This window comes from Ruegeria sp. HKCCE3926 (assembly GCF_017872515.1).
GTDB lineage: Bacteria > Pseudomonadota > Alphaproteobacteria > Rhodobacterales > Rhodobacteraceae > Ruegeria.
The window spans coordinates 1065619-1177632 of the sequence record NZ_JAEDOU010000001.1; the positions used below are offsets into that span (position 1 = coordinate 1065619).

Annotated in this window: 113 protein-coding genes, 3 tRNA genes and 1 other RNA gene (2 of these 117 cut by a window edge); 49 read left to right on the forward strand and 68 right to left on the reverse strand. The window is 57.6% G+C overall.

Going from position 1 to position 112014, the window contains the following annotated elements:
• Positions 1–448, reverse strand: partial view of a response regulator transcription factor CtrA gene (locus I9184_RS05415; protein ID WP_152457936.1) — the 5' portion only. The gene continues 269 nt to the left of window position 1, outside the view; the window shows 448 of its 717 coding nt (coding positions 1–448); its start codon is at positions 446–448; its stop codon lies off the left edge, out of view.
• Positions 449–534: 86 nt separating this feature from the next.
• Positions 535–828 (reverse strand): DUF1153 domain-containing protein, encoded by a 294-nt coding sequence (locus I9184_RS05420; protein ID WP_170344350.1) that lies wholly within the window; start codon positions 826–828, stop codon positions 535–537.
• A gap of 128 nt (positions 829–956) precedes the next feature.
• Between I9184_RS05420 and mnmA the strand changes: the two genes are divergently transcribed.
• Complete coding sequence (mnmA, locus tag I9184_RS05425; protein ID WP_152457934.1) at positions 957–2102, forward strand: tRNA 2-thiouridine(34) synthase MnmA; 1146 nt, start codon at positions 957–959, stop codon at positions 2100–2102.
• Here the strand turns inward: mnmA and I9184_RS05430 are convergent.
• The 19 genes from I9184_RS05430 to I9184_RS05515 all read right to left on the reverse strand — a co-directional run bounded on the left by I9184_RS05430 (position 2099) and on the right by I9184_RS05515 (position 18870).
• A complete protein-coding gene (locus tag I9184_RS05430) occupies positions 2099–2644 on the reverse strand; it encodes a carboxymuconolactone decarboxylase family protein (protein WP_171639524.1) in 546 nt (181 codons plus the stop codon). The genes mnmA and I9184_RS05430 overlap by 4 nt on opposite strands.
• Before the next feature lie 99 nt (positions 2645–2743).
• Positions 2744–3319, reverse strand: coding sequence for a hypothetical protein (locus tag I9184_RS05435; RefSeq protein WP_209833185.1), 576 nt, complete (start codon positions 3317–3319; stop codon positions 2744–2746).
• Positions 3312–4478 (reverse strand): lipid-A-disaccharide synthase, encoded by a 1167-nt coding sequence (gene lpxB / locus I9184_RS05440; protein WP_209833187.1) that lies wholly within the window; start codon positions 4476–4478, stop codon positions 3312–3314. The genes I9184_RS05435 and lpxB overlap by 8 nt, the downstream gene beginning before the upstream one ends.
• Positions 4478–5272 carry a UDP-2,3-diacylglucosamine diphosphatase LpxI gene (gene lpxI / locus I9184_RS05445; protein ID WP_209833189.1) on the reverse strand — a complete coding sequence of 265 codons (795 nt, stop codon included), beginning with the start codon at positions 5270–5272 and terminating at the stop codon, positions 4478–4480. Before lpxI ends, lpxB begins: the two co-directional genes overlap by 1 nt.
• Positions 5273–5276: 4 nt before the next feature.
• Positions 5277–6062 carry an acyl-ACP--UDP-N-acetylglucosamine O-acyltransferase gene (gene lpxA / locus I9184_RS05450; RefSeq protein ID WP_171168239.1) on the reverse strand — a complete coding sequence of 262 codons (786 nt, stop codon included), beginning with the start codon at positions 6060–6062 and terminating at the stop codon, positions 5277–5279.
• A complete protein-coding gene (fabZ, locus tag I9184_RS05455) occupies positions 6059–6532 on the reverse strand; it encodes a 3-hydroxyacyl-ACP dehydratase FabZ (protein ID WP_152457928.1) in 474 nt (157 codons plus the stop codon). Before fabZ ends, lpxA begins: the two co-directional genes overlap by 4 nt.
• Positions 6533–6605: 73 nt before the next feature.
• On the reverse strand, positions 6606–7127 hold the full coding sequence (locus I9184_RS05460; protein WP_171632589.1) for an OmpH family outer membrane protein: 522 nt from the start codon (positions 7125–7127) through the stop codon (positions 6606–6608).
• 63 nt (positions 7128–7190) lie between these two features.
• Positions 7191–9443 (reverse strand): outer membrane protein assembly factor BamA, encoded by a 2253-nt coding sequence (gene bamA / locus I9184_RS05465; protein ID WP_245217977.1) that lies wholly within the window; start codon positions 9441–9443, stop codon positions 7191–7193.
• 235 nt (positions 9444–9678) lie between these two features.
• Positions 9679–9807, reverse strand: coding sequence for a hypothetical protein (locus tag I9184_RS21050; protein ID WP_256367495.1), 129 nt, complete (start codon positions 9805–9807; stop codon positions 9679–9681).
• A 78-nt stretch (positions 9808–9885) separates the two neighbouring features.
• Positions 9886–11238, reverse strand: a complete 1353-nt coding sequence (rseP, locus tag I9184_RS05470; RefSeq protein ID WP_209833192.1) for an RIP metalloprotease RseP — start codon at positions 11236–11238, stop codon at positions 9886–9888.
• A gap of 4 nt (positions 11239–11242) precedes the next feature.
• A complete protein-coding gene (dxr, locus tag I9184_RS05475; RefSeq protein WP_209833194.1) occupies positions 11243–12415 on the reverse strand; it encodes a 1-deoxy-D-xylulose-5-phosphate reductoisomerase in 1173 nt (390 codons plus the stop codon).
• On the reverse strand, positions 12415–13197 hold the full coding sequence (locus I9184_RS05480) for a phosphatidate cytidylyltransferase (RefSeq protein ID WP_209833196.1): 783 nt from the start codon (positions 13195–13197) through the stop codon (positions 12415–12417). The genes dxr and I9184_RS05480 overlap by 1 nt, the downstream gene beginning before the upstream one ends.
• On the reverse strand, positions 13194–13925 hold the full coding sequence (locus I9184_RS05485) for an isoprenyl transferase (protein ID WP_171116012.1): 732 nt from the start codon (positions 13923–13925) through the stop codon (positions 13194–13196). Before I9184_RS05485 ends, I9184_RS05480 begins: the two co-directional genes overlap by 4 nt.
• A 9-nt stretch (positions 13926–13934) precedes the next feature.
• Entirely contained in the window at positions 13935–14498 is a 564-nt protein-coding gene (gene frr / locus I9184_RS05490; protein WP_171632603.1) for a ribosome recycling factor, read from the reverse strand.
• A gap of 182 nt (positions 14499–14680) precedes the next feature.
• Entirely contained in the window at positions 14681–15676 is a 996-nt protein-coding gene (acuI, locus tag I9184_RS05495; protein ID WP_152457920.1) for an acryloyl-CoA reductase, read from the reverse strand.
• Positions 15677–15765: 89 nt separating this feature from the next.
• Entirely contained in the window at positions 15766–16869 is a 1104-nt protein-coding gene (locus I9184_RS05500; protein WP_209833198.1) for a dimethylsulfoniopropionate demethylase, read from the reverse strand.
• Positions 16870–17400, reverse strand: a complete 531-nt coding sequence (locus I9184_RS05505) for a DinB family protein (protein WP_348539503.1) — start codon at positions 17398–17400, stop codon at positions 16870–16872.
• Positions 17397–18101, reverse strand: coding sequence for a DUF1326 domain-containing protein (locus I9184_RS05510; protein WP_152457918.1), 705 nt, complete (start codon positions 18099–18101; stop codon positions 17397–17399). The genes I9184_RS05505 and I9184_RS05510 overlap by 4 nt, the downstream gene beginning before the upstream one ends.
• 4 nt (positions 18102–18105) lie before the next feature.
• The gene (locus I9184_RS05515; RefSeq protein ID WP_209833716.1) at positions 18106–18870 is read right to left on the reverse strand and encodes a DUF2182 domain-containing protein; all 765 of its coding nucleotides are present in this window, start codon (positions 18868–18870) and stop codon (positions 18106–18108) included.
• 115 nt (positions 18871–18985) lie between these two features.
• Between I9184_RS05515 and I9184_RS05520 the strand changes: the two genes are divergently transcribed.
• From I9184_RS05520 to I9184_RS05565, 10 genes are all read left to right on the forward strand, one after another.
• Positions 18986–19717, forward strand: coding sequence for a FadR/GntR family transcriptional regulator (locus I9184_RS05520; RefSeq protein WP_171723319.1), 732 nt, complete (start codon positions 18986–18988; stop codon positions 19715–19717).
• Between the two features lie 117 nt (positions 19718–19834).
• A complete protein-coding gene (locus I9184_RS05525; protein WP_152457916.1) occupies positions 19835–21235 on the forward strand; it encodes a selenium-binding protein SBP56-related protein in 1401 nt (466 codons plus the stop codon).
• 13 nt (positions 21236–21248) lie between these two features.
• A complete protein-coding gene (locus I9184_RS05530; protein ID WP_171231674.1) occupies positions 21249–21902 on the forward strand; it encodes a hypothetical protein in 654 nt (217 codons plus the stop codon).
• 59 nt (positions 21903–21961) lie between these two features.
• Complete coding sequence (locus I9184_RS05535) at positions 21962–22612, forward strand: TenA family protein (RefSeq protein WP_209833200.1); 651 nt, start codon at positions 21962–21964, stop codon at positions 22610–22612.
• Between the two features lie 17 nt (positions 22613–22629).
• Complete coding sequence (locus I9184_RS05540; protein ID WP_152457913.1) at positions 22630–22992, forward strand: DUF4345 family protein; 363 nt, start codon at positions 22630–22632, stop codon at positions 22990–22992.
• Between the two features lie 36 nt (positions 22993–23028).
• Positions 23029–23376: a transfer-messenger RNA gene (gene ssrA / locus I9184_RS05545) on the forward strand.
• 101 nt (positions 23377–23477) lie between these two features.
• Positions 23478–23909: an ester cyclase gene (locus tag I9184_RS05550; RefSeq protein WP_171632620.1), complete on the forward strand. Its 432-nt coding sequence runs from the start codon at positions 23478–23480 to the stop codon at positions 23907–23909.
• A 125-nt stretch (positions 23910–24034) separates the two neighbouring features.
• Positions 24035–24850, forward strand: a complete 816-nt coding sequence (locus tag I9184_RS05555; RefSeq protein ID WP_209833202.1) for a sulfurtransferase/chromate resistance protein — start codon at positions 24035–24037, stop codon at positions 24848–24850.
• Entirely contained in the window at positions 24847–26100 is a 1254-nt protein-coding gene (chrA, locus tag I9184_RS05560) for a chromate efflux transporter (RefSeq protein WP_171632627.1), read from the forward strand. Before I9184_RS05555 ends, chrA begins: the two co-directional genes overlap by 4 nt.
• Positions 26101–26176: 76 nt before the next feature.
• On the forward strand, positions 26177–26635 hold the full coding sequence (locus I9184_RS05565) for a ClpXP protease specificity-enhancing factor SspB (RefSeq protein ID WP_171632630.1): 459 nt from the start codon (positions 26177–26179) through the stop codon (positions 26633–26635).
• A gap of 27 nt (positions 26636–26662) precedes the next feature.
• Here the strand turns inward: I9184_RS05565 and I9184_RS05570 are convergent, their stop codons facing one another.
• Positions 26663–27226: a hypothetical protein gene (locus tag I9184_RS05570; RefSeq protein ID WP_171632634.1), complete on the reverse strand. Its 564-nt coding sequence runs from the start codon at positions 27224–27226 to the stop codon at positions 26663–26665.
• 205 nt (positions 27227–27431) lie between these two features.
• On the opposite strand from I9184_RS05570, the gene fumC reads away from it, so the two are divergent.
• Genes fumC through I9184_RS05590 form a run of 4 tightly spaced genes read left to right on the forward strand, consistent with a single transcriptional unit; the run spans position 27432 to position 29881 of the window.
• Positions 27432–28826, forward strand: a complete 1395-nt coding sequence (gene fumC / locus I9184_RS05575) for a class II fumarate hydratase (RefSeq protein ID WP_209833204.1) — start codon at positions 27432–27434, stop codon at positions 28824–28826.
• Positions 28826–29002, forward strand: coding sequence for a DUF4169 family protein (locus tag I9184_RS05580; RefSeq protein ID WP_171231680.1), 177 nt, complete (start codon positions 28826–28828; stop codon positions 29000–29002). Before fumC ends, I9184_RS05580 begins: the two co-directional genes overlap by 1 nt.
• Positions 28999–29220 (forward strand): ribbon-helix-helix domain-containing protein, encoded by a 222-nt coding sequence (locus I9184_RS05585; protein ID WP_152457905.1) that lies wholly within the window; start codon positions 28999–29001, stop codon positions 29218–29220. The genes I9184_RS05580 and I9184_RS05585 overlap by 4 nt, the downstream gene beginning before the upstream one ends.
• Before the next feature lie 58 nt (positions 29221–29278).
• Positions 29279–29881 carry a DNA-3-methyladenine glycosylase I gene (locus tag I9184_RS05590; RefSeq protein WP_209833206.1) on the forward strand — a complete coding sequence of 201 codons (603 nt, stop codon included), beginning with the start codon at positions 29279–29281 and terminating at the stop codon, positions 29879–29881.
• A 4-nt stretch (positions 29882–29885) separates the two neighbouring features.
• Here I9184_RS05590 and I9184_RS05595 read toward each other — a convergent pair whose 3' ends face one another.
• From I9184_RS05595 to I9184_RS05610, 4 genes are all read right to left on the reverse strand, one after another.
• Positions 29886–30767 carry a fructose bisphosphate aldolase gene (locus I9184_RS05595; RefSeq protein WP_209833208.1) on the reverse strand — a complete coding sequence of 294 codons (882 nt, stop codon included), beginning with the start codon at positions 30765–30767 and terminating at the stop codon, positions 29886–29888.
• A gap of 73 nt (positions 30768–30840) precedes the next feature.
• Positions 30841–32190, reverse strand: coding sequence for a cytochrome P450 (locus I9184_RS05600; protein ID WP_209833718.1), 1350 nt, complete (start codon positions 32188–32190; stop codon positions 30841–30843).
• Between the two features lie 2 nt (positions 32191–32192).
• On the reverse strand, positions 32193–33395 hold the full coding sequence (locus I9184_RS05605) for a hypothetical protein (protein ID WP_209833210.1): 1203 nt from the start codon (positions 33393–33395) through the stop codon (positions 32193–32195).
• Positions 33396–33457: 62 nt separating this feature from the next.
• A complete protein-coding gene (locus tag I9184_RS05610; RefSeq protein ID WP_171723327.1) occupies positions 33458–34210 on the reverse strand; it encodes a cytochrome c biogenesis protein CcdA in 753 nt (250 codons plus the stop codon).
• A gap of 106 nt (positions 34211–34316) precedes the next feature.
• Between I9184_RS05610 and I9184_RS05615 the strand changes: the two genes are divergently transcribed.
• A complete protein-coding gene (locus I9184_RS05615; protein ID WP_171632649.1) occupies positions 34317–34550 on the forward strand; it encodes a sulfurtransferase TusA family protein in 234 nt (77 codons plus the stop codon).
• Between the two features lie 48 nt (positions 34551–34598).
• On the opposite strand, the gene I9184_RS05620 is transcribed toward I9184_RS05615, so the two are convergent.
• From I9184_RS05620 to purC, 8 genes are all read right to left on the reverse strand, one after another.
• Entirely contained in the window at positions 34599–37469 is a 2871-nt protein-coding gene (locus tag I9184_RS05620) for a ribonuclease E/G (RefSeq protein ID WP_209833211.1), read from the reverse strand.
• A 508-nt stretch (positions 37470–37977) separates the two neighbouring features.
• On the reverse strand, positions 37978–39312 hold the full coding sequence (locus tag I9184_RS05625) for a sigma-54 dependent transcriptional regulator (protein WP_050603452.1): 1335 nt from the start codon (positions 39310–39312) through the stop codon (positions 37978–37980).
• A 12-nt stretch (positions 39313–39324) separates the two neighbouring features.
• The gene (locus I9184_RS05630) at positions 39325–41103 is read right to left on the reverse strand and encodes an ATP-binding protein (protein ID WP_171116057.1); all 1779 of its coding nucleotides are present in this window, start codon (positions 41101–41103) and stop codon (positions 39325–39327) included.
• A gap of 36 nt (positions 41104–41139) precedes the next feature.
• A complete protein-coding gene (gene purQ / locus I9184_RS05635) occupies positions 41140–41808 on the reverse strand; it encodes a phosphoribosylformylglycinamidine synthase subunit PurQ (protein WP_152457897.1) in 669 nt (222 codons plus the stop codon).
• An 11-nt stretch (positions 41809–41819) separates the two neighbouring features.
• On the reverse strand, positions 41820–42863 hold the full coding sequence (locus tag I9184_RS05640) for a zinc-dependent alcohol dehydrogenase family protein (protein WP_209833213.1): 1044 nt from the start codon (positions 42861–42863) through the stop codon (positions 41820–41822).
• A gap of 4 nt (positions 42864–42867) precedes the next feature.
• Positions 42868–43098, reverse strand: a complete 231-nt coding sequence (gene purS / locus I9184_RS05645; protein ID WP_117872765.1) for a phosphoribosylformylglycinamidine synthase subunit PurS — start codon at positions 43096–43098, stop codon at positions 42868–42870.
• Positions 43099–43213: 115 nt separating this feature from the next.
• The gene (locus I9184_RS05650; protein WP_209833215.1) at positions 43214–43879 is read right to left on the reverse strand and encodes a MarC family protein; all 666 of its coding nucleotides are present in this window, start codon (positions 43877–43879) and stop codon (positions 43214–43216) included.
• A 139-nt stretch (positions 43880–44018) separates the two neighbouring features.
• Positions 44019–44774, reverse strand: a complete 756-nt coding sequence (purC, locus tag I9184_RS05655; RefSeq protein ID WP_209833217.1) for a phosphoribosylaminoimidazolesuccinocarboxamide synthase — start codon at positions 44772–44774, stop codon at positions 44019–44021.
• A 187-nt stretch (positions 44775–44961) separates the two neighbouring features.
• Here purC and I9184_RS05660 point away from each other — a divergent pair, with 187 nt between their 5' ends.
• Together I9184_RS05660 and bmt are read left to right on the forward strand one after the other, a co-directional pair.
• The gene (locus tag I9184_RS05660; protein WP_152457893.1) at positions 44962–45279 is read left to right on the forward strand and encodes a DUF1476 domain-containing protein; all 318 of its coding nucleotides are present in this window, start codon (positions 44962–44964) and stop codon (positions 45277–45279) included.
• A 121-nt stretch (positions 45280–45400) separates the two neighbouring features.
• Positions 45401–46414: a betaine--homocysteine S-methyltransferase gene (gene bmt / locus I9184_RS05665; RefSeq protein WP_171632672.1), complete on the forward strand. Its 1014-nt coding sequence runs from the start codon at positions 45401–45403 to the stop codon at positions 46412–46414.
• Positions 46415–46425: 11 nt separating this feature from the next.
• On the opposite strand, the gene I9184_RS05670 is transcribed toward bmt, so the two are convergent.
• From I9184_RS05670 to I9184_RS05715, 10 genes are all read right to left on the reverse strand, one after another.
• Positions 46426–47202: an enoyl-CoA hydratase-related protein gene (locus tag I9184_RS05670; protein ID WP_171723332.1), complete on the reverse strand. Its 777-nt coding sequence runs from the start codon at positions 47200–47202 to the stop codon at positions 46426–46428.
• 75 nt (positions 47203–47277) lie between these two features.
• Positions 47278–47733: a cytochrome c-type biogenesis protein gene (locus I9184_RS05675; protein ID WP_171632679.1), complete on the reverse strand. Its 456-nt coding sequence runs from the start codon at positions 47731–47733 to the stop codon at positions 47278–47280.
• Positions 47730–49694 carry a heme lyase CcmF/NrfE family subunit gene (locus I9184_RS05680; protein WP_209833219.1) on the reverse strand — a complete coding sequence of 655 codons (1965 nt, stop codon included), beginning with the start codon at positions 49692–49694 and terminating at the stop codon, positions 47730–47732. Before I9184_RS05680 ends, I9184_RS05675 begins: the two co-directional genes overlap by 4 nt.
• Positions 49695–49769: 75 nt before the next feature.
• Positions 49770–50348 (reverse strand): holin family protein, encoded by a 579-nt coding sequence (locus I9184_RS05685; protein WP_209833221.1) that lies wholly within the window; start codon positions 50346–50348, stop codon positions 49770–49772.
• Positions 50339–50950 carry a holin-associated N-acetylmuramidase gene (locus tag I9184_RS05690; protein ID WP_209833223.1) on the reverse strand — a complete coding sequence of 204 codons (612 nt, stop codon included), beginning with the start codon at positions 50948–50950 and terminating at the stop codon, positions 50339–50341. The genes I9184_RS05685 and I9184_RS05690 overlap by 10 nt, the downstream gene beginning before the upstream one ends.
• 118 nt (positions 50951–51068) lie before the next feature.
• A complete protein-coding gene (gene ccmE / locus I9184_RS05695) occupies positions 51069–51515 on the reverse strand; it encodes a cytochrome c maturation protein CcmE (RefSeq protein WP_171116077.1) in 447 nt (148 codons plus the stop codon).
• A gap of 7 nt (positions 51516–51522) precedes the next feature.
• Positions 51523–52551, reverse strand: a complete 1029-nt coding sequence (gene argC / locus I9184_RS05700; RefSeq protein WP_209833225.1) for an N-acetyl-gamma-glutamyl-phosphate reductase — start codon at positions 52549–52551, stop codon at positions 51523–51525.
• Positions 52552–52645: 94 nt separating this feature from the next.
• Positions 52646–53455: an aspartate/glutamate racemase family protein gene (locus I9184_RS05705; RefSeq protein WP_209833227.1), complete on the reverse strand. Its 810-nt coding sequence runs from the start codon at positions 53453–53455 to the stop codon at positions 52646–52648.
• Positions 53456–53463: 8 nt separating this feature from the next.
• A complete protein-coding gene (locus tag I9184_RS05710; RefSeq protein ID WP_171632698.1) occupies positions 53464–54342 on the reverse strand; it encodes a lysophospholipid acyltransferase family protein in 879 nt (292 codons plus the stop codon).
• Between the two features lie 78 nt (positions 54343–54420).
• On the reverse strand, positions 54421–57840 hold the full coding sequence (locus tag I9184_RS05715; RefSeq protein ID WP_209833230.1) for an indolepyruvate ferredoxin oxidoreductase family protein: 3420 nt from the start codon (positions 57838–57840) through the stop codon (positions 54421–54423).
• Positions 57841–58009: 169 nt separating this feature from the next.
• On the opposite strand from I9184_RS05715, the gene I9184_RS05720 reads away from it, so the two are divergent.
• From I9184_RS05720 to grxD, 5 genes are all read left to right on the forward strand, one after another.
• A complete protein-coding gene (locus I9184_RS05720; protein WP_171116088.1) occupies positions 58010–58918 on the forward strand; it encodes a LysR family transcriptional regulator in 909 nt (302 codons plus the stop codon).
• Positions 58919–59187: 269 nt separating this feature from the next.
• Complete coding sequence (locus tag I9184_RS05725) at positions 59188–61434, forward strand: mechanosensitive ion channel domain-containing protein (RefSeq protein WP_209833232.1); 2247 nt, start codon at positions 59188–59190, stop codon at positions 61432–61434.
• Between the two features lie 180 nt (positions 61435–61614).
• Positions 61615–63774 carry a phosphoribosylformylglycinamidine synthase subunit PurL gene (gene purL / locus I9184_RS05730; protein ID WP_209833235.1) on the forward strand — a complete coding sequence of 720 codons (2160 nt, stop codon included), beginning with the start codon at positions 61615–61617 and terminating at the stop codon, positions 63772–63774.
• A gap of 135 nt (positions 63775–63909) precedes the next feature.
• Positions 63910–64146, forward strand: a complete 237-nt coding sequence (locus I9184_RS05735) for a BolA/IbaG family iron-sulfur metabolism protein (RefSeq protein ID WP_152457878.1) — start codon at positions 63910–63912, stop codon at positions 64144–64146.
• 66 nt (positions 64147–64212) lie between these two features.
• The gene (gene grxD, locus I9184_RS05740; protein ID WP_171632707.1) at positions 64213–64575 is read left to right on the forward strand and encodes a Grx4 family monothiol glutaredoxin; all 363 of its coding nucleotides are present in this window, start codon (positions 64213–64215) and stop codon (positions 64573–64575) included.
• A 6-nt stretch (positions 64576–64581) separates the two neighbouring features.
• Here grxD and I9184_RS05745 read toward each other — a convergent pair whose 3' ends face one another.
• The 3 genes from I9184_RS05745 to I9184_RS05755 are packed head-to-tail and all read right to left on the reverse strand — an operon-like array spanning position 64582 to position 66175.
• On the reverse strand, positions 64582–64929 hold the full coding sequence (locus I9184_RS05745) for an MliC family protein (RefSeq protein WP_171723341.1): 348 nt from the start codon (positions 64927–64929) through the stop codon (positions 64582–64584).
• Positions 64926–65321, reverse strand: a complete 396-nt coding sequence (locus tag I9184_RS05750; protein WP_171632712.1) for a cell division protein ZapA — start codon at positions 65319–65321, stop codon at positions 64926–64928. The genes I9184_RS05745 and I9184_RS05750 overlap by 4 nt, the downstream gene beginning before the upstream one ends.
• Complete coding sequence (locus I9184_RS05755; protein WP_171723342.1) at positions 65321–66175, reverse strand: hypothetical protein; 855 nt, start codon at positions 66173–66175, stop codon at positions 65321–65323. Before I9184_RS05755 ends, I9184_RS05750 begins: the two co-directional genes overlap by 1 nt.
• A 236-nt stretch (positions 66176–66411) precedes the next feature.
• On the opposite strand from I9184_RS05755, the gene tkt reads away from it, so the two are divergent.
• Complete coding sequence (gene tkt, locus I9184_RS05760) at positions 66412–68436, forward strand: transketolase (protein WP_171723343.1); 2025 nt, start codon at positions 66412–66414, stop codon at positions 68434–68436.
• 56 nt (positions 68437–68492) lie between these two features.
• Here the strand turns inward: tkt and I9184_RS05765 are convergent, their stop codons facing one another.
• Positions 68493–69452, reverse strand: a complete 960-nt coding sequence (locus tag I9184_RS05765) for a DUF808 domain-containing protein (protein ID WP_209833237.1) — start codon at positions 69450–69452, stop codon at positions 68493–68495.
• A gap of 181 nt (positions 69453–69633) precedes the next feature.
• Here I9184_RS05765 and gap (I9184_RS05770) point away from each other — a divergent pair, with 181 nt between their 5' ends.
• The 3 genes from gap (I9184_RS05770) (at position 69634) to gap (I9184_RS05780) (ending at position 71938) form a co-directional block, all read left to right on the forward strand.
• A complete protein-coding gene (gene gap / locus I9184_RS05770; RefSeq protein ID WP_152457871.1) occupies positions 69634–70635 on the forward strand; it encodes a type I glyceraldehyde-3-phosphate dehydrogenase in 1002 nt (333 codons plus the stop codon).
• Positions 70636–70707: 72 nt separating this feature from the next.
• Positions 70708–70851, forward strand: coding sequence for a hypothetical protein (locus I9184_RS05775; RefSeq protein WP_171632722.1), 144 nt, complete (start codon positions 70708–70710; stop codon positions 70849–70851).
• 82 nt (positions 70852–70933) lie between these two features.
• A complete protein-coding gene (gene gap / locus I9184_RS05780; protein ID WP_209833239.1) occupies positions 70934–71938 on the forward strand; it encodes a type I glyceraldehyde-3-phosphate dehydrogenase in 1005 nt (334 codons plus the stop codon).
• Here gap (I9184_RS05780) and coaD read toward each other — a convergent pair.
• The 3 genes from coaD to I9184_RS05795 all read right to left on the reverse strand — a co-directional run bounded on the left by coaD (position 71930) and on the right by I9184_RS05795 (position 73907).
• Positions 71930–72421, reverse strand: coding sequence for a pantetheine-phosphate adenylyltransferase (coaD, locus tag I9184_RS05785; protein WP_152457869.1), 492 nt, complete (start codon positions 72419–72421; stop codon positions 71930–71932). The two genes, gap (I9184_RS05780) and coaD, sit on opposite strands and share 9 nt — an antisense overlap.
• Before the next feature lie 85 nt (positions 72422–72506).
• Positions 72507–72944 (reverse strand): CBS domain-containing protein, encoded by a 438-nt coding sequence (locus tag I9184_RS05790; RefSeq protein WP_171632726.1) that lies wholly within the window; start codon positions 72942–72944, stop codon positions 72507–72509.
• Positions 72945–73004: 60 nt separating this feature from the next.
• Entirely contained in the window at positions 73005–73907 is a 903-nt protein-coding gene (locus I9184_RS05795; protein WP_152457867.1) for a LysR family transcriptional regulator, read from the reverse strand.
• A 104-nt stretch (positions 73908–74011) separates the two neighbouring features.
• Here I9184_RS05795 and I9184_RS05800 point away from each other — a divergent pair, with 104 nt between their 5' ends.
• A complete protein-coding gene (locus tag I9184_RS05800; RefSeq protein ID WP_171632733.1) occupies positions 74012–75511 on the forward strand; it encodes a CoA-acylating methylmalonate-semialdehyde dehydrogenase in 1500 nt (499 codons plus the stop codon).
• Positions 75512–75700: 189 nt separating this feature from the next.
• Positions 75701–76300 carry a L,D-transpeptidase gene (locus I9184_RS05805; RefSeq protein ID WP_171632735.1) on the forward strand — a complete coding sequence of 200 codons (600 nt, stop codon included), beginning with the start codon at positions 75701–75703 and terminating at the stop codon, positions 76298–76300.
• 68 nt (positions 76301–76368) lie between these two features.
• On the opposite strand, the gene I9184_RS05810 is transcribed toward I9184_RS05805, so the two are convergent.
• Together I9184_RS05810 and I9184_RS05815 are read right to left on the reverse strand one after the other, a co-directional pair.
• A complete protein-coding gene (locus I9184_RS05810; protein WP_152457864.1) occupies positions 76369–76845 on the reverse strand; it encodes a fasciclin domain-containing protein in 477 nt (158 codons plus the stop codon).
• 71 nt (positions 76846–76916) lie between these two features.
• Positions 76917–77768: a class I SAM-dependent methyltransferase gene (locus I9184_RS05815; protein ID WP_171723344.1), complete on the reverse strand. Its 852-nt coding sequence runs from the start codon at positions 77766–77768 to the stop codon at positions 76917–76919.
• Positions 77769–77905: 137 nt separating this feature from the next.
• On the opposite strand from I9184_RS05815, the gene I9184_RS05820 reads away from it, so the two are divergent.
• The 5 genes from I9184_RS05820 to I9184_RS05840 all read left to right on the forward strand — a co-directional run bounded on the left by I9184_RS05820 (position 77906) and on the right by I9184_RS05840 (position 82632).
• Positions 77906–79021, forward strand: coding sequence for a carboxylate-amine ligase (locus tag I9184_RS05820; RefSeq protein WP_171632742.1), 1116 nt, complete (start codon positions 77906–77908; stop codon positions 79019–79021).
• Between the two features lie 112 nt (positions 79022–79133).
• On the forward strand, positions 79134–80276 hold the full coding sequence (locus I9184_RS05825; protein ID WP_209833241.1) for an acyl-CoA dehydrogenase family protein: 1143 nt from the start codon (positions 79134–79136) through the stop codon (positions 80274–80276).
• Between the two features lie 7 nt (positions 80277–80283).
• The gene (locus I9184_RS05830; RefSeq protein ID WP_209833244.1) at positions 80284–81324 is read left to right on the forward strand and encodes an enoyl-CoA hydratase/isomerase family protein; all 1041 of its coding nucleotides are present in this window, start codon (positions 80284–80286) and stop codon (positions 81322–81324) included.
• Between the two features lie 3 nt (positions 81325–81327).
• Positions 81328–82200 carry a 3-hydroxyisobutyrate dehydrogenase gene (gene mmsB, locus I9184_RS05835; protein ID WP_171632751.1) on the forward strand — a complete coding sequence of 291 codons (873 nt, stop codon included), beginning with the start codon at positions 81328–81330 and terminating at the stop codon, positions 82198–82200.
• A 108-nt stretch (positions 82201–82308) separates the two neighbouring features.
• Positions 82309–82632, forward strand: a complete 324-nt coding sequence (locus I9184_RS05840; RefSeq protein ID WP_171632755.1) for a hypothetical protein — start codon at positions 82309–82311, stop codon at positions 82630–82632.
• A gap of 16 nt (positions 82633–82648) precedes the next feature.
• Here I9184_RS05840 and uvrA read toward each other — a convergent pair whose 3' ends face one another.
• The 3 genes from uvrA to I9184_RS05855 form a co-directional block, all read right to left on the reverse strand.
• On the reverse strand, positions 82649–85507 hold the full coding sequence (gene uvrA / locus I9184_RS05845; protein ID WP_171632757.1) for an excinuclease ABC subunit UvrA: 2859 nt from the start codon (positions 85505–85507) through the stop codon (positions 82649–82651).
• Positions 85508–85684: 177 nt separating this feature from the next.
• Positions 85685–85761, reverse strand: a tRNA-Asp gene (locus I9184_RS05850).
• Positions 85762–85805: 44 nt separating this feature from the next.
• Positions 85806–85882, reverse strand: a tRNA-Asp gene (locus I9184_RS05855).
• A gap of 180 nt (positions 85883–86062) precedes the next feature.
• Between I9184_RS05855 and I9184_RS05860 the strand changes: the two genes are divergently transcribed.
• Together I9184_RS05860 and I9184_RS05865 are read left to right on the forward strand one after the other, a co-directional pair.
• Positions 86063–86137 (forward strand) — tRNA-Val (locus I9184_RS05860).
• A gap of 112 nt (positions 86138–86249) precedes the next feature.
• Positions 86250–87836: an APC family permease gene (locus tag I9184_RS05865; RefSeq protein WP_209833245.1), complete on the forward strand. Its 1587-nt coding sequence runs from the start codon at positions 86250–86252 to the stop codon at positions 87834–87836.
• A gap of 45 nt (positions 87837–87881) precedes the next feature.
• Here I9184_RS05865 and lon read toward each other — a convergent pair whose 3' ends face one another.
• The 4 genes from lon to I9184_RS05885 form a co-directional block, all read right to left on the reverse strand.
• Positions 87882–90290 carry an endopeptidase La gene (lon, locus tag I9184_RS05870; protein WP_209833247.1) on the reverse strand — a complete coding sequence of 803 codons (2409 nt, stop codon included), beginning with the start codon at positions 90288–90290 and terminating at the stop codon, positions 87882–87884.
• A 223-nt stretch (positions 90291–90513) separates the two neighbouring features.
• A complete protein-coding gene (locus tag I9184_RS20865) occupies positions 90514–90708 on the reverse strand; it encodes a hypothetical protein (RefSeq protein WP_245217978.1) in 195 nt (64 codons plus the stop codon).
• Positions 90709–91015: 307 nt separating this feature from the next.
• Complete coding sequence (gene tgt, locus I9184_RS05880; protein ID WP_171632764.1) at positions 91016–92146, reverse strand: tRNA guanosine(34) transglycosylase Tgt; 1131 nt, start codon at positions 92144–92146, stop codon at positions 91016–91018.
• A 63-nt stretch (positions 92147–92209) separates the two neighbouring features.
• The gene (locus I9184_RS05885) at positions 92210–93121 is read right to left on the reverse strand and encodes a nucleoside hydrolase (protein ID WP_171632767.1); all 912 of its coding nucleotides are present in this window, start codon (positions 93119–93121) and stop codon (positions 92210–92212) included.
• Between the two features lie 174 nt (positions 93122–93295).
• Here I9184_RS05885 and I9184_RS05890 point away from each other — a divergent pair, with 174 nt between their 5' ends.
• From I9184_RS05890 to I9184_RS05900, 3 genes are all read left to right on the forward strand, one after another.
• Positions 93296–94186: an SPFH domain-containing protein gene (locus I9184_RS05890; RefSeq protein WP_171723352.1), complete on the forward strand. Its 891-nt coding sequence runs from the start codon at positions 93296–93298 to the stop codon at positions 94184–94186.
• The gene (locus I9184_RS05895; RefSeq protein ID WP_209833249.1) at positions 94186–94464 is read left to right on the forward strand and encodes a hypothetical protein; all 279 of its coding nucleotides are present in this window, start codon (positions 94186–94188) and stop codon (positions 94462–94464) included. Before I9184_RS05890 ends, I9184_RS05895 begins: the two co-directional genes overlap by 1 nt.
• Positions 94465–94558: 94 nt before the next feature.
• Complete coding sequence (locus I9184_RS05900) at positions 94559–94921, forward strand: SUF system Fe-S cluster assembly protein (protein WP_152457849.1); 363 nt, start codon at positions 94559–94561, stop codon at positions 94919–94921.
• Positions 94922–95139: 218 nt separating this feature from the next.
• Here I9184_RS05900 and I9184_RS05905 read toward each other — a convergent pair whose 3' ends face one another.
• Positions 95140–95409, reverse strand: a complete 270-nt coding sequence (locus I9184_RS05905) for a hypothetical protein (RefSeq protein WP_245217979.1) — start codon at positions 95407–95409, stop codon at positions 95140–95142.
• Positions 95410–95698: 289 nt separating this feature from the next.
• On the opposite strand from I9184_RS05905, the gene I9184_RS05910 reads away from it, so the two are divergent.
• Positions 95699–96064 carry an iron-sulfur cluster assembly accessory protein gene (locus I9184_RS05910; protein ID WP_171632773.1) on the forward strand — a complete coding sequence of 122 codons (366 nt, stop codon included), beginning with the start codon at positions 95699–95701 and terminating at the stop codon, positions 96062–96064.
• 148 nt (positions 96065–96212) lie between these two features.
• A complete protein-coding gene (tpiA, locus tag I9184_RS05915) occupies positions 96213–96962 on the forward strand; it encodes a triose-phosphate isomerase (protein ID WP_209833253.1) in 750 nt (249 codons plus the stop codon).
• A gap of 503 nt (positions 96963–97465) precedes the next feature.
• Here tpiA and I9184_RS05920 read toward each other — a convergent pair.
• The 6 genes from I9184_RS05920 to I9184_RS05945 all read right to left on the reverse strand — a co-directional run bounded on the left by I9184_RS05920 (position 97466) and on the right by I9184_RS05945 (position 104470).
• Positions 97466–97777 (reverse strand): multidrug efflux SMR transporter, encoded by a 312-nt coding sequence (locus I9184_RS05920; RefSeq protein ID WP_171116148.1) that lies wholly within the window; start codon positions 97775–97777, stop codon positions 97466–97468.
• A gap of 154 nt (positions 97778–97931) precedes the next feature.
• The gene (locus tag I9184_RS05925; RefSeq protein WP_171632781.1) at positions 97932–99308 is read right to left on the reverse strand and encodes a TRAP transporter large permease; all 1377 of its coding nucleotides are present in this window, start codon (positions 99306–99308) and stop codon (positions 97932–97934) included.
• On the reverse strand, positions 99308–99985 hold the full coding sequence (locus I9184_RS05930) for a TRAP transporter small permease (protein WP_209833255.1): 678 nt from the start codon (positions 99983–99985) through the stop codon (positions 99308–99310). The genes I9184_RS05925 and I9184_RS05930 overlap by 1 nt, the downstream gene beginning before the upstream one ends.
• Positions 99986–100098: 113 nt before the next feature.
• A complete protein-coding gene (locus tag I9184_RS05935; RefSeq protein ID WP_171632783.1) occupies positions 100099–101100 on the reverse strand; it encodes a DctP family TRAP transporter solute-binding subunit in 1002 nt (333 codons plus the stop codon).
• 362 nt (positions 101101–101462) lie between these two features.
• Entirely contained in the window at positions 101463–102692 is a 1230-nt protein-coding gene (locus tag I9184_RS05940) for a sigma-54 dependent transcriptional regulator (protein ID WP_171723357.1), read from the reverse strand.
• A complete protein-coding gene (locus tag I9184_RS05945) occupies positions 102689–104470 on the reverse strand; it encodes an ATP-binding protein (RefSeq protein ID WP_209833257.1) in 1782 nt (593 codons plus the stop codon). Before I9184_RS05945 ends, I9184_RS05940 begins: the two co-directional genes overlap by 4 nt.
• On the opposite strand from I9184_RS05945, the gene I9184_RS05950 reads away from it, so the two are divergent.
• The gene (locus I9184_RS05950; RefSeq protein WP_209833259.1) at positions 104469–105650 is read left to right on the forward strand and encodes a cytochrome P450; all 1182 of its coding nucleotides are present in this window, start codon (positions 104469–104471) and stop codon (positions 105648–105650) included. The two genes, I9184_RS05945 and I9184_RS05950, sit on opposite strands and share 2 nt — an antisense overlap.
• A 128-nt stretch (positions 105651–105778) precedes the next feature.
• On the opposite strand, the gene I9184_RS05955 is transcribed toward I9184_RS05950, so the two are convergent.
• Complete coding sequence (locus I9184_RS05955; RefSeq protein WP_117869097.1) at positions 105779–106261, reverse strand: Lrp/AsnC family transcriptional regulator; 483 nt, start codon at positions 106259–106261, stop codon at positions 105779–105781.
• A 144-nt stretch (positions 106262–106405) separates the two neighbouring features.
• Between I9184_RS05955 and cobA the strand changes: the two genes are divergently transcribed.
• The 7 genes from cobA to infC form a co-directional block, all read left to right on the forward strand.
• Positions 106406–107182, forward strand: coding sequence for a uroporphyrinogen-III C-methyltransferase (cobA, locus tag I9184_RS05960; RefSeq protein ID WP_209833260.1), 777 nt, complete (start codon positions 106406–106408; stop codon positions 107180–107182).
• Positions 107182–107496: a DUF2849 domain-containing protein gene (locus I9184_RS05965; protein ID WP_171328572.1), complete on the forward strand. Its 315-nt coding sequence runs from the start codon at positions 107182–107184 to the stop codon at positions 107494–107496. Before cobA ends, I9184_RS05965 begins: the two co-directional genes overlap by 1 nt.
• Before the next feature lie 65 nt (positions 107497–107561).
• Positions 107562–109226 (forward strand): nitrite/sulfite reductase, encoded by a 1665-nt coding sequence (locus I9184_RS05970; RefSeq protein WP_209833262.1) that lies wholly within the window; start codon positions 107562–107564, stop codon positions 109224–109226.
• Positions 109216–109977 carry a phosphoadenylyl-sulfate reductase gene (locus I9184_RS05975; protein WP_209833264.1) on the forward strand — a complete coding sequence of 254 codons (762 nt, stop codon included), beginning with the start codon at positions 109216–109218 and terminating at the stop codon, positions 109975–109977. The genes I9184_RS05970 and I9184_RS05975 overlap by 11 nt, the downstream gene beginning before the upstream one ends.
• A complete protein-coding gene (locus I9184_RS05980; protein ID WP_171116164.1) occupies positions 109974–110381 on the forward strand; it encodes a DUF934 domain-containing protein in 408 nt (135 codons plus the stop codon). The genes I9184_RS05975 and I9184_RS05980 overlap by 4 nt, the downstream gene beginning before the upstream one ends.
• 109 nt (positions 110382–110490) lie before the next feature.
• Positions 110491–111324: a ferredoxin--NADP reductase gene (locus I9184_RS05985; protein WP_152457833.1), complete on the forward strand. Its 834-nt coding sequence runs from the start codon at positions 110491–110493 to the stop codon at positions 111322–111324.
• Between the two features lie 158 nt (positions 111325–111482).
• Positions 111483–112014, forward strand: partial view of a translation initiation factor IF-3 gene (gene infC / locus I9184_RS05990; RefSeq protein WP_171633836.1) — the 5' portion only. It continues 17 nt past the right edge of the window; the window shows 532 of its 549 coding nt (coding positions 1–532); the start codon lies at positions 111483–111485; its stop codon lies beyond the right edge, outside the window.

Consider the following 112014-nt stretch of genomic DNA (forward strand, 5'->3'; position numbering starts at 1 on the left):
AATGAACCGTCTTGCCATCCACTTCCACGGTTTTTGCATCAAGGTTCACCGCAATTCGCCCTGTATGAATGATCGATTGCGAATGCCCTTTGGAACGGCGGATGATGGCATGGATGCGTGCCACCAGTTCTTCGCGATGGAAAGGCTTGGTCAGATAATCATCGGCGCCAAAGCCGAATCCCTTGATCTTGCTTTCGGTATCATCGGCACCGGACAAAATCAGAATCGGTGTTTCCACCCTGGCGATCCGCAACTGGCGCAGAACCTCATGCCCGTTCATGTCCGGCAGGTTCAAATCCAGCAAGATCAGGTCGTAATCATAGAGTTTTGCCAGATCGATTCCTTCTTCGCCAAGATCCGTCGCATAGACGTTCAGGTTCGCATGCGTCAGCATCAGTTCGATGCTTTTGGACGTGGTCGGATCATCCTCGACAAGAAGTATGCGCATTTTTCACTGCTCCAATTCGGGTCAATAATTCCAATTTAAATTAAACCTGACCAAGAATGGTTAATCTGACGTTACCGTTGAATCATTTATTCACGCTCTCCTTTAGGTTGTCGATACTTTTTTAGCGCCGTCGCCTTCAACGCCTCGACGCCGTGTTCCGCGACCAAAGAAACCCAACCGTTGAATTCTTCGTCGCTCAGGCCGTATTTCTTTTTTGCGTCAGACAGGCTGATCAGCCCGTAAAGCACGCCACGCACGACAAGAATCTTGCGTGACGCCACCCATCGCCTTGTGTTCGCGGGCGGTAAATCCGCATGCGTCAAAATGGATCCATCCGGCAGAGCAACAGACCTTGGCCCTTCAACTTTGTGCAAATACATCGCTTTACCCTTCTTGCTGCACCAAAGCTGCCCTCAGCCTACTTAAAGTCGCGTGAAACCGCCCCTTGAGAGTGTGTAGAATTTTCCTATATTCTGCCGGTCTTTCTTAACCCGGACTGGAATCTGCAATGGCCCTCGATACCGAGACCCCGCTGAACTCGCTTGGCTTTGCCAAACCACCCTCGGAAACGCGGGTCGTTGTGGCGATGTCGGGGGGCGTCGACAGTTCCGTTGTCGCGGCCTATCTGGCCGATCAGGGCTATGATGTGGTCGGTGTGACTTTGCAGCTATATGACCACGGCGCGGCATTGGCCAAGAAAGGTGCCTGTTGCGCTGGAATCGATATCCATGATGCGCGACGCGTGGCGGAAGAGCGGGGATTTCCACATTACGTTCTGGATTACGAGAACATCTTCAAGGATGCCGTGATCGACGAGTTTGCCGACAGCTATCTGGCAGGCGCGACGCCGGTTCCCTGCATCCGCTGCAACGAGCGCGTGAAATTCAAGGACCTTCTGGAAACCGCCAAGGATCTCGAGGCAGACTGCATGGCCACCGGCCATTACATTCAGCGCAAGATGGGCGCCAACGGACCGGAACTGCACAGCGCCGAAGACGCCAATCGCGATCAGTCCTATTTCCTGTTCTCGACCACGCCAGAGCAACTGAATTTTCTGCGCTTCCCGCTGGGCCACCTGCCGTCAAAAGACGCAACCCGTGAGATGGCGGCGCAGTATGGGCTGTCGGTGGCGGACAAGCCCGACAGTCAGGATATCTGCTTCGTGCCCGACGGCAACTATGCCAGCGTCATCGAAAAGCTGCGCCCCGGAGCCGCGGAACCCGGCGAGATCGTTCACGCCGATGGCCGCGTACTGGCGCAGCACAACGGCGTGATCCACTATACGATCGGGCAACGTCGCGGTCTTGGCATCGGCGGCCTTAGCGAGCCGCTTTACGTCGTCAAACTGGACGTCGACAAAAAGCAGGTCGTTGTCGGCCCGAAAGAGATGCTGGCAACGCGCGTCGTTCCGGTGCGCGAGATCAACTGGCTGGGCGATGAACCCTTTTCGTCACGCGATGAATGGCATCTTTCCGTCAAAGTCCGCTCGACCCGCCCGCCGCGCGAGGCAATCATTCGGCCGCTGTCGGACACCACGGCCGAGGTCGAACTGCTGACCCCCGAGGAAGGCATCTCGCCCGGGCAGGCCTGCGTATTTTACGCAAACGAAGGCAGCCGCGTGTTCGGCGGCGGCTGGATCTGGCGTGGGTATTAGGCTGAAACCGGCTCGACCTCGGGTTCGATCTGAATCTGCAATGCATCGTTGAACCGATTGAACGCACTGCACAAGGCGATGCGCCAGGTCAGCTCGACGATCTGGGCATCGGTGAACCATTCCCTCAGATCCGCCACTTCGGCATCCCTCATACGGCCCGACCGGATCGTCACGGCTTCGGCATAGCGCACGACCGCTTTGTCACAGGCATCCAGTTCCGGATGATCCTCGACGTCCGGCAGACGCGCCGCCCCTTCGGGGCTCAGCCCCGCCACGGTCAGCAGCGGTGTGTGATGCGAGACGCAATAATCGCAGGCATTCAGTTTTGAAACCGTCACCATCGCCAGCTCCAACGCACGGCGCGGCAGGTTCTCCTGCTCTCGCAGGGTCGTCAGCATTCCCGTGACGTGGTTCAGAACCGGAGGGCAATACGCTGCGACGCGGGCCCAGTTGTCAAATGGTCCATAGGCGCCCAATGCAGCGTGGGACGCGCGCGCGTCGGCCGTCATTTCCTGATCCGACAAAGGGGGGATGCGGGTCATGTCGAAAGCTCCTTTTCTGGGTCACGATACCTTGGACCTGCGCCCCAGCAACAGACCTTGCAGGTCACATATGCGAGACGAAGCGCTCTCTTCGCCGGGTCACAACATATCGGTTGGAGAATTGAAGAGAATATAAAGCCCGACGCAGACCATGATATAGGGCGCAATCCGATCTAGCCGGGCAACGCGTGGGCCAAGGCTTTTGGCGTGGGGTGCCCCCCATGCCGCAACAACAACCAGCAAGGCGGCCGCGCTGGCGGCACCGATCAACGCAACAACCCGATAGGACGGCGCCGAATCCGCAAGCAGAGGGGTCATTACCGCAAAACTGTCTATCGAGAGGCTCAGGAAAAGCGTCACCACCGAAGTCACCGCCCCTTTTGACACAGTACCTTCGGTGTCCGCCTCACGAAACTGATGCCAGATTCCGCGCAAGCCAAACACCAGTGGGACAAGGCCAAGATAGCCGATCCAAAACGGAAGGCCGCTCTGGTTCAGGCCCACGGCCACGGTCATGGCCAGGGAAAGTACGATCGTCTGAGCGACGGCAAAGCCCACGATCGCACGGCGCTGTTCCATCACCAGAATCAAGCCCAACAAAACAGCCAGATTGTCCAGATTGGTAGAGATCATCGCGATCCCCGCAGAGACTGCAAACAGCGCGTGATCAAGCATTGCTTGGCTGCATTCTGTTCAAAACCGCCCGCGCCGCGCGCAAGCCGGGTGCTTCGCCCCCACGCCCCAACCTGTCCATGGTTAGGTTCATGGCATGCTGTTGCGCATCGGGTGCGTCGGCGACCTTTCGCAAGGCTTCGGCGATTTTTTGAGGCTGACAGTCATCCAGCAGGCATTCCGGCACGGCGCGTGTTTCCGAAACCAGATTGACCAGTGTAACGGTGTCCAGCTTGACCATCCGTTCCGCCATTTTCTGCGTCAGCCAGTTGAGTTTGTATGCAATGACCATCGGCGTATTCTGCGCCGCAAGTTCCAGCGAAACCGTTCCCGAAGCAGCAAGCGCAAGATCTGCGGCGCCAAAAGCCGCTCGTTTGTCGGCCATGGCTTGCTCTGCCCCCACCTGGCGCGGGTCCAGCACCACGGGCGCGCCAGGCCATTCTGGCACCAGGTCGTTTATCAGATCGGTTGTCGCACCTACGGTCGGGATCACCACGCGGTAATTCGGGTGGTCATCGACAAACAACCGCAACGCGCCGCCGAAAGACTCTGCCAGACGTTCAATCTCACCCCGCCGCGACCCGGGCAAGGCCAGCAGGATCGGCGCATTACCCAGATCAAAGCGGTGGCGAAAGGCGGCGATCTCATCTGGTGTGGCAGTCGGTTCGCCAACCACAGGATGGCCGACAAAGTCGCATTCCATCCCTGCCCGCTCCATGTACGGAGGTTCAAAAGGAAGAAGAGCCAGCACATGGTCGATGACCTTTGCCATCTTGTCTGCACGCCCGGGGCGCCAAGCCCAGACACTGGGCGCAACATAATGCACGGTTCGGATTTTGCTGTTGGCTTTTACGATTTTGGCGACGCGCAAGCTGAAATCCGGGCTGTCTATGGTGATCAATACATCCGGTTTCGTGTCCAGCACCGCCTGTGCCGTCTCGGATATCCGCCGTTTCAGGTGAAAAAACTTCGGCAGCACTTCGACAAGCCCCATGACAGACAGCTCGGACATCGGGAACCGGCTGCGCAGGCCCTGCGCTTGCATCAGCTGGCCTCCCACACCGTCGAATTCAATCTCGGGCACCAGGGTTTTCAACCCCTCCATCAGCGCGCCGCCCAACCGGTCGCCCGAAGGTTCACCGGCGACCAGAAAGACACGCATCAGACTGCCCGCTCGCGGATATAGAGAAACAGACCCAGACGGTTGCATTCAGCGATGACGCGTTCCTTTTCCAGAACGAGCACACCGCCTTTTTCCAAAACGATCCCGGACAAACCTGCCGCAACCGTGTCGGTAACAGTTTCCGGCCCGATGGCGGGCAAATCGGCGCGCCGATCCTGATCGGGTTTGGGGCCTTTGAACAGAATGCCCCCGCCAGCGTCGGGGCGTTGGGTCAGGGATTGCAGCATCCACGCGGTGCCGTACACCCCCTCGATGGCCAGCGCCTGCCCTTTGGACACGGCACAGGCCTGCCCGGTATCCGCGGCCCCCATTGCCCGAAGAATCCCGGCGGCGCGGTCAGCGTCGGCCATGTCGGCATCCGAGGGCTGGGTTTCGGTCAGACACCCCACAGGCGGTAACAAACCGGGCGCGATCTCATGCGCGGCCCTGAGGGTGAGACCGGCACCCTCAAGAATTCCGATCACGGCGCGCAAAGCTCCGTCATCGCCGGACAGGATGGCCTTTTGGATGATCGGAACCAGCGGCAGCGTCGCGGCGTCGATGCGGGAAGGGTCGATTGGCGGGCGTCGAACAGCGCCGGCCAGACAGATATCGGTCACGCCCCGCGCCTTCAGGTCAGCGATGAAACTGCCCAATTGTTCCAGAGGAAACACGACATCTGCACTCAGGCTGTCAGGCAGAAACCCCTCCATCGCGCAGATCAGAGGACGTTCTGGCAACTGCGCAACAACTTCGGTCGGCAGAGCACCGGTTCCCGCAATCAACGCAAGCATGACCCTATTTCCTCGGGGTCAGGAAGGATCGGTCACTGTGGCCGGTGACGAAATCCACGATCTGCTGCACATAGTCGCTTTCGTTGCCTTCACCGATCCGGCTGGCGCGATCCATAAAGGTGCCTTCGCCGTCGGACAATTCCTTGAATGCCGCGCGCAGCGCCGAGATATCTTCTCGCGATACACCCTTGCGCTTGAGACCGACGAGGTTCAGGCCATCCAGCTCACCCCGCGACGCCTGTACCAGGCCGTAAGGAATAACATCTTTCGGCACCATGGTCAGCGCGCCAATAATGGCCCCGCGTCCAACGCGCACCCATTGATGCAGCCCTGAAATGCCACCGACGATCACGTCGTCTTCGACGATGCAATGCCCCGCCGCGCCGGCATGGTTCACCATGATCACACGGTTGCCGATCTGAACGTCATGGGCCACGTGAACACCCGCCATCAACAGGCAGTCGTCACCGATCCGCGTGACCCCTCCGCCACCTTCGGTCCCGGTATTGATTGTCACATGCTCGCGAATGCGGTTGCGTTTGCCAATCTCAAGCCGGGTGTTTTCGCCACTGAATTTCAGATCCTGAGGGATCTCACCAATCACCGAGAAATTGAACACAACTGTATCGTCGCCGATCGAGGTGTCGCCCGTCACGACCACATGCGATTTCAACTCGACCCGATCGCCCAGTTTCACCTGTGGGCCCACGTGGCAGAAGGGACCGATGATACAATCCTGTCCAATCTGCGCACCGTCTTCAATAATTGCGCTGGGATGGACTCCGTTCATGTTGTCTTTTCCATATCCCAGTCGACATAAGCCGAGAATTCCGCCTCGGCGGCAACTTCGCCTTCGACAGTTGCACGGCCGCTGAATTTGAACAGCTTTCCGCCTTTTTTCCCACGCACTGTTTCCACATGCATTTCCAGCACATCACCGGGCACCACCTTGCGGCGGAATTTGCACTTGTCGATGCTCATGAAGTAAATCAACAGCTCGGTGTCGATGACGTCCATTCCCACACCCAGCATCACACCGGCGGTCTGCGCCATTGCCTCGACAATGGTGACACCCGGCATGATCGGCGTACCGGGGAAATGCCCCTGAAAATGCGGTTCGTTCATGGTGACATTCTTGATTCCGCGCGCCGACTGATAGCCCGAGATATCTACCACCTTATCGACCAGCAAAAACGGATAGCGGTGCGGCAGGATCCTCTGGATCAGCTGAATGTCTGCGCTTTTGGTTTCTGTGCTCATGATGCAGATATCCCGTTTTGGATGTTTCTTTTTTTGCGTGGTTAGCAATACAGCACTGCAAGGGCAAGCGAACCTATTCGCCCTGACCCTGTTGCAAATCGCTTCCATCACCAATCGCGGCGTTTATTCGGATGATTGCGGCTTCGGTGATGTCGGACGTGCTGACGACGACATTAGATCGCTCGATCATCACGCTGGCCCCAATTTCGCGCAACAGATCGACAAGCACCGGGCGCACAATCTCGGAAAAGGTCTGCTGGGCTTCTTCGCTGCGACGGGCCAGTACGTCCAGCTTTGCCCTTTGCCCCTCGCGATGGGACTGAACCTTGAGATCAAACGCCTCGGCCAGGGGGCGGAACTCGTCGGCCGACATGGTGGCGCGCTGCTCGGTAAGTTCCTTTTCTTCGCGGCTCAGTTCCGCGACAATCCGTTGGTTTTCTTCGGACAGTAAGGCGCTTTCCTTTTCAATTTCACGCAAAACGCGCTGTCCGAAAGCGGACTTGGCAAACAGCTCTTCACTGGACAGGGTGACCACACTGGCTTGAGGCACACCAAGCTGCTGAGCATTTGCCAAAGACGCCAGGACCATCGCCATAAATGCACACAGGGCCCAAAGCGGGCCCCGTGTTCTGCCAAGCAATCTGTTCAGCATCGCGGATCAGAACCGGGCCTGGATCGTAAAGTCAAAGTTCTGCTCCTTGTCGAAAGATTCTTTCTTGAGAGGCTGCGAGAAGTTGAACTGCAACGGCCCGAACGGAGTTTCCCACAGCACCGAAATGCCGATCACGTGGCGGATCGATCCGTTAGCACCGACAATGGTTGCACCTGCCGTATTGACGTTGTCGATGTTGTAGAGGTTGCCGACATCATAGAACAGGCCGCCACGCAGACCCAGCTCCTCGGGCAGACCCAGCGGGAAATCGGTTTCGAAACGGGCAACCCAGTAGTAGTTGCCCCCGATCGCGTCATCCTGACCGTTGGACAGGTCACGCGGTCCGATACCCGCAGGTTCGAAACCCCGAAAGGTATTGGGCCCCAGCACAAACCGGTCAACAGTACGGCTGAAATCGTTTCCGCGCCAGTGCAGCGCGCCCAGCTCCATCGTGGCCCGAAGCACCACTTCTTCGTTCCATACCCGGGTTTGCGCGATACCACGCGCCGTGGTCTTGAAGTACTTGTTGTCCCCGCCAAGTCCAGCGGCATCAACGCCAACCTCGAACAGAACGCCGGTATTGGGGTCCAGACCGCCGATACGGCTGTCATAAATGTAGGACAGTCCCAAAGAACTGGACGTCCGTTTGCCCTGCGCAATTTCAGAAGCAATCACCGCGCCGTTAACTTCGTTGTCCTGCTGCGTCATCTCGCTGCGGTCCCAGCCATAGCGGAGCCGCAGAGCCGACAATTCACCGATCGCATAGGTCAGCTGCGGTGCAAAGAAAAGACTGCTTGTGTCGTAACTTGCAAACCCGGAATTGGTGGCAGACAGCCCCAGACCAAGGTCAAAGCGCAGCTTGCGACCCAGAAGGTAAGGCTCAGTAAAGCTGAGCGTATATTGTTCCGAGTCCTGCGCGGTCGAGATCGACACACCAAGGTTCTGGCCACGACCCAGGAAGTTGGATTCGTTCAGGGCAACGGCAATCCCGAAGCCGTCCGTAACCGAGTAGCTGCCTCCGAGGCTCAGCGAGCCGGTAGGTTGTTCTTCAACGTCTACATCCAGAATGACCTGGCTGGGCGACGATCCCTCGCGCGGCTCGACTTCCGCGACGGCGAAAAAGCCCAGGGCATTGATGCGCTCGGCGGCCTGACGGATTTCGCGGGGATTGAACGGGTCACCTTCGACGGTATCGAACTGACGGCGGATCACCCGGTCCAAGGTGGTTGTGTTACCTTCAATATCAATCCGCTCGACAAAGATCCGAGGACCTTTTGTCAGAACAAATTCGATATCCAAAGTCAGATCGCGGTCATTGCGTGTAACACGTGGTTCCACGCGAAGGAAATCCACACCTTGCTTCAGGCCCAGCCGTTCCTGTCGCGTAATCGAATTTTCAACCAGCGTCGGCGTATATGTCACGCCGGGCTTGATCTTCAGCGCGTCCTGATAAGGGGCCGGATCCACGCCCGGAATCTCACTGACGGTCGTGATCTTACCAAATGAGAATTTCTGGCCCTCGGTTACATTCATCACCAGGAAAAACGCATCCCGTTCGCTGGTAAACTCGACATTGGCGCTGTTCACGCGGAAGTCGACATAGCCTCGTGACAGGTAGAAATCCCGGATGACCTGCTTGTCGAACTCGATACGATCGCCGATGAAGGTGTCGTTCCTGAAGAACGTCCGCAGGAAAGTTGCCTGCTTGGTTTCCAGAACGCGGCGCAAACGACGGTCCGAAAAGGCACGGTTGCCGACAAAGCTGACACGTTCCACTTCGATGGTCGTGCCTTCGGCCACTTCGAAAACCAGATCAACCCGGTTGTCGCTGCGGCGGATAATCCGAGGGATCACGGTCGCGGCAACACGGCCTTGGGCTGAATACACTTCGGCAATCATATCAGCGTCAGACTCGGCCACCTGCGGGGTAAAGACGCGGCGCGGCTGCGATTCGATGACGTCCAGCAACACGTCGTCCTTGACGCGGGCGTTACCTTCGATGCTGATCTGATTGATCGTCGGATATTCCTGAACCGTGATGACCAGCGTAGACCCCCGCGGCGTCAGCTCGACTGTTTCAAATACACCACTGTCAAGCAAACGCTGATAGGCATCATTGAGCTGGCCCGCAGTTACAGTCTGGCCAGGTTCGATTCCCGTTCGGGCGATGATCGTACCGGTTTCAATCCGGCGATTGCCCTCAACATCAAACGAATTGATCGTATAGTTTTGCGCCTGTGCTGCATGCGGAAAAGTCATTAAGCTTGCAGCAACAAAAAGGAAAAGAACCGCTAGCGCCTGCCACAAAATCTTGTTTGTTGGCATTTGCTGCCCGCAGGATGTGCCCGCCCCTCGCCTGTCAGTCATTTTATGCTCTACCCAGAATTTAAGACTTTTATGCTGAGTAACGGGATTGAATGAGCTTGTCAAAAGGCGAAATAGAAGCAGCCGCGAAGACTGCCATTCAAATTGACGACGTTAATTTCAGTAAGAATCACATGGCCGCCAGATAGGCGGCACCTGCCATAGCCAACGCCGTAACTGCAAAGCTCAGCAGAACATCCCAATTCAGCACGAACAGGAAGCTAAAGCTCTGATACGATTTTTTCAGCGTTTTGGTCATGGTTTTTCCCTCAGACGCAAAAATCATAACGTCAGAATGAGGCAATTTTGCGGCCCAATCTTGCGCCACGCGCCACAATTAGCAGAACAAATCGTTGCTCACTGAAAACAGCATGAGGGTGAGAATTAAGGTGATCCCTACACCCATGAGCACCCGCAAGGCCCCATCACTGGGTGGTTTCCCTGCAATGGCTTCATAGGCGTAGAACACAAGGTGCCCGCCATCCAATGCCGGGATCGGAAACAGGTTCAGCAATCCGACCGCCGTCGACAGAACCGCGATGAAGAAAATGAAGTTCTGCGCCCCCTGGCTGGCCATTGCCCCCGAGGTTTCGGCAATCCCGATCGGCCCCGAGATGTTACAGGTGCTGATTGCCCCCGTCACCATGTGCCACATACCAGACAGCGACCCTTCGATAATGCGGCCCGTCTGTCTGACACCGCCGGTCAGTGAATCCAGAATACCGGCCGGTTCAGTTGCTGGCTCCAGCATCATGCCCCCGATGATCCCAATCCGCCAATGGGTGACGAAACCGCCATCCGGCTGAGGTTCATCCGTGCGTCGGGGGGCCAATGCGAATTCCAGCTCGGACCCATCCCGCCAGACGTCCAACAGCAGAACCCGGCCGTCGGACCCTTCGACAAAATCCTTCAGCTGCTCGAAGGCAAAGATCGGCTCTCCGTTCACCGCCGTGATGACATCGCCTTGTTTCAGTTGAATATCCATCGCCGCGCTGCGTGGGGCCACTTGGCGGATCAGGGGTGGAAACATCCATGGTGCTTGTACATCCAGCGTTTCACCGTCCCGGATCACCGTGTAATCCAGAACCGGTTCCACAGGCAGCGCATCGATAAAGTCCTGCCAGGCCCCCTCTTCATCATAGTCAGGTGTCGGTGTGCCGGCGATTGCGGTGATCACATCACCTTCTCTCAATTCCTGCACAGTGCCTGGCAAGGGTTGCAACGTTCCGACCGTCAGCGGCTCCTTCGATACGCCCTGTGACCAGAAAATCAGGCCAAACACCAGAATGGACATGACGAAGTTGAAGACAGGTCCGGCCGCGACCGTTGCGGCCCGTGCCCACAAAGGGGCACCATGCATGGTGCGGCGCAGCTCTTCCGGGCTTTGGGTAGCGATGCCTTCCATCGCCTTTTCATCCTTGCCCGATGCTGCATTGGCATCGCCCAGGAACTTTACGTACCCCCCAAACGGCAGCAACGCGATCTGCCATCTTGTCCCCCGTTTGTCGACACGGCTCCAGAGAACCGGGCCAAACCCGATCGAGAACACTTCGGCATGGATACCGGACCAACGCCCCACAATGTAGTGGCCGTATTCGTGCACCGCGACGATGACCGACAATGCGGTGACAAACGCGACAATCGTCCAGAGAAGATTGCCGAATTGCGGGATTAGGGAAAGTACGTCCAAAATTCTATCCTGCTCGTTCCACCACAGCGTCATCGACCCACTGACGTGCCAGATGGTCTGTTTGCTGTACGTTATCAAGGGTCATCGGGGCATCAATAAGGCTGCCTGACGCGTCGAACCTGTCGAGAACCGCCGCGACGGCATCAGCCATATCCAGAAATCCGGTCCGGCGCGCGATGAAATGATCCAGCGCACGTTCCTTCGCGGCGTTGAAAACAGCACCCGCCAGGCCGCCACGCGCCATCACGTCCCGGGCCAGTTTCAATGCGGGATAACGTGCCAGATCCGGAGCGTTGAAACGCAACTGCCCCAGCTTGGCCAAATCAAGGCGCTGTATCGGCAATTCCCGTCTTTCGGGCCAATGCAGCGCGTAACCGATGGCGTGGCGCATATCGGGTGCCCCCATATGGGCCATCACCGCACCATCACGATACCCGACCAGGGCGTGTACTATGGATTCCGGATGCACCAGCACTTCGATCTGATCCGGATTGACACCGAAATATTCTTTTGTTTCTATAACTTCCAGCGCCTTGTTGAACATGGATGCACTGTCGATTGTGATACGCTGCCCCATATCCCAATTCGGATGGCTTGAGGCCTGTTCAACAGTCGCGTTCACCAGTTCACTCAGGGGCCAATCACGGAACGCCCCGCCGCTGGCGGTGATGATCACACGCTCGACTGTTTCGATGTCTTCACCGACCAAAGCCTGAAACACCGCCGAATGTTCGCTGTCGACCGGCAGCAATCGCGCACCATGCCGTTTGGCCGTTTCCAGAACCAATGATCCCGCGCAGACCAATGTCTCTTTGTTGGCCAGCGCGAGGGTCGTGCCCTGTTTCAACGCCTCGATGCCCGGTGCCAACCCGGCCGAGCCGACAATGGCCGACATGATCCAATCCGCCGGACGTGCCGCAGCCTCGACGATGGCACGCGGGCCTGCAGCCGCCTCGACGCCACTGCCGGCCAAAGCGGAACGCAGGTCATCAAGCCGGTCTTCATGAGCGGTGACGGCAATATCGGCACCGAGCCGACGCGCGTCATCCGCAAGTCTTTGAATATTGGCGCCACCGGTCAAAGCCACGACGTCATACTCGGACGGTGCACGCGAAATCAGATCAATCGTATTCTGCCCGATCGACCCGGTGGCTCCAAAAACAGATACCTTTCGCATTACATTTCACCCGGCGAATAGATCAGCCCCGCGATCAAAACGAACAGCGCGGCCCCCATCATGCCATCAAACCGATCCAGAAAGCCGCCATGGCCCGGTATCAGGTTCGAACTGTCTTTGACACCGAACTTGCGTTTGACCGCACTTTCAGCAATATCGCCGGCCTGGCTTGCCATTGAAGCCAAAACGGAAACAACGACAAAAGCGAATCCAAAGCCGGCCAGGCTTGCAAAAACCGCGCCGACAAATGCCGCGGCGGCCCACCCTCCGGCGGTTCCCGACCACGTCTTCTTCGGGCTGACCTTGGGCCAGAATTTCGGGCCACCAACCGCCTTGCCCACGAAATAGCCCGCGACGTCCGTGGCGACCACGACAGCAATCAGCCAAACCATCCAGCCAAAACCGGAATTTTCGCGGATCGAAATGAAACCCAGCCCGGCCCCGACGATCCAGACCACGAACATCCCGAACAGAACCTTCGAACGACTGATCTGCCCCACTCCCACAAGCGCAGGCGCAAGCACGACCGGCAAAGTGTAAATCGTCGGAAGATGATAGCTGAGAACCACGGTGATGCTTGTCAGAATCCCCAATTGAACAGCCACGCCGCGGGCTTGCGGGTCGATCATCCGAACCAATTCCCACGTCATCAGACCACAGGCTGCGGCGATGAAGGTTTCGAACCACCACCCGCCAAGCCAGACTTCGATTGATCCGATCACGACCAGAACAGCAGCAGAAAGAACCCGTGTTGTCAGGTCAGACCATCGGCCGTCTCTCATGCCAGAACCGCTCCGAACCGCCGATCTCTGGTGCCGTAATTCTGGCACAGACGGGCCAGTTCAGCAGCAGTGAAGTCCGGCCAGAGGGTGTCGATGAATTCATATTCCGAGTAAGCCGATTGCCAAAGAAGAAAGTTTGAAATCCGCGCTTCACCGCTGGTTCGGATAACAAGGTCGGGATCAGGAAGAACACGCGTATCCAGATATTTAGGAAGAGTTTCTTCATCCACCTCTTCGGGTTTCAGCCGCCCTTCAGCCACATCCCGCGCCAGACGCTTTGTGGCGCGCGCGACCTCGTCGCGCCCACCGTAATTCAGCGCCACGGTCAAATGAACCAGATCGTTGTTCTTGGTTTCTTCTTCCAACGAGTCCATCAACTCGATCAACTTGGAATCCAGCCGGACCCGATCTCCGATGAACCGAACGCGGATGCCATTATCCGCAAGTGTCCGGGTTTCCTTGATGATGTAGCGGCGGAACAGGTTCATCAGGCCGGCCACCTCGACCTGGGTCCGCTTCCAGTTTTCGGTCGAAAAAGCGAACACCGTCAGGTACTTGATCCCCAAACCAGGGCAGGCCTCGACAACCTCGCGCACGCGCCGCGCGCCGGCATGGTGGCCGAACAGCCGGGGACGGCCGCGTGCCTGCGCCCAACGACCATTGCCATCCATGATGATGGCCACATGGCGCGGGCCGGACTCCAGCTCGGTTTGCGGGTCTTTTGGCATCAGTTCGGCTCAGACCTGCATGATTTCGGCTTGCTTGGTTTCAAGCGCAGCATCCACGGCCTTGATCATCTCATCCGTCATGTCCTGAACTTCGCTTTCCCAAAGCTTCTGGTCATCTTCCGACATGCCGTCCGCCTTGGCCTTCTTGATCTGATCCATGCCATCGCGACGCACGTTGCGGATCGCAATGCGCGCGTTTTCCGCGTACTGACCGGCGACCTTGCTCAGCTCGCGGCGGCGTTCTTCGTTCAACTCGGGAATCGGCAGCATTATGATGGTTCCGTTCAATTGCGGATTGATACCAAGGCCGCTTTCGCGGATGGCCTTTTCCACCTTACCCACCAGTGACTTGTCCCAGACGTTAACAGTGACCATACGCGGTTCGGGCACGTTCACGGTGCCCACCTGGTTGATCGGTGTCATCGAGCCGTAAGCGTCAACCATGACAGGTTCCAGCATCGAGGCCGAAGCACGCCCTGTTCGCAATGATGCAAATTCGGTTTTCAGATTGGCCATTGCGCCATCCATGCGGCGCTGCAGATCATTGGTGTCCAGTTCGAAGTCGTCAGACATTCTGCTCACTCCCCGTCTTCAGGTACTCTTTGGATGGGTCTTACGCCATCGCAATTGGGATGTATAGCAATCATGATCGGGAATTGTATCAATGGCCAGAGGTGTTGCGACCAATTTGGACAAACATCGTTTTCCGGAACCTGGCCGAGTTTCTTCGGCCAGGTTGCTTTCATGGGTCAGCCTCAGGCGTTCACATCCACCACGACGCGGCCCTTGACCTGACCTTTCAGAATGTCGGCGCCCAGTTGCGGCAGATCGGACAGACCGGCCGGTTGAACCATCGCCTCAAGCTTGTCCATCGGCAGATCCGTGGCGATCCGTTTCCATGCGCGCACCCTGTTGTCATAGGGCTGCATCACGCTGTCGATGCCCAAAAGATTCACGCCGCGCAGCAGGAACGGAATCACCGTCGCAGGCAAAGCAGCCCCCCCTGCCAAACCTACCGCAGCAACAGAGCATCCGTATTTCATCTGACCCAGAACGCGTGCCAGCATGGCGCCGCCCACAGCGTCAACGCAGCCCGCCCATGTTTCGCTTTCCAGAGGGCGTTTTGTTGTCTCGTTCAGGTCGTCGCGCGGCACGATGGTCGTCGCTCCAAGTGATTTCAGATAGTCACCGGTTTCGGGCCGTCCGGTGACCGCAGCGACCTCATAGCCCAAATTGCCAAGAATGGCCGTGGCCACCGACCCGACGCCACCCGCGGCCCCGGTTACCAATACCGGTCCACGATCCGGGGTCAGCCCATGATCCTCCAGCGCCATGACCGCCAGCATCGCAGTAAACCCGGCAGTGCCCACTGCCATTGCCTGACGCGTTGTCAGCCCATCGGGCAGCGGCACCAGCCAATCGGCCCGCGCGTTGGCTTTTTGCGAATAGCCGCCCCAATGTGCCTCACCAACGCGCCATCCGGTCAGAACAACCTTGTCTCCGGGTTTGTAGCGGTCATCCGATGAGGCCTCGACCGTGCCGGCGTAGTCAATGCCGGGGACATGCGGATAGGCCCGCACCAGCCCGCCCCCTTTCGGAGACAGGCACAGGCCGTCCTTGTAGTTCACCGTAGAATATTCGACCGCAACCGTGACATCACCATGCGGCAGGTCATCCACCGACAATTGTTTGATCGAGCCGGTGGCAAGTCCGCTCTCTTCATCCTTGTCCATCACAAGTGCATTGAACATCTGTCATTCCTTTCGTGTTCAGCGACCAGCCCATGTCGTCAACTGGTTCAAAATTTCCCGAGGTCGACGCGGCAGCGTCCTTGATTCTGCTAGATCCAGAAATGCGATTGCACGGTCGCGCGGCGCATCCCGGCCGGTGTTTCCACTTCCAGTTCCGTCCCGGCATCCCAATGGCTCAGGCGCACCATACCGATCGCCACATTGGTTTCAAAATCCGGAGACCACGCCGCTGATGTCACCTGCCCCACGCGCTTGCCGCTTGCAAACAGGTCCCAGGGACGATCGCAGCCCGGTACAGGCTCACCGGCGATGGCGATTGGCCGGATTTGCTGCACCGGCCCTTCCTTGGCGACACGCAACAGAGCATCCCGACCGATACAGCCAATCGCGGTATGCGTGTTGCAGAACTTTCCCAGACCGCATTCATGCGGGGTATTGTCGTCGGTCATGTCGTTCCCATAGGACAACAGCCCGCCCTCAATGCGTTCGATCAGGTTCGGGCAGCCCGCGCGCACGTTCAGGTCTTCGCCGGCGGCAAACAGGGCGTTCCACAAAGGCATGCCGATATCGCCACCTTCAACGTATATCTCGAAACCACCCTGTTTCGAATAACCGGATCGCGCGACGGCCAGATCGCGCCCCTCGAACTCGACCATGTCAAATTTAAAGAAACGGATGTCGCGCACTCGGTCCCCGAAGACACGCGCCATCAGCTCGTCCGCCCTTGGGCCCTGAACGGCAAGCGGCGACACGTCCGGTTCATCCACCAGCACATCCAGACGGTACCCAACGGCGATACCCTTGACCCACAGCAACAGATCACTGTCGGCAATCGAGATCCACCATCGGTCTTCGGACAACTTCACCGCCACCGGGTCGTTCAGCATGCCGCCGGTTTCGTCAACGATCGGCACATAGAAACATTGCCCCGGCAGCATACCGCGCAGATCGCGCGGGGTCAGCATCTGCATCAGACGCGCAGCATCAGGGCCACGCAATTCAACCTGCCGCTCGCACGACACATCCCAGACCTGCACATGGGTCTTAAGATGCCGGTAATCGGCTTCAACACTTTCAAAAACCGTCGGCAACAACATACGGTTGTAGACCGTATAGCCCTTGACCCCGGCAGCTTCGACTCCTTCAGAGAACGGAGTGCGCCGCAAGCGGCGTGAGGCGGAAATCTGCGGCATTCATACCTCCTGCGGCATAAAGACGATATCACTGACAGGCGCTTCCGAGCCCGTCTCGGTCAGCATTTTGTGCACTTGCCCCCTGTGATGGGTCTGATGATTGAAGAAATGGATCACGCACAGCGCGTAAGGCATTGTGACATCAGCCTCTTTTGCGGCGGAATACCACGTGAACGAGCCGGTCAACGGATCATCCCCCAGCCCTTCTGCCCAGTTCAGGATACGCGCATCGATCTTTTCGCGTAACGCCAACCAGCTTTGCAGGTCCCGGCACAGGTATACGCTTTCATGGATACCCCCGCCCGCCTTGTGAATATTGCCATCTGGCCCGTCGCGCTTTTCGAAACGCGACATCCACATCCAGTCACCCCACAGCAGATGGTTCACCGTGCCCATAATCGAGCCAAAGAATGCTCCGCGTTCAAGGGTCAGTTCCTTCGGTGTCAGAGATTGCAAAAACTCTGCCAACTGATTGTTCTGCCAGCGATTGTAACGCGCCATTTCCTGCGCATACCCGCCCGTGATCATCATTTGGGCCCGTGCCAGTCGATCGGGCAGATTTCAGCGGACTTGCCGCCAAAGTCCCAGACCCGGCCATAGTCTCGCACCTTCGATTTGGTGCCACGCGCCACGATGATGTCAGGTCCCATCCAGTATTTGGAATTTGAGACCATCACCGGATGCTCCGGGTCCTTGCCCGCAAGCATCTCGATCTCTCCCTGTATCTTGCGACCAATCGCGATCCGACGTTTGTTTCCGTCGCGCTCGATCTGGACCGGCGCCCGTTCCGCACCGATGATCTCGCTGACCAGCATGGTAAACAGACCGGTCGTGCCGCCCGCCTGACCGCTGAAGATTTGCAACAATCCGTTGTAAGCCTTGCCGCTTGCGCGCTCGTCGACATAAGCGGCGACTTTCCACTGGCCTTCCCCCATCCGGCCCGGAATATCGACCAGCAAGCCGACATTCAGACCCGACAGATCCTCGCCTTCATAGTGGCCTTCATCAACGATGATGCCCATCCAAGCATGGCAGTGACCTTCCGTAGGGGGATGTGCGCCCAGCGACACCACGCAGGGGCAAAACACGTCACATGAACAGTTCAGGATCAGTTCACCCTTGATGGCCCATTCCGTCGGACTCATCTCTCGCCGCTTGGGATTGGGCATGCGGCTGTCAATACGCTGACTGACGGGCAGCCGATCGGCATCTGGTTTTCTGTTTTTAGCCATTGGCTTATCCTCCGTAGCTAATTGGATACACGAGCAGGACGAGACCGCCCGCAATCAACACAAACCCCATTGGACGGGTCACGGCGTGCCCGATCTGAGGAAGTTTCTCCAAAACCATGAACAGGGTCGCGAGCCCCATCCACAACAGGCTCATGACACCGCCTACAAAGCCGAGTGCCATAAAGCCCCAGCAACAGCCGACGCAAAAGGCGCCAAGACCCAGGCCCATGCGCACGCCACCTGCAAAACCGGTTCTCCAATGTCCCAGGAAATAGGTCATCGGGGCATGGCAGACACCGTGGCACACCTCTTTGGCGCGGGAAAACTGAAAGGCGCCCACGGCAATCATCAAGCCGCCCGCGACCCAGCCGGATTTGGCAATTCCCAGCATATCGACAACACCGCCAAACAGCAGAACCAACTGAATTCCTGCGATCACGGCCGCAAACCCGACCCAGACGATGGAATACCCGGCCAGAACCCCCAGCCAGCCGGCGCGGCTGCCATTTGCGCTGCGGATCAGGTCATCGTAACTGCGCAGGGTCGGGATCAGGGTCGGCAGCATCATGGCCGCCATCATGATCGCCCACATTGAAAACAGCGGCCCGAACTCGGCCATGGGCATGTACATGTCCATGCGCGGATCCATCGCGGCCATCGCCTGCCCCATCGGCCCCGGACGGCCGAACAGATCAAGGCCCATGTCCCGGCTCATCGAGAACATGACCCACCACGCCCACAAGATCAGAACATAAAAGCCCAGCCACATTCCGCTGCGCAGCCACGTACGACTCACTTCGGCCTCCCGACTCAACTCCCTTGCTTTTCAAATGTCAGACTTTTAAATGTCAGACAAATAAAAATTTGCCCAAGGCCGTCTGAAGATGAAAACCGCGCCCCGGAAAACCGCAGACCTGTCTGCCCAGATCGCCCAGGCTATTCGGGATGCGATCGTATCGGGTGAACTGATCGTGGACGCGCGCCTGCCGTCCGAAGCCGAGCTGTCGGATCAGTTCCAGGTCTCTCGCCCGACCGTGCGTGAGGCATTGAAACGGCTGGCCGCGCAATCCTTGATCCGCACACAACGCGGCGCTTCCGGCGGGGCGTTCGTGAATCGCCTGAGCTTTGAGGATGCCTATTCTCAGCAAGTAACGACTTCGACATTGCTGCTGTCGATGAATGCGGTCAGCTTCGATACCGCATGCGAGGCGCGATATGCCCTGGAAAGGGCCTGTGCGCCTTTGTCAGCGCAGCGGCGCACGGCAGATCACCTGGCGACCATGCGGGCAGAAATATTCCGCCAGTCCCAACCGGGCCTGACGGACGAGGCATTTTGCGCCTCGGACGTGACTTTCCATCGCGCGCTGGTGGATGGGGCTGGCAACCCGGTCCTGTCCTATCAGCTGGCGGGCGCCGTGGAAGCGATGCAACCGCTGATGAACATGATCACATTCACGGCGCGATCCCGCGAAGAGATCATCGGACTGCACAGCAGAATAGTGGACGCGCTTGAGGCAAAAGACGCGGACACCGTAGACTCCGCACTTGTTGATCTGGAACATTACACACGACGGCTGGCCCATGACGTGGCCGAAAGCAAACGTAAACCGACCTGAGGGCCGCATTCGAAACAAGATCAGAACAAGGGGCAAAAAAGCGGGCAGATTTTCATCCGGCGCCAAGATCGGAACTTTCAATATGAGTTGAAGTTCAATGACTTACGGGAGGACGTTATGAACCAAAGACCGGACCCAAGTTTTTATCCATCCGCGAAACTGGCGATGGAGGGCCCCGCCGAGACGCTTGCATTCACGCTGATGCTCAGCCCTGACTTTTCTCAACCCGACGGGCTGGCGGTTGTGAATGTCGATCCAAGCTCGGACGATTTCGGAAAGATCGTGCATCAGGTGATCATGCCCGAAAAGGGCGACGAATTTCACCATTTTGGCTGGAACGCCTGTTCTTCTTCCCTGTCGCCGCTGAGCGGTCATGCGTTTCTGGAGCGGCGCTATCTGATCATCCCGGGCATCCGGTCCAGCCGGATTTATGTCATTGACGTGAAGAACCCGCTTGAGGCCAAGATTCACAAGATCATCGAACCCGAAGAAGTCTTTGCAAAGACAGGGTATTCCCGTCCGCACACGATCCATTGCGGGCCCGAGGGCATCTATGTCAGCACCCTTGGTGGCGGCGGCCCCGACGGCACAGATGGCCCTCCGGGCATATTCATCATGGATTGCGAGACCTTCGATATCATCGGGCGCTATGAGATCGAGCGCGGCGTGCAGGACAAGCATTATGATTTCTGGTGGAACCTGCCGCGTGACTACATGGTCAGTTCCGAATGGGGCCTGCCGCCGCAATTCGAAAACGGGCTGGTGGCCGAGGATCTGTTGTCCAACAAGTACGGCCACCGGATCCATTTCTGGAACCTTCGGAACCGGACGAATATTCAAACCATCGATCTGGGCGAAAACCATCAGATGGCCCTGGAAATCCGCCCCGCGCATGATCCCGTAAAACAATACGGGTTCTGCGGCGTTGTCGTCGATACGACCAACCTGCAAGGGGCGATCTTCACCTGGTGGCGCAATGATGACGGCACGTTCGAAGCCAAGAAGACCATAACAATCGATCCGCAACCCGCTGATCCTGATGATCTTCCTGACCTTCTGAAGGGCTTCTCTGCCGTTCCGCCGCTGGTCACTGATATCGACCTAAGCCTGGACGACAAGTACCTCTATGTCGCGTGCTGGGGAACCGGCGAGATGCATCAATACGATGTATCCGACCCGATGAACCCAACCCTGGCAGGCAAGGTCGAGATCGGCGGAATCGTCAAAAAGACAAAGCATCCAAATGGTCAAACCTTTGGCTATGGTCCACAGATGGTCGAAATCAGCCGCGACGGCAAACGCGTCTATTGGACCAATTCGCTTTATTCCACGTGGGACGATCAGTTCTACCCCGAGGAAGGTGGTGCGGCCATGGTCAAGGCTGATGTCGGCGAGAATGGTGGTCTGACATTGGATCCGAAGTTCTGGGTAGAGTTTCCCAAGGGCTATCGCAGCCACCAGATACGGTTGGAGGGCGGAGACTGTTCAACCGACAGCTTCTGCTATCCGTCGGTCTGAGTTGGAATTATTGATGTCATCAACGGCTGGCCTGTGGCTGGCCGTTGTTCTGAGCGGAGCCTATCACGGCCTGAACCCCGGCATGGGCTGGCCGCTGGCGGTGTCTTCGGCTCTTATGGAACAACGCCAATCCGCGCTTTGGGGTGCACTCGCGGCTTTGGCTGGCGGGCATTTCGTGGCCATGCTTGGCGTACTTCTTCCTTTTGCCCTGATGGCCGTACTGGTCGATTATCAGAATGAAATCCGCATCGGCGCGGCTCTGGTCGTGATTGGCATGGGCCTGTACATCGCGATAACCCGCCGTCATCCCCGCTTTCTTTCGCGGATCCCGCCAAGCAGGCTCGCGCTGTGGTCTTTTCTTGTGGCGCTTGCCCACGGGGCTGCCCTGATGCTGGTTCCAATCTATCTGGGCCTGTGTGCCGTGGATGAACTGGACGCGGGCCATCAAGCGATTTCTCAGATCATGACCACGAACACCCTTTTGGTTCTGGGCGTCGCCGCGCTGCATACGGCCGCCATGGTTCTGGGTGGCGGTTTTTTGGCCTTTGCGGTCTATCGTTGGCTTGGTCTGCAATTCCTGTCGCGCAGTTGGTTCAACCTGGAGCTCATCTGGGCCCTGAGCCTCATTCTGGTCGGTGGTCTGGGTCTTTGGTCCGCCCTTGGCTGACCTTGTACTTTGTTTTGAAACGCGCTTTGTCTGCATCGAAACAAAACTGGAGCTTCCGAATGCAGGACCAAACCCGCCCAACCGAAGTGCTGCGTCAGGGCAAAATCGACGACTGGACGGCCGCCACAACCCATGCTTTCACCCGCGAGTTGTCTGACGGCACCCTGCCCGAGAACAAGATGCGCTGGTATCTGCAACAGGATTATCAGTTCGTCGACGGTTTCGTGCGTCTTTTGGCCAGCGCCATCGCGCATGCGCCGACCCTTGCTGACAGCGTACCGGCCGCGCAGTTTCTGGCGGTGATCACAGGCCCCGAGAACACCTATTTCCTGCGCGCGATGGACGCTTTGGACACTGAGCCCAGCACCGAGCCCGCGCCTGCCACGCGGGCGTTTCAAGATCTGATGGCCGAAGCCGCAGCCTCTGGCCGTTATCAGAACATGCTGGCGGTACTCGTCGTGGCGGAATGGGTATACCTGAGCTGGGCCAGCCCAGAAAACCCGCCCAAAGACGGCTTGCCGTTCTGGTTTGCAGAATGGATCACGCTACATGCGGGCGAAGGGTTCGAAAGCGTCGTGGAGTATCTGCGCAGTCAGTTGGATAACGTCTGGCCGACGCTGGATGCGGCCGAACAGGCCGAGGTCACGCGACTGTTCCATCGCGCTGTCGAACTGGAACGTGATTTCTTTGACGCCGCCTACGCGGCCTGAACCATAAGGGGGCCGGAATGGTCGCAACTCTGAACGTCATCGCGGCATTGCTGACCATCGGGTTCGGCGCATTCGGGTTTCTGGCCCCGGCCCACACCGCGTCGGCCCTGGATCTGGCCCCAACCAACAGCACGATGGGGTTGTCCGAGATGCGCGCCTCGGTCGGTGGTTTGTTTGTTGTGACGGGGATCGCCGTTATCTGGCTGAACAACCCAATGGCCTATGTCATGCTGGGCATTGTCTATTCCGGTGCGGCGCTGGGCCGGTTTGTGTCAGTCGCGCTGGACAATCCCCCCTTGGCCAAGGCGTTGATCTTTGGGGGAATCGAACTGGTTCTGGCCGTCTGGCTCATCGCTGCAAACTTCAACAAAGCCACCTAACAGATTGGAAATGTTAAACACGGCTGAGTTCATTCTGAGTTTGCATCCACCCATCACCTCACCTATATAAGAATCGTCCTTCGGGACTATGGACATAAACGCGCTCGTAATAAGCGGATCGGACCCGGGGGCGGTACCCGGCGGCTCCACCAACCATCCTTCGTTTGGGGATTTTGGGGCCGAAACAGGATCGACGAACGTCTAAAGGGGTTAGCTTTGTCTCGGCTGTCTGCCACCGTTACCGGCGAAAACAGTACAATTGCAAACGACAATCGTGCTCCGGTTGCAGTTGCTGCGTAAGCAGTAGCAAGACCGAAACTTAAGCCCTTGCGCCTAGCCGCGTAAGGCGGGGTTCGCAGGTACCTGGCAACAGAAACCTGCATTAATCCCACACATGTCTGATTTTATTCACCCGTCCCTTGGCAGATTCAGAGTTTATTCATTCCTTTTTGCCATCTTGCCAGCACTTGGACAGGAGAACTGGGATGACGAATTCAGAGATACTCAGAAAGTGGTACTCCGAAGTTTGGGAAAATGGAAACACCGAAGCAATTGATCAGTTCTTTGCACCCGAAACGATGGCCGAGGGGCTGATTCCGGAAATGCAGGTCGGTGCGGACGATTTTCGGGATCTGGTCATGGCGTTCCGCCATATTCTGGGGGACATCAAGGTCGAATTGCCCAAGATCATCGAAAACGGCGACTGGGTGTCTGCCATTCTGCATGTTCGTACTTTTCGGGCTGACAATGGCGCGCCACTGGAAGTCACGGGCCAGGTCATGGCGCGGTTCAAGGCCGAAAAGATGGTTGAAGCCTACAACCATTTTGACTTCATCTCGTTTTTTGAAGAGCTGGGCCAGTTTCCATCGGACACCCTGCCCGTATGCATGACCGGGCAACGCCTGGACTGGGCGTGAACCCAAAGCAATCTTGACCCCCATGACCCTTGCGCGCTAGCAAGTGCCATGGGGTAAGATTGCGAACGCCCCGTGAGGCGACAGCCCAAGTTTCGCATGTATCCGCGGTCACAAGGAAACATGCCATGGCATCGCCCAACTCTATTTCTCCCAAACAACTCCTGCGTCTGATTGGTACTCCGAATGCGCCCGTTCTATTCGACGTCTGCCTGAATGACGATTTTGAAGAAGATCCCTATCTGATCCCCGCATCAATCCGGCACCCGGCCACGGATCTTCAGGGGCTTTTGTGCAAGATCTCGGGCCGTTCGGTCGTTATTATCTGTCAAAAAGGCAAAAAGCTGAGCCAGGGCGTTGTCTCCTGGTTGCGCGGCGAAGGGCATCAAGCCGAATATCTGGAAGGTGGAATGCATGCCTGGCGCGACATGGCCGATGCACCACGTGTGCCCGCAACACGCATTCCTGATCGAATTGGTGGCCATACGCTGTGGGTCACACGTCACCGACCCAAGATCGACAGAATCGCATGTCCCTGGCTGATACGCAGGTTTGTTGATCCCGACGCCAAGTTCCTGTTTGTGGCACCCGGCGAAGTCGAAAGCGTTGCGACTGTTTTCGGGGCGTCACCTTTTGATATCGAGAACACGTTCTGGAGCCACCGAGGCGACAACTGCACGTTTGACACAATGTTGGATGAATTCGAGCTTCACTCCCCTGCGCTGGACCGGTTGGCGACGGTCATCCGGGCAGCGGACACGAACCGGCACGCGCTTGCACCCGAAGCGGCGGGATTGTTGGCGGTGTCTGTCGGGCTTTCAAGGCAGTACCGCGATGACCATGAAAACCTGAAAGCCGGGATGAACCTTTACGACGCAATGTATCGCTGGGCGCGCGATGGGTTTGACGAAAGCCATGACTGGCCCACCGGGCGAACGTCATGACACCGACACTGGCCGAGATTTTCAAGGTCTTTGGCAGGATCGGTCTGCTGTCTTTCGGCGGTCCTGCGGCTCAGATTTCCTTGATGCATCAGGAATTGGTCGAACGCCGACCCTGGCTGGATGAACAGACTTACCTGCGCGCCCTGTCTCTGTGCATGTTGCTGCCGGGCCCCGAGGCGATGCAGCTGGCAACCTATGCGGGGTGGCGCCTGCGCGGCGTTGCCGGCGGGCTGATTGCCGGCAGCTTGTTCGTGTTGCCCGGCGCGTTGGTGATTGCGGTTCTGGTCGCGCTCTATTCAGTATTTGGCGATGTTCCCTTAGTGCAGTCGGCCTTCACGGGCATCAAGGCAACCGTCATCGTCATCGTTTTGCAGGCGCTCCGCAATCTTTCGCGCAAGGCATTGAATGATCGCGAGCATCGAACAATCGCAATCCTGTCCTTCCTGGCCATTTTTCTGCTGAACCTTCCTTTTCCGGCGATCATATTCGTTGCCGCAGCTTGGGGGTACGTGACCTTCAAAGGACCCGTAGAAACTCCCACGCGAGAAGGAACACCACATCTGGCGCGGTCTCTGCGAACGATTGCTGTCTGGTTGCCCCTTTGGTTGGGCCCGCTCGTTACTCTGAGCGTCACAGGCCATCAACTGCTGAGCGATCTGGGGTGGTTTTTTGCCCGACTCGCCGTTGTGACGTTTGGCGGCGCATATGCCGTATTGGCCTATATGACCCAAACGGTTGTCGACCAGTACCACTGGATCAGCACGGATCAGATGATTGATGGGCTGGGTCTGGCGGAAACGACTCCGGGGCCGCTCATACTTGTCACACAGTTTGTCGCCATGCTGACCGGGCAACTGACCGGCGGGTTCACGCTGGCGCTTGCAGCCGGTGCGGTTGCATTGTGGGCGACGTTCGTTCCGTGCTTTCTTTGGATTTTTCTTGCGGCCCCATATCTTGACCGTCTGGCTGCGCGTCCTCGCCTGTCCGCGGCCCTTCATGGAATCACCGCGGCCGTCGTCGGAGTGATTCTCAACCTTTCCGTGTGGTTCGCCCTGAATGTTCTTTTCGAATCGGTGTCTGAAAAATCATGGGGTCCTCTGGCAATCCCCATGCCGCAGATTTCCGCGTTGAATTTTACCGCATTCGGTCTAACTATCCTTGCTGGGGCCTTGATTTTTCGACTGAAATTAGGGATGGGAACCGTGCTTGCCCTGATGTCGATTGCCGGCCTGGCTGCACACAATATCTGATCAATCCGGTCGTACCCGCCCTTTCGTTTCCGAACAAAACCCCTATGCTGAGCATAACCACTTTTGAGGATCACACATGTCGCAAGGCATCGACTATGGAAACCTGATGCACACCGCCATGCGCGGCTTGATCAAAACAGTGCTGAAGGACGTTTCTGAAACCGGTTTACCCGGGGCGCATCACTTTTTCATCACGTTCGACACACGTGAAGATGGTGTGGAAATCGCCGACTGGCTGCGTGAACGCTATCCCGAAGAAATGACCATCGTCATGCAGCACTGGTTCGAGAACCTCGAAGTCGGTGACCTCGGCTTTGGCATCACTTTGAACTTTGGCGATGCCCCAGAACCGCTGTACGTCCCTTATTCCGCAATCAAGACTTTCGTGGACCCATCCGTGGAATTCGGCCTTCGCTTCGAAAGCCCGGAAGACGAAATCGAAGAAGATCAAATCATCGAAGACGACATCGAAGTCGAAGACGAAGAAATACATCACGATGCGGATATCGTGTCGCTGGACAGCTTTCGGAAGTGAACCTTCAAACCCCGCCCGGCGCGGGGTTTATCGTTTCATTAGGAAAGTCTCGACCGATCGTGATTTTTGACCATCTATGAATCGTGAAAACGCGAGGTTCAGCCCACCTTGTGCAAGCGTGCGGTCGAATTGCTGCAACTCATATCCTCCGTCCTCGTCAATGAACAAAGAAAACACGGTCAGTGTTTCGCCGACGATGCGGCCCCATACAAATGGCTCGCCCTTCATCGGGTCCAACGGGACTTCGTGACCAAAAACATTGCGTTTCATCGCCGCCGAAAACACATCCGGTCGATCCGACGGAACAAAATCAATCGAGAACTTCTGTTCCTTTACGCGTCCATCCAACTTGTATGTCGTCGTCCGCCAACTGACGTTGAAACCGTTCTTGGTCTCGAAGATGGAAACGCTCATGTCGCGGGGCGTTGTCGTGCCATCCGCGTCCACAACTTCGGCTGAACCGATATAATCTCCTGTGAACGGTGTAATGTCTGCCGCGCGGGCCGCTGCGCTCAGAACCGACAGCCACAAAGCGCAAACTGCAAGTATCGCGACTGCTTTTCCAAGCGTAAGGCGATGGAAATCTGGCATTTTGTCCTCCATGGCGTCTATTGCTCCATTGTAGCCCAGCGGTATCGGCAAACAATGCACATTCCCCGCCTATAACGATTAAAGTGACGCACCCCGCGCCTATACCTTTGACGCCCTTAAGTTTAAGGTGCGCGCAACTGGCCGATTGCGTCACGGCGTGGCTGCGGCTAAACGGCATACAACTGCATACCAGACGGAGTGACCGATGTCTCAAACCCGCACAGAATCCGACAGCTTTGGCCCGCTCGAGGTTCCTGCCGACAAGTATTGGGGCGCACAGACGCAGCGCTCGATCATGAATTTTCCCATCGGCTGGGAAAAACAGCCGGTCGCCATCGTGCGCGCGCTGGGCGTGATCAAGAAAGCCTGCGCCATGGAAAACAAGGCAACGGGCAAGCTGGACGCAAAGATAGCAGATGCGATCATTCAGGCCGCAGGCGAGGTGATCGAGGGCAAGTTCGACGACAACTTTCCGTTGGTCGTGTGGCAGACGGGTTCGGGCACCCAGTCGAACATGAATGCGAACGAGGTCATCGCCAACCGAGCCATCGAGATTCTGGGCGGCAAGATCGGTTCCAAAGACCCGGTACACCCGAATGACCACTGCAACATGGGGCAATCGTCGAACGATACTTTCCCAACCGCCATGCATATCGCAACAGCGATGAGCGTACGCGACGTCCTGCTTCCCGGCCTTGAAAAACTGGCGTCCGGGCTCGAGCAGAAGGCCGGGGAGTTCAAGGACATCATCAAGATCGGCCGAACCCATACGCAGGATGCGACACCGCTGACCTTGGGTCAGGAGTTCAGTGGCTATGCCCACCAGATTCGTCAGGGAATCGCACGCGTACATGCGGCGATGCCGGGGATTTATGAACTGGCCCAGGGCGGCACGGCCGTTGGCACCGGCCTGAACACCCAGCACGGCTGGGACAAAGCGGTCGCAGGGCATATGGCCCAGATCACTGACCTGCCCTTCGTGACGGCGCCGAACAAGTTCGAAGCGCTGGCCGCGCATGATGCCATGGTCTTTCTTTCGGGCGCTTTGGCGACGATTGCCGGCAGCTGCTACAAGATCGCAAACGACATTCGTTTCCTGGGCTCCGGGCCTCGTTCCGGCCTGGGTGAGCTGATTCTGCCGGAAAATGAGCCCGGCTCGTCGATCATGCCTGGCAAGGTAAACCCGACGCAGGCCGAAGCGCTGACACAGGTCGCCGCGCATGTGATGGGCAACAACGCGGCGATGAATTTTGCCGGGTCGCAAGGGCATTTCGAATTGAACGTCTACAATCCGATGATGTCCTACAACCTGCTGCAATCGATCCAGCTGTTGGGGGATGCCACCGACAGCTTTACCGAGCGGATGCTAATGGGCATCAAAGCGAACGAGCCGCGCATCGACAAGCTGATGAAGGAATCGCTGATGCTGGTCACGGCGCTTGCCCCTACCATCGGTTATGACAATGCGACCACCGTTGCGAAAACCGCCCACAAGAACGGTACCACGCTCAAGGAAGAAGCCATCGCGCTGGGCTTTGTGGACGAAGCGACCTTTGACGCTGTCGTCCGCCCCGAACAGATGATCGGCCCAAAAGACTGATGGGCAAGCCGGTCAATCTGAACCGGTATCGAAAGGAAAAAGCGCGGGCCGAAAGAAAGGCCCGCGCTGACCGGAACGCCGTCGCATTTGGGCGTACAAAAGCTGAAAAAGAAGTCGTGAAGCTTCAACAGAAAAAACAAAAGCGCGACCTCGACAATCATGAGCTGGACGAATGAGCGGCCGTCCTGTCAAACGCTCTCTGACCCTGAAAGGACACCGAACTTCGGTATCACTCGAGGATGAATTCTGGCGTGCTTTTCGCGAGATCGCTCAGGAACAAGGTAAGCCAATCAATGTCTTGGCGGCTGAAATTGATGTGGCCCGCGACCCGGAAACGGGTCTTGCATCGGCCATACGCGTCTTTGTGCTGAACTGGTTCCGCAACCCTGATTGAGACTTGTCACGCCCTCTACTCGACGTGTAACGTGAGTTGGAACAAAAAGGGTACAACCATGAGCGACACCATTACCGGGCCGGATGGGCAGCAAAGATGCGCATGGTGTCAGGCCGCGCCCGAATTCTTTGAATATCATGACAATGAATGGGGTTACCCTGTCGGCGACGACCAACGGCTGTTTGAAAAACTGTGCCTCGAAAGCTTTCAGTCAGGTCTCAGCTGGCGGACAATCCTGAACAAGCGCGAAAACTTCAGGAAAGCCTTCTGCGGATTTGATTTCAACAAGATGGCCGCGTTTTCTGATGCCGATGTGGAACGCCTGCTACAGGATTCCGGGATCATCCGTCATCGCGGCAAAATTGAAGCGGTGATCAACAATGCGCGTTGCGCGCAGGACCTTGTGGCCGCCGAAGGATCTCTGGCGGCTTATGTCTGGCGTTATGAGGCTGAAACACCCCCGCCCCCGCAAACAGCATCCACATCACCCGAATCCGTGGCCATGTCGAAGGATCTCAAGAAACGGGGGTGGAAGTTTGTCGGCCCAACAACCGTGTTTGCGTTCATGCAGGCCATGGGGCTGGTCAATGACCACGCCGAGGGCTGCATCGGCAGAAAAAAAGCGGCACAGATGCGCCGCTCTTTCATCAAACCTGCCTGACGGATCAGACCGAGGCTTTGTAAATCTTGTCGATGTTGCCACCCAGAGCCGCGTTGAATTCGGCATCTGACTGCTGCTTCGACAGACCTTCGGTCAAAGCCCGCGAGAAGGATGCGATCATCTTGCCGTTTCGGCTCAACAGGTCGCAGGCTTCTTCCGTCGAATAACCGCCGGACAGTGCCACAACGCGCAAGACCCGCGGGTGGTCAGCCAGCGCATCATACAGGTTTGCCTGTGTCGGGATCGTCAGCTTCAGCATCACTTCCTGGCCTTCGGCCAGTTGATTGAGGTTATTGAGAATTTCAGCCTTCAGAATGTCTTCCGCCTCGGCCTTGGTTTCCGAATGGATGTTCACTTCGGGTTCCACGATCGGAACCATACCGGCATCGGTGACTTCGCGGGCGACGTCGAACTGTTGCGCAACCACCGCCGCGATGCCGTCGGCATTCGCTTCGTGAATGACCGAGCGTTCCTTGGTGCCGAACACACCATCGGCCTTGGCCAGGGTCTCGGCCAGACCGGGGATCGGTTTCATCATCTGAACGCCATTTGCCTGTTCTTCCAAGCCTTTGTCGATCTTCAGGAAAGGCACGATACCTTTGACCGACCACAGGTAATCGGCAACCTTGCGGCCTTCGATCTCTTCGCCCAGGGTACGTTCGAACAGGATTGCACCAATCACTTTGTCCTTTGTGAAATCGTCGGCCAGAATGATGCGGGCACGCATCTTCTGGATTTCACCGAACATCTCTTCGTCTGAGCTGTAGTCGGATGCCTCGACACCATACAACGCAAGCGCTTTCGGGGTTGATCCGCCGCTTTGATCCAGTGCCGCGATAAAGCCCGTGCCGTTGATCATCTGCGCGCGCTGTTCTGCTTTGGACATATTGTTTTCCCGTTCAATGATGATTCCGATGTTCTTCCCCGCATACAACAGGGCGTGAACCGATGGTAGGTTGTTAGCGCTCAAACAGGCGTAACCATATACCATCTTTGGATCGAACCGTCAGGTGAGCGACCGGAACGGGTGTTTTTCCCGGGATTGTTTCGAACCGGTAGCGGCGCAAGAGCATTGACAGGATCAGCGGCCCTTCGACCATTGCAAACCCTGCCCCGGTGCACACTCGGGGGCCTGCTGAGAACGGGATGTAAGCGTCGCGCTGGCACCGCTTGCCGTTTTCCGTGCCCCAACGGCTGGGATCAAAACCGTCCGGATCGTCCCACAAACGCGCCTGACGGTGCAAATGCCACGGGCTGATCACGATCTGCGCGCCAACCGGAACATCCCGGTTACGGAACCGTTCGGGGCACGTGGTCTCGCGGACCATCATGGGCACCGGAGGATAAAGGCGCAGCGCTTCACGGAACACATCCCGGCTGATCCGAAGTTTTGAAACAGAGGCAAATGAAGGATCATCCAGAACGGCGGCCTCCTCTGCAACCTTCTGCTGCCATTCCGGGTAAAGGGCCATCAGGTACAGCGTCCAGGCCAAGGCTGACGCGCTGGTTTCATGCCCGGCAAGAAAAAAGATCGCCATCTGATCAACCATTTCCTCGGGGTCGAAGAATAGCCCGGTTTCGGGATCAGCCGTCGTCATGATCTTGGTCGCAAGATCATCAGGTGCCGTTCCGTCCTTGATGGCCTTTGCGCGTGTTCTGGTCAGTTCGGCAATCAGCGCCCTGATATCCCGCGCGTTTTGTTTGGTCGCCCCGGAATGAAACCGGGGCAGCCACTTTGGCAAGGGAACAAAAGCCGCCAGATTCAGCAAAGGTTGCGCGCGTTGATAGGTCCGGAACTTTTCGAACACCTGGCTGGCGATAGCGTTGCCGATTGGAACGGAAAACAGGGTGCGAAATATCACATCCGCTGCCGCATGGCTTGTCTGCTCTTCGAATTCGAGCTCCCCTCCGACATGAGGCCGCAGCCGTTTCACACACGCCTCGGCGGCGGCCAGCATGGCCGGGAATGTATCCTTCAGACGCCCGCCTTCGAACGCCGGATCGATAATCCGCCGCTGTCGTTTCCAGACCTCGCCATTGGTCAGAAACACCGAATTGCCAAGCAACGGGCGCAGGCCTTCGCTGATCCTGCCGGATTTGGGGAAATCGTCAGCCCGTTTCTTGAGGACGGTTTGAACCAGTTCCGGTTGATTGATCAGAAACGACCGGAAGAACGGGGTTTTGAATTCTGCCATCCACGCGCGATACAGCCGGGCTGGCTGGGCCGACAGCAGGTCATGTCTGAACAGTTTTACATAGCGCAGCAACGAAACTTTCTCGGGGCGCGGGTCTGGCTTGGGCGGGGTCATGGTCATGGGTGTACCGAGGTGAACTTGGAGACAGGCGTCTCGATGCGGCTGCGCGAAGCCTCACGATCCGCAAACCTTTGCCCCAACGTCAACGGGCCAGCCGTTATTCGGAAATAATCATAACTTTCCGGCTTGTCGAAGGCGCAAAGATACTGAAAATGAAGGCGAAAAAACCGCCATCGCAAAGCCTTCCAGCGTTCCGGAGACAAGGTTTGCGAAAAAGCCGCTGACAGGACCAGCGGCCAGCGTTTATCAGCATCGGCCACCCCCGTGACCGCAACCGGATCGCAAAGCGCAAAGGCGCAGCCATCACCGGGGGCCGAGACATCGATCCAGCTGAGCTCGGACCGTGTGGACAGGAAATGCAGATCGGACCGCAAATCGTGTGCCTGGGGCAGAAACGAGACCATGGGAACCACCTGTCCCAGGCTGAGAAACGACAGCACCGCGCGTTGCTCGTGCACTTTCGTTTTTCGGATCAGTTCGGCCAGAACAGACACCCCCAGATGCGCGCCCGAGCTGTGGCCAACGACCAGCACTTCATCCACATCGGAATTCAGCGCCTCTTGGATCGCTTCACGAAACGAAGACAACCTGTCCCGCAGCTCGACCGGCATTTGCCCGCTCAACTGCGCTGAATAGGCGTAATCATGCATAAGGTAATACACAAACAACCGGTTATCGACCTTGCGAAACCACAGCAGTAACGCGACGGCGATGGCCGCTCCGGGGAATATCCCCCACCAACCTGCCATGGCTATGCACGCCCATGCCAACGCAAGCGCGATCAGCAGCTGAGACACCAACATCGCCACTGGATACAACGCTGCGATCACCGGGCCCTTGCGCAATCGCATCAGACGCCACAACGTACCGGTTGACATGTAAATCCACGCCGTGCGGGCCAATTGCCAATAGGTCGCCGGGATCGAGGCCGACATGCTGTCGCGCACGATGTCGGACCAGACCAGAACCTCGAATTCCGTTTCAACAGTCAGGCCATCTTGTTCCGAGGTCACACGCCAACCAAAACGCCCGTCCGTTGTCTTTGGGGATATGGCGATCTCGTATCCCGAGATCCGGGCCTGATTCTGCGATTCACCGCGATACAGCTCGCGATATCGCCGGGGCGGCATCGGATCATAGCCGGGTATATAGAACACCCGACGTCTGCGCACCTGCGGCTGATTTGTGTGACTGCTCATGCCCTTACCTTCTGATGCGCAGGTTAACGCAGGCTTGCAGCCAAGGTAAGAGGGTCAGTTAATCATCCGAAATTTGCCAGCGCCGGAAAAGTCTCCAGCAACCACCAGCTGAAGCGGGTGAAAAGCCCGGTTATCAGCATGATGCCCACAAACAGCAACAGCCCGCCCATGATCTTTTCGATCGTGCCCATATACGGTTTGATCCGGTTCATCACGGTCATGGAGCGATTCAGGAACATGGCTGCCAACAAGAACGGAATACCCAAACCCGCAGCGTAGACCCCCAGCAGAAACGTGCCACGCGCGACCGACGCTTCGTTCGCCGCCAGTGACAGGATCGCACCCAGTTGAGGACCAATGCAGGGGGTCCAGCCAAATGCGAAAGCCAGGCCAAGGATGTAAGCGCCAAAGACCGACCCACCGGAATCACCGGTTTCAATCCGTGCTTCGCGATCCAGAAAAGGAATCCGGAAAACATTCAGAAAGTGAAGGCCAAAGACGATGACAACGGCACCGGATAGCTTGGCGAACAGAACCTGATTTTGCAGCACAAACGCGCCAAAGGCCGATGCGGTAAAGCCAAGCAGCAGAAACACGGTCGACAGGCCCATGACAAAGAACAGCGCCGACAGGGTCGCCTTGCGCCGCGCACGGGCCTCGTCCTGCATCTCATGTATGGTAACGCCGCTCATATACGCCAGATAAGGCGGTACGATTGGCAATACGCAAGGCGACAGAAAGCTGATCAGGCCACCCAGAAGCGCGACCAACATGGCGGGCAGCAGTCCCGCGTCTATGATTTCGATTCCGAACATGTTTCTGCACATATGTGATGAAGAGCAATCCGTCACGGGGCCAAACAGTCACATCCTCGTGCTCGGAATCTGGACAATATTACAACTTCGCCCTATCCCGAAAATCATGTCAGAGATTACAGATACCCTGGACGCTTTGGGCCTGTTGTGCCCCTTGCCCGTCCTGAAAGCCCGCAAACGATTGAAATCCATGCCCGAGGGTGCCGTTCTGCGGGTGCTGGCCGATGATCCTGCGGCCATCGTGGATGTTCCGCATTTTTGTGCTGAGGCCGGGCATACACTGCTTTCCCAGAACACTGACGGCGCACATCAGATCTATCTGATCAAAAAATCCGGCTGACCTTCGTTGCAGGTCAAAAAAGGCGGGCCGATCAGCCCGCCTTTTTCGTTAACTTCCCAGCGACCACCAACCGCGACGTTTTGGTTTGGCGGGTATAGGTTCAGGCTCTTCCGCCACGCTTTCAAGCACCGGCTCGGGCGTTGTTTCCGCTGGCCCGTCTTCGGCAGGATCGTCGGTTTCTGAAACGTCAGCGGCTTCTACAGCTTCCGCAGAAGGCTTTTCAACCTCATCCGCTTCTTCAACCGCTTGTGCCGCATCCATACCGTTTGCAGGTTGCTCTTCCGACGGCGGAGCGTCAGCCTGTGCTTCGGCTGGTTCAGCGGCCACCTCAACTTGTTCCGCCACGACCTCTGCGCTTTCGCCCTCGATGCTCTCGCCGGTTTCCTCGGCTGCCGGCTCTTCCGTCACGGCGTCCGCCGTCGTGGCGGATGGCTCTTCAGGCTGATCCGCAACTTCTTCGGCAACCGCATCTTTCTTGCGACGGCGCGGGGCGCGTTTGCGCTTGGGCTTTGCCGGTTTTTCTTCCTCCGAAGCCTCAGCTTCAGCCGGCTCAGCACTTTCGACGTCAGGCGTATCGCTCTCTGCGTCTTCTTGTGCTGGCGCGTCACCCTCTTCTGCGGTCTGCTCCGGCGTATCCCCATTGCCCGCGCCTTTCTTGCGACGACGACGACGGCGCTTGCGCTTGGGCTTTGCCTCTTCTTCGGTCTGAGCGATTTCCTCTTCGGTCTCTTCCGCGTCCGATGAATCGACAAGATCCATCAGCGACGCATCGACAGAAACAACAGGCGCCGTGGCCTCGGGAACAATCCGGCTGGCCGTCTTGAATTTCTCCATCGAGAAGTCCGGGCTGACCAAATGGATATCCCCTTCGATCCTCACCGAAAGCCCATACCGCGCCTCGATCTGGGCAATATGCTCGCGCTTCTGGTTCATCAGGAAGTTCGCGATACTGACCGGGCAGCGCACCAGAACCTCGCGCGAGCGGCGGCGGGTGCCTTCCTCTTCGATCTGACGCAGGATCGACAGCGCCATGTTGTCGTCCGAACGGATCAGGCCGGTGCCGTGGCATGCCGGGCATGGCTGTGTGGTCGCCTCGATCATACCGGGGCGCAGACGCTGACGGCTCATCTCCAGCAGACCAAAACCCGAAATACGACCAACCTGAATGCGGGCGCGGTCGGTTTTCAACTTGTCTTTCAGACGCTTTTCGACAGCAGCGTTGTTCTTGCGCTCGTCCATATCGATGAAATCGATGACAATCAGACCTGCGAGGTCGCGCAGGCGCAACTGACGTGCAACCTCTTCCGCAGCTTCAAGGTTGGTCTTGAGTGCGGTTTCCTCGATCGAGCCTTCCTTGGTTGCCCGGCCCGAGTTCACGTCGATCGCCACCAGCGCTTCCGTCACGCCGATCACGATATAGCCACCGGATTTCAGTTGTACGGTGGGATTGAACATCCCGGCCAGATAGCTTTCCACCTGATAGCGCGCGAACAGAGGCAGCGCATCTTCGTACCGTTTCACGTTCTTGGCGTGCGACGGCATGATCATCTTCATGAAGTCCTTGGCGATGCGGTACCCGCCCTCACCTTCGACCAAGACTTCGTCGATATCACGGTTGTAAAGATCTCGGATCGACCGTTTGATCAGATCACCTTCTTCATAGATCTTTGCCGGCGCGATGGATTCCAGTGTCAGCGCCCGGATCTGCTCCCACAAACGCTGGAGGTATTCATAGTCGCGCTTGATCTCAGATTTGGTTCGCTTGGCTCCGGCGGTTCGAATGATCAAACCCGCCCCGGTTGGCACATCGATATCCGTTGCGATCTCTTTCAGCTTTTTCCGGTCCGCCGCGTTGGTAATCTTGCGGCTGATGCCACCACCACGTGCGGTATTGGGCATCAGAACGCAATACCGTCCTGCCAGCGAAAGATAGGTCGTAAGCGCAGCACCCTTGTTTCCGCGCTCTTCCTTGACAACCTGCACCAGCAGAACCTGACGTACTTTGATGACTTCCTGTATTTTGTAACGACGCGGGCGCGGTTTGCGCGGCGGACGAATGTCTTCGCTGTCATCATCGTCAGCAACCGATTCAATCGATGCGTCTTTTGATGCAGCGTCTGTACCTTTGGTTTCGTCAACGTCCTCATCAGGGTCTTGTTCATCATCCGCAGCTTCGACAGGTTCTTCTGCTTGCTCGGGCTCGGATTGGGCTTCATCGCCTTCCGATAAAACGTCTTCAACGGCCTCCACCGCCTCTTCGGCCTGATCCTCCGCGTCGTCGTTCGAGACCTCGACAGCCTGTTCAGTTGCTTCCTCGGCAACGTCGTCCAGCGCAGCCACACCCGAAGCGGTTTCGGTTGCTCCTTCAGTGGCCGCCGCGTCATCGTCAACCGGCTCCTCTACCGGAGTTTCAGCGACGACTTCCATCGGCGACGTTCCTTCCGGAACATCAACATCTGCTTCTTCACCGTCGTCCAGATCGATGGTTTCCATGCCGGTTGGTTCGGTCGAAACCTCCATCGTTTCAACCGGATCATCCGATTTCACGTCAGCAGCCTTCGCACGAGACCGGGTCCGCCGCTTCTTGGATTTGGCCTCCTCAGCCTCATCGCGCGCCTTCATAGCCTCGGCATAGGCGCGCTCTTCCTCCATCAGCGCCTCACGGTCAGCGACAGGGATCTGGTAATAATCCGGGTGAATTTCAGAGAATGCCAGGAAACCATGCCGGTTCCCGCCATAATCCACAAAGGCCGCCTGAAGCGACGGCTCAACCCGCGTTACTTTTGCAAGATAGATGTTGCCGGCAAGCTGGCGTTTGTTTTCGGATTCAAAATCGAACTCCTCGACCTTGTTTCCGTCAACCACCACGACGCGGGTTTCCTCCGCGTGGGTGGCATCGATAAGCATTTTCTTAGCCATTTGTCCTTGGTGCACCGCGCCAAACGCGTTGTCCTGACCTGTCCAGGCGGACAGGCGCTTTTGGGGAGGTGTCTTGTCAGGGCGATATCAGACGGCGCGCGGCAGGGTCTGGCGCTGTGGCCCCCTGCCCGTTCTCTCAATCGTTGCGCGCGCGTCATCGCGGTTCTTCTCCGACAGGCGCGTCTGAACGCAGCCTGCCCATTTATTCCTTTCGCCCAGTGATCCCGGGCTCAGGTACTCCACTGCCCGTTGATGGGCATAATCGGTCTGCTGAACCGCGAGGTCTTGACCCTCACCAACGGATCAGCAGCGAAACTCAAAGATTCGGGACTTGCAGGCGTCAAATTCGCCCGGCCCGTTCCGACACAATAAAAGCAACCCTGTGGAAAAGACAATGGGCAAACTGCATTCTGCGCCCAAACCAGCGGTGACGCCCCCTTCATCTGGCCAAAAATATCCCGGGGGAGGCGCCACAGGCGACGGGGGCAGAGCCCCCAAATCGCATTGCTTACAGATAGTCCGAACGCTGAAGGCCGTATTTGGCCATCTTCTCGTTCAGCGTCCGGCGAGGAAGGCAAAGCTCGTCCATGACTGACGCGATAGAGCCTTTGTGCCTGCGCATCGTATTATCAATCAGCATTCGTTCGAACGCTTCGACATATTCCTTCAGCGGCTTGCCCTCGGTGGTCATCACCGGCTGCATCTCTTCGTGATCGGACATCAACAGAGACGCGATGGTGCCCGAGCCACGGCGCGATTGCAGCACCGCCCGTTCGGCAATGTTGATCAACTGGCGCACATTGCCGGGCCAAGGGGCCTGCAACAATTGCGCAGCCTCCTGCGCGCTCACCTGGGGTGCATCGCAACCGTATTCTTCGGCAAACTGCTCGCTGAGACGGGTAAACAGGGTCAGGATATCTTCGCCCCGCTGCCGCAACGGTGGCATGGTGATGCGCAGCGCCGCCAAGCGATAAAACAGGTCCGGGCGCAGCACGTCTTCCGACGTCTTGCCCGCCTCCTGCAAGTTCGAGATGGCAACGATCCGGGTCTCCGCAGGTGTGCCCTGCTCGTTCATCACGCTCAGCAGTTTGGCCTGCAACGTATCGCTCAACGCTTCCACGTCTTCCAGAACCAGCGTCCCGCCACGCGCCTCTTCGATGGCGGGCAGTTGCGCATCTTCGGGCATCATCGGGCCAAACAGGCGCTTAGCCAGTGCATCCTCTTCAAGCGCGGCGCAGGACACCAAAACAAACTTCTTACCGGCACGGCTGCCAACGGCATGAAGCGCGTGAGCCACAAGCGTTTTTCCGGTGCCGGTTTCACCGTCGATCAACACATGGCCGTCGGCCTGGCCGAGATCCAGAATATCCTCACGCAGCCGCTCCATGACCGGGCTGGCACCGATCAGCTTGTTCATGATCTGGGTGCCGCCGGACAGCTCGCGCCGCAAGGCGCGGTTGTCCAAGGTCAGACGGCGCGCATTGCTGGCGCGTTTGGCCAGTTCGGACATCCGATCGGGGTTGAACGGTTTTTCAAGGAAGTCGAACGCGCCAACGCGCATCGCTTCAACCGCCATCGGCACATCACCGTGGCCGGTGATCATGATCACCGGTAAGGTGCTGTCGGCCCCCATCAGCTTTTTCAGAAGCTGAATGCCATCCATTCCCGGCATCTTGATGTCCGAGATCACGATCCCCGGATAATCCGGCCCCAGAACCTTGAGCGCGTCCTCGGCGCTGGCAAAGGTTTCCGTGTCATACCCGGACAAAGCAAGCCATTGGCTGATCGATTGGCGCATGTCCTGTTCGTCATCCACAATGGCGATTTTCATGGCCTGTGCCATAGTCATTCCTCGTTATTCCGCGGCCTCAAGGCCGTCGCTTCCCAGTGCTGGCAACTGCATTTCAAACACCGCGCCGCCGTATTGGCCGTTGCGCGCAGTCAGCCGTCCCCCATGGTCGTTCACGATCCCCGACGAGATGGCAAGCCCCAGGCCCACCCCGTCTCCGGGCTGTTTGGTGGTATAAAACGGCTCGAACAGGTTCTCGATATCCTCGATCCCATGCCCGTTGTCGCGTACCGTCAGGACAGCCGTGTCACCCGCCGCCAGGATGATTTCCACATCCGGCTCTGCCACTGATTTGGTGGCGTCCAGCGCATTGCGCAAGAGGTTGACCATAACCTGCTCGATCCGCATCCGGTCCCCCATCACCACCACCGGTTCTTCCGGCAGGATCTGGGTGATCTTTACATGGCGCTGACGCAACTGCGGTTCCATCATCGACAAGGCCGAGGCCAGCGCTTCGCCAAGATTTACAGGTGAAAACGCATCTGCCCCCTTGCGCGCGTAAGATTTTAGCTGCCGCGTAATCGCCCCCATCCGCTCGATCAGACCATCGATGCGACCGAAACTTGCCAACGCTTCTTCCGGCCGGTTTCGACGCAACAGCAGACGGGCGCCGGCCAAATAGGTTTTCATTGCAGCCAGAGGTTGATTCAGCTCGTGACTGACCGCCGCTGACATTTCACCCAGAGCTGCAAGTTTCGAGCTTTGGGCAAGGGTCTGTTCGGCCAAATCCAACGTCTTTTCAACCCGTTCGCGTTCAGCGATTTCCCGCTGTAGCCTGGCGTTCAATGCGCGAAGCTCTGCCGACTCGCGCTGAAACAGGGTCATGCGCAGCGTCGCCCTTCGGCTCAGCGCGTAGAACGCCAGCGCCAGAAGAATCGCAAAGCCCATGATCTCGAGCGCCAGAACGCTGTTCACTTTCTCGCGGATCGAGGCATAGGTCGTGAAAGATGTCATTTGCCAGCCGCGGAACGGGATGCGCGTCTCCAGACGCATCACGGCCTCGCCTTGCAGGTAGGCGTCAGGTGGCAAAGCGGTCCAATCGGTGGTCGCGCGAATGGCCCGCTGGATCGCCCCTTGCGGCGGTTGACGCAGCAGGGCCGCCCCCTCATCCAGACCCCGCCAGCGCGGTTCGGTGGACAGAATGATGGTTCCGGTGCTGTCAGTGACCATCACCGCATCCGAAATACCGGCCCATGCCTGTTCAAACTTTTGCAGATCAACTTCGACAACGATCACGCCCAGTATTTCCGCACTGTTTTCAAGCCGGCGCGAATAGACAAAGCTGTATCCGCCGGATTCCTTGGGAATAACGGAAAAGATCGTCGCATTTGACCGGATCGCATCCACAAAATACGGAATATTCCTGTGCGCCTCGCCCAGCCTGTTCCGATCCGTCGCCGCAACCGTTCGCCCGTCACCATCCAACAGCATCAACGACGCCGCACCGATTTCCTCAACGAACGAAATCAAACGCTGCGTCGATAACGAATAGTCTCTGGATTGCAGCGCCGAAATCAGTGTCGGGTCCCGCGCCAGCAACTGGGGCACGATCGAGTTGCGGCGCAGTTCGCTCAGCAAATTGCCCGAATACAGCGCAAGGCGCAGCTCGGCCCGGTTGCGGGTGGATTCGGTGAACCTGTCGGTCAACAAGCGGTTGGTGATCCAAACCGTTGCGATTGTTGCCACCATCAATACAATAACAGCCAGCCGCAGCCGCCACCCCAACGGGGCGCCGCGAAACGGTTTCAGCAGCTTTGACCAGCCTGATCGCACGTCCGAGTTCATGATCAGACGTTACGCGCGGGCGCGCGTGACCTCAAGTCACGCCGCTTCAAACACACCTGACAATGCGCGGAACAGCGCCGCCCCGTCGGTGCCGCCATGCCCTTGATCGGCCGCACGCTCGGGATGCGGCATCATACCCAGAACACGACGGTTTTCGGAAAGGATCCCCGCGATATCACCGACTGAGCCGTTGGGGTTCTCGGTATAGGTGAATGCGATCCTGTCCTGATCTCTCAACGCCGCCAGCGTTGCGTCATCCGCGAAATAGTTGCCGTCGTGATGCGCGATCGGAATACCGATCACATCGCCTGCGTTATAGCCACCGGTAAACACGCTGTCGCTGGTTTCGACTTTCAGGCCCACAGTCTTGCAGATGTATTTCAGCCCGGCATTGCGCAGCAGCGCCCCCGGCAGGATACCTGTTTCCGTCAGAACCTGAAATCCGTTGCAGATCCCGACCGCATAACCGCCGCGTTCAGTGTGGTTGACCACGGCCTTGCAGATCGGCGACTGCGCAGCGATTGCACCGCACCGCAGATAGTCACCGTAAGAAAACCCGCCCGGAACGCCCACGATATCAATACCGTCCGGCAGCGCCGCATCTTTGTGCCAGACCATGTCGACCTGAAAACCAGCCTGCTCAAAGGCGACCGCGAGGTCTCGGTCACAGTTTGATCCGGGGAAAACGATTACGGCTGCGCGCATGGCGGGCCCTCCTACGAGACAAAATCGGTGACGACCGCAACGCCCGGAGGGGTTGGGTGGTCAAAGGCGGCAAGCTCGGCGCTCACCTGGTTGAGAGATATTTTTCGCGTAACCAACGGGCTCAGGTCAATTCCACCGCCCGCGATCAGCGACAACAAAGACGGATAGCGCCAGCTTGGCATTCCGCGTGTGCCAAAGACGGAAAGCTGGTCAGAGTAAAGCACATCCATCGGCAACGCCATCTGGGTGTGATCTCCGGCAGGCATCCCGATCTGCACCATGCGCCCCATTTTGCGCAGGGAACGCATCGCGGAAACGGTCGTAGCTTCGACGCCAAGCGCCTCGATCGCGACATGGGCACCGCCACCGGTGATTTCCTTCACCACCTTAGGCGCATCGCAGGTTGCCGCATTGACCACCGCGTCAGCGCCCAGAGTCTGGGCATAGTTCAGTTTGTCATCCGTGATGTCGACAATTACCACACGTGCGCCAAGCGCCTTGCCCAGCAGCAAAGTGGAAATCCCGACACCGCCGCCGCCGAAGACGGCAATCCATTCACCGCCCTGAACCTGTGCCCGACCGACCAATGCCTGCCACGCTGTCGTCACGCGGCAACCCAACGCGGCCGCGATGTCCGGCGCGATGCTGTCCGGCAAGGATGTCAGGTTCGCGTCGGCATGGGCCACCGCGACATATTCTGCAAAAGCGCCGTCACAGGTGAACCCCGGCACAACCTGATCCGCGCAGATCGTCTGATGACCCTGCGCACAATCCGGACACCGGCCACAGGCCAGAATGAAAGGCGCAATCACCCGATCCCCGACACGCCACCGGGTGACGCGCGCGCCGACGGAAACAACCTCGCCGCAATATTCATGACCGGGGGTCATGGGCAGGATGACATCCGGGTCCGAACCAGACCACGCGTGCCAGTCAGACCGGCACACGCCGCAGGCCAGCACCCGCACGACCACGCCGTCTTCCGCAGGTGCGGGATCCGGGATCGTCGTTACCTCAAGCGGCTGACGGTAAGTGATCAGACGCGCGGCCCGCATTCCGTCAGACCAGTTCGATCTCGTAGCGTTCGATAACAGTGTTGGCCAAAAGCTTTTCACACATCTCGGTCACATCTGCTTCGGTCGCACCATCGGCCAGTTCAAGGTCGATCACCTTGCCCTGACGCACACCTTCGACCTGATCAAAGCCCATTGCGCCCAATGCGTGCCGAACCGCTTCGCCCTGCGGGTCCAGCACCCCGTTCTTGAGCATCACATGAACCCGTGCTTTCATTTTGGCAACTCCACCTGCGGGCCGCAATCCGGGACCCATTTCGTTGCGCGGGGGATAGCGCGCCAAATGGCTTTCGACAACCCTGTTTGCAAAGCAGTTTGCCGCAGCAATCCAACTATTCGCCTTCTTTGACCAATCCCGGATAATGCGCGTCAATCGCATGGAACGTGCCAGTCAGAACCATCTCGACCGCGACGGCGACCAGCAGGATGGCCATGATCCGGGTCAGGACGTTGATCATTGTCTCACCCAACAGACGCGAGATCTGATCTGCGAACAACAATCCCAGCCCCACGATCGCGCAGGCAATCAGGATCGCCGAACCCAGCGTCACGATTTCGGCGCCGTTCGACAGTTGGTGCGAAAAAACGATCGTGATGGCAATCGTGCCCGGCCCGATGGTCAAAGGTATCGCCAGCGGTACGACCGCAAAATTCAGTTTCCGCTCGTGCCCGTCGTCCATCGCGGCCTGATCGCCCGGCGGCCGGTCCTCGGCCTTCAACATCGACATCCCGATTCCGAAGATGATGATCCCTCCGGCTATCCGGAAAGCCGGCACATCAATGCCAAAAACCCCAAGCACCTCTTCCCCGATCACAACAGCGGTCAGTGCAATGACGGTAACCGAGATCATGACAACAACCGCAACATGCCGCCGTTCTGCCGCGGTGCAGTTTTTCGTCATGCTCAGAAAAATCGGGATGTTGTAAAGCGGATTGAAGATTGCAAGCACGGCGGCCAGAAACTTCAGAAATACTGTCTGATCAAACAGTTCCGCCATTTGACACCCATCCTGAACCTTTTGTGCCTGCCCGAGGCAAACATGCTGGGGAAACGGGAAACTGTCAATTTCAACCGCGAACGAAAAAGCGCCGCAAACACGGTTGCGGCGCTTTGGCCAACTTGTGGTCCGGCCGTTCCTAGTTGATCAGCGTCGGCTTGGTGACATTGTTGTTGGGAAGTACACCCAAACGGCGTGCAACTTCGGAATAGGCGTCGGTCAAACTGCCCAAATCACGGCGGAACACGTCCTTGTCCAGTTTCTGGCCGGTTTCGATATCCCACAGGCGGCAGCTGTCGGGGCTGATCTCGTCAGCTACGATCAGTCGCTGATAATCGCCTTCAAACACGCGGCCGATCTCGATCTTGAAGTCGACCAGACGAATGCCCACCGCCAGCATCACACCGCTCATGAAATCGTTCACGCGCAAGGCAAGGCTGAGGATATCGTCCATGTCCTGCTGGCTGGCCCAGCCAAACGCGGCGATATGTTCTTCGGTGACCAGCGGATCACCCAGCGAATCGTCCTTGTAGCAATACTCGACAATCGGGCGCGGCAGTTGCGTGCCCTCTGCAATGCCCAAGCGCTTGGACATCGATCCGGCGGCATAGTTGCGCACGATCACTTCCAGCGGAACGATTTCGCAGTTGCGAACCAGCTGTTCACGCATGTTCAGGCGGCGAATGAAGTGGTTCGGAATGCCGATCTGGGTCAGGCCGGTCATGAAGAATTCCGACAGACGGTTGTTGAGCACACCCTTGCCGTCGATCACGTCCTTCTTTTCCGCGTTGAAGGCGGTGGCGTCATCCTTGAAATACTGGACGATCGTGCCCGGTTCGGGGCCTTCGTACAGAATCTTGGCCTTGCCTTCGTAGATTTTCTTGCGACGCGCCATAAGCGACCTTTCCACTCTGCACAGAGGGATTGAGTCCCCTCACGTTGGCGTCCTCATAGTCCAAGCACCCATTTCCCGCAAGTTCATGTACCCGAGAGGCTTTGACGCAGCGCAAATCCCTTGCGCATGGGACGTCGTATAGTCATATCATCAGGAAAGAAGACATAACCCAAGAGGTCCTTGCCCTATGACGACGTTCGACGAACGCGAAAACGCCTTTGAAGCCAAGTTTGCCCATGATGAAGAGATGCAGTTCAAGGCACAAGCCCGCTGCAACAAGCTTTTGGGTCTTTGGGCTGCTGAAAAACTGGGTAAATCCGGTGCCGACGCCGAAGAATATGCAAAGACGGTCGTGATTTCCGACTTCGAGGAAGCCGGGCACGAAGATGTCGTTCGCAAGGTTTCGGGTGACCTGGGCAACCTGTCCTCGGACGAGGAAATCCGCGCAAAAATGGCCGAGCTTCTGCCGGAAGCCAAGGCACAGGTTCTGAGCGAGACCAACTGAGCCCAGGGCGTCCGACTCATGATCTTCATGAGTTTTATGAATTTGATTTGACGCCTTGGTCATGAGACACGGGGCGTCTCTTTTTTTAACGGCGTTTTGCGCCTTTTTCTGGAACAATCCTATGACAAACGCGCTGAGCAAGCTTCTGGAATCCAATGACGCCATTCTGGCCGATGGGGCCACGGGAACGAATCTGTTCAACATGGGCCTGCAATCTGGTGACGCTCCCGAACTCTGGAACGTGGATGCCCCGGACAAGATCCGGGCTCTGTATCAGGGGTCGGTTGATGCAGGCAGCGATCTGTTCCTGACCAACACGTTCGGCGGCACAGCGGCACGGCTGAAACTGCATGACGCGCACAACCGCGTGGGCGAGCTTAACCGCATCGGCGCCGAGCTGGGGCGCGAAATCGCCGACAAGGCGGGACGACCTGTCGTCGTTGCAGGATCGGTCGGCCCGACTGGTGAAATCATGGAACCGGTCGGCAGCCTGTCGCACGCGGAAGCCGTGGAAATGTTCCACGAACAGGCGGAAGCGCTGAAAGAAGGTGGGGTGGATGTTCTGTGGGTGGAAACCATCAGCGCCCCGGAAGAGTTTCGCGCCGCCGCCGAAGCCTTTGCCCTGGCCGACATGCCCTGGTGCGGCACAATGAGCTTTGACACGGCCGGACGCACGATGATGGGTGTCACCTCGGCCGATCTGGCACAACTGGTCGAAACCCTGCCGAATCCTCCCATCGCTTTCGGTGCGAATTGCGGCACCGGCGCATCCGACATTCTGCGCACCGTACTGGGATTTGCCGCGCAAGGGACTGAACGCCCGCTGATTTCGAAGGGCAATGCAGGCATTCCGAAATATGTGGATGGTCACATCCATTATGACGGCACGCCCGAACTGATGGGGCAGTATGCCGCCATGGCGCGGGATGCCGGCGCGACCATCATTGGCGGGTGCTGCGGAACCATGCCCGACCACCTGCGCAAGATGCGTGAGGCGCTGGATACCACACCTCGTGGCGAGCGCCCGACACTCGATCAGATCACTGATACGCTGGGTCCGTTCACATCCGCCTCGGACGGGACGGACGACGATGCGGCACCGGATCGCCGCACACGCCGCCGCCGCCGCGCATGATGCCAGCCTGATCAGCGCCCTTCGAATTTCGGAGGGCGTTTTTCCATGAAGGCCACAACACCTTCGGCAAAGTCCCGCGAACGGCCACATTCGCCTTGCAGGTGCGCCTCGGTCGCAAGCTGCTGTTGCAGAGTGTTTTCATACGTTCCGCGAATGGCTTGCTTGATTGCGCCATAGGCGGCCGTGGGGCCTTTTGCCAGATACTCTGCCCTCTTGCGCCAATGATCGGCGAAGGCGTCATCCGGCACGGCTTCCCAGATCATGCCCCATTCATCCGCCTGCTTTGCGGTGATCTTGTCGGCAAACAAGGCCGCGCCCATTGCTTTGGCCAACCCCATCTGGCGGGGCATGAACCATGTCCCCCCGGCATCGGGAAGCAGACCGATACGGGCAAATGCCTGTAGGAAATAGGCGCTTTCGGTGGCAATCACCACATCTGCACAAAGGGCAAGGTTCGCGCCTGCCCCGGCCGCCGGTCCGTTCACCGCGGCAATCGTGGGCACCGGGCAATTGTGGATCGTCTCCAGCATCGGTTCATATTCATCGCGCAGCGACCGTTCCAGATCGATCTTGCCGGTTGAAGACGCATCGCCCAGATCCTGCCCGGAACAAAACGCAGGGCCCGAACCGGTGATGACGACACAGCGCGCCTTGACCGCTGCATCTTTCATCGCGTGCGTAATCTCTGCCCGCATCTGGGTGGTCAGCGCGTTCATCTTGTCCGGCCTGTTCAGCGTCAGAACTGCCAGACCATCTGCAATCTCCAGAGCAACCGTTTCGTAATTCATGAAAACCCTCCCGTCGCGCCATGTGTTTTTGCACACTTACTGGCCCGGACGGGACGGGAAAAGCAGAACCACGCGTCAGTCTTCAAGAATTTGACGCAGACGTTCTTTTTCGTCCTCACTCAACGCGGCAGAGTCCACTGACGCACGGGCCTTGGCCCGGGTACGGAGAAAGTTCAACCCAACCGCGGCAGCGATCAACAGCATGATTGGCCCGGCCAGCCACAAAAACAGGTTCGAGCCGCTGGCAGTCGGTTTCAGAAGTACGTATTCGCCATACCGATCAACGATAAACGCGATCGCCTGTTCATCCGTATCCCCAGCCACCAGCCGTTCCCGCAACAACACACGCAGATCGCGCGCGAGATCCGCGTTGCTTTCGTCGATGCTCTCATTGCGGCACACAAGGCAACGCAGTCCGGCGCTGAGATCCCGCGCACGCTGTTCCAGAACCGGATCATCCAGAACCTCGTCAGGCTGCACCGCAAAGACAGGGGTTGCGAACATCATCACAATCAGAACAATGCGTTTCATTCCGCAGGTACTCCGCCGACCGGGGTTTTTCTTGCGCCTGCGGCCACGCGGAAGCGCCTGTCACACAGGCTCAGGACACCGCCAAGCGCCATCAGGATACAGCCGCCCCAGATCCAGTTTGCCAGCGGCTTGATATAGGTTCGCATCACCCAGCCACCATCTGCCTGTTGATCGCCGATCACGACGTAAAGGTCCCCGAGGAAACGATAATCGATCGCCGCTTCGGTCGTGGGCATCCGCGCAACGGGGTAGTCCCGTTTTTCCGGGTGCAATGTCCCGATCGGACGGCCATTCTTTTCAACCAGAACATCCGCCGTAGTCGAAAAATAGTTCGGCCCCTCGACCCGACGGACATCTTGCAGCGTCAGCGTGAACTGTCCCACTTCGAAAGGTTGGTTGGGTTGGGCGACACGAATATCCTCGTCCTCCCACGCAGTCAGGCCTGCAATGGCAAAGATGGTAACACCCAGCCCGGTATGAGCAACGGCTTTACCCCAATCCGCCCCAGGCAGACGGAACAAGCGTTTCAGGCTGCCATTGCGCCCCGTGCGGCTCCACAGATCAACGATGGCGCCAAATGTAATCCACGCCCCAAGGAATAGACCCACCGGCCCCAAAGCGCTGCGGCCGGTCTGCATCGCCCAAACCAACAGGGCAATCGCCAAGGCGAGACCAAAGGCATAGCGCAGCGACCAGGCCGTTTTTCCAATCCGCCCGCGTTTCCACGGCAACATGGCCCCGATGGGAAGGATCAATCCCAGCAAAACCATGAATGGGGAGAATGCAGCGTTGAAAAACGGCGCCCCGACCGAGAGTTTGCGATCAAACATCATCTCGGCCACCATCGGCCACATGGTACCGACAAAGACCACGAAACAACTGACCGCCAGCAGGACGTTGTTTACGATTAGCGCGCTTTCGCGGCTGACCATGCCGAAAACACCCTTGGCCTCCATCGCCTGCGCCCGCGCGGCAAACAAAGTCAGCGCCCCGCCGATGAAAACCACCAGAATGAACAGGATGAACACCCCGCGTTCCGGGTCATTGGCAAAGGCGTGAACCGAGGTCAGCAGCCCCGAACGAACGATGAATGTTCCGATCAGCGAAAACCCGAAGGCAATGATTGCCAGCAGGATGGTCCAGCTTTTCAGCGCCTCGCGCTTTTCAACAACAATTGCCGAATGCAGCAGCGCTGCCGCCAGGAGCCACGGCATGAAAGAAGCGTTCTCAACCGGATCCCAGAACCAGAAGCCGCCCCAGCCTAGTTCATAATAGGCCCACCAGGACCCCAAGGCGATGCCGATGGTCAGAAAGACCCAGGCCGCCAGCGTCCATGGGCGAACCCAGCGCCCCCAAGCCGCATCGATACGCCCTTCGATCAGCGCGGCGATGGCAAAACTGAACGCCATGCTCAGCCCCACATAACCGAGATACAGAAATGGCGGGTGGAAGGCCAAACCGGGATCCTGCAGCAACGGGTTCAAATCCCGCCCGTCAAACGGCGCAATTGCCAGCCGGTCAAACGGGTTCGAGGTAAACAGAATGAAAGCAAAAAATGCCACGGCAATGGCAGATTGAACCGCAAGCACACGCGCCTTCAGGCTTGGGGGCAACCCGCCCCCAAAGAACGCCGCCATCGCTCCGAACAGCGTGACAATCAGCACCCAAAGCAGCATCGATCCTTCGTGGTTTCCCCACGTCCCGCTGATCTTGTAGATCATCGGCTTGGCCGAATGACTGTTTTCGACCACGATCCGCAGCGAAAAGTCCGACACGATGAATGCCCAGATCAGCGCACCGAAGGAAAATGCAGTCAGCAGAAACTGGACGATGGCAGCAGGCTCGGCAAAAGCCATCCAGCCGGTCCAGTTTTTTAACGCACCGATCAGAGGCACCACGCTTTGCACGATGGCGACGAAAAAGGCGAGGATGAGGGCGAAGTGGCCAAGCTCTGTAATCATGCCTCGGAATATACTGCGAGGCCGAACCGGGGGCCATTAACTTTCGCACGATCCGGGGGCACATAGTGTCGCGGGTCAAAGCCCCCGAAGCTTGCGCCAATCGGTCAATGCTGGATTCGCATCAGGACGCGAGGCGTTCTGTATCAGGTTGCCATCAGGGCCGGGGTCGGCGACGCCCGGGCTGTCGCTGCGCATGGCCCGTACTGTTTCTATGTTCCCCATGACCGTCGGCAACCGCTGCATGGCTGCGCCTATATCCCGCTGAAAATCCTGCGTTTTGCTCTGATGGCGCGCGCCAAAATAGAAAGACACAATCACGCCCAGCAACCACCAAAGAGGTTCCGGCACCAGCGCAATGCCCTGCATGCGTTCAGCGAACCACAGCGGATCCACCATCGCGGCAACAAACAATCCCAGCGTTCCTAGTGCCAACGCCGGTCGCGGCAACCGATTCACGCCATCCATGACGCGGTCGAACAGGCCTTTTTGAGGAACCACGAACTCTCGGCCGAACTGCGTCATTGCCTGACTTTGCAACTCTGTCGCGCGCTCGGCACGGGACTCGGCGTTTTCCCGGTATATTTCAACCGTCTCACGCACAGCGTTGCGACCGCCCCCAAACAGCAGCGCCAATACCCCCGAGATCAACCCCATGCCGCAACCCTTTCCTTGAATTCACTTTCCGTAAGACGATAGCGTGGCGACAGAAACTCTTCGGCCCGTTTGATCCAGCCTCCTTTGCCACCGGATCGGGTGCGCGCGTATTTTCTGGATGCCGGGCGTTTGTCGGCCAGCCGAAAGTAATAGTTCCGCCGCGCCACACCATACGCATCGCGCAACGCGTTGGGGTCTGGTTGGGCCGCGTCTTCGCACGCCTGTGCCGTTTGCGCGCCGATCACGCCATCTGCCACGACGTCAAACCCCATATCACGCAAAAGCCGTTGCAGGATTATTACTGCTTGCGCACCGGCATTGACGTACATGTCAAAAACAGGGGCATGCAGAACATCTGGCAACAGCACGATGCGTGGCTTTTCAAAGTAGTGCTGAACAAAGATGTCGACCGCCTCGCGCTGAGTAAGCGCCCGGACATCCGCCACGTCAACCAGCCCATCCCCGGTCAGATCCAGTCCAAGCCGGCGCATCGTATGGATGGTGACACCGAATTTGGTTGCCCCGCCCGGATCGTCCGGGTCATTCACGTACCCGCCTTCCCGACGCACAATTTCATTGGCAATCTGCCGAACCGTTTGCATAGCGCCCTCATTTCGTTGAATGGCGCTGACGATCCCGAAAAAGAATTAACAAGCCTGAACGACCGAGGGCGCTGCCCGCATCCCGCGCGCAACGCCCTCAACACAAATGTGGGTCAGGTCAGCTTTCTTCAGCCTCTTTGTACACGCCCTGCTCTTTCAACGCGTCCACGACTTCCTTCGGCATATAGGTTTCGTCATGTTTGGCAAGAATTTCCGTGGCTTCGAACACGCCGTTCACGTAACGTCCGGTGCCGACCATGCCCTGATTTTCCGAAAACAAATCAGGCAGAACCCCGGTGAAAGAAACCTTGACGCTTTCGCCGCCGTCGGTGACGACAAAATGTACGGTTTCGCCCTGCCCGCGGATGATCGAACCTTCTTCGACCAGGCCCCCAATCCGAAAGACCTCGGTCGGCTTGGGTGGTTCGGCAATCACCTGGCTTGGCGAGCGGAAAAAGTTGATCCCGTCGCGCATGGCATAGCCAATCAACGCCGTCGATGCCACCAAGGCAACGACAGCTACCAGAATGACTTGTACTCGGCGACGTTTCTTGAGCGTTTTCATACCGTCCTCACGGGAATAACGGTGCCATCATCAGGCCCCGGGTTTCAATCTCACCTAACATCAGGTTGGCGTTCTGCAAGGCTTGGCCACTGCTACCTTTTGTCAGGTTATCCAGCGCCGCGATCACGATCGCACGCCGTTCGATCCGATCTTCCACAACTCCGATATGACAGAAGTTGGACCCGCGCACATGGTGGGTCGATGGTGTCTCGCCCATCGGCAGCATCTGAATGAAAGGCTCATCCGCATAAGCCTTTGCAAGCGTTTCATAGATGCTCAGCGGGTCACCTTTTACGTAGGTCGTGGCCAGAATGCCCCGGTTTGCAGGGATCAGGTGCGGAGTGAACTGCACATGAACCGCACGACCGGCTAGCTTGGAAAACTCCTGATCGAACTCGCCCAGATGCCTGTGGGTTCCGCCGACGGCATAGGCGTTGGTGCCCTCGCTCAGTTCGGCGTGCAGCAGGTTTTCCTTCAGCGACCGCCCTGCCCCGGAGACAGCACATTTCAAATCCAGCACGATATCGTCCAGATCAATCACCCCGGCAGAAACAAGCGGCCGCAGAACGTATTGACCGGTTGCCGCGTTGCACCCCGTACCCGCCACCAGCCGTGCGCCCCGGATTTCGTCGCGATAGAACTCGGTCAGGCCATAAACGGCCTCTTCCTGCTGCTCGAGCGCGGTATGCGGGTTTCCGTACCACTTTTCATATTCATCCGGGTCAGTCAGCCGGAAGTCAGCAGACAGATCGATGATCTTCAGATCCTTGGGCAGTGCACTGATCACTTCCTGGCTGGTCTTGTGCGGAAGGGCACAAAAACACAGATCGATCCGGGAAAAATCGATCTCGGAAATCTTGCACAAGTCCGGCAGATCCATGTGGCGCAGATGCGGGAAAACCTGCGCCATGGTCATCCCCGCCTTGCGTTCGGCGGCCAGCGCGGCGATTTCCATGTTAGGGTGTTCGGCGATCAGCCGCACTAGTTCCGCACCGGTATAACCCGAAGCGCCCAGAATTGCGATTTTATGGGTCATGTCAGACCTCTTCTCAACGTGTGTCACATGTTACGACCGCCGATGCGACGGTCTTGAAATAATGAAAGCAGAGCGGCCGCGTCCTTGACCGAAGTCAGGCAGCCTCGAATGTGATTTGTCGTCGGAGGAACTGTGTCGCCCGATCGCTCACCACATTGGGTTTCCCCGTCGTCAGGAACCCTCCCGGGCCGCTACCCAGCATGTTGGGGTGGCGATGCAGATAATCCGCAAGGCTTTCCGCAACCAGCGCCCCCTGGCTGTAGACCTGCACGTCAGGTCCCAATGCCGCCTGAAACACGTCAGCCATTAGCGGGTAATGCGTACAGCCCAGAATGGCCGCCTGCGGTTCAGGCATCTTGCGCTTGAGGGCTTCCACATGGCTGCGCACCAGCGCCTCGGCCAGGATCATGTCACCGTCTTCAATGGCATCCACGACTCCACCACATGCCTGCGCCTCGACATCCACGCCAATTGCCCGGAACGCCAGCTCGCGCTGAAAGGCCCGGCTGGATACAGTGGCGGGCGTGGCGAACAAGGCGACATGCTTGACCGCCACTTCGCGTGGTGGGGAATTGTCGCCCCATTGCCGTTCGGTCAGGGCTTCGATCAAGGGAACAAAGACACCAAGCACACGTTTGCCTTCAGGCACGCCCTCTTCCTGCATCCGGCGCAGCGCCGCCGCGCTGGCGGTGTTGCAGGCCAGAATCACCAAGTTGCAGCCGCGATCCCAAAGGTCCTGCACGGCCTTTCGGGTCAGCTGATAGATGTCCTCGGCATCGCGCACACCGTATGGGGCATGCGCGCTGTCCGCGTAATACAGGAAATCAACGTCAGACAGTCGTGTCTGCGCGGCGCTCAGGACGGTAAGACCGCCCAATCCGGAATCAAAGATACCTACTGCCATTAGCCCCTTCAGGCGCGATGCCGTTCCTCAAATTCATAGCCATAGTCATAAGACTTCAGCGGTGTCGGAGACAGCTCATACGTCGCTTTGCGCAGGAAATCCATCATCTTGCGCGTATCCTTGCCCAGCGGATCCAGAATGTCGCGCCCGATAGGCGTGCCAATCACCACTTTGACCGGAGTATCGACACGTTTTTTGAATTCCTTGATCAGCAACCCCATGCGCAGGGTGTTGTGCATATGGCTAGCAATCTGAAACAGACGTGACGTGTGCCCGTCGAAGAACACCGGAACGACAGTGGCGTTGGATTTCGCCACCATTCGGGCCGTGAAACCGCGCCAACCCGGATCCATAGGATGGGCAAACGGATTAACGCCGGTGCTGACCGTACCCCCAGGGAAAATCCCGATCGCGCCGCCATCGCCAAGGTAATTCAATGCAGTCTTCCGCGTATCCAGGTTCAGTTTCACCGCTTCTTTCGTTTCATCAAACGAAACAGGCAAAACGATACGGTTCAGGTCTTCAGCCTTGCGGAAAACGCGATTTGCGAGAATTCGGAAATCACCACGGGTCTGAGACAATATATGCCCCATCATCAGCCCATCCAGAATTCCATATGGATGGTTTGCAATCAGGATAAGCGGACCTTCCTTGGGGATATTCGCCAGCGCGCCACCAACGACATCCAAGGTCAATCCATAGCGATCGACCATGACCGACCAAAAATCCCGACCCTTTGCGACTTCTTTTTCGTATCCGTCCGCCCGTTTGATCAGACGCAACCGTCCCGTGGTGTTCTCCATCAGCCTGATGACCAACCGCCCCCCCTTGGTTTCGGCGGAATGCGCATACGAGATCTCACGAACGACATGACGACGAGAAGACATGAAGGGCTCCGTTTTGCTGCCCGCAAAATAAGTACAAGCAACAGGTTTGACCAGCTATCGTGACACCCTTGTGACGAATTACTCTGCCGCAGCTTGCAATTCAGGCCCACCGCTGCGGATGACGGCCAGCAGCTCTTCTCGCCGTTTCGCAGCCTTGGCCTCATTTTCCCGCAGTACCGGCCCAAATCCGCGGATATCCAGCGGCAAACGAGCCAGGGCAGCAATCGCATCACGGGTGTCCTGCGACACCAAGGGCAGTACCTCGCGCATGTCCTTTTCATACTGTCGGATCAGGGCGCGCTCCATCTTGCGTTCGGATGAATATCCAAAAATGTCCAGTGGTGTGCCGCGCAATGCCTTGAGTTTGGTCAACAGCTTCAATGCAGTCAGGATGGATTCGCTGAACGCGCGCTTTTTCGGCCTGCCATTGCTACCCGATCCGCCGAATATCGGCGGGGCAAGGTGAAAGGTCATCTTGAAGTCACCATCAAACTCGGCCGCCGCTTTTTCCCGACTGGTCAGCAGAAGACGTGCAACCTCGTATTCGTCCTTGTATGACAACAGCTTGTGATACCCTTTCGCCACCGCTTCGCGCACATATGCGTCCTCGACACTGTCCACCAGCTTGCGGTACCGCCTGGCCAGCCGGGCGCTTTGATATTCCGTCAGGTGCTGTGCGCGAAAAGCGATGATTTGGTCCAGTGTCTTGGGCATCTCGGCCACGGTCGGCGCAAGGATGGATTGCACGTCTTCCGGGTGCAGAACCGCCCAACGTCCGATATCAAACGCACGTTTGTTGCGTTCGACCGCCGTGCCGTTCAATTCGATGGCCTCAAAGATCGCCTGATGGCTGACCGGCAACAGCCCGCGCTGCCAGGTCGCGCCAAAGATCATCATGTTGGAATAGATTGAATCCCCCATCACCGCGCGCGCCAGTTCGGTCGCATCAAACAGCGAGACATCTTCTTTCAGCCGCGCTTGCAGGGCCAGTTCCAGCTGATCCGCCGGAATGCGGAACTCGGTATCACGCGTGAAGTCGCCCGTCACCGTTTCATGGCTGTTCACGACGGCCCCCGTACGTCCGGTGCGCGTCAGGCCCAACGTCTTTGCGCCGGCCGAGACCACCAGATCGCCACCGATCAGCGCGTGGGCCTCGCCAGTGGCGACGCGAATCGCGCTGATGTCCTCGGGGCGGTTGGCCAATCTACAGTGGATGTGGACTGCGCCGCCTTTTTGCGCCAGCCCCGCCATTTCCATCATGCCCGCGCCTTTTCCGTCGATCTGCGCCGCCTGCGCAAGGATGGCGCCAATGGTGACGACACCCGTACCGCCGACGCCGGTAATCACGACGTTGTGCGTGCCGGTGATCTTCGGCAGATCTGGTGTTGGCAAATCTGGCAGATCAATTTCGGTCGTCGCCTCTTTGCGAATTTTCGCGCCCTCAAGCGTCACGAATGACGGGCAGAAACCGTTCAAGCACGAGTAATCCTTGTTGCAGCTCGATTGATCAATGGCCCGCTTGCGGCCCAGCTCGGTCTGTTTGGGAACGATCGACACGCAGTTTGACTGTACACCGCAATCGCCGCAGCCTTCGCAGACATCGGTGTTGATGAACACGCGCTTGTCGGGATCGGGGAACGTACCGCGCTTGCGGCGGCGGCGCTTTTCGGCAGCGCAGGTTTGTACGTAAACGATGACCGATACGCCCTCGATCTCGCGAAACTTCTCCTGCACCTGCATGAGATCGGCACGCTCGTATGTCTGAACGCTGGCGGGTAGAGCCTTGAAGTTGACGTCCTCTTTTTCATCGTAAACCACGGCTACCTCTCGGACACCCATTGCCTTGACCTCGGCAACGATCCGTTCGGCGGTCAGGTCGCCTTCATTGTCCTGCCCGCCGGTCATGGCAACCGCGTCGTTGAACAATATCTTGAAGGTGATGTTCGTTCCTGCGGACAATGCAGCCCGGATCGCCTGAACGCCCGAATGGTTGTATGTGCCATCGCCAAGGTTCTGGAACACGTGCTTGGTCGTCGAAAACGGAGCCTCGCCGATCCAGTTGGCGCCTTCCCCTCCCATCTGAGTGAAACCGGTCGTCTCTCGATCCATCCATTGAACCATGTAGTGACAGCCAATACCGGCATAGGCGCGGCTGCCTTCCGGTACCCTTGTCGAGCAGTTATGCGGGCAGCCGGAACAGAAATACGGAAGCCGCGTGGCTATTTCCTGTGCGTTGTCGGCCCGGCGCGCTTCTGACAAAGACGCCAGCCCGGCCCGGATACCATCGGTCTCGCGCCCCTCTTCAATCAGGATCTCGCCCAGCTTTTCAGCGATCATGATCGGGTCAAGCGCACCGCGCGTCGGGAACAGTTCTTCGCGGTGCAGTGTCCCGGCACCGCCTTTGTACCAGCCATAGACCCGGCGTCCGCGCCGGTCGTCAAAGATGGCCTCTTTGACCTGAACCTCGATCAGCTTGCGCTTTTCTTCGACGATCACGATCAGGTCCAGCCCCTCGGCCCAATCGTGGAATCCGACCATATCCAGCGGGAAAGTCTGCCCCACCTTGTATGTGGTAATCCCCAGACGCTCGGCCTCGGCTTCGTTGATATTCAGAAGCGAAAGCGCATGTGTCAGGTCCAGCCAGTTCTTGCCCGCCGCGACAAAACCGATCTTGGCGCCGGGTTTGCCCCACATCCGCCTGTCCAGCTTGTTGGCGTGTGAAAACGTTTCGGCCGCGAACCTTTTGTAATCGATGACACGCGTTTCCTGCAGATGCGGCGTGTCGCCCAACCGGATGTTCAACCCACCTTCCGGCATGTCGAATTCTGGGATGACCATTTGCATCCGGTCCGGACTTCCATCCACGACCGAGGTGACTTCGATCGTGTCCTTCATCGTCTTCAGGCCCACCCAGACCCCCGCAAAACGGCTGAGTGCAAATCCGTAAATTCCATAATCAAGGATTTCCTGAACGCCAGCGGGGCTGACGATCGGCATGTACATGTCGACCAGCGACCATTCCGACTGATGCAGCACCGTCGAGCTTTCGCCGGTATGGTCATCGCCCATCGCCATGAGCACACCGCCATGTTTGGCTGTCCCTGCCATGTTTGCGTGGCGCATGACGTCACCGGACCGGTCAACGCCCGGCCCCTTGCCATACCAAAGCCCGAAGACCCCATCGAATTTGCCGTCGCCGCGCAGGCCCGCCTGCTGGCTGCCCCAAAGCGCGGTGGCCGCCAGGTCTTCGTTCAAACCGAATTGAAACGTGATATCGCTTTCGGCCAGTGGCTTTTGGGCCCGCATCATTTGCTGATCCACTGCCCCTAAAGGCGACCCGCGGTATCCGGTGACCAATCCCGCGGTGTTAAGGCCCGCTTGCCGGTCTCTGGCCTTTTGCATCAGCATCAAGCGCACAAGCGCCTGCGTTCCATTCAGAAGAACCGGGTTTTTCTCAAGATCGAACCGGTCGTTCAGCGTTATCTGTGGCTGGCTCATCAGACGTCTCCCCTCGTCAGATCAGTGTGCTATACTTAGATTTATTTTAGGTCATAATTTCTGACCTGTATAGAATTTATCCACTGATATGTAACGATTTCGTCCATTGAATGTAGAACTTGTCACCTATTTCATATAGGGCTTCTGAAAGATAACGAAAGTTGCGGTAATGGATTGGGACAAGCTTAGAATATTTCATGCGGTGGCCGATGCGGGCAGCCTTACGCACGCCGGAGACAAGCTGAACCTGTCTCAATCCGCCGTAAGCCGACAGATCCGCGCACTGGAAGAGTCTCTGGATGCCACTCTGTTCCACCGTCACGCGCGGGGGCTGATTCTCACCGAACAGGGCGAGTTGTTGTTTGACGCCACATCTGCCATGTCGAAACGGCTGGATGCCGCAGCCGCGCGTATTCGGGACAGCGAGGAAGAAGTCTTCGGTGTTTTGCGTGTCACAACGACCTTCGGCTTTGGTACACTCTGGCTGGCACCGCGCTTGCCGAAACTGTATGAGCAATACCCTGACCTGAACATCGACCTGATGCTTGAAGAACGCGTTCTGGATCTTCCGATGCGCGAAGCGGACGTCGCCATCCGCATGAAAGAGCCAAGCCAGGCCGACCTGGTGCGCAAGCGCCTTATGACCGTTCAGATGATGTTGTATGCAACCCAGGATTATATCGAGAACCACGGCGGCATGTTGCAGTCCCTGGAAGAGATCAAGGACCACCGTCTGATTTGTCAGACCCCTGCGGCGCCGCAGGTTGGCGCCAGTGCCGCCATGGTGCGCCACCTGATGACCTATAATCCCGGCTCTTTGCTGACTGTGAACAACTATTTTGGCGTGCTTCAGGGCGTTTTGCACAATCTGGGCATCGGTGTTCTGCCCGATTACGTCACACAGGATTTTCCGCACCTCGTGCCCATCCTGTCAGACATAGAAACCGCAGATGTTCCGGTTTATCTGGCTTACCCGGAAGAATTACGGCATTCAAAACGCGTTGGAGCGTTTCGCGATTTCGTGCAGGACGAAATCATCGCACAGCGTAAACAACTGAAACAGATGGGAAAACTGTAGCTATGCGTAAATAGCATAACGGACATGAAGTGTTCACAGGGTTAATTGTCTTGAACGTTTACTAACTGACCCCTAAATGAGCACTCGAAGGCGGTGATGCTGAAACGCTCATCATCTTCATACCTCCCTGTTGGACTACGGCCGAGCTTATAGCTCGGCCTTTTTTTTGGCTGGACCCTGCATTAAGTCAGCGAAAGCTCTGGGAAAAATACACGCATAGGCATATGATCCTCAAAAAACGATACAATTTCGTGTTTGAGGGAAAATACATGTTCCACCCACTCCGTCTGGTTTTGGCGCTCGTCTCCGCGTTATTCATGGCAGTGCCACTATATGCACAGGACTCCGGTTCAACTTCTACAGTGACCATCCCGGAAGACCTGACACCCGAGCAGGTCGACGATCTTGTTGCTCGCATGTCCGATGATCAGGTTCGCGCAATTCTGTTGGAACGCCTTGATGCCGTGGCGGAAAAACAAGCCGCCGAAAAAGCAAACGTAGAAGACCCGTTGACCGAGATAAGCGAGATCTGGGCTGAAATGGTCGCGTCCTGGACACATGTCCTGACCACGCTTCCCAACATAGTGACGGCGCAGATTACCGCGTTCAGCAATTTTAGCGATACGTTCGGATCGACCGGTGTCTTTACACTTATAGGGCTTGTCCTCTCTGTGCTTGTTGTCGGGTTCATTGCGGAAAAGCTGTTCATTTTCCTGACCCGACGCTGGCATGAAGCAACCGAAGCCGCGGACGAGGCCGACCTTTGGGGCGCCGTCAGATACCTGTTTCGCCGGTTCTGCCGCGAAATCGCCGGGCTGATCATTTTCTATGTCGTGATCCGCGCGGTGGGCCGCGGTCTTCTGACGACGGAACAGATCACCTATGCTGCACCGTTTGTATTCTATCTCATCTGGGTGCCGCGATTGGGTGCAGCAGCGTCCCGGTTTGTTCTGGCGCCGGAGAAGCCGCAATTTCGGTTGGTCAATATCGACGACCACTGGGCAAAGTACCTGCACCGTAACCTGATCGGTCTGTTGATCCTGATCGGGTTCACGCTGTTCGTCGTTCGGTTCAACGCACTCAATGGCGTCACGGGTGACGATACCCGCATTGGCTTCTGGCTGAACGCGGCAATTCACGTCTATATCGCCGCAATCGCCTGGACCGCGCGTGAAGGTCTGTCGCAGATGATGCTGGGGACAGACCCGGATCACACGAAATTCGATGAAGAAGTTGCACATTATTACCCCTATTTTGCCATCGGCGTTTCGGTGGCAATCTGGCTGCTGGTCGAGTTCCTGGTCGCGCAGCGTGATCCGGCAACATTGAGATTGCTGACCAGCGGCGCGCATTTCACGACGATGTTCTGGTTGTTGATTGCACCTGCGCTGGATACGCTGATCCGCGGTCTTGTGCGGCATTTGCAACCGCCAATGTCGGGCGAAGGCCCTCTTGCCGAACGCGCCTACCGTTCCGCGAAACGCAGCTACATCCGGATTGGTCGCGTTATCGCCGGCTTGGTCGTAGTTTTCATGATTGCACGCGTATGGCATCTTGACCTGCGCAATGTCGCTTCGGCCGGTGTCGGTGCCGAAGTCGGCGGTGCCGTGATCGAATTCCTGCTGATCATCGCCGTTGGCTATATCCTGAACGAGGTCGTCTCGCTCTGGATCAACCGCCGATTGGCCAAGGAACAGACTGCGGCCGAGGCGCTGGACGAAGAAGCTGGCGGTGAAGGCGGCGGTGTCGGCGGCTCTCGTCTGGCGACGGTTCTGCCCCTGATGCGGATCACGGCCCAGATTACGATTGCCGTGATTTTTGGCCTGCTGGCGCTGGGCGCATTGGGCATCAATATCACACCGCTTTTGGCCGGTGCCGGTGTTCTGGGACTGGCGATCGGTTTTGGTGCGCAGAAGCTGGTTGCTGATATCGTGGGCGGGGTTTTCTTCCTGATCGACGATGCCTTCCGCGTCGGAGAATATGTCGATGTCGGCGGCACGATGGGCACTGTCGAGAAAATCTCGGTTCGCTCGATGCAGTTGCGTCACCATCGCGGCCCTGTACACACGATACCCTACGGTGAGATTCAGAAGCTGACAAATTTCAGCCGCGACTGGGTGATCATGAAGCTGAAATTCACCGTGCCGTTCGACACGGATCCCAACAAGGTCAAGAAGATCTTCAAGAAGATCGGTGCTGAGATGATGGAGGACGAGACACACAAGGATGGCTTCCTGCAACCGTTCAAATCGCAAGGTGTGTTCGATTTTGACGATGTCGGCATGATCATCCGAGGCAAGTTCATGGCCAAGCCCGGCAAGCAGTTCACACTGCGCAAGGAGATCTTCAACCGGGTCAAGGCGGCCTTCAAGGAAAACGGCATCGACTTTGCCCGCCGCGAGGTGCGCGTTGCAATTCCGGGGCTGGACGACAATGAAAACCTGACCCCGGAACAGAAGACAGCTGTTGGTGCCGCAGCCGCAGCGCAGCTCAACAAGGATCAGGGATCGGCGTAAGCTTCGCGGTCCACGCCAGCTGCATGCACCCATTTTGGGACGCATTCATCCGGAACCGGCAGTGATGCCGGTTCCGTTTTTCTTTGAAAGACGCAACCTGCGCCGTCTTGACCCTTTCCACACGCGCGCGCTTGCCCTACAAGGCGCGCAATCTCGGCCCACTTGGACACAGGACAGAAGATGCAAGAGCCCGCCATCACACCCGATCTGATTGCCGCACATGGGCTCAAGCCCGAGGAATATGACATGATCCTCGAGATCATCGGGCGTGAACCTACTTTCACCGAGCTCGGCATTTTCTCAGCCATGTGGAACGAGCACTGTTCCTACAAATCTTCGAAGAAATGGCTGCGCACCCTGCCCACCTCTGGGCCCCAGGTGATCTGCGGACCCGGTGAAAACGCAGGCGTGGTAGACATTGGCGACGGTCAGGCCGTGGTCTTCAAGATGGAAAGCCACAACCACCCGTCTTACATCGAACCCTATCAGGGTGCGGCGACCGGCGTGGGGGGCATCCTGCGCGACGTCTTTACCATGGGCGCGCGTCCCATTGCGTCCATGAACGCATTGTCCTTTGGCGAACCCGGCCATCACAAGACCCGTCAACTGGTCAACGGCGTGGTCGAGGGCATCGGTGGCTATGGCAACTGCTTCGGTGTGCCTTGCGTCGGTGGCGAAGTGCGCTTCCACCCCGCATACAATGGCAACTGCCTTGTGAACGCCTTTGCCGCTGGTCTGGCCGACAGCGACAAGATTTTCTACTCGGCCGCGTCGGGCGTGGGTATGCCCGTCGTCTATCTGGGCGCAAAAACCGGTCGTGATGGTGTGGGGGGCGCGACCATGGCATCCGCCGAATTCGACGACACGATCGAAGAAAAACGCCCCACCGTTCAGGTCGGCGACCCCTTCACCGAAAAACGCCTGATGGAGGCGACGCTGGAACTGATGCAGACCGGTGCCGTGATCTCGATCCAGGACATGGGCGCAGCGGGCCTGACCTGCTCGGCCGTTGAAATGGGTGACAAGGGTGGCCTTGGCGTACGTCTTGATCTGGAAAACGTTCCTCAGCGCGAAGAAAACATGACAGCCTATGAAATGATGCTGTCCGAATCTCAGGAGCGTATGCTGATGGTCCTCAAGCCCGAGCTTGAGGCCGAGGCCCGCGCCGTGTTCGAAAAATGGGATCTCGATTTCGCGATCGTTGGCGAAACCATTGCCGAAGACCGCTTTCTGATCATGCATAACGGTGAAGTCAAAGCCGATCTGGTTCTGTCCAAACTGTCTTCTACCGCGCCGGAATACGACCGCCCATGGGAGCCTACGCCACAGGCAGAGGAACTGGCCGAAGTGCCCCAGATCGACCCGATTGACGGGCTGCGCGCCCTGCTCGCTTCGCCCAACTACGCAGGCAAACAGTGGGTCTATGAACAGTACGACACCATGGTGATGGCGGATTCCGTCCGCACGCCGGGTCTGGGTGCGGGCATGGTCCGCGTCCACGGAACCGACAAGGTGCTTGCCTTCACATCCGACGTGACCCCGCGCTATGTGCGCGCAAACCCTTTTGAGGGCGGCAAACAAGCGGTGGCCGAAGCTTATCGCAACCTGACCGCCGTCGGAGCCAAGCCGCTGGCCACAACCGACAACCTGAACTTCGGCAACCCCGAAAAGCCCGAGATCATGGGCCAGTTTGTCGGTGCCATACAGGGCATTGGCGCCGCGGTCGGCGCGTTGGATATGCCGATCGTGTCGGGCAACGTCTCTCTGTACAATGAGACCGACGGACAGGCCATTCTGCCGACCCCCACCATTGGCGCAGTCGGCCTGTTGCAGCACTCGGACGAGGTCATCGGCAACGAGGTGCGCGAAGGCCACGTCGCGCTGGTGATCGGTGAAACCAAGGGGCATCTGGGTCAATCCGCCCTTCTGGCCGAGGTGTTCAACCGCGAAGACGGCGACGCCCCGCATGTCGATCTGGATGCCGAAAAGCGCAACGGTGATTTCATCCGCGCCAACCGCGAGATGATCAAGGCCTGCACCGACCTCAGCGATGGCGGCATCGCTCTGGCTGCCTTCGAACTAGCAGAAGCCGCAGGCGTTGGCGTATGTCTTGACGACGCACCGACTGAATTCCTGTTCGGTGAAGATCAGGCCCGCTATCTTGTTGCGTGCAATTTCGATCAGGCCGAGGCATTGATGATTGCGGCCGGTCAGGCCGGCGTTCCACTGAATGCGGTTGGTCGTTTCACCGGCGAAACGGTAAAGATCGGCAGCTCGGAAGCCTCGCTTGATGAACTTGCCGCGATTTACCGCAACAGCTTTGCCGAGGCTGTCGCCTAACAACGCAACGCGAATGCCAATCGAAACCCGCGCTGTGATCCGGTGCGGGTTTGGTTGTTTTTGCATGTGCCAGTGCTCTTGCACGCCCGGTTCATGCGCTCTACATCTTGGGAAAGACCTTCTGGAGTTATCTACATGCCGATGAGCGCCCACGAAATCGAACACCTGCTGCGCGAAGCCTTTCCCGACGCCGAGATTCAGGTCGGCGGAAATGACGGTGTTCATATGTCTGCCATGGTGGTGGATGAAAGCTTTCGCGGCAAAAACCGGGTTCAGCAACAGCGCGCTGTTTACGCAGCTCTGAAGGGCAAGATGGACGGCCCGGACGGAGAATTGCACGCGCTGGCGCTCACCACCAAAGTGCCGGAATAAGCTTCTCGGCTTCTTTCGAGGCGAACATATGACTCTCCCGTTGGAGAAACGAACAGGAAACGCAAAATGACCGACGTAAAAACCCAGATCGACGAAACCGTCAAAGCCAATGACGTGGTGCTGTACATGAAAGGCACCAAGGAAATGCCGCAATGCGGGTTTTCCTCACGCGTGGCTGGCGTGCTGAACTACATGGGCGTTGAATACACCGACGTAAACGTGCTGGCCGACGAGGAAGTGCGTCAGGGGATCAAGGATTATTCCGACTGGCCGACCGTGCCGCAGCTGTATGTCAAAGGCGAATTCGTAGGCGGTTGCGACATCATCACCGAGATGACCCTTTCGGGTGAGCTGGACACGCTTTTTGATGAAAACGGTGTCGGCTACAACAAGGAAGCAGCCGACAAAATCCGCGAAGCAAACGCGTAATCCTGCTTACCGGCTGGAACAATTCTGATAAATAGCCTGCTCATTGGCGGCGCCTGCCGCCAAATAGCTGATTGACGCGTTCCAGCCTTTTGAGCGCAGGATATAGGTTCCTTCGGCTCCGAGAGATTCATAGCGGATGCCCGATCCGCTTTCGACCTGGCGCATCGCGACCAGAGTGTTGTCCACCATCGTCGCCGCCGCGCCTGAACCGTCGGGTGCGTTGAAATAGGTCACCGGCAACGGCACGCCGTTCTCGCAGGTAAAGGTGACAGACAGAATGTCGATTTCGGCGAGTGCAGATGTTGCTGGGAAAACAAGCAAAGCACCGCAGAAGAAATTGCGCAGATAGGTCATTGTGCCTTCTTCTCCTCGACGACGGAAGCCAGCGCTTCCGCACGTGCTGCCAGTTCGGCCAGCGTATCCGTGACGGATGGCGGCACCACCGCGACTTCAATACGTTCAGGTTCCGGCACGGGCGCATTTCTCAGCGATTGAAGCTCGGCCTCGGCCTCGGCCAGCCTGGCCTCCAGCGACTTGACCTTGTCTTCCGTTGCCGCCGTCTTGTCGGCCAGCAGCAGACCGGCCATCAGCAACATACGCGCTTCGGGCATCCGCCCAATCTGATCGGACAGAACCTGCGCTTCGTCATCCAGCATTTTGGCGGCCGCCTGCAGAAAGGGTTCTTCCCCGTCCCGGCAGGACACGTCAAAACCCCGCCCGCCAATATGAATGGTTACCTCGGGCATTACTCTACCTCACCTTCTACAAGTTTTGCCTGCGACAGCAGAGGTTCCAACCGTGCCAACACGGCCTGCGCTTCGGCGGCGTCCGAAGCCTGCGCCGCACGCGTCGCCTCAAGCTCGGCAACGGTGGCGCGGTTCAGCAATTCAGCATCCGTCAGCCCTTCTGCGGCCGCGGAACGCAACTCTTCTACGGAATTCCGCAACTGCTCGTTCGCCTTGCGCATACGTTGCAGATCGTCATCCAGCCGGGACATCGCAGCGCCATGGCTGGCCCGTTCGGCCCGCAGCATCTCAAGCTCGGCGCTCAGATCATCGACCCGTACCGTATCTTCAAGTTGTGCCTTGAGGCGGCTGTTTTCCGCCTCGACTTCTTTTGCCTGAGCAAGCAATTCACGCAATTGCTCAAGCTCGGCTTTCACCGCCGAAGGATCTTCGATGCCGTCAAGTTCGGCGCGCAGTCTTTCGTTCTCGGCCTTCAACGCGTCCAGTTCGGCATTGTTGTCCAAGGCCGCCTTGGCCTCGGCCAGCTCGGCGCGGGCCGCTTCGACAGACGCGATTTTCGCCCGGGCTTCTTCCAGCTCTGCGCGCAGCGCATCCGCGTCGGCGGCACCCGCTGGTTCCGTGCGCAGCTCCTCCAGATCGGCACGCAGCGCGTCCACTTGTTTTTCGTGCTGCTCTTTCAGGGTCTTCAGTCGTTCCTGAAGCTGCGCATTGGCAACTCTTTCGTCTTCAAGTTCGGCCTGAAGCCTCTCACTTACTTCAGCATTCCGGGACGCACCGCCCAACCCTTCGACGCCCGCACTGATACGATCCATCGCAGCAATAATGCGGTGCTGTAGTTCCTCTAACTGGCTCATGCCCCTGTCACCTCTTTATCAAGGTTCATTCTGTCGCGAAGTGATCCGAATCAAAACCGAATCCCGCTTGCCGACAGTCTAACGGAATGCGACAGAAAATACCCACTGTTTGGTTTCAATCACTTGGGCCTCGCTCTTCACCTATCGGGCGTTGCCAAAGCCCGGTTCCGCTTGCACTTTGGGTGCTGAATGGTATTGAGCGCGCAATCTGCTTTTTATCCAAAGGAACAACGCCCGTGGACCTGACTGCGCTGCGCAAAGCCAACCCCGAACACTGGGACAAAGCTGCGGCCATCCGCACCCTGACCCTTGACGCCGTCGCCGCCGCAAATTCCGGCCATTCCGGCATGCCGATGGGCATGGCCGATGTTGCGACCGTTCTGTTCGAAAAGCACCTGAAATTCGACGCCTCGGCCCCGAACTGGCCGGACCGCGATCGGTTCATCCTGTCGGCTGGTCACGGTTCGATGCTGGTCTATTCACTTCTCTATCTCACCGGTCATGCCGACGTGACGCTGGAAGAGATCAAGAATTTCCGCCAGTTGGGCGCCAAGACCGCGGGCCACCCTGAAAACTTTCTGATCGATGGTGTTGAAACCACGACCGGCCCGCTTGGTCAGGGTATCTCGAATGCCGTGGGTTTCGCCATGGCCGAGGAAATCCAGCGCGCGCATTACGGCAAGAAGGTCGTGGATCACTATACTTACGTGATCGCGGGCGACGGCTGTCTGATGGAAGGCGTCAGTCAGGAAGCGATCACTTTGGCCGGCCGCCATGAGCTGAGCAAACTGATCGTCTTCTGGGACAACAACAACATCACCATCGACGGCACTGTCGATATCGCTGATCGCACCGATCAGGTCCGCCGGTTTGCGGCTTCTGGCTGGCACGTGATTGAAATCGACGGCCATGACCCCAAGGCCATCGATGCGGCCATTGTTCAGGCGAAAAAGTCCAAAAAACCAACCATGATCGCCTGTGAAACCCATATCGCTCTGGGTCATGCTGCGCAGGACACCTCGAAAGGTCATGGGGCACTGACGGATCAGGATCAGCTGAAAGCCGCGAAAGAGGCCTATGGTTGGCCCCACGACACATTCGAAGTTCCAGCCAACGTCAAATCCGCATGGGAAGCCATTGGTGCACGCGGCGCAGACGAACGTGGGGCTTGGGAAGAACGTTTTGCCCAGCTTTCCGAGAGGAAACAGGCCGAATTCAAACGCGCCTATGCATTTGAGGCCCCCAAGCGGCTGGCTGGCGCCATTCGTGCGTTCAAAAAGCAGATGTCTGAAGAGCAGCCGAAACTGGCCACCCGCGCCTCGTCCGAAAAAGTTCTGAACGTCGTGAACCCGATCATGACCGAGACTGTTGGCGGCTCGGCTGACCTGACCGGATCGAACAACACAAAATCGGCTGATATGGGCGTGTTCCTGCCGGAAAACCGCAAGGGCCGCTATATCCATTACGGCATTCGCGAGCACGGCATGGCCGCTGCGATGAACGGCATGGCGCTGCACGGCGGTATCCGCCCCTATGGCGGTACGTTTATGGCCTTCACCGATTATGCCCGCCCATCCATGCGGCTGGCGGCACTGATGAAGATCCCGTCGGTTTTCGTAATGACCCATGACTCGATCGGTCTGGGCGAGGATGGCCCGACCCACCAGCCGGTGGAACATCTGGCCATCTCGCGCGCGACGCCGAACACTTATGTGTTCCGTCCCGCCGATACGATCGAGACCGCCGAAGCCTGGGAACTGGCGCTGACCTTCAAGGACAGCCCCTCGGTCCTGTCGCTGACCCGCCAGGGCGTGCCGACCGTGCGCAAGGATCACAAGACCAAGAACCTGACCGCACAAGGCGCCTATGTTCTGGCCGAGGCCGAGGGCAAGCGTCAGGCGATCCTGATTGCAACAGGTTCCGAGGTTTCGCTGGCCATGGAAGCCAAAGCGATGCTCGAAGCCGAAGGCATCGGCACCCGCGTCGTCTCGATGCCCTGCATGGAGCTGTTCGCCGAGCAGGACGAAGCCTATCGCAAGCGGGTACTGCCTGCCGGTCCGGTCCGCGTCGGCATCGAGGCCGCCGTGCGCGCCGGTGGCTGGGATCGCTGGCTGCTGGGCGAGCGTGGCCGCGAAGCCAAGGCAGGCTTCATCGGCATGTCCAGCTTCGGTGCCTCGGCCCCTGCCGGTGAGCTGTACAAGCATTTCGGCATTACGGCCGAAGCAACTGTGGCCAAGGTCAAGGAATTGTTGGGACTGTAAGACAGTCCCTTCTGATCGAGCAAAGGGCGGCTTTGGCCGCTCTTTTCATTTTGGTTTCAATGCGTTTCGGATTTGCTGAACAGGGGCATGATTATCTTGGTTGCCACCGGGATCAAAACCAATCCCCAAGCCAAACCAAATACGCCATCCATCGTGGCCTTGGATACCCACTCAACCGCACCAACCCATTGATCAGACACGGAATGTCCAATGGCATAGGCCCAATCATGGATATGATGGCCCAGCCAGCCAAAACCCAGAACCTCCATCCCGTGGATGACGATCGAGCCCCCCACCCACAGCATCGCGGCAGTTCCGACAATGGACAGTGTTTTCATCACCCCGGGCATTGCCTTGACCAACCCTCGGCCCAGACCGCGACCGATAGGTGTTGGCGCGTTCTGCGCCAGAAAAAGCCCCACATCATCCATTTTCACGATCAACGCGACGGATCCATAGACGGCCACCGTCACGCCGATCCCGACAACAGCCAGCGTCGCGGCCTGCATCCACAGGTTCGGGGCTTCGATCGCCGCCAGTGCAATGGTCATGATCTCGGCAGACAGAATGAAATCAGTCTTGATGGCGCCCTTGACCTTTTGCTCCTCCAGGTGGCCCGGATCGCGGTTTTTCATGTCGTCCTCAATCACATGGCTGCCATGAGGAAACAGAACATGAAAAATCTTCTCGGCCCCTTCAAAACATAAATATGACCCGCCAAGCATCAACAAGGGCGTGATCAGCCACGGCGCAAAATTGGCCAGCAACAAGGCGACGGGCAGCAAGAGTATGATCTTGTTGAAGATCGACCCGCGCGCAATGCGCCAGATGATCGGCAACTCGCGCGCCGGGGCGAAACCCTGCACATATTTCGGCGTCACCGCTGCGTCATCGATGATCACACCGGCGGTTTTGGCCCCCGCTTTGCCTGCCGCCGCAACCACATCGTCCACTGATGCCGCCGCAACCTTGGCAATGCCCGCCACATCATCCAACAGGGCCAAAAGACCACTCATCGCGTTTCCCTTCAATCTGCTGTCGCCAACCGGACCCTACCTGATCCAACGGCTAGCGCAAGCGTTAGCGCAACCGGCGCAGGTTTGCGCTAACACCTTAAAAATATGCCGCTTTTGCCCTTTTGAGATTCCCTTTTCGCCGTTATATGGCCCTCAAAGCAAGCGCATCTGGAGACGTCATATGACCATCAAGGTCGGTATCAATGGTTTTGGCCGTATTGGCCGCTGCACCCTGTCGCACATCGCCGCGTCCGGGCGCAACGACATCGAAGTGATCAAAGTCAACGCAACTGGCCCGTTGGAAACCTCGGCGCATCTGTTGAAATATGACAGTGTTCACGGGCGTTTTCCGCGCGACGTCACCATTGACGGCAATACCATGGATCTGGGTCGCGGCCCGATGCAGATGTTCTCGACCTACGACATGACCGAGTTGGACTGGGAAGGCTGTGACGTCGTCCTTGAATGCACCGGTAAGTTCAACGATGGCCTGAAGGCCAAAACGCATCTGGAACGTGGCGCCGGCAAGGTACTGCTGTCGGCTCCGGGCAAGAACGTGGACAAGACCATCGTTTTCGGCGTCAATCACAACACGCTGGCCGCCAATGACAACATGGTATCGAACGGTTCGTGCACGACCAACTGCCTCGCCCCGCTGGCAAAGGTGCTGGATGAGGGCGTCGGTATCGAACACGGTATCATGACGACCATCCACGCCTACACAGGCGACCAGCCGACACTGGACCGTCGCCACAGCGACCTCTACCGCGCCCGCGCTGCTGCAATGTCGATGATCCCGACCTCGACCGGCGCCGCCAAGGCGCTGGGTGAAGTTCTGCCAAACCTAAAAGGCCGTCTGGACGGTTCCGCCATTCGCGTCCCAACCCCGAATGTTTCGGCGGTGGACCTGACGTTCCGTGCCTCACGCGACACAAGCACGGCGGAAATCAACGCGATCGTCGAAGAGGCCGCCAAAGGCCCGATGCAGCGCGTTCTGGGATATGAGCCCGCTCCGCTGGTGTCGACCGACTTCAACCACACCGAGGAAAGCTCGATCTTTGCACCGGATCAGACCCGCGTCGTCGATGACCGCATGGTCCGCGTTCTGGCCTGGTATGACAATGAATGGGGCTTCTCGGTTCGTATGGCCGACGTAGCTGTTGCGATGGGCCGCCTTAACTGACCCTTCGGACTTCGCTTGTACCTTGATGCCCGCTCAGGTTATCTGAGCGGGCATTTTACGTTCGGGACAGCCATGACCAACCAAATCGCTATCTGGCTCGGCCTTCTTCTTCTCGGCGTTATCATGTTGGATGTAGCGCTGTACGGCACCGAACATCTGCTTTTCCTCGGAAAGAAGCTTTACGACTTTCTGGACTGGCTCGCTTTCTGGCGCTGACAGAGGTTTTCCTTGACATTTCGCTTGATCTGTCATTGTTAGCGCTAACTCATCTTACTGAGACATTTGGACGGAGCAGACCATGACCTTGAAACTGGCGATCAACGGATTTGGACGGATCGGGCGCGGGGTTCTGCGTGCGGTGATGGAAAGCGGACGTACAGACGTTGAGATCGTCGCGATCAACGATCTTGGAAAACCCGAAATGAACGCGCACCTGTTTGAATTTGACAGCGTTCACGGCCGCTATCCCAACCCGGTTACGCTCAGCGATGCAAGTCTGGACGTGGGTCGTGGTCCAATTCGGCTGAGTAGCGAGCGCAACCCCGAGGATCTGCCCTGGTCGGATATTGACGTCGTTCTGGAATGTACGGGTGTGTTTCGTACGCGCGAGGCGGCGGAACGTCACTTCAAGAACGGATCCCGGAAAGTTCTGATCTCTGCCCCGGCCCGAGGTGACGGCGGTGTGAAAACCATCGTCTTTGGCGTCAACGATGGCGAACTGACCGCCGATGATCTGGTGGTGTCAAACGCATCCTGCACCACCAACTGCCTGTCTCCTGTTGCTGCCGCTCTGGATGCCGGCCTTGGTATCAAGCACGGCAACATGACCACTGTTCACGCTTATACTGCCAGCCAGCCTGTGCATGATACAGTGGGAAAAGATCCCTACCTGTCCCGAGCGGCAGCGCTGTCGATGATCCCTACGACAACCGGTGCGGCCGCTGCCGTGGGCCTGGTGCTGCCGCAACTCAAAGGAAAACTGACCGGTCAGGCCATCCGCGTTCCAAGCCCGAATGTCTCGGTCGTCGATCTTGTGGCCGAGGTTTCACGCCCCACGACCGAAGAAGAGGTCAACCAACTGTTCGTCGATGCGGCTGCCAAAATCCCCGGCGTTCTTGCCGCGGAAAGCCGTCCTCTGGTTTCCATCGACTTCAATCACGACCCGCACAGCTCGACCGTGTCACTGGCTGAAACCAAGGTTACTGATGGCACGCTGGTTCGTGTGCTGGCGTGGTATGACAATGAATGGGGCTTTTCGAACCGGATGCTTGATACGGCGGCCGCAATGGGTGCCCTAGCCTAACCTTTTTTTCAGCGCATCATTGACACGGGGCGTGACGAATTTCGACACGTCCCCGTTCAACCGGGCGATTTCCTTCACCAGCTTGGACGCGATCGCCTGATGGCGCGCTTCGGCCATCAGGAACACGGTCTCGATCGAATCGTCCAGAGCCCGGTTCATGCCGACCATCTGAAACTCGTATTCGAAATCGGCAACCGCACGCAGGCCGCGCACGATGATTTGTGCGCCTACATCCCGCGCACAATCAATCAGCAGGTTTTCGAAGGGGTGCGCGATGATTTCGGTTCCGGTCTGCTCGGACAGCCGGGCGCATTCCGCTTCGATCATGGCCACACGCTCTTCCAGCGAGAACAGAGGGCCCTTGTCCCGGTTGATGGCCACACCGATAACCAGTTTGTCCACCAAAGCTGCCGCCCGACGGATGATATCGATGTGCCCCATGGTGATGGGATCAAAGGTTCCAGGATACAATCCAACCCGCATCGCGCCCTCCTGCGCAACAAAATTTCTGCGCAAGCAAACATAACTTTGCTGCAGGTGCAAGTGATTGCTTGGGCAACCCTTGTCGTCAGTGCCCCATTATCATGCCTTCAAGGGCATCTTTTTCCATCGCAAGTTCGGAAAGCTGAGCCTTCACCACATCACCCAAAGTGACAATGCCTACGAGTTTTCCGTCTTCAACCACCGGCATGTGGCGAAAGCGCCCCTCTGTCATACGGGACATGATGTCTTCCACGGTGGTCTGGCGCGTCGCCGTGACGAGGTTCTGGGTCATATAAGACTTAACCGGTTGGTTCAGACAACCACTGCCGCTGGCCGCCAATTCCCGGACGATGTCACGTTCTGACAGGATGCCGACCGCGGTATTGCCACCATCGTCGGAAACAACGACCGTACCGATGCGCTTGTCCGCAAGAATCTTCGAGGCCTCTGAGACTGTCGCCGTTGACGCCACGGTCACGACACCATCTGTCGCTTTGGACTTCAGGATGGCCTGAACTAGCATGAAGAATACCTCCGGAATAATAACACTTATTCCAAAGCGTTGCGCGATTGCCGCGACCTGTCAAGCGTCGGGGCCTGCTTCCAAACGAAGCACTTCATCGCGAATACCGCGTGTCAGGGCATCCGCAAAGCGGTTCAACCGCTCGTTGCGCTGGTCACCCTGATGCCTGACCAGATAGAAGCTGCGCGTCAAACTCACTTGATCCGTCAGGATTTTCCGAAGCCCCGGGTGGAATGGCAACGTGAAATCATGCGCCACGCAAACCCCTGTTCCCAGGCAGACCTGCCGCAGTTGAACCGATACCGAATTCGATGCAAGAGCGACACGGTCAACGCCAATGTCATTCAGGTAGTCAAGTTCCCGGTCAAAGATCATATCAGGGATATAGCCGATCAACCTGTGGCCCTTCAGGTCAGCTATGCTCCGGATCGGATCATGTCGCTTCAGATACTCTTCGGTCGCGACCATGTGCAGCTTGTAGTCGCTGATTTTTTTCACCAGCAGCTGACCGGCGGTCGGCGCACTGACCGTAACCGCCATATCCGCCTCGCGACGGGACAGGTTGATCACACGCGGAAGCGCCAGGATCTGAATGTCCAGATCAGGGTTTGCGTCGCTGATTTTGGCACACACCTGCGGCAGCAGATAGTTGGCACTGCCGTCCGGCGCGCCAATCCGGATTTGCCCGCTCAGGGTTTTCGTTGGTCCTGTTACCGCCCCGGCCGCCGCGCGCATCGCTTCTTCTGCGTGCAACCCGTGTTCCAACAGCCGCTGTCCCGCCGGGGTCAGAACATAACCTTGCTGCGACTTGGTGAACAATGTGGAATCCAGCGTCGCCTCCAGGCGCGCAATGCGCCGACCAACGGTGGCCGGGTCGATCTTCAGGATACGACCAGCGGATGACAGGCTTTCCTCGCGCGCGACAGCCAAGAATATCCGCATATCATCCCAGTTTGGGGTCATTTTGATCCCTTTTGCATTTTTGCAAAACTCTTTTGAGACATTGCCTCTGTTCGCGGGATTTCTGCAAGCCTATTCTGCGCGCAAATCTATCGGAGGAGCTATTGATGCAAAACCTGACCCATTTCCTGAACGGCGAAATGGTCGCCGGAACGTCCGGTCGTTTCGACGACGTCTACAACCCGGCAACGGGTGAAGTTCAATACAAGTGCCCGATGGCCAGTGCAGCGGAAACCACCGCCGCGATCGAGGCCGCCGCTGCGGCCCAGCCCGCATGGGGCGCAACCAACCCGCAAAAGCGCGCGCGCGTCATGATGGCCATGGTCGGCCTGATGAACCGCGACATGGACAAACTGGCCGAAGCGCTGAGTCGCGAGCACGGCAAAACCATCCCCGACGCCAAGGGTGATTTGCAGCGTGGTCTAGAAGTGATCGAATACTGCATTGGCGCGCCGCAGATGCTCAAGGGTGAGTTTACCGACAGCGCGGGCCCCGGCATTGACATGTATTCCATGCGCCAGCCTCTGGGCGTTGTCGGTTCGATCATGCCATTCAACTTTCCGGCCATGATGCCGCTCTGGCATGTTGGCCCTGCTCTGGCCTGCGGTAACGCCGTTGTTCTGAAACCGTCCGAACGCGACCCGTCCGTGCCCCTGATGCTGGCTGAACTGTTCGTCGAAGCCGGCCTGCCCAAAGGCGTTTTCCAGGTCGTAAACGGCGACAAGGAAGCTGTCGACACCATCCTCGACAGCGAGATTATTCAGGGCGTCAGCTTTGTGGGTTCAACCCCGATCGCACAGTATATCTACAGCCGCGCAACCGCGAATGGGAAACGAGCACAGTGCTTCGGCGGTGCCAAGAACCATATGATCGTCATGCCCGACGCCGATCTGGATCAGGCCGCGGACGCGCTGGTTGGCGCTGGTTTCGGTGCGGCCGGCGAACGCTGCATGGCAATCTCTGTCGCGGTTCCCGTTGGGGAAGAAACCGCAGACAAGCTGATCGAAAAGCTGATCCCGCGCGTCGAAAAGCTAAAAGTGGGCCCCTACACCGCTGGTGACGATGTCGACATGGGCCCTGTAGTAACAGCGGCCGCGAAACAGCGCATTCTGGGCCTGATCAATTCAGGCGTCGAACAGGGTGCGAAACTGGTTGTCGACAACCGCGACTTCAGCCTGCAAGGCTATGAGGACGGTTTCTTTGTCGGCCCGCACCTGTTCGACAACGTGACGCCCGAGATGGACATCTACAAACAGGAAATCTTTGGCCCGGTTCTGTCCACCGTGCGCGCGGGTTCTTACGAAGAGGCCCTTAAACTGGCGATGGATCACGAATACGGAAACGGCACCGCGATCTTTACCCGCGATGGTGATACCGCACGTGACTTTGCCAGCCGTGTAAACATCGGAATGGTCGGCATCAATGTTCCGATCCCGGTTCCGCTGGCCTATCACACCTTCGGCGGTTGGAAGAAATCCATGTTCGGCGATCTGAACCAGCACGGCCCGGACAGCTTCAAGTTCTACACCCGCACCAAAACCGTGACCGCACGCTGGCCGTCTGGCATCAAGGAAGGTGGCGAGTTTAACTTCAAAGCAATGGACTGATCCTACAGTTTCATGACGCTTGAAGCCCGGCCCGTTCAACGGCCGGGCTTTTTGCATCTTTCCGCCGAAAAACCTGCTTTCGTCCAATCGGTCACAGGAAATTCAAGTGGTTCACTCTGGAAAAATCCAACCAACACCCATATTTTGGCGTGAACATTGTACTGAGCAGTGAACTTATCGGAGGCAACCTTGTCCCAATCTCGTATAACCCGTCGCTCTGCCTTGCTGGGCGTGGCCTCTTTGGTGGCAACACCTGCCCTTGTTCGGGCACAAAGCACGGATGCTTTCCCTGAAACGGAAGACGCGATCAGTACGCAATTGCCGGTCCGACGCAATATATCGTCCTTCTCGCAACAGAGTTGGCAGGACCATTTCGATGAATTGGGCGTTGGATGCCTGCTGGCCGACATCACCAGCCGCGCCGTCCATTACTGGGGGCCTGACGGCACCTACAAACTGTACCCAAGTTCCGTGCCCATGAGCGAAGAGCTTACCAAACGCGGGTACACGAAAGTTGTGCGTAAAACCGAATTCCCAAGCTGGACACCTACGGCATCAATGCGCGAACGTGACCCTTCGCTGCCACTTCGGATGGAAGGTGGCGATCCCGGCAACCCACTGGGAACCCGCGCCATGTATCTGGGTTGGCCTGCCTATCTTGTCCATGGCACGCACGACACGCGCAAGATCGGTCGTCAGAGCTCGTCAGGTTGCATTGGCCTGTACAACCAGCATGTCGAAGAGCTGTATCCGCTGGTAAAAGTTGGCACACAGGTTCGACTGGTCTGATCCACCCTCTCTGAAACGCAAAAGCCCCGGTCGGTCGCCGGGGCTTTCTTGTCTTCGGAAGACGGCATTTATTCCGGCAGGATTACCGCGTCGACGACGTGGATGACGCCATTGCTGGCTTCAATGTCGGCCTGTACGACCTTGGCGTCGTTCACTTTCACGCCGTTTTTGGCGTTGACGCTCAGCCGGTCGCCCTGAACAGTCAGAACCTTGGCGCGTTTGCCGGCGATATCTCCAGACATAACCTTGGCCGGTACCACGTGATAGGTCAGAATCGCGACCAGTTGATCCTTGTTTTCTGGTTTCAAAAGCGTCTCGACAGTGCCTTCAGGAAGCGCAGCAAAGGCTTCGTCTGTGGGTGCAAATACCGTGAACGGACCATCCCCTTTCAGGGTGTCAACCAAGCCTGCAGCCTGAACGGCGGCGACCAGAGTATTGAACGACCCGGCGGCAACGGCGGTGTCGACGATATCAGCGGCCTGAGCTTTGAGCGGCATAGCAAAAGCAAGTGCGGCGGCTGCGCCCATGAATGTACGACGGAACATAGCTGTCTTCTCCTCTCCAGCGTGTTATGGAAAGGGTTACGGACCTTTTGCCGCAATGGATCACTTTGGTTTCAGTTTTCTTTGAGCTGCACCCAGATGCTTTGCGCCCGCCCCTCGGCCAGGAACGGCAAGGCAACAACGGCATCAGGCCGATCCTGTTGCAGGTAATACCCCGGCCAAAGCATTGAATACGCGCCAGATTGCAGCAAGCTGTGCAATACGTACTGCTCTCCCCAGCCTGGGCAATCATAGAAGAAGCGCTTGGGATATTCGTAGGGCAAAAAAACATCGTGAACGTGGATCACCACCCCGGGATTCAGCGACGGTATAATGCGGCAGAACAGATGTGCGACATCGTTGCTCATCCGCACAACATGGCTGGAATCGATGAACAGAATGTCTCCGGTCTCCAGCTCTGCGAATAGCGCCGGGTCAGTTTCTTCAAGACGTTTTTGTTCGAACCGGTCGACCACATGGGCAATATCGGCGCGAGGGTACGGATCAATCGCGGTAATGGTGGTATCCAGATTGCCATCGATGATTGCCTGACGGGTCACACGGGTGGAATTGCCGCATCCGACCTCTATCACGCGTTTGGGCTGAAAACGGCGGATCATCAGATACAATGCATCCGCATCCGGGCTGTCATAGTAACCATTGCCGGTACGATAACCGGTCTGGTTGCGTGCGGGATCTTTCAGCGCCTCCAGGGCAGCTTTGTGACGCTCGTATTCCGCCACAAGTTGAGAGATGTCGAACCCCTCCATCCCTGGCGACAAAGCATAAGCGGGGCGCGTCAACCCACCCGCCGCTTCGAAGGCTTCCAGCCGCGCCCGTTCATCCTGTTCCGTAACTCTGTCGACCAGTTTCACCCCCAATTCTTCAAGGGCGGCATTGATCTTCGGGAATTTTCTGGGTTTCAAGGCGCTGGCTCCGCGATCTGTGATGCAATGTTCCTTACCGTTGCGAACCGTTTCTCTGCAAGGGCAAGCCTGTCAAACCCTTGGCAAAACGTAAATTTCCGTATTCACTGATGGAACGGACAACTGTGAGGGGCCCCATGCAGCAGGAATTTACACTCGGGATCGAAGAAGAATACCTGTTGGTGGATCGTGACAGCCTGCAATTGTCCGAAGCCCCCGAAGCGCTGATGGCGGCCTGCCAAAGCGATTTCGAAGGTCAGGTCAGCCCCGAGTTCCTGCAATGTCAAATCGAGGTTGGAACCAGACCACACGCCACGGTCGCTTCGGCGCGCGAAGACCTGAAGCGGCTGCGGTCATGCGTTTCGAAACGGGCCGCCGAATACAACCTGTCCCCTATCGCCGTCTCGTGCCACCCGTTCGCCAACTGGAAGGATCAACACCACACCCGGAAAGAACGGTATGACGCGCTGCAACATGCATTGGGCGGCGTTGCCCGGCGGATGCTGATCTGCGGGATGCATGTACATGTCGGGGTCGAGGACCCTGCCCTGCGTGCCGATCTAATGCCGCAACTGTCATACTTTCTTCCTCATCTTCTGGCGTTGTCCACGTCTTCGCCCTATTGGAACGGCGAGGATACCGGCCTGTCTTCATACCGGCTGACGGTGTTCGACAACCTGCCCCGCACCGGGCTGCCGCCCGTTTTCGCCAGCTGGGGCGAGTATGAACGGAACACAGGCATTCTGGTCGAGCTTGGGGTCATCGAAGACACCACCAAGATTTGGTGGGATCTGCGCCCCTCACATCGTTTCCCAACTTTGGAAACGCGGATCATGGATGTTCAACCCCGTCTGGAGCACACTTTGTCGTTGGCGGCACTGGTTCAGGCATTGACCCGGATGCTGTGCCGTCTGAAGGATCGCAACCTGCGCTGGCGGCAATATGATCGTTTCCTGATCGGTGAAAACCGCTGGCGCGCACAGCGCTACGGAGTGGGTGAAGGGCTGATCGATTTCGGCGACCGGTCAGTCAAACCCATGTCTGAACTGATCGGCGACCTCATGGGGTTGTTGGCAGAAGACACCGAAGCACTTGGCACGATGACCGAGCTTGCACAGCTCAGGCAGATTGCTGAAAACGGCACTTCCGCCACGCGCCAACGCCGTATTCATGCCGAGGCATCAGCGCGCGGTGATGATCCCGGCCAAGCCGTCGTGCGCCACCTGATCGAGGAGTTTCACGCCGATCTCTGAACGTTTCCGGCTTGCGACCCGTTTCAACCGACTCATTGTTGCGCCTGCAAAATTTCTGTAAGAATTCAGAAATAAACAACCGTTCAATTCATTGCCGACGGGAGGGAGCGTCATGGATTTCGCACTCAGCGAGGAGCAAACAGCCATATTCGACATGGCGCACGCGTTCGGGCAGGAAAACATCGCCCCCTTTGCGCGCCAGTGGGAGGCGGACGGAACCATTCCCAAAACCTTGTGGCCCCAGATAGGCGAGCTTGGTTTTGGCGCGCTTTACGTATCCGAGGAAAGCGGAGGGTCACATCTGACCCGCCTGGATGCCACGCTGGTTTTCGAGGCGCTGTCGATGGCCTGCCCCTCAGTCGCCGCCTTCCTGTCGATCCACAACATGTGCGCCAAGATGTTGGACAATTTCGCGGATGATGACCTAAAGGCGCGCATCATGCCGGATGTTCTGAGCCTGAATACGGTTCTGAGCTATTGCCTGACCGAGCCCGGTTCCGGCTCTGACGCGGCGGCCTTGAAAACCCGCGCCGAACGCACCAACGAAGGATATACGTTGAACGGTACCAAAGCGTTCATCTCGGGCGGTGGCTATTCGGATGCCTATGTTTGCATGGTACGCACCGGTCAGGACGGGCCCAAGGGGATCTCGACCGTCTATGTCGAGGACGGCACGCCGGGGCTCAGCTTTGGGGCGCTGGAACAGAAAATGGGCTGGAAAAGCCAACCCACTGCGCAGGTTCAGTTCGACGACTGCAAAATTCCCGCTGGCAACCTCGTGGGCACCGAAGGCGACGGCTTCAAATACGCGATGATGGGCCTCGATGGCGGACGTCTCAATATCGCGGCCTGTTCTCTTGGGGCTGCTCAGGCCGGGCTGGATATGACCCTGCAATACATGTCCGAGCGCAAGGCGTTCGGCCAATCCATCGATCAGTTCCAGGCCCTTCAGTTCCGTCTGGCGGATATGGAGATCGAATTACAGGCGGCACGCACCTTCCTGCGCCAGGCGGCGTGGAAACTGGACAACGGCGCGCCCGATGCCACGAAATTCTGTGCGATGGCGAAGAAATTCGTAACCGAAACCGGGTCGAAGGTGGTGGATCAGTGCCTGCAACTGCATGGCGGGTACGGATATCTTGCGGATTACGGCATCGAAAAGCTTGTGCGCGATCTTCGCGTGCATCAGATTTTGGAAGGCACGAACGAGATTATGCGCGTGATCGTCGCGCGTCAAATGCTCGCCAATCGCTGAGGCCCCGATGTCAGACATTGAAATCCGCACCACAGGCCGTGCCGGTCGCATCACCCTCACCCGTCCCCAAGCGCTGAACGCGTTGAGCTATGACATGTGCATGGCCATCGACACGGCGATGCGCAACTGGCGGGAAGACGATGCCGTTGACCTGATCGTTCTGGACGCCGAGGGGGAAAAAGCCTTTTGTGCAGGGGGCGACATCGCCGAACTTTATGAAACGGGCACCAAAGAAGATTATGCGTATGGTCAGAAGTTCTGGCGGGACGAATATCGTCTGAATGCCCTGATCTTCGAATATCCCAAACCAGTCATCAGTTTTCTTCAGGGGTTTACCATGGGCGGGGGTGTCGGCATCGGCTGCCATGGCAGCCACCGTGTCGTCGGAGAAAGCTCCAGGATTGCCATGCCCGAATGCTCGATTGGCTTGATTCCGGATGTCGGCGGGTCACTGATGCTGGCCCTCGCACCGGGGCGACTGGGTGAATTCCTTGGGACTACGGGCTTCAGGATGGGGCCTGCGGACGCGATCTTTGCGGGGTTTGCCGACCATTTCATCCCGCAATCGCAATGGTCTGATCTGATTGAAATTCTGGAAGCGTCTGGAAATGCGAAACTGGTGGCCGAACATGCCGAAACACCACCCAATGGTGAATTGGCAGGGGTGCTGACGGAAATCGACAAACATTTTTCCGGTGAAACTCTGGGCGACATCCTGATCAGCCTGCGCAATGACGATCAGGAATTTGCAGACAAAACTCTGGAAAAAATAATGAAAAACGCGCCGCTTTCCGTGGCCTGCACGATCGAGATGCTGCACCGTCTGCGTGGCCCCTCTCTGACCATGCGGCGCGCGTTGGAGATGGAATACCGCTTTACCCACCGGGCGATGGAGCATGGTGATTTTCTGGAAGGTATCCGCGCGCAGATCATAGACAAAGACCGCAACCCGAACTGGCAGTTTTCCGATACGGACGTCCCCCTGGTGGCCGTCTCGAAAATGTTGCAGCCATTGGGTGCGGACACCCTGACATTCGAGGAGGACTGAGAGATGCAGATCGGGTTCATAGGGCTGGGAAACATGGGGGCGCCCATGGCGGCCAACCTGGCAAAGGCTGGCCATCAGGTTCTCGGATTCGACACGGCCGGTGTTGTCGTTGACGGGGTGACTCTAGCCGATACCGCGACAGAAGCCGTCGCCTCTGCCGATGCAGTCATAACCATGCTGCCGAATGGCGCCATCCTGCGGGCCGTTGCAGATCAGATCATTCCCGCCATGGCGAAGGGTGCCGTGCTGATCGATTGCTCGACAGTTGACGTGGACAGTGCACGCGCAGTCGCGGAACAGGCCAGCGGCGCCGGTCTGCTGTTCGTGGACGCTCCGGTTTCGGGGGGTGTCGGCGGCGCGGCAGGTGGCACCCTGACATTCATGGCCGGCGGGTCAGACGACGCATTTGCAAAGGCGGCTCCTCTGTTCGACATCATGGGGCAGAAAGCGGTTCACTGCGGCGAAGCCGGAGCCGGCCAAGCCGCCAAGATCTGCAACAACATGATCCTCGGAGTGACCATGATCGCCACGTGCGAGGCCTTTGCCCTGGCCGACAAACTGGGTCTGGACCGCCAAAAGATGTTCGATGTGGTAAGCACCTCATCCGGATACAGCTGGACAATGAACGCCTATTGCCCTGCCCCGGGCGTTGGCCCGCAAAGCCCAGCCGACAATGACTATACTCCTGGATTTGCAGCCGAGTTGATGCTGAAGGACCTGCGCCTCAGCCAACAGGCCGCAACCAGTGCGGATGCGGATACACCGATGGGACAGGCCGCGACTGCTCTTTACGAGCAATTCGTCGAGACCGAAGACGGCAAGGGACGCGATTTCAGTGCCATGTTGCCACGGTTCGAAAAACGCGGACGTGAATAAGACAACTGGCGGCATCTTGCCCAACGATTTGACAGATATTGGGCAAGTGACCATCTAGGCAGTCATGAACAAATGGCCCCGGCTGGCCAAATCGCAAAGGAAGGCGACATGACGAGATTCTTGGTGACGACGGCAACTCTGGCGGCTTTGGCCCTTTCCCCAGTTGCCGCGGCGGCAAAGAACAAGGCCGGGCATTGCCCTCCGGGTCTGGCCAAGAAATCCGTTCCCTGTGTGCCGCCTGGTCAGGCTAAGAAAATCTACCGAGATGGAGACTTCATTACCAACGACTACCGTTGGATCAATGACCCCTATCGCTATGGGTTGAACCGAAACTATTCATATGTCCGTGCAGGTGATTACGTGTACCGGGTCGACCCCGAGACACGCAAAGTCCTGAACCTGATCGGCGCGATCGCAGATATTCTGAACTGAGGCCGCGTCTGGGCAGTTATTCTGCCGCGACGCGCGCGCCTTTCAGCATCGGCTTCAGGTATCGCCCGGTGTGGCTGCGTTCAACATCGACTATGTCTTCCGGTGTTCCGGTGGCGACGATTTCGCCACCGCCATCACCACCTTCAGGTCCAATGTCGATGATATGATCCGCGGTTTTGACCACATCCAGATTATGTTCGATCACCACGACGGTATTGCCCTGGTCGACCAATTCATGCAGCACTTCCAACAGCTTGCGTACATCTTCGAAATGCAGGCCTGTTGTCGGTTCGTCCAGAATATAGAGCGTCCGCCCGGTTGATCGTTTCGACAGTTCCTTGGACAGTTTAACGCGCTGCGCCTCACCACCCGACAGCGTGGTCGCCTGTTGACCCACCTTGATATAGCCAAGACCAACGCGGGCCAGCGCATCCATCTTGTCTCGGATCGAGGGCACGGCCTTGAAGAACTCCTGCGCATCTTCCACCGTCATATCAAGCACATCCGCAATGGACTTGCCCTTGAACTTGATCTCGAGCGTCTCGCGATTGTACCGCGCGCCCTTGCAGGTTTCGCAGGTGACATAGACGTCGGGAAGGAAGTGCATCTCGATCTTGATGACGCCGTCCCCCTGACAGGCCTCACAGCGGCCGCCTTTCACGTTGAAGCTGAAACGGCCCGGCTTGTATCCCCGCGCTTTCGCCTCGGGCAGCCCGGCGAACCAGTCGCGGATCGGGGTGAAGGCCCCGGTATAGGTTGCCGGATTCGATCGCGGAGTCCGCCCGATCGGGCGCTGGTCGATATCAATGACCTTGTCCAGATGCTCCAAACCCTTGATGGTCTCACACGGCGCAGGCGTTTGACGCGCGCCATTCAGGCGCATCGAGGCGGTCTTGAACAACGTCTCAATCGTCAGGGTCGACTTACCGCCACCAGATACCCCCGTGACACAAACGAACTTGCCCAAGGGAAACTCGGCCGTCACGTCTTTGAGATTGTTACCCGAAGCCTTTACGACCGTTACCTTTTTCTTGTTCCCCTTGCGCCGCTCGGCGGGCACTGGAATCTCGCGTACGCCCGACAGATACTGCCCCGTGATCGAGGCCGCGTCCGCAGCGATCTGCTCGGGCGTGCCGTGGCTGACCACCTGCCCGCCATGCACACCCGCACCGGGGCCAATGTCGAACACATAATCGGCTTCGCGGATGGCTTCCTCGTCATGTTCGACAACAATCACGGTGTTGCCCTGATCCCGCAGATTCTTGAGCGTACCAAGCAACCGGTCATTGTCACGCTGGTGCAAGCCGATCGAGGGCTCGTCCAATACGTAAAGCACCCCGGTCAGGCCCGATCCGATCTGGCTTGCCAGACGAATGCGCTGACTTTCGCCGCCTGACAGGGTTCCACTTGAACGAGACAGCGTAAGGTATTCCAAACCAACATTATTCAGGAATCCCAGCCGCTCGCGGATTTCCTTCAGAATGGCCCGGGCGATCTCATTCTTCTGAGCGCTCAGATGGTTCGGAGCATCCTCGATCCAGGCAAGCGCTTCGCGGATGGACATTTGCACCACCTGACCGACATGCAGTCCCGCGATCTTCACGGCCAAGGCTTCGGCGCGCAGACGATACCCTTCGCAGGTGCCGCACGGGCGGTTGTTTTGGTACCGTTCGAATTCCTCGCGTATCCACGCGCTATCCGTTTCGCGATAACGCCGTTCCATATTCGGAATCACGCCTTCGAAGCTGCGTGTCACCTGGTACACGCGTCCGCCCTCGTCATAGCGGAACTGGATCTCCTCATCGCCCGAGCCCCGCAGGAACACCTGCTGCACTTTGCTGGGCAGGTCTTTCCAGGGCGTGTTCTTGTCAAACTCATAATGACGCGCGATGGCCTCGATGGTCTGAAGGAAATACGGCGACTTGCCTTTCCTCCACGGCGCCAGGGCCCCGTCATACAATTTCAGCGTCTGATCCGGCACCACGAGACGCTCGTCAAAGAACAGCTCGACCCCCAATCCGTCACAATCCGGGCAGGCTCCGAATGGCGCATTGAACGAAAACAGGCGCGGTTCAATCTCGGGGATAGTGAAACCACTGACCGGGCAGGCAAAATTCTCGCTGAAGGTAATTCGTTCCGGCTCTCCTTCTCGTGGGGCGGTTTCCAGAATCGCGATTCCGTCCGCCAGATCCAGAGCGGTGCGCAGGCTATCGGCCAAACGCGTTTCCATGCCTTCACGAACAACCAGGCGGTCAACCACAACGTCGATATCGTGACGGAACTTCTTGTCCAATGTCGGGGGCTGATCCAGCTCGTGGAACTCACCATCCACCTTCACGCGCTGGAACCCCTGCTTGCGCAGTTCCAGAAATTCCTTCCGGTACTCACCTTTGCGGTCGCGCACGATCGGAGCCAGCAGATACCCCCGCGTGCCCTCCTCCATCGCCATGATGCGGTCGACCATGTCCTGCACCTGTTGCGCCTCGATCGGCTGGCCGGTGGCCGGGCTGTACGGCGTGCCTGCGCGGGCAAAGAGCAGACGCAGATAGTCATAGATCTCGGTGACGGTCCCCACGGTCGAACGCGGATTCTTCGAGGTCGTTTTCTGTTCAATGGAGATCGCCGGAGACAGTCCACTGATATGGTCAACATCGGGCTTTTCCATCATGTCGAGAAACTGCCGCGCATAGGCGGACAGGCTTTCGACATAACGGCGCTGACCTTCGGCATAAATCGTGTCGAACGCCAGCGACGACTTCCCCGAACCGGACAGCCCGGTGATCACCACCAACTGATCCCGAGGGATATCGACATCAATGCCTTTGAGGTTATGCTCGCGCGCGCCGCGCACCTCTATATTCTTCAGCTCAGCCATTTCCGGCCCCCAACAAACAAGTGGTTTAGAGATAGGCGAGCTTGCCCGAGTCTCCAACAGAAAAGTTAGAACATTTAGTGAACGTACAGGTTTTCGCCGACCAAATCAAACGATGGGCATGGAATCGAACAGCTCAATGCCTGGCTATCTGGCGAACTTATGATTTTAAGGGGAAAATGGCGCGGTTGACGGGGCTCGAACCCGCGACCCCCGGCGTGACAGGCCGGTACTCTAACCAACTGAGCTACAACCGCGCATCTATTTCATGGCCTTTGTCCTGGACCAAGGTAGGCAGCGATGGCGCGGTTGACGGGGCTCGAACCCGCGACCCCCGGCGTGACAGGCCGGTACTCTAACCAACTGAGCTACAACCGCCCGCTGCATGTTCATTGCTGAACGTTTGGGTGTATTATGGCCACGGTCGGGCAGCGTCAAGCGGCGTTTTGCAGTTTTTTGTCAGAATCCAATTTTTTGTTTGCCCGCTGTTTTTTGCCCGCGCGAATTGTTCAATTTCCCTTGCAGTGCACCCCCGCGGAAGATATGACCGCATGTCATGGGTGATTAGCTCAGTGGTAGAGCGCTTCGTTCACATCGAAGATGTCAGGAGTTCAAATCTCTTATCACCCACCACTCCCTTTCCGGATTTTCGCTTGGAGCCAGCGGGCTTGCCACGTCGCGCGTTCCACGGCTATCGTGTCCTATTTGGCCTGACAACAGGCCACACGCAAACGCTGAGGTCACCATGACGGGGTTGAAGCGCGACATTGGCCTTCTGGGACTGACCTTCATTTCAGTCGGAGGAATCATCGGTTCGGGCTGGTTATTCGGCCCCCTTCTGGCCGTTCAGCATGCAGGGCCCGCGGCTACGATCTCGTGGATTATCGGCGCGGTTGCCATGTTCATTTTGGCCATCACCTTCGCAGAGATTTCCGCCATGCTGCCCATTCCCGGAGGGATCGCGCGCGTGCCTCAGTTTTCGCATGGCAACATCGTTTCGATGGCCATGGGATGGACTGCCTGGATCGGCTACAACACCACAGCGCCCATCGAAGTCGAGGCCATGTTGAAGTACCTGGCGCCGTATGCGCCTTGGCTGCATACGGCCGAGACAGGTGATTTAACCGGGGCGGGTATTTTCGTCGCGCTGGTTTTCATGCTGCTGTTCGTCGCGGTGAATGCGCTTGGGGTCAAGTTCTTCACGCGCGTCAATGCTGCGCTGACCTGGGCCAAGATCGCCATACCAGTTGTCCTGTCCGTTCTGCTTGTCGCAAGCCGGTTCAACACCGAGAACTTCACACAGCCCGATGGTTTTGCGCCCTACGGCGCGCAGGGTATCATGGCCGCCGTTTCCACCGGGGGCGTTATTTTTTCATTCATCGGCTTTCGCCATGTAGTTGATATGGCTGGCGAAGTTCGAAATCCAAAATTTGCAATTCCGGCCGCATTGGTGTTGTCGATAGTTCTGTGCGCCGTCATCTACCTTGGCTTGCAAGTGGCCTTCATCGGTGCGCTGGACCCATCCATGCTGTCCAAAGGATGGGCACAGTTGAGCTTTGGGGGTGAAGGACCACTGGACGCCATCATCATGTCCATTGGGCTGGTCTGGTTTCTGAGCCTGCTGAATGTCGGATCCGTGATAGGCCCTTTTGGAAACGGGCTGGTCGCAACCGGGTCGAACGCCCGTATCGCCCTCGCCCTTTCAAAAAACGGGTTCCTGCCCAGACGGTTGCAGGTTTTATCGTCTTTCGGGGTTCCACTGTGGGCGCTGGGGCTGAACTGTGTGATCGGAACGGTTTTCCTGCTGACAGTACCCTTTACCACCGTCATTGCCTTGAACGGTGCGGCCATCGTCTTGTCATTTGCCGTCGGGCCCATCGCCGTGGTTTGCCTGAGAAACCTTATGCCAGATCATCCCAGATCGATCCGAATACCGGCCGTGCGTCTTGTCGCGCTGTCCGCTTTCGCCATCGCCACGCTGATCGTCTATTGGAGCGGATGGGACACTGTCTGGCGGCTTGGCATTGCGCTGATTGTCGGGAAAATTCTGTTGCTGATCCGGTTCCGGGGACGTTTGGATGAAATGGACGTTACCGAGGCCCTGTGGCTTGTGCCTTATTTCTCAGGCCTTGGGCTGATCTCATTCCTTGGGCAATTCGGAGCCGGATCGTTGAAACAGATCCCGTTTGGGTGGGACCTTCTGCTTTGCATCCTGTTTTCGTCGATCATTTTTGTTCTTGCCGTCCGCTCGGCACTGCCATCGAAAAAATTCAATGAATACATAGCCGAAGAAGAAATACTTGATGCAAAGCAACCCGTCATTGGATTGTAAAAAAGGCAGGGCATTCGCCCCGCCTTTTTCATTCTCTCAATCTGCTTAGTGCGCAGTGGCCGATGGCCCGGTCGTTTCAGACGAGGCTGCGGCGGCCGCGGCGGCCTCCTCGGCGGCTTCGTCCCACTCAATCGGTTCCGGTGTACGAACCAGAGCGTGCTCAAGAACCTCCGAGACGTGCTTGACCGGGATGATTTCCAGCCCTTCCTTCACATTGTCCGGGATATCCGCCAGGTCCTTTTCGTTTTCCTCTGGGATCAGGACCGTCTTGATACCACCGCGCAACGCAGCCAGCAGTTTCTCTTTCAAGCCACCGATCGGCATTGCGTTCCCGCGCAACGAAACCTCGCCCGTCATGGCGATATCCTTGCGTACGGGAATGCCCGTCAGAACCGATACGATCGATGTCACCATCGCCAGACCCGCTGACGGGCCATCCTTGGGCGTTGCACCATCGGGCACGTGCACATGGATGTCGATCTTGTCGAACTGAGGCGGCTTCACTCCGATCTTGGGAGAAATCGACCGCACATATGACGATGCCGCATCGATGGATTCTTTCATCACATCGCCCAACTTGCCTGTCGTCTTCATCCGACCTTTGCCGGGCAGTTTCAACGCCTCGATATGCAACAGATCGCCCCCGACCGAGGTCCAGGCCAGACCGGTCACGACACCAATCTGGTCGTCCTGCTCGGCCAGACCATAGCGGAACTTGGGCACACCCAGGAACTCATCCAGATTATCCGGCGTCACCGTCACAGTGTCCGCCTCTTTCTTGATAATCTTGGTCAGCGACTTTCGCGCAACCTTGGCGATTTCACGTTCAAGGTTCCGCACACCGGCCTCGCGGGTATAGGTGCGGATTATCTTTTGCAGCGCCTCATCGGTCAGTTCGAATTCCTTGACTTTCAGGCCATGGTTTTTGACCTGCTTGGCGATCAGGTGCTGTTTGGCGATCTCGCGCTTTTCGTCCTCGGTATAGCCGGCCAGTGGGATGATCTCCATCCGGTCCAGCAAGGGCCCGGGCATGTTGTAGCTGTTGGACGTGGTCAGGAACATCACGTTCGACAGGTCATATTCCACCTCCAAGTAGTGGTCCATGAACGTGTTGTTCTGTTCCGGGTCCAACACTTCCAACATCGCCGAGGCCGGGTCACCACGGAAGTCCTGCCCCATCTTGTCAATTTCATCGAGCAGGATGAGCGGGTTGGTGGTTTTCGCCTTTTTCAGCGCCTGAATGATCTTGCCGGGCATCGAACCGATATAGGTCCGGCGGTGGCCGCGGATCTCGGATTCGTCGCGCACCCCACCCAAGCTAATGCGAATGAACTCGCGCCCCGTGGCTTTGGCGACCGATTTACCTAAACTGGTCTTGCCCACACCCGGAGGGCCGACAAGGCACAGGATCGGGCCTTTCAGCTTTTTCGAACGCTGCTGCACCGCCAGATATTCGACGATCCGCTCCTTGACCTTTTCAAGGCCATAGTGATCGGCGTCCAGAATATCCTGCGCACGACCCAGATCCTTTTTGACGCGGGATTTGGTACCCCACGGCAAAGACAGAATCCAGTCCAGATAATTGCGCACCACGGTTGCTTCGGCTGACATGGGCGACATGTTCTTGAGCTTCTTCAGCTCGCCTTCCGCCTTCTCGCGCGCTTCCTTCGACAGCTTGGTCTCGGCGATCTTGGCTTCCAGTTCGGCGATCTCGTTCGCGCCGTCCTCGCCATCGCCAAGCTCTTTCTGAATGGCCTTCATCTGCTCATTCAGATAATACTCGCGCTGGGTCTTCTCCATCTGGGATTTGACGCGGGTCTTGATCTTTTTCTCGACCTGCAGAACCGACATTTCGCCCTGCATCAGGCCATAAACTTTTTCAAGCCGCTCGCTGACGCTGAGTGTTTCCAGCAGGTCCTGCTTTTGTTCGACCTCGATGCCCAGATGGCCCGACACAAGGTCGGCCAGCTTTGCCGGCTCGGTGGTTTCACCCACGGCCGTCAGCGCTTCTTCGGGGATGTTCTTGCGCACCTTGGCATAGCGCTCGAACTCGTCCGCAACGGTGCGCAACAGGGCTTCGGTCGTGGTGACGTCACCCGGGATTTCGGTCAGATATTCCGCCCGTGCTTCGAAAAACAACTCGTTTTCAAGAAACTCGGTGATCTGCACGCGCGCCTGCCCTTCGACAAGCACTTTGACGGTGCCGTCGGGCAGTTTCAGCAGCTGCAACACATTGGCCAGAACACCGGATCGGTAGATACCGTCCTCATCCGGGTCGTCTACGCCGGGATCGATCTGGCTGGACAGCAGAATTTGTTTGTCATCCTGCATCACCTCTTCCAGCGCGCGTACCGATTTGTCTCGGCCCACGAAAAGCGGCACGATCATATGCGGGAACACCACGATATCGCGCAGCGGCAGGACGGGGTATGAGGAATTCAGAGGCTCTTGCATGCTCTATCCTTATCGTTGGCAAGACGGCGCTTGTCCCTCATCGAGGCAACATCCGGCCATCTCCTGTCTTGGACGATAAAGGTGGGGCCTCATCGCCCTTTTTCAACCTTACCGCCATGTATCGTGTCGCAGCATGAACCGAGGTTTTCGGGACTGCAAGATGTCCAGGGAACATATCCACCGAAATTAGTGCGACATGCATATGCAATGCGCATATTCACTATCAGAACACCTGCTGCACCGCCCGGGACAGAAAAAAAACGCGGCCATCGAGGTTGCGGCATTCCAGACCTTTCGTGGAAGAGGCGCAGGAAAATCCTCCGAACCGACCGGTGACACCGTATTCCGCACGGTCAAATCCGTCCCGGTTCCGATTCAGCGGCTGGCACAGCATTTCCACGGGACCGGTGTCGAACATCTGAAAATCATGCCCCCCAGTCAGATTGACAGTTCGCGGGGCGCGGCAACGCCGGAGGGCCGTATCTTTCTATGATCGTGCTCCGAATGTCCGAGGACTCGGCGCCTTCGCCCACCGAGCACTGAGTGTTTTCGGATGGGGTTTCAAAGGTCCAGACATCTGCAATTGCAGGGCTTGTACAAAAAAATGACTGCGCAGAGGAAAAGGCGGAACATCAACAGTTCTCCGGGTCACATACAAAAACAACTTTGAATAAAGTTGTTTCAGAATACCGGAAGACCCCGCAATTGTCACCTGAACGGACAGGTTACAGGGGCTCGATATCGCCCTGCGCGCGTTGCGCGTGGAACGCGGCCTGCCACGCCTCAAATGAGCCTTCAGCGATCGCGTCCCGCATGCCCTGCATGATTTCCTGAAAGTAATGAAGGTTGTGCCAGGTCAGCAACATGCCCGAGATCATCTCGTTGGCGCGGAACACATGGTGCAGGTAGGCACGTGAATAGTTCGAACAGGCCGGGCAAGAACAGTTTTCATCCAGCGGGCGTGGATCGTCCGCATGACGCGCGTTCTTGATGTTCACGACGCCATGGCGCGTGAACACCTGACCGGTACGGCCCGAACGCGAGGGCAGAACGCAATCCATCATGTCGATCCCACGCGCCACTGCTCCGACTATGTCATCCGGTTTGCCAACGCCCATCAGGTAACGTGGCTTGTCCTTGGGCAGGAAATCAGGCGCATAATCCAGACAGTCGAACATGGCCTCTTGCCCCTCGCCCACTGCCAGACCGCCAACGGCATAGCCTTCGAAACCAATCTTCTTCAACGCTTCGGCGCTTTCTTCCCGCAGGTCCCGCTCGAGACCACCCTGCATGATTCCGAACAGAGCATGCCCCGGACGATCCCCGAATGCGTCACGGGACCTGTCGGCCCAACGCATCGACAAACGCATGGACTCGGCGATCCGGTCGCGATTTGCAGGCAATGCAGGGCACTCGTCAAAGCACATCACGATGTCGGACCCCAGAAGGCGCTGAATTTCCATTGATCTTTCTGGCGTCAGCTCGTGCTTCGATCCATCAATATGGGATTTGAAGGTCACACCCTTTTCGGTCAGCTTGCGCAAGCCGGCCAGCGACATGACCTGAAACCCCCCCGAGTCCGTCAGGATCGGTCGGTCCCAGTTCATGAACCTGTGCAACCCGCCCAAACGGTCAATCCGTTCGGCGGTGGGGCGCAGCATCAGGTGATAGGTGTTGCCCAGCAGGATGTCGGCCCCGGTGGCCCGGACGCTTTCCGGCATCATCGCCTTGACCGTCGCGGCGGTACCAACTGGCATGAAGGCAGGTGTCCGCACCTCGCCACGCGGAGTGTTGATCACACCGGTGCGCGCCTTGCCGTCTGTGGCCTTGAGCTTGAAAGAGAATTGCTGGGTCATGTTATCGCCTCGGATCGCCGAACCGGGCAGGATTTGCCCGATCCGATCGGTCTTTGCAACCCGTCAGGGCAAGGATGCAACGCGGTCAGTAAACAGACGCACGACCCCCGCTCCATCCACATCACGACAAACACGAACTGCGGGACGATCCCGGTCAGGTTGCGTCGCACCTATCCGGTCGCCTTCCGTCACTACACGCAGCCCGGTTTCGACCACGTCGAACATGGCCCCGTGCGAACAGGCGATCACAGCGGTTGAATCATGCAGACCGCACCCTTCCAATCCTCCGATTTCTTTATAGAATTTCAGATAAAACCGAGAGATATCACGCAGAAAAGATCCCATGCCGGGCGATTTCCGAGCCAGCGCCTCGAAATCCGCGGTCTCGTAAAGTGTTTTCAGGGTAACGTCCAAACCAACCAGCACGGTCTCGGGCGGTGCGGAAAAGACCGCATCCGCGGCAACCGCATCGTGATAAATGTTGGCTTCTGCATGGTCGGTAACGTTGCCCTTGCAGTAGACGGCACCGCCCATGATCACCAACCGGCCGAGATTTCCGGCAAATTCCGGGTCCAATCGCATGGCGTTGGCAATGTTGGTCAGCGGTCCGACCGCACACACGACCAATTCGTTTTTGTGCTTCCGTGCCATTTCGGCCAGAAACTCTGCGGCAGGAAGATCATGATTCCGTCCGATCTCGGGTATCTCGGTCAGATCGCCAAACCCTTCGGGACCATGGACATGGTCCGATGGGACGTGCATGTCAGCCCCCAACGGGAAAGGCGCGCCTTCCGCCACTGGAAGGTCCAGGCCCAGCTTGTCCAGCAGGAAACGGGCATTTCGGCTGGACTGATGAACATGCGTATTGCCGAACACCGTGGTCAGGCCGATCAAGTCAAATTCAGGCGCAGCGGCGGCGTAGGCAATCGCCATGGCATCGTCGATGCCGGGGTCTGTATCGATTATCAGTTTCATTCCCGCCCGATACCGCAAACAAGCCGGGATGCAAAGCAGTCACAGCAGTTCGGTTCAATGCTGAATTCCCGTAGTGAGGCGTTTGCATCCGCCAGCTTTCCCTCCATACCAGAGTTGAAATCGAGCGACTCAACCATATATGTATACCATAGTACACAATAAAAAGAGGACAGAATGACCGAAGATCAGATCATCGGACTGCTTTCGTCAAACATCATTTACCTGCTGGCCGCCGTGCTGGTGGTCATCGTTATTTTCAAGGGCATCAAGATCGTTCCGCAATCCGAAAAATACGTGGTTGAACGGTTTGGACGCCTGCATTCGGTGCTTGGCCCCGGCATCAATTTCATTGTTCCGTTACTGGACGTTGCACGCCACAAGATCTCGATCCTTGAACGCCAGTTGCCGAACGCGACCCAAGACGCGATCACCAAGGACAACGTGCTGGTGCAAATCGACACCTCTGTCTTCTACCGAATTCTCGAACCGGAAAAGACGGTCTATCGTATCCGCGACGTTGATGGAGCGATTGCAACCACGGTTGCCGGTATCGTTCGCGCCGAGATCGGCAAGATGGACCTGGACGAAGTGCAGTCGAACCGTGCACAGTTGATCACACGCATTCAGGAAAGCGTCGAAACAGCAGTGGATGATTGGGGAATCGAAGTGACCCGGGCCGAGATTCTGGATGTGAATCTGGATCAGGCCACGCGCGATGCCATGCTGCAACAGCTAAACGCAGAACGCGCCCGCCGTGCGCAGGTGACCGAAGCCGAAGGCAAAAAACGCGCCGTCGAATTGCACGCCGATGCTGAGCTGTACGCAGCGGAACAAACCGCCAAAGCGCGGCGCATTCAGGCCGAGGCCGAGGCATACGCGACAGGCGTCGTCGCCAAGGCCATTCAGGACAATGGCATCGAGGCTGCGCAGTATCAGGTTGCGTTGAAACAGGTTGAAGCCCTTAATGCACTGGGCAACGGTTCCGGCAAGCAGACCATAGTTGTGCCCGCCAATGCTCTCGAAGCCTTTGGTGACGCGTTCAAAATGCTCAAAGGAGGTAGATGATGGCTGATCCCTTTTGGCTGACTTGGTGGATCTGGCTGGCCGCCGCGCTGGCTCTGGGGATCCTGGAAATCGTTCTGCCCGGATTCATCTTCTTGGGCTTTGCGATCGGTGCCGCGATCACCGGTCTCATCCTTGTTGTCCCCGGTCTGACACTGTCATTGCATGTGATCGCGCTGATCTTCGCAGTTCTTTCGTTGATCGCATGGCTAGTCCTGCGCCGGCTTTTTGCCTTGCCGCATGGTCAGGTCAAAACCTTCACGCATGACATCAATGACTAAGACACAGTGACGCTCACCCGAGCGTCACGCCCCTACTGGACGCTGTTGCAGGTATTCCCTATATAATCACTCAGGCAACTGACCCGAGGCAAAGATGACCCACCCGAGCGAACAGTTTGAAGGCACCCCGCTGATTGCGCCGTCAACGATTGAACACCCGCTGTACGAGGCAGTCGTCGAAGCGTGCCGCACGGTTTACGATCCGGAAATTCCGGTCAACATCTATGACCTGGGCCTGATCTATACGATCGACATTTCTCCGGACAACGCCGTGAAGGTCATCATGACCCTGACCGCACCCGGATGTCCGGTCGCGGGCGACATGCCTGGCTGGATTGTCGAGGCGATTGAACCTGTTGCGGGCGTCAAGGAAGTCGATGTCGAACTGACCTGGGAACCGCCCTGGGGCATGGAAATGATGTCAGATGAGGCGCGCCTGGAATTGGGCTTTATGTAGCCATCAGGCACTTGCCCTTCCAACTGTCACGAAAACTTGGCATTTTCGTCACCTTATCGTGCAGTCCCCGTCACCCTACAGACGGATATCATCTTAAGGTGGCCGTCGCGTATGCGGGACCATCGGCTGGGCACGCCATGACCGCCCCCCGCTTCCTAGCTCAAGAATATGGGCCGTTCTTGCCCGAGAACGGTCCTTTTTTGTTCCGACAACGACGATCAATTCAGATTGCAGGTTTCCTTGATCTCTGCCGTTCTGGCATCCAGTTGCTTGACGTAGTCACCTGACAGCATTTGCAGCCTTTTTTGCTCGGTTCCCGTGACCAGCCCCAACAGAGCCCCGGCAGGTGTTATGGCGGCAATGCTTTCCAGTTGTTTGTCTTCCGCATGTTTCTTTTCCGATGCAATCGCGCGCAGATCCCCTTCCGCCGTTGCACAATTCACCGGGTGCCGTTCGGATCCCGTGGCCGCCCAAGCTTCGTCGGACATCGCGCACACGCTTACGGAAAAAAGTGCGGCCGCAAGTAAAGCTACTTTAACTTTCGACCCTAAATAATTCATATTTCTACCACTTCATGTCATGCCATCTATTCGGACGGGGTTCCAAAACGTCATAAGACCGATGCTAACCCCGCCTCCCGTATCAAAGCAAGTTTGCAGAGCGGCGACGCAGAAACACTAAGCTTTCCAGCGAATTCAATTTCTTTACACGACATTGCCTTGAGCAAAAGAGCCTTGGCCCCTAAATTGGGTGTAACGCGCGACAACGGAGATTTACATGTTCGGCATCCCCGGCAAACAGGCTGTGACAATGACGCCCAAAGCCGCAGAACAGATTACCCGCCTGATGAAATCAGGCGGTCACGCTGGTTTGCGCATCGGCGTCAAAAAAGGCGGCTGTGCAGGCATGGAATATACCATGGAGTATGTTGATCACGCAGATCCTCATGACGAAGTGGTCGAACAGGATGGCGCGCGCATCATGATTGCGCCCATGGCCCAGATGTTCCTGTTCGGAACCGAAATCGATTACGAAGTGTCGTTGTTGGAATCCGGCTTTAAGTTCAAGAACCCGAACGTCGTCGACGCCTGCGGCTGTGGAGAATCGATCAAATTCGACGAAAGCATCGGCCAACAAGGCTAAGCCCGCCTCATCCCTTTTCATTTGAACGTCGCATGCGGGCCGATCTTCGATGTTTGCGCCCGGGATCAGCATGCGAGCAGAATTGTAAGATGGTCCTTACAATGCTATCCGCATGCTAAAATCATCGGATGATCAGGGAGATACCGAAATGCGGCAGAAGCTGGCGGCTGGAAACTGGAAAATGAATGGGACCGGCGCTGAGTTGACCGAGTTGAAGGCGCTGTCTCAGATCCACCCGGCAGCCTCGGTGGATATCCTGATTTGCCCGCCGGCAACATTGCTCAGCCGCGCATCAATTGCCGTTCAAGGCACCGCCATCTCTGTCGGTGGTCAGGACTGTCATGCCGCAAAATCAGGCGCGCATACCGGAGATATCAGTGCGGATATGCTGGTGGATGCCGGTGCAACATCGGTCATCCTGGGCCATTCCGAGCGCCGCGTGGACCACGGTGAACATGACGAAGATGTGCGGGCCAAGGCGCGCGCAGCGATGGATGCAGGTTTGAAGGCGATCATTTGCGTCGGTGAAAGCCTTGAGCAGCGCGAAGCGGCCAATACGCTCGACATCATCGGCGGCCAGATGTCCGGGTCGATCCCGGATCAGTCGACCGGCGAGAACCTGATCGTCGCATATGAACCGATCTGGGCAATTGGCACCGGCAAAGTTCCCACCCTGGAAGAAATCGGGGAAGTTCACGACTTCATGCGCGCCCGGCTGGAGCGCCGCTTTGGCGAAGGCGTGGGCCGTTCCGTCCGCCTGCTTTATGGCGGCTCGGTGAAACCCGGCAACGCGACGGATATATTTTCAGTTTCCAACGTCGATGGCGCACTTGTGGGCGGGGCCAGCCTGAAAGCGTCTGAATTCTCGGGAATCATTCAAGCGCTGGAAGGCGCCTAATTCCAGACTTCGTCCCGCAGTTTCTTCGGCTCAAGGATCGGTTTTTTCAATAGATCGTCGCTTCAACGCGATGCGGTCGGGGTTGTTCACTGCAACAGGCCACTCCCCTTTGATCGCAAAAATCCTGCCTTGCGCGCGAAATTCCGTGAGTTGACGAAGAGACGCGGGGTTCCGAACTGAGCGATGGGAAGCGAACAAATTGCACTGGGCAATGGCGAGGTATGCGGGAACAGGTTTTCTGACGCCCCGCCTTGCGCAGGGCTTCCATCTGTTCCAGCACGGTCGGGTTGCCGCCCTGTACAGGCTGATTGCGACCTTGTGAGACAACTCCGCCATCCCGCGCCAGAACCGATCCGATGCGACATCCGCCGTCGTCAAATCCGGCCTTCGCCTTTTCAGGAGCCACGCAAAATGCGTCTGTCAGAGCCGGTCAAAATTCCGAGCTCCGCTTCGAGTGTGTGCTGTAAACTGCCGAAGTACTTTGGCTTGGCAAGTCAAGCACATCAGGCCAGCTTCATCACTACAAGGCCTGTCACGATCAGAACCGCAGCTGCGATCCGCGCAGGTGTCAGGGCTTCGCCAAGAAACAGAATACCGACACTGAACGCCCCCACCGCACCGATCCCAGTCCAGATGGTGTATGCGGTGCCCAACGGTAAGTCGCGCATTGCAAGCGCCAGCAGACCAAATGAGCCCAACATCGAAACGCCCATCACGGCCGTCGGCCACAATCGGGTAAAACCGGCCGACTGCTTCATGGCAACCGCCCAGACAATTTCCAAAAGGCCAGCAAACAGAAGAAAGATCCAGGGCATAAGACAACCTCATATCCGTACGGGTCGTCCCGAATGATGTCCCAGAAAGCAGAGGTCGTCCTCTGTGCCTCAGATAAGAACCCATCGCGTGGTTTCAAGACACGAAAAAGCCGGGCAGTTGACACCACCCGGCTTTGTTCAGTTTTCAGACAGTCTAGTTGGTTATTATTTCCGGCCCCATGAACGTGTTGGGCAGGAAGGTCGATATCCACGGAATATACGTCACCATGATCAGGAAGACGAACAGCACCGCAAGGAAGGGCAGCGCCGCCTTCACAACGCTCATCATCGGCATACCCGCAACACCCGAAGTCACGAACAGGTTCAGACCGACCGGAGGCGTGATCATCCCGATCTCCATGTTGACCACCATGATGATACCCAGATGGATCGGGTCAATGCCCAGCTCGATAGCGATCGGGAACACAAGGGGCGCCACGATAACCAACAGGCCTGACGGTTCCATGAACTGACCGCCGATCAACAGGATCACGTTCACCACGATCAGGAAAGCGACAGGGCCAAGGCCGGCCGACAACATCGCTTCGGCGATATGCTGCGGCACCTGCTCGTCGGTCAGAACATGCTTGAGTATCAGCGCGTTGGCGATCACGAACAGCAGCGTGACCGTCAGCTTGCCTGCCTCGAACAGCGTATGCTTGGTGTCCGGGTGAAAGAACGCCGTGATCAGCGCATAGGGTTTTTTCAGCAGCGGCAGGTTCTGTGTGCCTTCTTCCGTGCTCAGCGGGCCCATGTCCTTGTACACAAAGCTGGCAATGAAGAACGCGTAGACTGCGGCAACTGCGGCGGCTTCGGTCGGGGTGAAGATGCCACCATAGATACCACCCAGAATGATGACGATCAGGAAAAGACCCCAACCGGCCTCGCGGGCCGAGGTAAAGACCTCTCCCCAGCCTTTCCATTCCCCCTTGGGCAGGTTCTTGACCTTGGCCATGACATAGATGGTGATCATCAGCATCAAACCGGCCATCAGACCGGGAATAACCCCCGCAAGGAACATGCGCCCAACCGAGACTTCAACAGCGGCGGCATATACGACCATGACGATGGATGGAGGGATCAGAATACCCAGTGTCCCCGCGTTGCAGATCACACCGGCGGCAAATTCCTTGGAATAACCCACCTGACGCATCCCCGCGATGACGATCGAGCCGATGGCGACCACGGTCGCAGGGGACGACCCGGACAGGGCTGCGAACAGCATACAGGCAAAGACGCCCGCAATCGCCAGACCGCCGGGCAAATGCCCGACACAGGCGATCGAGAACCGGATGATCCGTCGTGCGACACCACCTGTAGTCATGAAGGACGACGCCAGGATGAAGAACGGGATCGCCAGCAGGGTAAAATGCCCTTCAAAAGCCTCGAACAGCGTACCCGCGACAGACGCGAGTGAACTGTCTGAGTAGATCAGCAGAAACAGGGTCGAGCTGAGGCCAAGCGCAACTGCAATCGGCACACCGATCAGCAGCAGGCCGACGACCATCGAGAAAAGAAGTACGACGTCCATCAGTTATGCTCTCCTTGCTGAGCGCGGACTTCTTCGATCTCGTCCTCGACTTCGTGGCTGGCGACAAGGCGATCCGTTTCGCCACGCCATATCTGAACGGCAACCTGGGCGAACCGGATCACCAGCAGCAGCATCGATACCGGCAGCACCAGATAAGGCACCACTTTGGGAAGCTTCTCGTACCCTTCGCCATAGTTGATCAGGTCTTCCAGAAACCGCAGCGGAGCGACCATCGGGATATCGTCCACCTCATAGAAACTCTGGCTGCGGGCGTCGAAGTTGAACCCGGTCGGGAACCAGCGTCCGGATGTCGGCGGCAGATCCGCGAAAACCGCCCAATAGTCATAGGCGCCCTTCAGCAACAGCAGTGAAAACACCAGACAGCACCCCACGGCGATGATCGCCAGAATGCGACGCGGCGCCGGGGCCAGCATGTTCAGGATCGCATCAACACCCAGATGAGAGTGTTTCTTGACCGCATAAGAGGCGCCAAGCAGCACCAGCCAGCCAAAAGTGAACACCGTCAGTTCAAGCGCCCACAGGATATTGGAATTGAAAACAAACCGCGCGATCACGTTGGCAAATGTCACGACCGTCATCAGGCCCAACAGACACGCGATCAGGGTTTCTTCGATATGGTCGACCAGCCCGCCTTGGCCGGAATTCGCACCAGACATCTTTCTGTCCCCGCATTTTTTGTGATGAGAGAGTGTTGGGCGGGCTTGTTCAGCCCGCCCGGCCAGCGCGTCGAATACTCCCCAGTCCCCGGACGCGCGGCCTTTGGCCAGATTCAGAAGCCGGCGTTGATGGCCTGAGCCGCGTCGATCTTGTCCTGACCCACGTCACCTGCGAACTGGTCCCAAACGGGTTTCATCGCATCAACCCAGGCCTGACGCTGTTCCGGGGTCAACTCGCGGATGACTCCGCCTGCTTCAACGATCGAAGCTTTGGCTGCTTCGTTCACGGCAAAGGCTTCTTTGTTCCTTGTTTCCGTGACTTCAGCCAGAATGGTCAGGAACTGATCACGCACGTCCGGATCCAGGCTGTCCAGCCAGTCCACAGAGGTCACGACCAGATAGTCGATGATGCCATGGTTCGTCTCGGTGATGCCGTCCTGCACTTCGAAGAACTTCTTGCCATAGATGTTCGACCAGGTGTTTTCCTGACCATCCACAACCCCCTGTTGCAGCGCGCCGTAAACTTCCGAGAACGCCATTTTCTGCGGGCTGCCACCAATAGCCTCCATCTGTGCCACCAGAACGTCCGAAGACTGCACGCGGAACTTCAGACCGTTTGCATCCGACGGATCGACCAGCGGCTTGTTGGCCGACATCTGCTTCATGCCGTTGTGCCAGAAGGCCAGCCCCTGAAGGCCACGGCGCTGCATGCTGTCCTTCATCGCCTGACCATCAGCCGAAGCCTGGAATGCATCCACAGCGTCGATGTTCTTGAACATGAACGGCAGGTCAAACAGGCGGAACTGCTTGGTGAACTTCTCGAACTTCGACAGTGACGGCGCGGCAAGCTGAACGTCGCCCTGCAACATCGCCTCCAGCACCTTGTCGTCGTTGTACAGTGTCGAGTTCGGATAGACCTCCACGCACATCACGCCGTTCATCTCATCATTGACGCGCTGTTCCAGCAGCGATGCGGCGATGCCCTTGGGGTGTTTGTCAGTGTTGGTCACATGCGCGAACTTGACGACGATTTCACCATCGTCACAGGCTGCCATCCCTGCGGTGGCTGTGACTGTCAGCGCCAGAGCGGTTGCTGCCGTTGTCAGGAATTTCATCTGTCTTTTCCTCCCAGACTTCCTTGAAATTGTCCTTCGACACCAATTCGGTATCAGATGCAGCGAAGTGAAACGAATCGGCACGATCCACTCAACGATTTGTTTTCTGTCCCTCGATTTTCTATTTAGTGATTTTCTTTCAGAAGGTTATAAAGCGCTTTGCAATGGATATTGGACCCATTCGAAACCCCGAGTGCGAGATTCCGCACAGCAATCTTCCAGTTTGTGCGAAAATCCGCACACGCCGCGAATCAAAACCCCCGAATCAACTGACGCGAAACCGCAGCCCGCGACAGCGGGCTGCCCGGCCCAACAGCTTTAGACGCATGTTAATGCGGAAAAAGGTGGCGGGAGCCCAGCCGTTACCGTCGGTAATCCTCGGCCCGAATCTGGTACCGTGCCAGCTTGTCGTAAAATGTCTTGCGCGGCAGTTTCAATGCCTTCGCCGCATCTGATGCCTTGCCGTTGTGACGACCCAGCGCCGCGATGAGCAGCGACCGCTCCACCCGCGCCATCTGTTCGCTAAGGCCCAGGTCTGTTGCCTGCGCGACTTCTTCCGGCATTCCCAGCACGAAGCGCATCGCGGCTGACATCAGGGATCGCGCATTCCCCGGCCAGTCGCTGGCCATAAGCGACGCCAGATGCTCGGACGAGATTTCCGGCGCCACGATCCCCGCCTGTTCCGCGGCCTGTGCAACGTAATGGCGGAAGATCACCGGAATGTCGTCGGGACGTTCTGCCAGCGATGGAATACGAACCCGCATGACATCCAGCCTGTAAAACAGGTCTGCATTGAACCGGCCTTCAGAACTCAGCGCCGACAGATCAGCGGTCGTTCCCGCAATGATACGCCCGCCCGGTCCATGCTCGATGATCTCCAACGCCGCAAATTGCGTGGCATGGGGCATGGCCGAGACTTCGTCCAGAAACAATGACCCACCTGCCGCATCTTCACAGCTCTTGGCCAAGTCGTCGGGGCTGAGGCTGGAGGCCGTGCGTTTGACAAATGGTCCCTGCCCTGCTGGCGACATCAGATGCACGACCTCGGCGACCTTCGAGATGCCGCTGCCCGGCGGTCCCGTCACAAGAACCTCGGCGCCTGTTGGCGCAACGGTCCGAACCCGTTCGCGCAGGGCCTCGGCCTGCGGCGACAGTCCGAACAGCAAACGCGCGGCGGGGTCTCCTCGTTCCAGCTCGGATTTTGCCGCTCTTTGCTCCAATATCTGCGAACGGGCTGCAAACGCGCGTTCAAGCACCTCGAGAAGGTCGGACGCGGCGCACGGCTTTTCCAGAAAATCGAACGCACCCTTTCCCATGGCATCGACGGCCATGGGAATATCGCCCTCACCCGTCAGAAGAACCACGGGAAGATCCGGATCGACCTCTCGGGCATAAGACAAAAGATGGAACCCGTCCCGCCCCGGCATGCGGATATCCGAGATGATGACACCGGGAAACTCGCGGCTGATGTGATCCTTGGCCGCCACAAACGATCCGGCGGTCGTTGGCTGATAGTCCGCCAATTCCAGAGTTTGAGACAAGGCCTCGCGTACGGCGGCATCATCATCGACCAACAAAACCCTGCGCATCACGCGGCCTCTTCCTTGTCGCAGGGTTCCAGTTCGACGGTAAACATGGCCCCATCCGCCTTGTTCGCGCCCCTTATGTCCCCACCAAAGCTTTGAACCAGCCCGTAGGAAATGGAAAGCCCCAGCCCCAAACCTTCTGACGATCCAACGCTTTTCGTGGAATAGAAGGGCTCGAACATCCGGTCGGGGTCTTCAATGCCCGGGCCAGTATCCTGCAAGGAAACGCTCAATCGTGCACCTTTTCGCAGCGTTATCGTTATAATCCGTTTTGGTCGTCCCAGCATTGCATCCGCCGCATTGTTGATCAGATTCACGAACACCTGCACCAAACGTACTTCACCCCCCCAAACATACACAGCCCCATTCGGGGGGTTCCAGTTCAGGGTTACATTGTCGTCTCGCAGGCGGGCCTCGGTCAGTTCAACAGCAGTGTTGAGAACCTGAATCAGGTCAACCCGTCCCATCGGTTCGCTTTCGTTGCGGGCAAAGGCGCGAAGGTTCTTGATGATCCGCGCCATCCGCGCCGCCATTTCCGAGATCCGGCCCAGATTCTCGGCAGCCATTTCAGGTTTTCCCCGCGTCATGAACGCTGAACCGTTATCCGCAAATTGCCGTATGGCCATAAGCGGCTGGTTCAGTTCATGGCTGATGCCCGCCGACATTTGCCCCAAAGCGCTGAGCTTTCCGGCCTGCACCAGGTCTGCCTGGGCCCGCCGCAGCGCCGCCTCGGCTTCTTCCCGTTCCGCCACTTCCTTGCGCAAACTGGCATTTGCCACTGTCAGGTCATGGGTGCGTTTGGCCACACGGCTTTCCAGAACGGCATTCGCTTCGGCCAACGCCCGCCGCCGCTCCATGGCAAGAAAGAGCATGGCCCCAAAGGCCAGACAGATCGCTGCGACGGCCGCCGCCTGAAGCCTGGCAAGCTGAAGGGCCGGCGCCACGTCCACCAGCACCTCGGCAGTCATGTCGATCACCGGCAAATCAAGGGTCAGATGCAGCGCATCGCGCGGCAGGTAACGCCCCCAGTTCAAGTGCCACAACTCGTGCCTGCCGACCTGTTTCGAAGAAAAATCAACGGTCGCACCATCTGGCGGCGTCAATCCCGCCTCACCGTCCGCCCGGCGCCAGAACAGCAGGTCGGATCTGTTGGAAATGAAAACGACACCATCGGAATCGACAAAGAAAACCGCCTCGGTACTGCCGCGCCACGTTTGTTCAACGTCCTGAACATCAGCAACGACCATCAACGCGCCTTCAATCTGGCCAGACGGGCCAAAAGTGGGGGCGGCATAGGAATAGATCCGGTCTTCGCCCGACGGTACAACCTCATGCGCACTGCCCAAGGCGCCCTGCATCGCACGGCGGAAAGCCGGATGATGGGCCATGTTGCGCTGGGACACAGGCTGCGCCGATACCAGCACCTGCCCGTTCGTATCCAGATACATCATGTTTACGGCGGCCGTTTTGTCAGCGACGTCCAGCAGCGTTGCCCGGGCTTGGCGAATACCGGCCTGCGTATCCAGTTCATGCAAAACGGGATGAGTTGCCATCAGCACGGCAAGTTCCTGATACACTTGCATCTGCGTGCTCAGCCGGTCAGCCGCCAACTCAAGATCTGCCTCTGCCTTCTCGCTCAGCTGAGACAGGGCCTGTCGATAGCCATAAGACCAGACAAACCCCGACAATAACCCAACGGCGAGCAAAAAAACGGAAATGAACCAAACCCTGTGCATAGACAGGGTCTTGCATTCAATGGGCCGCATGGCAAGTGTGCGGCTCATGAAGTCTTTTTCGCAATCACCGACAGACCCGGGTTTCGTCCAAAACCCCTACCCGTTCTACGACAAGGCGCGAGGCTCGGGCGATCTGTTCTATTGGCAGGACTATGGTTTGGTCGCCGCGGTTTCATACCGCGCGGTTCGCGCCCTGTTTCGGGACCGCAGGTTTGGCCGCGAGGTACCGCCCGAACTGGCAGAGCAAGGTCCCGCCCATCTGGCGCCCTGGCTGGCCATCGAGGCCCATTCACTGCTTGAGGCAGAACCACCAAGGCACACACGCCTTCGGTCATTGGTGATGCGCGCCTTCACGTCACGGGCGATTTCTGCGCTGCAACCTTCCATCGAAGATCTGTGCCACAGCCTGATCAAAGACTTCCCCGGGAACACGTTCGACCTGTTAGAAACCTATTGCACTCAGGTTCCGGTGGTCACGATCTGCCGGCTTCTGGGCGTCCCCGAAGCCATGGCGCCCGATCTGTTACAATGGTCTCACGATATGGTTGCCATGTATCAGGCCAATTGCACGCAGGACACCGAAGACACGGCCGCCAAATCATCTAAGGAATTCACCGAATTCCTGAAGGAATACATAGAGCTGCGGCGCAATGATCCACGCGACGATCTGATAACCCGGTTGATAAGCGCCGAGGAAGAAGGCCAGAAACTGTCACTGGACGAGCTGGTTGCTACCTGCATCCTGCTGCTCAACGCAGGCCATGAGGCTACCGTGCACTCACTGGGGAACGGGGTGAAAACCCTGTTGCAGACCCGCACCGCCCCTGACGCCCTGGCACCGGATGGACTCGACGGAACCATCGAAGAAATCCTGCGCTATGACCCGCCTCTGCACATGTTCACACGTTACGCGTATGAGGACGTGGATCTGTTCGGCCATTCATTCAAACGTGGCGATCAAGTGGCACTGTTGCTTGGCGCGGCCAACCGCGACCCCGCTGTCTGGGCTGAACCGAACACGTTTCAGCCGAACCGTCCGATTGAAGTCAACACAAGCTTTGGGGGCGGAATTCATTTTTGTGTCGGGGCACCTCTGGCGCGTCTGGAAATGCGCATTGCTTTGCCGATCCTGTTCGAAAGCTGTCCAAACCTGCAACTGGCTGCGCCGCCGCTTTATTCGGACAGCTATCACTTTCACGGGCTGAATCAGCTGCTGGTCAGACCTTAGCCATCACCTTCCGCATACCTACACGATCCCTCTGGCGATTTTGCTTCCGGCCGGATGAAAACACCCATCAGCTCATCTGGCTTAAAGCCCATTGAAAGACACGGGCAGAGGAGCCGCGGTCGAGTGTTCTAAGCCCCCTCTGCCAACGCATTCAGCGGCAGCATCGTTGTGGACTTGATCTCTTCCATGGACAACAACGCCGTGACGTTGTGCACGCGCACTTCCGAGATGAGCGACTGATAGAACTGATCATAGGCACGCGCGTTTTTAACCCGGACTTTCAGGATATAGTCGATATCACCCGCCAACCGGTGCGCCTCTTGCACTTCGGGGTGATCCTTCAATGCTTTCAGGAATTTACGTTGCCAGTCCGCCTCATGTTCCGAGGTGCGGATCAAAACAAAAAAGGTGGCTTCGAACCCAAGTGCCTCGGCATCCAGCAGCACCGTTTGCTGACCGATGATTCCCGCCCCCTTGAGCTTCCGAATGCGATTCCAAACAGGCGTCTTTGAACTGCCGACCCGAGCCGCAATTTCGTCCAATGATTGGCCCGCGTCCCGTTGCAGCTCGGCCAGAATTTTTCGATCCGTGTCATCTATCCGCACCGACATTCCAATTTTCCTTCTGTTTCGACACCTATGTTCCGGTTTTTCTGAAAATCGGAACATTTGTCCTTATTTTAGCGGTGATATGGCGCTTTGGTGGGAATATTTCCTATATTGAGGGTCAAGTCAAACAATGTCCGAGACGATCCGATGCAGGGTTTTCACACAACCAGTCCCAAAGGTCATGTCGACTTTGTCGGCGCCGGACCCGGTGACCCCGAATTGCTGACGCTCAAGGCGTTGGCCGCATTCGGGCGCGCGGATGTGGTGCTGCATGATCGCTTGATCAGTAAGTCTGTGCTGGACATTGCCGCCCAGAACGCCGCTTTGGTCGATGTCGGCAAGGCCGGGTTCGGCCCCTCGTGGAAGCAAAGCGATATCGACGCGCTTCTGGTTGAACACGCCCTGAATGGCAACCGTGTGGTGCGCCTGAAATCGGGGGATCCCACGGTCTTTGGTCGTCTGGACGAAGAAATCGAGGCCCTCGATGCGGCCGGTATTTCCTGGCAGATCATTCCCGGCATCACGGCGGCCTCTGCCGCAGTGGCAAGCATCGGTCAAAGCCTGACTCGCCGCGGACGCAACTCATCGGTGCGTTTTTTGACCGGGCACGACATGCAGGGTTTTGCGGATCACGATTGGAACGCTTTGGCCAAGCCGGGTTCCGTGGCGGCAATCTACATGGGCAAGAAGTCCGCTCGGTTCATTCAGGGTCGCCTGATCATGCACGGCGCCGATCGCGCCACGCCCATTACCCTGGTCGAAAATGCCTCGCGTCCCGACCAACGGATTTTGGCCACCACTTTGGACCAGTTGCCCACCGATCTGGCCGCCGCCGAAATGGATGGACCGGCCCTGACCTTCTATGGCCTTGCCCCGCGCGAAGCGGCGCAGGCTGTAACCGAATTCAACAAGGAGCTTGCCTGATGGCCCGCGCTTTTACCCCCAAAGTCGTCACTGCAAATGACTTGCTCGAAGGTGACGTGATTTATCTGACCGAAGATGACCGCTGGTCCCGTGACCTGAGCGAGGCAGAACTGATCACCGACGAGGCGCATGCGCAGGTTCGCCTGCTGGATGCCGCGCGTCAGGCAAACAAAATTGTGGGCGCCTATCTGGCCGATGCCGTTGCTGGCGAAAACGGCCCCGAGCCCACCCATTTCCGGGAAGACTTCCGCCGCACTGGTCCGTCCAACTATGCCCACGGCAAACAGGAAGCTTCCCCGCAGCCCCGGGCCTGACCTCTGGCCCTTTTCTCTCCCCTTCAAGGCCCCAGGTTCGGGGCTGCAACCAAGGACAGCTAGACATGTATCGCTACTCCGAGTTTGACAAAGATTTTCTGGCAGAGCGTAACGCGCAGTTCCGCGCTCAGGTCGAGCGCCGCATCGACGGTTCGCTGACCGAAGATGAATTCAAGCCGCTGCGCCTGATGAACGGCCTGTATCTGCAACTGCATGCCTACATGCTGCGGGTCGCTATTCCCTACGGCACGCTGAACAGCGCACAAATGCGCCAATTGGCCCTGCTGGCTGAAAAGTGGGACAAGGGGTATGGCCATTTCACCACCCGTCAGAACATCCAGTACAACTGGCCGAAACTGAAAGATGTGCCAGACATGCTGGACGCGCTGGCCGAGGTGGGCATGCACGCCATCCAGACCTCGGGCAACACCATCCGCAACGTGACGGCCGACCATTTCGCCGGTGCCGCCGCGGATGAGGTCGCCGACCCGCGCCCCTATGCCGAACTGCTGCGCCAGTGGTCGACCGACCACCCGGAATTCCAGTTCATGCCGCGCAAGTTTAAGATCGCCATCACCGGTTCGGAAAACGACCGCGCCGTGATCAAAGCGCATGACATCGGCCTGCAACTGGTCGAACGTGACGGCGTTCTGGGTGCGCGCGTCATCGTCGGTGGCGGCCTGGGCCGTACGCCCATGATCGGCAAGGAACTGTCCGAATTCGTCGCATTCGATGATCTGCTGGCCTATCTGGAAGCCACCGTGTCGGTCTGGAACCAGATCGGTCGCCGCGACAACAAGTACAAGGCGCGCATCAAGATCACCGTGCATGAACACGGCATCGACGCCATCCGCGCCAAGGTGAATGAACGTTTCTTGCAGGTTCGCCCACAGTTCAAGGGCGCCGACATGGCGCTGCTGGATGAGATCAAAGGCCATTTTGCGCCTCCGGGCTTCCGCGAAGGTTCGGTTGCGTCGTTTGAAAGCGCCTATTCCAACGATCCGGTTTTCCGGTCGTGGGTCGATACCAACATCGCGCCCCACAAGAACGCGGACCACGCGATCGTTACGATCTCGATCAAGAAACACGGCCAGACGCCGGGTGATGCGACCGCCGAGCAGATGCGCGTGATGGCCGATCTGGCCGAAGAATTCGCCTATGATGAGCTGCGTATCAGCCACGAGCAGAACGTGATCCTGCCGCATGTCCACAAATCGGACTTGCCCGCGATCCACGCAAAGCTGAAGGAACACGAACTGGCCACCGCCAATATCGGGCTGATCAGCGATATCATCGCCTGCCCCGGCATGGATTACTGCGCGCTGGCGACGGCGCGCTCGATCCCGGTTGCTCAGGAAATTGCGACCCGCTTTGAAGATTTGAAGCTGGAGCATGACATTGGGCACCTGAAGATCAAGATCTCGGGCTGCATCAACGCCTGCGGCCACCACCATGTGGGCCATATCGGCATCCTGGGCCTGGATCGTGCAGGCGTCGAAAACTACCAGATCACACTGGGTGGCGACGCCACCGAGACGGCCGCGATCGGCGACCGCACCGGTCCGGGTTTTGCCTATGACGAGATCGTACCGGCCGTGGAACGCATCGTCGACACCTACCTGGATCTGCGCGAGAATGCTGAAGAAACCTTTCTGATGACTTATCGCCGCGTCGGCATGGAGCCGTTCAAGGCCGCCCTCTACCCCGAGGCTCGGGCGAATGCCGCTTGATCTGATTCAAACGGAACTGGGCAAAGACCGCAGCGACCTGACCGAGAAGGTCAGCGCATTGAATGCCCGGTTCCGTCACCACAGCGCCCATGACGTGATGCATGGCGCCCTTGAAGAGATCGATGCGCTTGCTCTGGTCTCAAGCTTTGGCGCGGAATCGGTGGTGCTGCTGCACATGGCTGCGGTGATCGATAAGATGACGCCGGTGTTGTTCGTGGATACCCAATTGCTGTTCACCGAAACGCTGGAGTACCAGCAGGAAGTCAGCGAGCGCCTGGGGCTCAGGAACATCCGGATCATCCGGGCGGATGACGAAGAACTGCAACGCGAAGACCCCTGTGGCGCGCTGCGCCTGCGGGATACGGATGCGTGCTGCAACCTGCGCAAGACCTTTCCCTTGCAGCAAGCCCTGACCGGGTATTGCGGTTGGATTACCGGCAGGAAACGGTTTCAGTCCGGCACGCGCGCCGCGCTCGAGTTTTTCGAGGTCGAAGACGGCACGGGCCGGATCAAGGTCAATCCGCTGGCCCATTGGGCGCCGGACGATGTGCGCGCCTATATGGAAGAAAACAACCTGCCCCGGCATCCGCTGGTGGCTAAGGGATACCCTTCGATCGGCTGTGCGCCCTGCACTTCGCCGGTGAAGGAAGGCGAAGACCCCCGCGCCGGCCGCTGGCGCGATCAGAATAAGGAAGAATGCGGCATTCATTTTGTCGATGGCAAGATGGTGCGCATCGGAGAAAAAACATGAACGTAATCGTAACAGATGAGGGCTTTTCGCCCGATGACTGGACCGACGGCTTTGTCACTCTGGATGATGCCGCGAATGACGTGGTTGCGCTGGACGTCAGCTCGGACACGGACCCGGATGAGCTTTTTGACCGTTTAGGCAGTGCCAAGCTGGTCCGGGTGGATTTTCCATCCTTTGCCGACGGTCGCGGCTTTACCATCGCCCGCACCCTGCGCCTTAAGGGCTATACAGGACGTTTGCGCGCCAAGGGTCATGTTCTGGCAGACCAGTACGCCATGGCGCGTCGCTGCGGCTTTGACGAAGTTGAGATTGACGGAGACCTGGCAGATCGCCAGCCCGAAGATCAGTGGCTTTCCCGGGCCAACTGGAAAGAGAACAACTATCAGGCGCGTTTGCGCGGTTAAAAGCCGCCCATCGCCGGCTTGAAACACAAAGGGGGCAATCTGTCCCCTTTTCCTGACTTGGATCAAAGATTAAACGGAGATGTCGGTTTAGCAGACCGGCAGGTAAACGATGACAGAGATGAAGCCCGTGAGCGAAGCAACTGCCGTGAAGGCCCCGGTCCTGCCGGACGCGCAAACTGTAACCGAGGTCAAGCATTGGACCGACAGCCTGTTCTCTTTCAAGGTGACGCGCCCCGCCACGCTGCGTTTCCGCTCGGGCGAGTTCGTGATGATCGGTCTGCTGGGCGACAATGGCAAGCCATTGCTGCGCGCCTATTCAATCGCTTCGCCGTCGTGGGACGATGAGCTGGAGTTCTATTCGATCAAGGTTCAGAACGGCCCGTTGACGTCGAAGCTTCAGCACATCAAGCCCGGCGACCAGATCATCCTGCGCCCCAAGCCGGTTGGCACGTTGGTGCATGACGCCCTTCTGCCCGGCAAGCGTTTGTGGTTTTTTGCCACCGGCACCGGTTTTGCCCCGTTTGCTTCGTTGTTGCGTGAACCGCAAACATATGAAGATTATGACGAGGTGATCATCACCCATACCTGCCGCGAAGTGGCCGAACTGGAATATGGCCGTCAATTGATCGACAGCATCCGTCAGGATGAAATGCTGGCCGAACTTATTGGCGAAGGCTTTGCTGACAAGATCCGCTATTACCCGACAACCACGCGCGAAGAGAGCCCCAAGATGGGTCGGATTACCGACCTGCTGAAGGATGGCACCGTGTTCAGCGATCTGGGCATTGAAGGCGGAATCAAACCCGAAACCGATCGCGCCATGGTCTGCGGGTCGCTGGCTTTCAACCTGGACATCAAGGAAATCCTTGAAGGTTTTGGTCTGCGCGAAGGCGCGAATTCCGAACCCAAAGAGTTTGTGATCGAAAAAGCCTTTGTCGGCTAAAGGCACCTTGCGTTCGGAGCTTTGCAGCCCCGAACGCAAAATTCAGCGGACAAAACACTGTTTTTTCGCAACTGCCGGTGTTTATGCCGCTTGAAGTGTGGCCCGGCCCGGTTTAAATTCCGGGCTCGAAATTCTGCAATTATCAAAGGAATGAACCCATAGCTCGCAGACCTCACAACGCGCCGCCACAACGAGACACCGGCCCGCGCGTCAATGATAAGATCCGTGCCCCCGAAATTCGCCTGATTGGCGCCGAAGGTGAAAATGTCGGGGTGGTTCATCCCGCCAAAGCCATGCAGATGGCCGCTGAGGCCGGTCTTGATCTGGTCGAAATTTCGCCCAATGCGAACCCACCGGTCTGCAAGATCATGGATTTCGGCAAATTCAAATATGAAACGCAAAAACGCGAAGCCGAAGCCCGCAAGAAGCAAAAGATCATCGAGGTAAAAGAGGTCAAATTCCGACCCAACACCGACACGCATGACTATGACGTCAAAATGAAGAACGTCTTCAAGTTTCTGGAAAAAGGCGACAAGGTCAAAGTTACCCTGCGTTTTCGCGGTCGCGAAATGGCACACCAGAACCTTGGCCGCGAATTGCTGCAGCGTGTCGCCGAGGACGTCAAGGACTTGGGCAAGATCGAAAACATGCCCAAGATGGAAGGCCGTCAGATGATCATGATGATCGGCC

What these genes read in the sequence shown, in the direction of transcription:
- mnmA (WP_152457934.1), top strand. Translation starts at nt 957, where the DNA reads ATGGCCCTCGATACCGAGACCCCGCTGAACTCGCTTGGCTTTGCCAAA.
- bmt (WP_171632672.1), top strand. Translation starts at nt 45,401, where the DNA reads ATGACAAACGCGCTGAGCAAGCTTCTGGAATCCAATGACGCCATTCTG.
- I9184_RS05935 (WP_171632783.1), bottom strand. Translation starts at nt 101,100, where the DNA reads ATGAAATTCCTGACAACGGCAGCAACCGCTCTGGCGCTGACAGTCACA.
- I9184_RS05920 (WP_171116148.1), bottom strand. Translation starts at nt 97,777, where the DNA reads ATGCCCTGGATCTTTCTTCTGTTTGCTGGCCTTTTGGAAATTGTCTGG.
- grxD (WP_171632707.1), top strand. Translation starts at nt 64,213, where the DNA reads ATGACCGACGTAAAAACCCAGATCGACGAAACCGTCAAAGCCAATGAC.
- purL (WP_209833235.1), top strand. Translation starts at nt 61,615, where the DNA reads ATGCAAGAGCCCGCCATCACACCCGATCTGATTGCCGCACATGGGCTC.
- I9184_RS05600 (WP_209833718.1), bottom strand. Translation starts at nt 32,190, where the DNA reads ATGACCCCGCCCAAGCCAGACCCGCGCCCCGAGAAAGTTTCGTTGCTG.
- tpiA (WP_209833253.1), top strand. Translation starts at nt 96,213, where the DNA reads ATGCGGCAGAAGCTGGCGGCTGGAAACTGGAAAATGAATGGGACCGGC.
- I9184_RS05985 (WP_152457833.1), top strand. Translation starts at nt 110,491, where the DNA reads ATGACAGAGATGAAGCCCGTGAGCGAAGCAACTGCCGTGAAGGCCCCG.
- I9184_RS05480 (WP_209833196.1), bottom strand. Translation starts at nt 13,197, where the DNA reads ATGAGAGACGGCCGATGGTCTGACCTGACAACACGGGTTCTTTCTGCT.
- cobA (WP_209833260.1), top strand. Translation starts at nt 106,406, where the DNA reads ATGCAGGGTTTTCACACAACCAGTCCCAAAGGTCATGTCGACTTTGTC.
- I9184_RS05435 (WP_209833185.1), bottom strand. Translation starts at nt 3,319, where the DNA reads ATGCTTGATCACGCGCTGTTTGCAGTCTCTGCGGGGATCGCGATGATC.
- I9184_RS05580 (WP_171231680.1), top strand. Translation starts at nt 28,826, where the DNA reads ATGGGCAAGCCGGTCAATCTGAACCGGTATCGAAAGGAAAAAGCGCGG.
- I9184_RS05650 (WP_209833215.1), bottom strand. Translation starts at nt 43,879, where the DNA reads ATGGCGGAACTGTTTGATCAGACAGTATTTCTGAAGTTTCTGGCCGCC.
- frr (WP_171632603.1), bottom strand. Translation starts at nt 14,498, where the DNA reads ATGTCTGACGACTTCGAACTGGACACCAATGATCTGCAGCGCCGCATG.
- I9184_RS05800 (WP_171632733.1), top strand. Translation starts at nt 74,012, where the DNA reads ATGCAAAACCTGACCCATTTCCTGAACGGCGAAATGGTCGCCGGAACG.
- fabZ (WP_152457928.1), bottom strand. Translation starts at nt 6,532, where the DNA reads ATGAGCACAGAAACCAAAAGCGCAGACATTCAGCTGATCCAGAGGATC.
- I9184_RS05930 (WP_209833255.1), bottom strand. Translation starts at nt 99,985, where the DNA reads ATGTCTGGTGCGAATTCCGGCCAAGGCGGGCTGGTCGACCATATCGAA.
- I9184_RS05725 (WP_209833232.1), top strand. Translation starts at nt 59,188, where the DNA reads ATGTTCCACCCACTCCGTCTGGTTTTGGCGCTCGTCTCCGCGTTATTC.
- I9184_RS05520 (WP_171723319.1), top strand. Translation starts at nt 18,986, where the DNA reads ATGAAAACCGCGCCCCGGAAAACCGCAGACCTGTCTGCCCAGATCGCC.
- I9184_RS05500 (WP_209833198.1), bottom strand. Translation starts at nt 16,869, where the DNA reads ATGCCGCAGATTTCCGCCTCACGCCGCTTGCGGCGCACTCCGTTCTCT.
- I9184_RS05590 (WP_209833206.1), top strand. Translation starts at nt 29,279, where the DNA reads ATGAGCGACACCATTACCGGGCCGGATGGGCAGCAAAGATGCGCATGG.
- dxr (WP_209833194.1), bottom strand. Translation starts at nt 12,415, where the DNA reads ATGCGAAAGGTATCTGTTTTTGGAGCCACCGGGTCGATCGGGCAGAAT.
- I9184_RS05675 (WP_171632679.1), bottom strand. Translation starts at nt 47,733, where the DNA reads ATGAAACGCATTGTTCTGATTGTGATGATGTTCGCAACCCCTGTCTTT.
- lon (WP_209833247.1), bottom strand. Translation starts at nt 90,290, where the DNA reads ATGCAAGAGCCTCTGAATTCCTCATACCCCGTCCTGCCGCTGCGCGAT.
- chrA (WP_171632627.1), top strand. Translation starts at nt 24,847, where the DNA reads ATGACACCGACACTGGCCGAGATTTTCAAGGTCTTTGGCAGGATCGGT.
- I9184_RS05895 (WP_209833249.1), top strand. Translation starts at nt 94,186, where the DNA reads ATGGCTGATCCCTTTTGGCTGACTTGGTGGATCTGGCTGGCCGCCGCG.
- I9184_RS05570 (WP_171632634.1), bottom strand. Translation starts at nt 27,226, where the DNA reads ATGCCAGATTTCCATCGCCTTACGCTTGGAAAAGCAGTCGCGATACTT.
- I9184_RS05965 (WP_171328572.1), top strand. Translation starts at nt 107,182, where the DNA reads ATGGCCCGCGCTTTTACCCCCAAAGTCGTCACTGCAAATGACTTGCTC.
- I9184_RS05510 (WP_152457918.1), bottom strand. Translation starts at nt 18,101, where the DNA reads ATGGCTAAAAACAGAAAACCAGATGCCGATCGGCTGCCCGTCAGTCAG.
- I9184_RS05685 (WP_209833221.1), bottom strand. Translation starts at nt 50,348, where the DNA reads ATGGGGTTGATCTCGGGGGTATTGGCGCTGCTGTTTGGGGGCGGTCGC.
- I9184_RS05775 (WP_171632722.1), top strand. Translation starts at nt 70,708, where the DNA reads ATGACCAACCAAATCGCTATCTGGCTCGGCCTTCTTCTTCTCGGCGTT.
- I9184_RS05420 (WP_170344350.1), bottom strand. Translation starts at nt 828, where the DNA reads ATGTATTTGCACAAAGTTGAAGGGCCAAGGTCTGTTGCTCTGCCGGAT.
- ccmE (WP_171116077.1), bottom strand. Translation starts at nt 51,515, where the DNA reads ATGAAAACGCTCAAGAAACGTCGCCGAGTACAAGTCATTCTGGTAGCT.
- I9184_RS05670 (WP_171723332.1), bottom strand. Translation starts at nt 47,202, where the DNA reads ATGAATTACGAAACGGTTGCTCTGGAGATTGCAGATGGTCTGGCAGTT.
- lpxB (WP_209833187.1), bottom strand. Translation starts at nt 4,478, where the DNA reads ATGCGTGTCTTTCTGGTCGCCGGTGAACCTTCGGGCGACCGGTTGGGC.
- I9184_RS05820 (WP_171632742.1), top strand. Translation starts at nt 77,906, where the DNA reads ATGCAGCAGGAATTTACACTCGGGATCGAAGAAGAATACCTGTTGGTG.
- I9184_RS05980 (WP_171116164.1), top strand. Translation starts at nt 109,974, where the DNA reads ATGAACGTAATCGTAACAGATGAGGGCTTTTCGCCCGATGACTGGACC.
- I9184_RS05595 (WP_209833208.1), bottom strand. Translation starts at nt 30,767, where the DNA reads ATGTCCAAAGCAGAACAGCGCGCGCAGATGATCAACGGCACGGGCTTT.
- I9184_RS05925 (WP_171632781.1), bottom strand. Translation starts at nt 99,308, where the DNA reads ATGGACGTCGTACTTCTTTTCTCGATGGTCGTCGGCCTGCTGCTGATC.
- bamA (WP_245217977.1), bottom strand. Translation starts at nt 9,443, where the DNA reads ATGACTTTTCCGCATGCAGCACAGGCGCAAAACTATACGATCAATTCG.
- I9184_RS05720 (WP_171116088.1), top strand. Translation starts at nt 58,010, where the DNA reads ATGGATTGGGACAAGCTTAGAATATTTCATGCGGTGGCCGATGCGGGC.
- I9184_RS05795 (WP_152457867.1), bottom strand. Translation starts at nt 73,907, where the DNA reads ATGACCCCAAACTGGGATGATATGCGGATATTCTTGGCTGTCGCGCGC.
- I9184_RS05615 (WP_171632649.1), top strand. Translation starts at nt 34,317, where the DNA reads ATGTCAGAGATTACAGATACCCTGGACGCTTTGGGCCTGTTGTGCCCC.
- I9184_RS05765 (WP_209833237.1), bottom strand. Translation starts at nt 69,452, where the DNA reads ATGAGTGGTCTTTTGGCCCTGTTGGATGATGTGGCGGGCATTGCCAAG.
- I9184_RS05840 (WP_171632755.1), top strand. Translation starts at nt 82,309, where the DNA reads ATGACGAGATTCTTGGTGACGACGGCAACTCTGGCGGCTTTGGCCCTT.
- I9184_RS05555 (WP_209833202.1), top strand. Translation starts at nt 24,035, where the DNA reads ATGGCATCGCCCAACTCTATTTCTCCCAAACAACTCCTGCGTCTGATT.
- I9184_RS05530 (WP_171231674.1), top strand. Translation starts at nt 21,249, where the DNA reads ATGTCATCAACGGCTGGCCTGTGGCTGGCCGTTGTTCTGAGCGGAGCC.
- I9184_RS05430 (WP_171639524.1), bottom strand. Translation starts at nt 2,644, where the DNA reads ATGACCCGCATCCCCCCTTTGTCGGATCAGGAAATGACGGCCGACGCG.
- I9184_RS05810 (WP_152457864.1), bottom strand. Translation starts at nt 76,845, where the DNA reads ATGTTCCGTCGTACATTCATGGGCGCAGCCGCCGCACTTGCTTTTGCT.
- I9184_RS05910 (WP_171632773.1), top strand. Translation starts at nt 95,699, where the DNA reads ATGTTCGGCATCCCCGGCAAACAGGCTGTGACAATGACGCCCAAAGCC.
- I9184_RS21050 (WP_256367495.1), bottom strand. Translation starts at nt 9,807, where the DNA reads ATGACCAAAACGCTGAAAAAATCGTATCAGAGCTTTAGCTTCCTGTTC.
- I9184_RS05885 (WP_171632767.1), bottom strand. Translation starts at nt 93,121, where the DNA reads ATGAAACTGATAATCGATACAGACCCCGGCATCGACGATGCCATGGCG.
- I9184_RS05515 (WP_209833716.1), bottom strand. Translation starts at nt 18,870, where the DNA reads ATGTGGCTGGGCTTTTATGTTCTGATCTTGTGGGCGTGGTGGGTCATG.
- I9184_RS05485 (WP_171116012.1), bottom strand. Translation starts at nt 13,925, where the DNA reads ATGCCAAAAGACCCGCAAACCGAGCTGGAGTCCGGCCCGCGCCATGTG.
- I9184_RS05900 (WP_152457849.1), top strand. Translation starts at nt 94,559, where the DNA reads ATGACCCACCCGAGCGAACAGTTTGAAGGCACCCCGCTGATTGCGCCG.
- I9184_RS05535 (WP_209833200.1), top strand. Translation starts at nt 21,962, where the DNA reads ATGCAGGACCAAACCCGCCCAACCGAAGTGCTGCGTCAGGGCAAAATC.
- I9184_RS05975 (WP_209833264.1), top strand. Translation starts at nt 109,216, where the DNA reads ATGCCGCTTGATCTGATTCAAACGGAACTGGGCAAAGACCGCAGCGAC.
- I9184_RS05705 (WP_209833227.1), bottom strand. Translation starts at nt 53,455, where the DNA reads ATGGCAGTAGGTATCTTTGATTCCGGATTGGGCGGTCTTACCGTCCTG.
- I9184_RS05550 (WP_171632620.1), top strand. Translation starts at nt 23,478, where the DNA reads ATGACGAATTCAGAGATACTCAGAAAGTGGTACTCCGAAGTTTGGGAA.
- I9184_RS05790 (WP_171632726.1), bottom strand. Translation starts at nt 72,944, where the DNA reads ATGCTAGTTCAGGCCATCCTGAAGTCCAAAGCGACAGATGGTGTCGTG.
- lpxI (WP_209833189.1), bottom strand. Translation starts at nt 5,272, where the DNA reads ATGCTTGCGTTGATTGCGGGAACCGGTGCTCTGCCGACCGAAGTTGTT.
- I9184_RS05745 (WP_171723341.1), bottom strand. Translation starts at nt 64,929, where the DNA reads ATGACCTATCTGCGCAATTTCTTCTGCGGTGCTTTGCTTGTTTTCCCA.
- fumC (WP_209833204.1), top strand. Translation starts at nt 27,432, where the DNA reads ATGTCTCAAACCCGCACAGAATCCGACAGCTTTGGCCCGCTCGAGGTT.
- I9184_RS05905 (WP_245217979.1), bottom strand. Translation starts at nt 95,409, where the DNA reads ATGTCCGACGAAGCTTGGGCGGCCACGGGATCCGAACGGCACCCGGTG.
- tgt (WP_171632764.1), bottom strand. Translation starts at nt 92,146, where the DNA reads ATGACCCAGCAATTCTCTTTCAAGCTCAAGGCCACAGACGGCAAGGCG.
- I9184_RS05620 (WP_209833211.1), bottom strand. Translation starts at nt 37,469, where the DNA reads ATGGCTAAGAAAATGCTTATCGATGCCACCCACGCGGAGGAAACCCGC.
- gap (WP_209833239.1), top strand. Translation starts at nt 70,934, where the DNA reads ATGACCTTGAAACTGGCGATCAACGGATTTGGACGGATCGGGCGCGGG.
- I9184_RS05890 (WP_171723352.1), top strand. Translation starts at nt 93,296, where the DNA reads ATGACCGAAGATCAGATCATCGGACTGCTTTCGTCAAACATCATTTAC.
- I9184_RS05750 (WP_171632712.1), bottom strand. Translation starts at nt 65,321, where the DNA reads ATGCCCGAGGTAACCATTCATATTGGCGGGCGGGGTTTTGACGTGTCC.
- I9184_RS05505 (WP_348539503.1), bottom strand. Translation starts at nt 17,400, where the DNA reads ATGATGATCACGGGCGGGTATGCGCAGGAAATGGCGCGTTACAATCGC.
- I9184_RS05540 (WP_152457913.1), top strand. Translation starts at nt 22,630, where the DNA reads ATGGTCGCAACTCTGAACGTCATCGCGGCATTGCTGACCATCGGGTTC.
- purQ (WP_152457897.1), bottom strand. Translation starts at nt 41,808, where the DNA reads ATGCGCGCAGCCGTAATCGTTTTCCCCGGATCAAACTGTGACCGAGAC.
- I9184_RS05715 (WP_209833230.1), bottom strand. Translation starts at nt 57,840, where the DNA reads ATGAGCCAGCCACAGATAACGCTGAACGACCGGTTCGATCTTGAGAAA.
- I9184_RS05640 (WP_209833213.1), bottom strand. Translation starts at nt 42,863, where the DNA reads ATGCGGGCCGCGCGTCTGATCACTTACCGTCAGCCGCTTGAGGTAACG.
- I9184_RS05660 (WP_152457893.1), top strand. Translation starts at nt 44,962, where the DNA reads ATGACGACGTTCGACGAACGCGAAAACGCCTTTGAAGCCAAGTTTGCC.
- purS (WP_117872765.1), bottom strand. Translation starts at nt 43,098, where the DNA reads ATGAAAGCACGGGTTCATGTGATGCTCAAGAACGGGGTGCTGGACCCG.
- I9184_RS05525 (WP_152457916.1), top strand. Translation starts at nt 19,835, where the DNA reads ATGAACCAAAGACCGGACCCAAGTTTTTATCCATCCGCGAAACTGGCG.
- I9184_RS05755 (WP_171723342.1), bottom strand. Translation starts at nt 66,175, where the DNA reads ATGAGCCAGTTAGAGGAACTACAGCACCGCATTATTGCTGCGATGGAT.
- I9184_RS05865 (WP_209833245.1), top strand. Translation starts at nt 86,250, where the DNA reads ATGACGGGGTTGAAGCGCGACATTGGCCTTCTGGGACTGACCTTCATT.
- I9184_RS05735 (WP_152457878.1), top strand. Translation starts at nt 63,910, where the DNA reads ATGCCGATGAGCGCCCACGAAATCGAACACCTGCTGCGCGAAGCCTTT.
- purC (WP_209833217.1), bottom strand. Translation starts at nt 44,774, where the DNA reads ATGGCGCGTCGCAAGAAAATCTACGAAGGCAAGGCCAAGATTCTGTAC.
- I9184_RS05610 (WP_171723327.1), bottom strand. Translation starts at nt 34,210, where the DNA reads ATGTTCGGAATCGAAATCATAGACGCGGGACTGCTGCCCGCCATGTTG.
- mmsB (WP_171632751.1), top strand. Translation starts at nt 81,328, where the DNA reads ATGCAGATCGGGTTCATAGGGCTGGGAAACATGGGGGCGCCCATGGCG.
- I9184_RS05605 (WP_209833210.1), bottom strand. Translation starts at nt 33,395, where the DNA reads ATGAGCAGTCACACAAATCAGCCGCAGGTGCGCAGACGTCGGGTGTTC.
- I9184_RS05630 (WP_171116057.1), bottom strand. Translation starts at nt 41,103, where the DNA reads ATGAACTCGGACGTGCGATCAGGCTGGTCAAAGCTGCTGAAACCGTTT.
- I9184_RS05585 (WP_152457905.1), top strand. Translation starts at nt 28,999, where the DNA reads ATGAGCGGCCGTCCTGTCAAACGCTCTCTGACCCTGAAAGGACACCGA.
- I9184_RS05830 (WP_209833244.1), top strand. Translation starts at nt 80,284, where the DNA reads ATGTCAGACATTGAAATCCGCACCACAGGCCGTGCCGGTCGCATCACC.
- uvrA (WP_171632757.1), bottom strand. Translation starts at nt 85,507, where the DNA reads ATGGCTGAGCTGAAGAATATAGAGGTGCGCGGCGCGCGCGAGCATAAC.
- I9184_RS05970 (WP_209833262.1), top strand. Translation starts at nt 107,562, where the DNA reads ATGTATCGCTACTCCGAGTTTGACAAAGATTTTCTGGCAGAGCGTAAC.
- I9184_RS05565 (WP_171632630.1), top strand. Translation starts at nt 26,177, where the DNA reads ATGTCGCAAGGCATCGACTATGGAAACCTGATGCACACCGCCATGCGC.
- I9184_RS05710 (WP_171632698.1), bottom strand. Translation starts at nt 54,342, where the DNA reads ATGTCTTCTCGTCGTCATGTCGTTCGTGAGATCTCGTATGCGCATTCC.
- lpxA (WP_171168239.1), bottom strand. Translation starts at nt 6,062, where the DNA reads ATGAACGGAGTCCATCCCAGCGCAATTATTGAAGACGGTGCGCAGATT.
- coaD (WP_152457869.1), bottom strand. Translation starts at nt 72,421, where the DNA reads ATGCGGGTTGGATTGTATCCTGGAACCTTTGATCCCATCACCATGGGG.
- I9184_RS05460 (WP_171632589.1), bottom strand. Translation starts at nt 7,127, where the DNA reads ATGGCGATGGTCCTGGCGTCTTTGGCAAATGCTCAGCAGCTTGGTGTG.
- argC (WP_209833225.1), bottom strand. Translation starts at nt 52,551, where the DNA reads ATGACCCATAAAATCGCAATTCTGGGCGCTTCGGGTTATACCGGTGCG.
- I9184_RS05825 (WP_209833241.1), top strand. Translation starts at nt 79,134, where the DNA reads ATGGATTTCGCACTCAGCGAGGAGCAAACAGCCATATTCGACATGGCG.
- I9184_RS05680 (WP_209833219.1), bottom strand. Translation starts at nt 49,694, where the DNA reads ATGATTACAGAGCTTGGCCACTTCGCCCTCATCCTCGCCTTTTTCGTC.
- I9184_RS05950 (WP_209833259.1), top strand. Translation starts at nt 104,469, where the DNA reads ATGAAGTCTTTTTCGCAATCACCGACAGACCCGGGTTTCGTCCAAAAC.
- I9184_RS05945 (WP_209833257.1), bottom strand. Translation starts at nt 104,470, where the DNA reads ATGAGCCGCACACTTGCCATGCGGCCCATTGAATGCAAGACCCTGTCT.
- I9184_RS20865 (WP_245217978.1), bottom strand. Translation starts at nt 90,708, where the DNA reads ATGTTCGACACCGGTCCCGTGGAAATGCTGTGCCAGCCGCTGAATCGG.
- gap (WP_152457871.1), top strand. Translation starts at nt 69,634, where the DNA reads ATGACCATCAAGGTCGGTATCAATGGTTTTGGCCGTATTGGCCGCTGC.
- I9184_RS05690 (WP_209833223.1), bottom strand. Translation starts at nt 50,950, where the DNA reads ATGCAAACGGTTCGGCAGATTGCCAATGAAATTGTGCGTCGGGAAGGC.
- acuI (WP_152457920.1), bottom strand. Translation starts at nt 15,676, where the DNA reads ATGTTCAATGCACTTGTGATGGACAAGGATGAAGAGAGCGGACTTGCC.
- I9184_RS05955 (WP_117869097.1), bottom strand. Translation starts at nt 106,261, where the DNA reads ATGTCGGTGCGGATAGATGACACGGATCGAAAAATTCTGGCCGAGCTG.
- I9184_RS05625 (WP_050603452.1), bottom strand. Translation starts at nt 39,312, where the DNA reads ATGGCACAGGCCATGAAAATCGCCATTGTGGATGACGAACAGGACATG.